This is a genomic window from Brevibacillus sp. GCM10020057 (assembly GCF_042683565.1).
Taxonomy (GTDB): domain Bacteria; phylum Bacillota; class Bacilli; order Brevibacillales; family Brevibacillaceae; genus Brevibacillus.
The window spans coordinates 111,628-226,411 of the sequence record NZ_JBHUJW010000034.1 but is presented as its reverse complement, the minus strand read 5'-3'; the positions used below and the strand labels follow the sequence as shown (position 1 = coordinate 226,411).

The 114,784-nt window shown below is 57.6% G+C and carries 106 protein-coding genes and 3 riboswitches (2 of these 109 running past the window's edge); of the genes, 79 read left to right on the top strand and 27 right to left on the bottom strand.

What is annotated here, in order from left to right; translation table 11 throughout:
• The 3 genes from ACFSO0_RS11430 to ACFSO0_RS11420 form a co-directional block, all read right to left on the bottom strand.
• Window positions 1-113 carry the start of a serine hydrolase domain-containing protein gene (locus ACFSO0_RS11430; RefSeq protein ID WP_376880171.1) on the bottom strand. It extends 1,180 nt beyond the left edge of the window, so only the first 113 of its 1,293 coding nucleotides appear in the window; its start codon is at window positions 111-113; its stop codon lies off the left edge, out of view.
• 48 nt (window positions 114-161) lie between these two features.
• Complete coding sequence (locus ACFSO0_RS11425; RefSeq protein ID WP_376880168.1) at window positions 162-749, bottom strand: GNAT family N-acetyltransferase; 588 nt, start codon at window positions 747-749, stop codon at window positions 162-164.
• Between the two features lie 688 nt (window positions 750-1,437).
• On the bottom strand, window positions 1,438-3,549 hold the full coding sequence (locus ACFSO0_RS11420; RefSeq protein ID WP_376880166.1) for a multicopper oxidase family protein: 2,112 nt from the start codon (window positions 3,547-3,549) through the stop codon (window positions 1,438-1,440).
• A 250-nt stretch (window positions 3,550-3,799) separates the two neighbouring features.
• Between ACFSO0_RS11420 and ACFSO0_RS11415 the strand changes: the two genes are divergently transcribed.
• From ACFSO0_RS11415 to ACFSO0_RS11245, 35 genes are all read left to right on the top strand, one after another.
• Entirely contained in the window at window positions 3,800-4,852 is a 1,053-nt protein-coding gene (locus ACFSO0_RS11415) for a SurA N-terminal domain-containing protein (protein WP_376880164.1), read from the top strand.
• 165 nt (window positions 4,853-5,017) lie between these two features.
• Window positions 5,018-5,374: a hypothetical protein gene (locus ACFSO0_RS11410; RefSeq protein ID WP_376880162.1), complete on the top strand. Its 357-nt coding sequence runs from the start codon at window positions 5,018-5,020 to the stop codon at window positions 5,372-5,374.
• A 157-nt stretch (window positions 5,375-5,531) separates the two neighbouring features.
• Window positions 5,532-6,458, top strand: coding sequence for a DMT family transporter (locus ACFSO0_RS11405; protein ID WP_376880160.1), 927 nt, complete (start codon window positions 5,532-5,534; stop codon window positions 6,456-6,458).
• A gap of 606 nt (window positions 6,459-7,064) precedes the next feature.
• On the top strand, window positions 7,065-8,087 hold the full coding sequence (gene coxB / locus ACFSO0_RS11400; protein WP_376880158.1) for a cytochrome c oxidase subunit II: 1,023 nt from the start codon (window positions 7,065-7,067) through the stop codon (window positions 8,085-8,087).
• A 57-nt stretch (window positions 8,088-8,144) separates the two neighbouring features.
• Window positions 8,145-9,989 (top strand): cytochrome c oxidase subunit I, encoded by a 1,845-nt coding sequence (gene ctaD / locus ACFSO0_RS11395; protein ID WP_376880156.1) that lies wholly within the window; start codon window positions 8,145-8,147, stop codon window positions 9,987-9,989.
• Window positions 9,989-10,615, top strand: coding sequence for a cytochrome c oxidase subunit 3 (locus ACFSO0_RS11390; RefSeq protein ID WP_376880154.1), 627 nt, complete (start codon window positions 9,989-9,991; stop codon window positions 10,613-10,615). Before ctaD ends, ACFSO0_RS11390 begins: the two co-directional genes overlap by 1 nt.
• Window positions 10,616-10,618: 3 nt before the next feature.
• Window positions 10,619-10,933, top strand: coding sequence for a cytochrome C oxidase subunit IV family protein (locus ACFSO0_RS11385; RefSeq protein WP_376880151.1), 315 nt, complete (start codon window positions 10,619-10,621; stop codon window positions 10,931-10,933).
• A gap of 244 nt (window positions 10,934-11,177) precedes the next feature.
• A complete protein-coding gene (locus ACFSO0_RS11380; RefSeq protein WP_376880242.1) occupies window positions 11,178-11,477 on the top strand; it encodes an EthD family reductase in 300 nt (99 codons plus the stop codon).
• A gap of 5 nt (window positions 11,478-11,482) precedes the next feature.
• A complete protein-coding gene (locus tag ACFSO0_RS11375; protein WP_376880149.1) occupies window positions 11,483-11,950 on the top strand; it encodes a hotdog fold thioesterase in 468 nt (155 codons plus the stop codon).
• A gap of 100 nt (window positions 11,951-12,050) precedes the next feature.
• A complete protein-coding gene (locus ACFSO0_RS11370; protein ID WP_376880146.1) occupies window positions 12,051-12,437 on the top strand; it encodes a PaaI family thioesterase in 387 nt (128 codons plus the stop codon).
• A 28-nt stretch (window positions 12,438-12,465) separates the two neighbouring features.
• Complete coding sequence (locus ACFSO0_RS11365; protein WP_376880144.1) at window positions 12,466-13,251, top strand: enoyl-CoA hydratase-related protein; 786 nt, start codon at window positions 12,466-12,468, stop codon at window positions 13,249-13,251.
• A 51-nt stretch (window positions 13,252-13,302) separates the two neighbouring features.
• Window positions 13,303-14,631, top strand: a complete 1,329-nt coding sequence (gene paaK / locus ACFSO0_RS11360; RefSeq protein ID WP_376880141.1) for a phenylacetate--CoA ligase PaaK — start codon at window positions 13,303-13,305, stop codon at window positions 14,629-14,631.
• Window positions 14,632-14,662: 31 nt separating this feature from the next.
• On the top strand, window positions 14,663-15,436 hold the full coding sequence (locus ACFSO0_RS11355) for an enoyl-CoA hydratase-related protein (RefSeq protein WP_376880138.1): 774 nt from the start codon (window positions 14,663-14,665) through the stop codon (window positions 15,434-15,436).
• A 9-nt stretch (window positions 15,437-15,445) separates the two neighbouring features.
• Window positions 15,446-16,222, top strand: a complete 777-nt coding sequence (locus ACFSO0_RS11350) for an enoyl-CoA hydratase-related protein (RefSeq protein WP_376880136.1) — start codon at window positions 15,446-15,448, stop codon at window positions 16,220-16,222.
• A gap of 22 nt (window positions 16,223-16,244) precedes the next feature.
• Window positions 16,245-17,102, top strand: coding sequence for a 3-hydroxyacyl-CoA dehydrogenase NAD-binding domain-containing protein (locus tag ACFSO0_RS11345; protein WP_376880134.1), 858 nt, complete (start codon window positions 16,245-16,247; stop codon window positions 17,100-17,102).
• Window positions 17,086-17,841: a 3-hydroxyacyl-CoA dehydrogenase family protein gene (locus ACFSO0_RS11340; protein ID WP_376880132.1), complete on the top strand. Its 756-nt coding sequence runs from the start codon at window positions 17,086-17,088 to the stop codon at window positions 17,839-17,841. Before ACFSO0_RS11345 ends, ACFSO0_RS11340 begins: the two co-directional genes overlap by 17 nt.
• On the top strand, window positions 17,841-19,037 hold the full coding sequence (locus ACFSO0_RS11335; RefSeq protein ID WP_376880129.1) for a thiolase family protein: 1,197 nt from the start codon (window positions 17,841-17,843) through the stop codon (window positions 19,035-19,037). Before ACFSO0_RS11340 ends, ACFSO0_RS11335 begins: the two co-directional genes overlap by 1 nt.
• Before the next feature lie 39 nt (window positions 19,038-19,076).
• Window positions 19,077-20,276, top strand: a complete 1,200-nt coding sequence (locus ACFSO0_RS11330; protein ID WP_376880127.1) for a thiolase family protein — start codon at window positions 19,077-19,079, stop codon at window positions 20,274-20,276.
• Window positions 20,277-20,304: 28 nt separating this feature from the next.
• Window positions 20,305-20,718: a thioesterase family protein gene (locus tag ACFSO0_RS11325; RefSeq protein ID WP_376880125.1), complete on the top strand. Its 414-nt coding sequence runs from the start codon at window positions 20,305-20,307 to the stop codon at window positions 20,716-20,718.
• A 161-nt stretch (window positions 20,719-20,879) separates the two neighbouring features.
• Window positions 20,880-21,707, top strand: coding sequence for a phenylacetic acid degradation operon negative regulatory protein PaaX (paaX, locus tag ACFSO0_RS11320; protein WP_376880122.1), 828 nt, complete (start codon window positions 20,880-20,882; stop codon window positions 21,705-21,707).
• Between the two features lie 136 nt (window positions 21,708-21,843).
• The gene (locus tag ACFSO0_RS11315) at window positions 21,844-22,722 is read left to right on the top strand and encodes a branched-chain amino acid ABC transporter permease (RefSeq protein ID WP_376880120.1); all 879 of its coding nucleotides are present in this window, start codon (window positions 21,844-21,846) and stop codon (window positions 22,720-22,722) included.
• Window positions 22,722-23,735 carry a branched-chain amino acid ABC transporter permease gene (locus ACFSO0_RS11310; RefSeq protein WP_376880119.1) on the top strand — a complete coding sequence of 338 codons (1,014 nt, stop codon included), beginning with the start codon at window positions 22,722-22,724 and terminating at the stop codon, window positions 23,733-23,735. The genes ACFSO0_RS11315 and ACFSO0_RS11310 overlap by 1 nt, the downstream gene beginning before the upstream one ends.
• Entirely contained in the window at window positions 23,732-24,514 is a 783-nt protein-coding gene (locus ACFSO0_RS11305; protein WP_376880116.1) for an ABC transporter ATP-binding protein, read from the top strand. Before ACFSO0_RS11310 ends, ACFSO0_RS11305 begins: the two co-directional genes overlap by 4 nt.
• 4 nt (window positions 24,515-24,518) lie before the next feature.
• Window positions 24,519-25,262, top strand: coding sequence for an ABC transporter ATP-binding protein (locus ACFSO0_RS11300; RefSeq protein WP_376880114.1), 744 nt, complete (start codon window positions 24,519-24,521; stop codon window positions 25,260-25,262).
• A 36-nt stretch (window positions 25,263-25,298) separates the two neighbouring features.
• Entirely contained in the window at window positions 25,299-26,510 is a 1,212-nt protein-coding gene (locus ACFSO0_RS11295) for an ABC transporter substrate-binding protein (RefSeq protein ID WP_376880112.1), read from the top strand.
• A gap of 102 nt (window positions 26,511-26,612) precedes the next feature.
• On the top strand, window positions 26,613-27,437 hold the full coding sequence (locus ACFSO0_RS11290) for a methyl-accepting chemotaxis protein (RefSeq protein WP_376880110.1): 825 nt from the start codon (window positions 26,613-26,615) through the stop codon (window positions 27,435-27,437).
• A 142-nt stretch (window positions 27,438-27,579) separates the two neighbouring features.
• Window positions 27,580-28,548 carry a 1,2-phenylacetyl-CoA epoxidase subunit PaaA gene (gene paaA / locus ACFSO0_RS11285; protein ID WP_376880107.1) on the top strand — a complete coding sequence of 323 codons (969 nt, stop codon included), beginning with the start codon at window positions 27,580-27,582 and terminating at the stop codon, window positions 28,546-28,548.
• 9 nt (window positions 28,549-28,557) lie between these two features.
• Window positions 28,558-28,902 carry a 1,2-phenylacetyl-CoA epoxidase subunit PaaB gene (paaB, locus tag ACFSO0_RS11280; RefSeq protein WP_376880104.1) on the top strand — a complete coding sequence of 115 codons (345 nt, stop codon included), beginning with the start codon at window positions 28,558-28,560 and terminating at the stop codon, window positions 28,900-28,902.
• Between the two features lie 17 nt (window positions 28,903-28,919).
• Complete coding sequence (paaC, locus tag ACFSO0_RS11275; RefSeq protein WP_376880101.1) at window positions 28,920-29,753, top strand: 1,2-phenylacetyl-CoA epoxidase subunit PaaC; 834 nt, start codon at window positions 28,920-28,922, stop codon at window positions 29,751-29,753.
• A 51-nt stretch (window positions 29,754-29,804) separates the two neighbouring features.
• Window positions 29,805-30,308 carry a 1,2-phenylacetyl-CoA epoxidase subunit PaaD gene (paaD, locus tag ACFSO0_RS11270; protein ID WP_376880099.1) on the top strand — a complete coding sequence of 168 codons (504 nt, stop codon included), beginning with the start codon at window positions 29,805-29,807 and terminating at the stop codon, window positions 30,306-30,308.
• Window positions 30,309-30,331: 23 nt separating this feature from the next.
• Entirely contained in the window at window positions 30,332-31,774 is a 1,443-nt protein-coding gene (locus ACFSO0_RS11265) for an NAD-dependent succinate-semialdehyde dehydrogenase (RefSeq protein ID WP_376880096.1), read from the top strand.
• A gap of 228 nt (window positions 31,775-32,002) precedes the next feature.
• A complete protein-coding gene (locus ACFSO0_RS11260; protein WP_376880093.1) occupies window positions 32,003-32,896 on the top strand; it encodes a cytochrome c oxidase assembly protein in 894 nt (297 codons plus the stop codon).
• A 36-nt stretch (window positions 32,897-32,932) separates the two neighbouring features.
• Complete coding sequence (locus ACFSO0_RS11255) at window positions 32,933-33,391, top strand: DUF420 domain-containing protein (protein WP_376880091.1); 459 nt, start codon at window positions 32,933-32,935, stop codon at window positions 33,389-33,391.
• Between the two features lie 112 nt (window positions 33,392-33,503).
• Window positions 33,504-34,439, top strand: coding sequence for a heme o synthase (gene cyoE, locus ACFSO0_RS11250; RefSeq protein ID WP_376880089.1), 936 nt, complete (start codon window positions 33,504-33,506; stop codon window positions 34,437-34,439).
• Window positions 34,440-34,576: 137 nt separating this feature from the next.
• Complete coding sequence (locus ACFSO0_RS11245; RefSeq protein WP_376880087.1) at window positions 34,577-35,491, top strand: COX15/CtaA family protein; 915 nt, start codon at window positions 34,577-34,579, stop codon at window positions 35,489-35,491.
• Window positions 35,492-35,591: 100 nt separating this feature from the next.
• On the opposite strand, the gene ACFSO0_RS11240 is transcribed toward ACFSO0_RS11245, so the two are convergent.
• Window positions 35,592-36,416 carry an MBL fold metallo-hydrolase gene (locus ACFSO0_RS11240; protein WP_376880085.1) on the bottom strand — a complete coding sequence of 275 codons (825 nt, stop codon included), beginning with the start codon at window positions 36,414-36,416 and terminating at the stop codon, window positions 35,592-35,594.
• Between the two features lie 289 nt (window positions 36,417-36,705).
• On the opposite strand from ACFSO0_RS11240, the gene ACFSO0_RS11235 reads away from it, so the two are divergent.
• The 12 genes from ACFSO0_RS11235 to purU all read left to right on the top strand — a co-directional run bounded on the left by ACFSO0_RS11235 (window position 36,706) and on the right by purU (window position 57,477).
• Window positions 36,706-37,950: an exonuclease SbcCD subunit D gene (locus ACFSO0_RS11235; protein WP_376880082.1), complete on the top strand. Its 1,245-nt coding sequence runs from the start codon at window positions 36,706-36,708 to the stop codon at window positions 37,948-37,950.
• The gene (locus ACFSO0_RS11230) at window positions 37,947-41,597 is read left to right on the top strand and encodes an AAA family ATPase (RefSeq protein ID WP_376880079.1); all 3,651 of its coding nucleotides are present in this window, start codon (window positions 37,947-37,949) and stop codon (window positions 41,595-41,597) included. The genes ACFSO0_RS11235 and ACFSO0_RS11230 overlap by 4 nt, the downstream gene beginning before the upstream one ends.
• Before the next feature lie 15 nt (window positions 41,598-41,612).
• Window positions 41,613-45,110: a helicase-exonuclease AddAB subunit AddB gene (addB, locus tag ACFSO0_RS11225; protein WP_376880077.1), complete on the top strand. Its 3,498-nt coding sequence runs from the start codon at window positions 41,613-41,615 to the stop codon at window positions 45,108-45,110.
• Window positions 45,076-48,960 carry a helicase-exonuclease AddAB subunit AddA gene (gene addA, locus ACFSO0_RS11220; protein WP_376880074.1) on the top strand — a complete coding sequence of 1,295 codons (3,885 nt, stop codon included), beginning with the start codon at window positions 45,076-45,078 and terminating at the stop codon, window positions 48,958-48,960. The genes addB and addA overlap by 35 nt, the downstream gene beginning before the upstream one ends.
• Window positions 48,961-49,179: 219 nt before the next feature.
• Entirely contained in the window at window positions 49,180-50,598 is a 1,419-nt protein-coding gene (gene bcaP, locus ACFSO0_RS11215; protein ID WP_376880072.1) for a branched-chain amino acid transporter BcaP, read from the top strand.
• 204 nt (window positions 50,599-50,802) lie between these two features.
• The gene (locus tag ACFSO0_RS11210; protein WP_376880069.1) at window positions 50,803-51,321 is read left to right on the top strand and encodes a ribonuclease FAU-1 family protein; all 519 of its coding nucleotides are present in this window, start codon (window positions 50,803-50,805) and stop codon (window positions 51,319-51,321) included.
• A 242-nt stretch (window positions 51,322-51,563) separates the two neighbouring features.
• Window positions 51,564-52,301, top strand: a complete 738-nt coding sequence (gene pyrH, locus ACFSO0_RS11205) for a UMP kinase (protein ID WP_376880240.1) — start codon at window positions 51,564-51,566, stop codon at window positions 52,299-52,301.
• 399 nt (window positions 52,302-52,700) lie between these two features.
• Entirely contained in the window at window positions 52,701-53,897 is a 1,197-nt protein-coding gene (locus tag ACFSO0_RS11200) for an HlyD family secretion protein (RefSeq protein WP_376880067.1), read from the top strand.
• Entirely contained in the window at window positions 53,894-54,661 is a 768-nt protein-coding gene (locus ACFSO0_RS11195) for an ABC transporter ATP-binding protein (RefSeq protein WP_376880065.1), read from the top strand. The genes ACFSO0_RS11200 and ACFSO0_RS11195 overlap by 4 nt, the downstream gene beginning before the upstream one ends.
• Window positions 54,658-55,797, top strand: coding sequence for an ABC transporter permease (locus ACFSO0_RS11190; RefSeq protein ID WP_376880063.1), 1,140 nt, complete (start codon window positions 54,658-54,660; stop codon window positions 55,795-55,797). The genes ACFSO0_RS11195 and ACFSO0_RS11190 overlap by 4 nt, the downstream gene beginning before the upstream one ends.
• Window positions 55,798-55,815: 18 nt before the next feature.
• A complete protein-coding gene (locus tag ACFSO0_RS11185) occupies window positions 55,816-56,493 on the top strand; it encodes a TetR/AcrR family transcriptional regulator (protein ID WP_376880060.1) in 678 nt (225 codons plus the stop codon).
• A gap of 87 nt (window positions 56,494-56,580) precedes the next feature.
• On the top strand, window positions 56,581-57,477 hold the full coding sequence (purU, locus tag ACFSO0_RS11180; protein WP_376880058.1) for a formyltetrahydrofolate deformylase: 897 nt from the start codon (window positions 56,581-56,583) through the stop codon (window positions 57,475-57,477).
• A gap of 45 nt (window positions 57,478-57,522) precedes the next feature.
• On the opposite strand, the gene ACFSO0_RS11175 is transcribed toward purU, so the two are convergent.
• Window positions 57,523-58,434 carry a LysR family transcriptional regulator gene (locus tag ACFSO0_RS11175; RefSeq protein WP_376880056.1) on the bottom strand — a complete coding sequence of 304 codons (912 nt, stop codon included), beginning with the start codon at window positions 58,432-58,434 and terminating at the stop codon, window positions 57,523-57,525.
• 115 nt (window positions 58,435-58,549) lie between these two features.
• Here ACFSO0_RS11175 and ACFSO0_RS11170 point away from each other — a divergent pair, with 115 nt between their 5' ends.
• Complete coding sequence (locus tag ACFSO0_RS11170; RefSeq protein ID WP_376880054.1) at window positions 58,550-59,749, top strand: MFS transporter; 1,200 nt, start codon at window positions 58,550-58,552, stop codon at window positions 59,747-59,749.
• Here ACFSO0_RS11170 and ACFSO0_RS11165 read toward each other — a convergent pair.
• From ACFSO0_RS11165 to ACFSO0_RS11155, 3 genes are all read right to left on the bottom strand, one after another.
• Window positions 59,700-60,407 carry an alpha/beta hydrolase gene (locus tag ACFSO0_RS11165; RefSeq protein WP_376880051.1) on the bottom strand — a complete coding sequence of 236 codons (708 nt, stop codon included), beginning with the start codon at window positions 60,405-60,407 and terminating at the stop codon, window positions 59,700-59,702. The two genes, ACFSO0_RS11170 and ACFSO0_RS11165, sit on opposite strands and share 50 nt — an antisense overlap.
• 167 nt (window positions 60,408-60,574) lie before the next feature.
• Window positions 60,575-61,231 (bottom strand): CoA transferase subunit B, encoded by a 657-nt coding sequence (locus ACFSO0_RS11160; RefSeq protein ID WP_376880048.1) that lies wholly within the window; start codon window positions 61,229-61,231, stop codon window positions 60,575-60,577.
• A gap of 41 nt (window positions 61,232-61,272) precedes the next feature.
• Window positions 61,273-61,965 (bottom strand): CoA transferase subunit A, encoded by a 693-nt coding sequence (locus ACFSO0_RS11155; protein WP_376880046.1) that lies wholly within the window; start codon window positions 61,963-61,965, stop codon window positions 61,273-61,275.
• Between the two features lie 272 nt (window positions 61,966-62,237).
• On the opposite strand from ACFSO0_RS11155, the gene ACFSO0_RS11150 reads away from it, so the two are divergent.
• From ACFSO0_RS11150 to ACFSO0_RS11130, 5 genes are all read left to right on the top strand, one after another.
• Window positions 62,238-63,476: an efflux RND transporter periplasmic adaptor subunit gene (locus ACFSO0_RS11150; protein WP_376880043.1), complete on the top strand. Its 1,239-nt coding sequence runs from the start codon at window positions 62,238-62,240 to the stop codon at window positions 63,474-63,476.
• Window positions 63,469-66,720 carry an efflux RND transporter permease subunit gene (locus ACFSO0_RS11145; protein WP_376880041.1) on the top strand — a complete coding sequence of 1,084 codons (3,252 nt, stop codon included), beginning with the start codon at window positions 63,469-63,471 and terminating at the stop codon, window positions 66,718-66,720. Before ACFSO0_RS11150 ends, ACFSO0_RS11145 begins: the two co-directional genes overlap by 8 nt.
• Window positions 66,721-66,792: 72 nt before the next feature.
• A complete protein-coding gene (locus ACFSO0_RS11140; protein ID WP_376880039.1) occupies window positions 66,793-67,287 on the top strand; it encodes a VanZ family protein in 495 nt (164 codons plus the stop codon).
• A 164-nt stretch (window positions 67,288-67,451) separates the two neighbouring features.
• Window positions 67,452-67,865 carry a S1 RNA-binding domain-containing protein gene (locus tag ACFSO0_RS11135; RefSeq protein ID WP_376880036.1) on the top strand — a complete coding sequence of 138 codons (414 nt, stop codon included), beginning with the start codon at window positions 67,452-67,454 and terminating at the stop codon, window positions 67,863-67,865.
• A 223-nt stretch (window positions 67,866-68,088) separates the two neighbouring features.
• Window positions 68,089-68,907, top strand: coding sequence for an alpha/beta hydrolase family protein (locus ACFSO0_RS11130; RefSeq protein WP_376880034.1), 819 nt, complete (start codon window positions 68,089-68,091; stop codon window positions 68,905-68,907).
• Here ACFSO0_RS11130 and ACFSO0_RS11125 read toward each other — a convergent pair.
• Window positions 68,904-70,724, bottom strand: a complete 1,821-nt coding sequence (locus tag ACFSO0_RS11125) for a sensor histidine kinase (protein WP_376880032.1) — start codon at window positions 70,722-70,724, stop codon at window positions 68,904-68,906. The genes ACFSO0_RS11130 and ACFSO0_RS11125 overlap by 4 nt on opposite strands.
• Window positions 70,725-70,749: 25 nt before the next feature.
• A complete protein-coding gene (locus ACFSO0_RS11120; protein WP_376880030.1) occupies window positions 70,750-71,736 on the bottom strand; it encodes a BMP family ABC transporter substrate-binding protein in 987 nt (328 codons plus the stop codon).
• Between the two features lie 194 nt (window positions 71,737-71,930).
• Between ACFSO0_RS11120 and ACFSO0_RS11115 the strand changes: the two genes are divergently transcribed.
• The 10 genes from ACFSO0_RS11115 to ACFSO0_RS11070 all read left to right on the top strand — a co-directional run bounded on the left by ACFSO0_RS11115 (window position 71,931) and on the right by ACFSO0_RS11070 (window position 80,607).
• Window positions 71,931-72,134: a hypothetical protein gene (locus ACFSO0_RS11115; protein ID WP_376880238.1), complete on the top strand. Its 204-nt coding sequence runs from the start codon at window positions 71,931-71,933 to the stop codon at window positions 72,132-72,134.
• 136 nt (window positions 72,135-72,270) lie between these two features.
• Window positions 72,271-72,624 (top strand): response regulator, encoded by a 354-nt coding sequence (locus ACFSO0_RS11110; protein ID WP_376880236.1) that lies wholly within the window; start codon window positions 72,271-72,273, stop codon window positions 72,622-72,624.
• Between the two features lie 165 nt (window positions 72,625-72,789).
• Entirely contained in the window at window positions 72,790-73,335 is a 546-nt protein-coding gene (locus ACFSO0_RS11105; RefSeq protein ID WP_376880028.1) for a helix-turn-helix domain-containing protein, read from the top strand.
• 54 nt (window positions 73,336-73,389) lie between these two features.
• Complete coding sequence (locus ACFSO0_RS11100; RefSeq protein ID WP_376880025.1) at window positions 73,390-74,625, top strand: PucR family transcriptional regulator; 1,236 nt, start codon at window positions 73,390-73,392, stop codon at window positions 74,623-74,625.
• 130 nt (window positions 74,626-74,755) lie between these two features.
• A complete protein-coding gene (gene ald, locus ACFSO0_RS11095; RefSeq protein WP_376880022.1) occupies window positions 74,756-75,880 on the top strand; it encodes an alanine dehydrogenase in 1,125 nt (374 codons plus the stop codon).
• 314 nt (window positions 75,881-76,194) lie between these two features.
• The gene (locus ACFSO0_RS11090) at window positions 76,195-77,283 is read left to right on the top strand and encodes a quinone-dependent dihydroorotate dehydrogenase (RefSeq protein WP_376880020.1); all 1,089 of its coding nucleotides are present in this window, start codon (window positions 76,195-76,197) and stop codon (window positions 77,281-77,283) included.
• 156 nt (window positions 77,284-77,439) lie between these two features.
• A riboswitch (cobalamin riboswitch) is annotated at window positions 77,440-77,634 on the top strand.
• Window positions 77,635-77,904: 270 nt separating this feature from the next.
• A complete protein-coding gene (locus ACFSO0_RS11085; RefSeq protein ID WP_376880017.1) occupies window positions 77,905-78,666 on the top strand; it encodes an energy-coupling factor ABC transporter permease in 762 nt (253 codons plus the stop codon).
• Complete coding sequence (locus tag ACFSO0_RS11080) at window positions 78,663-78,947, top strand: energy-coupling factor ABC transporter substrate-binding protein (protein WP_376880015.1); 285 nt, start codon at window positions 78,663-78,665, stop codon at window positions 78,945-78,947. The genes ACFSO0_RS11085 and ACFSO0_RS11080 overlap by 4 nt, the downstream gene beginning before the upstream one ends.
• Window positions 78,944-79,750 carry a cobalt ECF transporter T component CbiQ gene (gene cbiQ / locus ACFSO0_RS11075; protein WP_376880013.1) on the top strand — a complete coding sequence of 269 codons (807 nt, stop codon included), beginning with the start codon at window positions 78,944-78,946 and terminating at the stop codon, window positions 79,748-79,750. The genes ACFSO0_RS11080 and cbiQ overlap by 4 nt, the downstream gene beginning before the upstream one ends.
• Window positions 79,747-80,607, top strand: coding sequence for an energy-coupling factor ABC transporter ATP-binding protein (locus ACFSO0_RS11070; RefSeq protein WP_376880011.1), 861 nt, complete (start codon window positions 79,747-79,749; stop codon window positions 80,605-80,607). Before cbiQ ends, ACFSO0_RS11070 begins: the two co-directional genes overlap by 4 nt.
• A gap of 64 nt (window positions 80,608-80,671) precedes the next feature.
• Here ACFSO0_RS11070 and ACFSO0_RS11065 read toward each other — a convergent pair whose 3' ends face one another.
• Together ACFSO0_RS11065 and glnA are read right to left on the bottom strand one after the other, a co-directional pair.
• Window positions 80,672-81,190 carry a DUF3231 family protein gene (locus ACFSO0_RS11065; RefSeq protein WP_376880009.1) on the bottom strand — a complete coding sequence of 173 codons (519 nt, stop codon included), beginning with the start codon at window positions 81,188-81,190 and terminating at the stop codon, window positions 80,672-80,674.
• Window positions 81,191-81,440: 250 nt separating this feature from the next.
• Complete coding sequence (gene glnA, locus ACFSO0_RS11060; RefSeq protein WP_376880007.1) at window positions 81,441-82,859, bottom strand: type I glutamate--ammonia ligase; 1,419 nt, start codon at window positions 82,857-82,859, stop codon at window positions 81,441-81,443.
• A gap of 227 nt (window positions 82,860-83,086) precedes the next feature.
• Here glnA and panE point away from each other — a divergent pair, with 227 nt between their 5' ends.
• From panE to ACFSO0_RS11045, 3 genes are read left to right on the top strand one after another with little or no spacing between them, the layout of a single operon-like run.
• Window positions 83,087-84,016: a 2-dehydropantoate 2-reductase gene (gene panE, locus ACFSO0_RS11055; RefSeq protein WP_376880004.1), complete on the top strand. Its 930-nt coding sequence runs from the start codon at window positions 83,087-83,089 to the stop codon at window positions 84,014-84,016.
• A gap of 49 nt (window positions 84,017-84,065) precedes the next feature.
• Window positions 84,066-85,001: a 4-hydroxy-3-methylbut-2-enyl diphosphate reductase gene (locus ACFSO0_RS11050; RefSeq protein WP_376880002.1), complete on the top strand. Its 936-nt coding sequence runs from the start codon at window positions 84,066-84,068 to the stop codon at window positions 84,999-85,001.
• 9 nt (window positions 85,002-85,010) lie between these two features.
• Window positions 85,011-86,228, top strand: a complete 1,218-nt coding sequence (locus ACFSO0_RS11045) for an MFS transporter (RefSeq protein WP_376880000.1) — start codon at window positions 85,011-85,013, stop codon at window positions 86,226-86,228.
• Here ACFSO0_RS11045 and ACFSO0_RS11040 read toward each other — a convergent pair.
• From ACFSO0_RS11040 to ACFSO0_RS11025, 4 genes are all read right to left on the bottom strand, one after another.
• Window positions 86,218-86,607, bottom strand: coding sequence for a cupredoxin domain-containing protein (locus ACFSO0_RS11040; RefSeq protein ID WP_376879997.1), 390 nt, complete (start codon window positions 86,605-86,607; stop codon window positions 86,218-86,220). The two genes, ACFSO0_RS11045 and ACFSO0_RS11040, sit on opposite strands and share 11 nt — an antisense overlap.
• A 147-nt stretch (window positions 86,608-86,754) precedes the next feature.
• Entirely contained in the window at window positions 86,755-87,762 is a 1,008-nt protein-coding gene (locus ACFSO0_RS11035) for an inorganic phosphate transporter (RefSeq protein WP_376879994.1), read from the bottom strand.
• Window positions 87,763-87,780: 18 nt separating this feature from the next.
• The gene (locus ACFSO0_RS11030; RefSeq protein ID WP_376879992.1) at window positions 87,781-88,398 is read right to left on the bottom strand and encodes a DUF47 domain-containing protein; all 618 of its coding nucleotides are present in this window, start codon (window positions 88,396-88,398) and stop codon (window positions 87,781-87,783) included.
• Between the two features lie 73 nt (window positions 88,399-88,471).
• Window positions 88,472-89,086 (bottom strand): LysE/ArgO family amino acid transporter, encoded by a 615-nt coding sequence (locus tag ACFSO0_RS11025; RefSeq protein ID WP_376879989.1) that lies wholly within the window; start codon window positions 89,084-89,086, stop codon window positions 88,472-88,474.
• A 141-nt stretch (window positions 89,087-89,227) separates the two neighbouring features.
• Between ACFSO0_RS11025 and ACFSO0_RS11020 the strand changes: the two genes are divergently transcribed.
• Window positions 89,228-90,667 carry an aminotransferase-like domain-containing protein gene (locus ACFSO0_RS11020; RefSeq protein WP_376879987.1) on the top strand — a complete coding sequence of 480 codons (1,440 nt, stop codon included), beginning with the start codon at window positions 89,228-89,230 and terminating at the stop codon, window positions 90,665-90,667.
• A gap of 48 nt (window positions 90,668-90,715) precedes the next feature.
• Here ACFSO0_RS11020 and ACFSO0_RS11015 read toward each other — a convergent pair whose 3' ends face one another.
• From ACFSO0_RS11015 to ACFSO0_RS10985, 7 genes are all read right to left on the bottom strand, one after another.
• Window positions 90,716-91,048: a spore coat protein gene (locus ACFSO0_RS11015; protein WP_376879985.1), complete on the bottom strand. Its 333-nt coding sequence runs from the start codon at window positions 91,046-91,048 to the stop codon at window positions 90,716-90,718.
• Window positions 91,049-91,061: 13 nt separating this feature from the next.
• Complete coding sequence (locus tag ACFSO0_RS11010) at window positions 91,062-91,370, bottom strand: ferritin-like domain-containing protein (RefSeq protein WP_376879983.1); 309 nt, start codon at window positions 91,368-91,370, stop codon at window positions 91,062-91,064.
• A gap of 120 nt (window positions 91,371-91,490) precedes the next feature.
• On the bottom strand, window positions 91,491-92,303 hold the full coding sequence (locus ACFSO0_RS11005; RefSeq protein WP_376879980.1) for a hypothetical protein: 813 nt from the start codon (window positions 92,301-92,303) through the stop codon (window positions 91,491-91,493).
• A gap of 60 nt (window positions 92,304-92,363) precedes the next feature.
• Window positions 92,364-93,206 carry a pyrroline-5-carboxylate reductase gene (proC, locus tag ACFSO0_RS11000; RefSeq protein ID WP_376879977.1) on the bottom strand — a complete coding sequence of 281 codons (843 nt, stop codon included), beginning with the start codon at window positions 93,204-93,206 and terminating at the stop codon, window positions 92,364-92,366.
• Between the two features lie 21 nt (window positions 93,207-93,227).
• Window positions 93,228-94,535 carry a glutamate-5-semialdehyde dehydrogenase gene (locus ACFSO0_RS10995; RefSeq protein WP_376880233.1) on the bottom strand — a complete coding sequence of 436 codons (1,308 nt, stop codon included), beginning with the start codon at window positions 94,533-94,535 and terminating at the stop codon, window positions 93,228-93,230.
• A 29-nt stretch (window positions 94,536-94,564) separates the two neighbouring features.
• On the bottom strand, window positions 94,565-95,665 hold the full coding sequence (gene proB, locus ACFSO0_RS10990; RefSeq protein WP_376879975.1) for a glutamate 5-kinase: 1,101 nt from the start codon (window positions 95,663-95,665) through the stop codon (window positions 94,565-94,567).
• 352 nt (window positions 95,666-96,017) lie between these two features.
• Complete coding sequence (locus ACFSO0_RS10985; RefSeq protein WP_376879973.1) at window positions 96,018-96,617, bottom strand: hypothetical protein; 600 nt, start codon at window positions 96,615-96,617, stop codon at window positions 96,018-96,020.
• Window positions 96,618-96,827: 210 nt separating this feature from the next.
• On the opposite strand from ACFSO0_RS10985, the gene ACFSO0_RS10980 reads away from it, so the two are divergent.
• The 7 genes from ACFSO0_RS10980 (at window position 96,828) to ACFSO0_RS10950 (ending at window position 106,914) form a co-directional block, all read left to right on the top strand.
• On the top strand, window positions 96,828-97,244 hold the full coding sequence (locus ACFSO0_RS10980) for a hypothetical protein (protein ID WP_376879971.1): 417 nt from the start codon (window positions 96,828-96,830) through the stop codon (window positions 97,242-97,244).
• A 151-nt stretch (window positions 97,245-97,395) separates the two neighbouring features.
• A complete protein-coding gene (locus ACFSO0_RS10975; RefSeq protein WP_376879969.1) occupies window positions 97,396-98,121 on the top strand; it encodes an ABC transporter ATP-binding protein in 726 nt (241 codons plus the stop codon).
• Complete coding sequence (locus tag ACFSO0_RS10970; RefSeq protein ID WP_376879967.1) at window positions 98,114-99,787, top strand: putative ABC transporter permease subunit; 1,674 nt, start codon at window positions 98,114-98,116, stop codon at window positions 99,785-99,787. Before ACFSO0_RS10975 ends, ACFSO0_RS10970 begins: the two co-directional genes overlap by 8 nt.
• A 179-nt stretch (window positions 99,788-99,966) precedes the next feature.
• The gene (locus tag ACFSO0_RS10965; RefSeq protein WP_376879964.1) at window positions 99,967-101,088 is read left to right on the top strand and encodes an S-layer homology domain-containing protein; all 1,122 of its coding nucleotides are present in this window, start codon (window positions 99,967-99,969) and stop codon (window positions 101,086-101,088) included.
• A 375-nt stretch (window positions 101,089-101,463) separates the two neighbouring features.
• The gene (locus tag ACFSO0_RS10960; protein ID WP_376879962.1) at window positions 101,464-103,872 is read left to right on the top strand and encodes a 3-hydroxyacyl-CoA dehydrogenase/enoyl-CoA hydratase family protein; all 2,409 of its coding nucleotides are present in this window, start codon (window positions 101,464-101,466) and stop codon (window positions 103,870-103,872) included.
• A gap of 51 nt (window positions 103,873-103,923) precedes the next feature.
• The gene (locus ACFSO0_RS10955; RefSeq protein WP_376879960.1) at window positions 103,924-105,102 is read left to right on the top strand and encodes an acetyl-CoA C-acetyltransferase; all 1,179 of its coding nucleotides are present in this window, start codon (window positions 103,924-103,926) and stop codon (window positions 105,100-105,102) included.
• A gap of 33 nt (window positions 105,103-105,135) precedes the next feature.
• Window positions 105,136-106,914: an acyl-CoA dehydrogenase family protein gene (locus tag ACFSO0_RS10950; RefSeq protein ID WP_376879957.1), complete on the top strand. Its 1,779-nt coding sequence runs from the start codon at window positions 105,136-105,138 to the stop codon at window positions 106,912-106,914.
• A 113-nt stretch (window positions 106,915-107,027) separates the two neighbouring features.
• Here the strand turns inward: ACFSO0_RS10950 and ACFSO0_RS10945 are convergent, their stop codons facing one another.
• From ACFSO0_RS10945 to ACFSO0_RS10930, 4 genes are read right to left on the bottom strand one after another with little or no spacing between them, the layout of a single operon-like run.
• Window positions 107,028-107,540 (bottom strand): 1,2-dihydroxy-3-keto-5-methylthiopentene dioxygenase, encoded by a 513-nt coding sequence (locus ACFSO0_RS10945; RefSeq protein ID WP_376879955.1) that lies wholly within the window; start codon window positions 107,538-107,540, stop codon window positions 107,028-107,030.
• Window positions 107,541-107,554: 14 nt separating this feature from the next.
• The gene (locus ACFSO0_RS10940) at window positions 107,555-108,211 is read right to left on the bottom strand and encodes a methylthioribulose 1-phosphate dehydratase (protein ID WP_376879953.1); all 657 of its coding nucleotides are present in this window, start codon (window positions 108,209-108,211) and stop codon (window positions 107,555-107,557) included.
• Window positions 108,212-108,214: 3 nt separating this feature from the next.
• Window positions 108,215-108,889 (bottom strand): 2-hydroxy-3-keto-5-methylthiopentenyl-1-phosphate phosphatase, encoded by a 675-nt coding sequence (locus tag ACFSO0_RS10935; protein WP_376879950.1) that lies wholly within the window; start codon window positions 108,887-108,889, stop codon window positions 108,215-108,217.
• Window positions 108,886-110,100: a 2,3-diketo-5-methylthiopentyl-1-phosphate enolase gene (locus tag ACFSO0_RS10930; protein ID WP_376879947.1), complete on the bottom strand. Its 1,215-nt coding sequence runs from the start codon at window positions 110,098-110,100 to the stop codon at window positions 108,886-108,888. Before ACFSO0_RS10930 ends, ACFSO0_RS10935 begins: the two co-directional genes overlap by 4 nt.
• 116 nt (window positions 110,101-110,216) lie before the next feature.
• A riboswitch (SAM riboswitch) is annotated at window positions 110,217-110,388 on the bottom strand.
• A 201-nt stretch (window positions 110,389-110,589) separates the two neighbouring features.
• A riboswitch (SAM riboswitch) is annotated at window positions 110,590-110,734 on the top strand.
• A gap of 145 nt (window positions 110,735-110,879) precedes the next feature.
• Between ACFSO0_RS10930 and mtnK the strand changes: the two genes are divergently transcribed.
• From mtnK to ACFSO0_RS10905, 5 genes are all read left to right on the top strand, one after another.
• Entirely contained in the window at window positions 110,880-112,109 is a 1,230-nt protein-coding gene (gene mtnK / locus ACFSO0_RS10925) for an S-methyl-5-thioribose kinase (RefSeq protein ID WP_376879945.1), read from the top strand.
• Window positions 112,106-113,146 carry an S-methyl-5-thioribose-1-phosphate isomerase gene (gene mtnA / locus ACFSO0_RS10920; RefSeq protein ID WP_376879942.1) on the top strand — a complete coding sequence of 347 codons (1,041 nt, stop codon included), beginning with the start codon at window positions 112,106-112,108 and terminating at the stop codon, window positions 113,144-113,146. Before mtnK ends, mtnA begins: the two co-directional genes overlap by 4 nt.
• Window positions 113,147-113,275: 129 nt before the next feature.
• On the top strand, window positions 113,276-113,743 hold the full coding sequence (locus ACFSO0_RS10915; RefSeq protein ID WP_376879940.1) for an OsmC family protein: 468 nt from the start codon (window positions 113,276-113,278) through the stop codon (window positions 113,741-113,743).
• Window positions 113,744-113,923: 180 nt separating this feature from the next.
• The gene (locus ACFSO0_RS10910; RefSeq protein ID WP_376879938.1) at window positions 113,924-114,496 is read left to right on the top strand and encodes a GNAT family N-acetyltransferase; all 573 of its coding nucleotides are present in this window, start codon (window positions 113,924-113,926) and stop codon (window positions 114,494-114,496) included.
• 104 nt (window positions 114,497-114,600) lie between these two features.
• On the top strand, window positions 114,601-114,784 hold the 5' end (the start) of the coding sequence (locus ACFSO0_RS10905) for an ABC transporter ATP-binding protein (protein ID WP_376879934.1). 1,559 nt of this gene lie beyond the right edge of the window; only the first 184 of its 1,743 coding nucleotides appear in the window; the start codon lies at window positions 114,601-114,603; the stop codon falls past the right edge of the window.

The window sequence follows — 114,784 nt, the reverse complement described above, 5'->3', positions numbered from 1 at the left end:
ATCGCTTTGGCGAGAAGGATTTCCTTGTCCCTGGCGACGAGCAGAGAGCCGTTGAAATATCCCCGGTCCTCGTAAACTTTCATGTATGCTTCCAGCGCTGTTACGGTGTTCATCTGTCTTCTTCCTCTTTTTATCGGTGGGGCTGCTCTTCCATCCCCCCTTTATTCACGCAAATATTTCTCCCGGTACTCCTCGGCCAGCATCGCCATCAGGATCGAGTCGTGATAGGCGTGATTGTAGTAGAGAGCCTGTCGCTGCACGCCTTCCCGCTGAAAGCCGAGCTTCTCGTATGCCTTTATGGCCCGTTCGTTGAAGGCAAAGACGTTCAGCTCGATCCGGTGCAGATTGAGAATGCCGAAGCCGTAATCCAGCATGAGGCGCATGGCTTCGCTGCCAAAGCCTTTTCCCTGGTTGTCGGAATTTTCAATCGAAATGCGGATGTAGGCGTTGCGGTTAAACGTATCGATGCCGCCGATCTGGATGTCGCCGATCACCTGGTCGTCATCCCGTCTGGCGATGAGCAGCAGCACGCTGGAGGAGTCTTGCGCCTTGCTCTCGATGTACTGGTGGATTTGCTCGCGGGTGTAATGCTTTTGTGTACCCGTCAGCCGCCGTGTTTCACGCTTGTACAAGGAACGGAAATACCAGTCCGTATCGTCCAGTCCGAGCGGGCGCAAATAGACGCGTTCGCCTTCAAGAAAGCGCACCGGCTTTTGGGCAGATGGATGAGCGGATTGCGGGGTGGTCATGTGGCAGTTCTCCCTTCTTGTTTTTCTTTTAGAATAACGAACGATGGGCGAAGCAGGAAAGGGGCATTTTTGTTTCTATTCAAAATCGCCAGAAGGGAGAGCGGTTGCCTGCACGGCTTGCAGCAGGCATCGGGAGAGGGGTGAACAGAGAGGGGAGGGAGCGGGAACGGGCGTAGGTAACAACCTGATTTTGCCCAGCTAACGGTTATTCGTCCAGACGGGTGAATGCTGCCCTGCATATACACATATAGTCATCCAAATTTAACAAGAAAGAGGGCGACAGCATGAGTTATCCGAGTTCCTATTGGTCGTCATCCCAGTCCTCGTCTTACAACCAATCCGTCTATTTTCCATCCTCTCAATACTCCGCTTACTACCCGTCCGCGATGCCGGTGTACCCACCTCCAGGATCGGGGCGCGGACATGGGCGAGATCGCCGCAGACGGTGTCCGGATTTCTGCCGGTTTTGTCCGCCAGAGTGCTGTCGGCGCCGCAGGTAAACAGGAGCCGGGGAATTTATAGAAAGGTTCGGGCGAAAGCCGTTCATCCAGGGACATGCGGGGCCGCCCGGAGCGCAGGGATTCGTCGCTGAGGGGGACGGCCGACCTTCCTCTCCACCTATAGCCCGCATACCGCCAAGAAAGCAGCCCGTCCAGTCGTGACCGGCTGCTTTCTTGCGCTTGCCGTACTATTCCGGCTGGTTCCGGGTCTCATGCCCGGCCTGAAAAGGCGATGTGACACCTTCGTACACCAGATGCATGGTCATCCCCGAGGCAGCATGCGACAGGTCGTGGCAATGATCCATCCACAGGCCGGGATTGTCTGCCCGGAACGCGACTTCATACGTTTCCCCGGGGGCGACATTGAGGGTGTCCGTCCACCACGGACTGCCCGTTATCGGTTTGCCGCTGCGGCTTAGCACGAGCATACTGTGGCCGTGCAGGTGCATCGGGTGATTCATGTGACTGCGATTGACGAAGGTCATTTTGACAAGGTCGCCTTCCCGTACCTGCAGCATCGGCGTATGCGGGAACACGCTGCCGTTGATTGCCCACAGCCCGCCCAGACGGCCGTCGTAAAATCCGAATTGCTCGTCGAACACGAGCTGGAACTCCCGATTGTACCGGGTGTGCAAGTCAAAAGGTACGGGAGCGGGACTTCCGTAACTCGCCGGGTCGAACAGCGGCAAGTCGGGGAGGAGGGCCGGGACGTCCCCCGAGCCTGCGACAGAGAGCAGCATGCCTTGGCCGTGGTCGGCTTTCGTCGGCGAGAGCAAGACATTATGGTTCGGCATCGTAAACGTGACGTCATACCTCCCGCCAGCCGCAATCCGCAGCACCTGGTTGGCGAGCAGATTCGGCTCGTGTACCTCGTTGCCGTCGATGGCCGCGACCTGAAAGGAGGCGCCTTGCAGCTGGAAGTCGGCAGGCAAGCGGTCGGCGTTGAGGAGCCGCAGCCGAACGGGTGTGCCGGGAGCGACTTTTTCCGTTTTTCGTTCATCCGCGCCGTTCAGCGTAATGCCGCCGCTGTCTCCCAGTTTGTGATGCACGAGGGTGAGATCCAGAGGCGGGCCAGTGAGCGGGACGGGCGCATTTGACGGCTCGATCACCAGTGCCCCCAGCAGCCCTTTTTTGACCTGCAGCGACGACTGTTGATGGGAATGGTACCAGTACGTTCCTGTCTGGGCAGCGACGAATCGGTACACGTGCTGCTCGCCGGGCAAGACGGCATCCTGGGTAGCACCGGCCACGCCGTCCTCGGCATTCGGTACATGCAAGCCGTGCCAGTGGATGGTGACGCCATCGGCGATGTCCTTGTTCCGCAGGACGACTTCGATCAGTTCGCCCTGCTTCATGCGCAGCACAGGTCCCGGGTATTGTCCGTTAAACGTCCACGTCTCCACGACCTTGCCGGAGGGGAGGCGCGTCTGCGTTTTTTGGGCAGTCAACGTAAAAATGCGGTCAGGGGTTTCGTTTTGCGGGCCGTGCAGTTGGGTCACGCTGACGGGCTGGCTCCGGGAACCGGCGGCTGCAGCGGAGGCGTGCTGGGCGTGGGCGGTCATGCTCATCCGGCCGGGCAGCTTGCTGTTTTGCATGGCGTGGTCGATCCAGGCAGAGCAGCCTGCCGCGAGTGTCAGCAGGGCGAAACATGCCCGCAATAAGCGCATGGACCGTTTGGCTCTGTGCAGCGTACCGGAACGGCCATAGCGCTGCTGCTGCCACGATTGCCAGATCCAGAGGGCAGAACTGCCGGCGATCAGGACACCCCAGGCAACGATCAGCGTCTCCTTGTGCAAGGTGACGGCAGGCGCGCAAAATTGCAGGATGGCGGCGAGGAAAGCCCCGAGAGACAAGGCGTAGAGGGGCACGGCCAACTCCGGTGCGGAAGCCTTCAGTCGGCTGGCTTGCTCCTCATCCGTATCCGCATGGGCGTATCCCGGAAGTGCCGCGTACGGAACGACGACCGTCATGCGCAGCGCCAGACGCCACAGCCTTGGGACGGACACGAACGCTGCGGCGATGGCAGGCGCCAGGATGAGGGGGAGAAAGCCCAGCAGTTTGTCCTTTACGAACACCCATCCGTACGCATCGTACAACCACCATGTCGTACCCCATTGCGCGAGTACCGCAAGCAAGGTCAAAGCGGTCAGAATCAAGGTTCGGCGAGCGCTCGTTGCCATTGCACTGCCAGCGGGACGAAAGACGAGACCGCCCAACCGAAAGGCGGGCAGCAACGTCAACAGCCATACAATCAGGTACAGCCCTTGGTCGATCCCGGAGAGCATTTCAAACTTCGGCATGAACGTGTTCCTCCTGAAAAAATGAGTTCGCTCTTTATAGTAGAGAGAATTGCATCGCATCCAAACCTACTACGGCATGATTTTATCTCCGTCTCAAGTCTGACTCGCAACGTTTCGCCGCAATCCGTACAACCGGGTGCAATGGGCGACGCCTTTTTTGTGACGCTCCCGAGAAATCGGGTAAGCGTACAAGCAATCATCTCGTCCGTTTCATATAAAAGAGAGTAAAAAGAACGGAGGAGGTGGGCCCATGACGCCGGGGAACAACGACACACCAAAAGATTTGGATCAGCAGCTACAGCGTATCTATCAACGTCTGGACAAATTCGAGGAACGACTTGACAAGCTGGAAGGAAAAGTGACAGTAGCCACGAAATGGCTGGAGCGAATGGAGCATCGGTTGGAGCGAATGGAGGAAGTGCGTGCAGAGTTCGTACAGGCATTGACCAAGTTGCAGACGGAAATCGCGCTAAAATCGGGGATGACAGACAAAGAGAAAGACATCATACTCGCTTCTTCTTGTAAAGGGAGGCTTGCTGTGTTTAGAATAAGTGAAATGTGGAAAACGTGTGTAAACCCATTCCATTTTTCTACCGCATCTCCCGGCTATACTGGAGGGCAAGCAAAAGAAAGAGAGGATCTCCCTGTGAAGAAGTTTGATGTTTCCGTTCTTTCGGCATCCATCCTGCTGGTCGGGCTGGTAATTCTCGGCGTCTATCAGTCCGGACAAAAAGATCTCGATCCTGCTCTGGCGAAGGCTGGCGATACGCAGATCACACAGTACCAATTGTACGATGAGATGAAAAGCCTGTATGGAAAACAGATGATGAGCGAGCTCGTCGCTCAATCGTTGATCAAGCAGGAAGCAAAACTGCAACATATATCGGTATCCAGGGAAGAACTGGACAAGGAAGTCAATGCGATGAAACAGCAGATCGGAACCGACCAGGCTTTCCGTGATTACTTGAGCAGCATGGGTATGAACGAACAGAAGCTGCGCGAGAAGATGGAAGTGCTGCTTACGCGCGACAAATTGTTGGACAAGGCGTTCCCGGTGACAGAGGAGCAAATCCAGCAGTATTACAACGCAAACAAGGCTCAGATGGGGTCGCCTGCACCGGAGCTGGACAAAGTCCGGGAGCAGATCAAATCGGTTCTGGCGGATCAAAACCGCAGTGAGAACTACAGCAAATGGATGGAAACCATCGAGAAAAATCACAAGGTTGAGTGGTATGATCCGACATTGCGCGAGGTGACAGAGGGTGACAACGCCCCGGCACCGACTGAAGCGGAGACGAAATAAACAAGGGATCGCAAAAAGGCCTGTGTCGCAGCGAGTTCGCGGCACAGGCCTTTTTGCGCCTTTGCACCCGCGTTCTTTTCCCCGCACTGTTGCCCTGCAAAAAATAATGCGGTAAGCAGCGCGCGTTAGGGAATACTGTAAAAAGCGAAAAGGAGGCAGATGAGTGTGGACGGTTTATGGATGAAGCTGATCGCAAGTCCAGTGGTGGTCGTATTGGCGGACGCGCTGTTTCCGGAAGTGGATTATTCCTCTCTCTATTACTCGATTGGCGTCGGCTTCGTATTGGCCGTGGCAGGATATTGGCTGGAACGTTCGATATTGCGGCCCGGCACCCTGTGGCTGAGCACGGCGCTCGACATGATCGTCGGTTTTATCGTGGTGTACGGAAGTGCCTTTGTCTTGCCGTCCGCAGCCAGAATTACGCCAATGGGCGCGGGCTTTGTGGCGATTTTGTTCGGCGTGGCAGAGTATTTGCAGCACGGCTGGCTGATCCGCACCGGGCGAGTCACGAAAGCGGAATAACGAAATGGCCATGGAAGGCGAACGGCCGCACACTCGAAATGAGAGTGTGCGTTTATTTTTTTGCGGACTCGCTTTGACAGCCACAGAACAGGCACGCTATTCTACTGGAAGAAGAAAATACGACAGCCTGCAGGCTGAACGGGCTTGAGGGGGAAATATGCGGGCAATCATGTTGGGTGTAGTCGCTTCTCTCTTTTTCGCGACTACCTTTGTATTGAACAGAGCGATGGAATTGTCGGGCGGCAGCTGGCTGTACAGCGCCTCTTTGCGGTATTTGTTTATGGTGCCGTTTTTGCTGGCGATTGTCGGGCTGCGGCGGCAGCTCGGTCCGCTCTGGGCAGAAATGAAAAGTCGGCCGTGGCAATGGCTGGTGTGGAGCTTCGTCGGTTTCGGACTGTTTTACGCGCCGCTCTGCTTCGCGGCCATCTACAGCCCAGGCTGGCTGACGGCCGGTACCTGGCAGGTGACGATCATCGCCGGTTCGCTGCTCGTCCCTTTGTTTGGTCAGAAGATTCCGATGAAAGGACTGCTGCTCTCCTTGATTATTTTGGCCGGCGTTGCCCTGATGCAGGCGCACGAGGCCAGCGCGGTGGGGCTGAAGGAGGTGCTCTTCGGGATCGTCCCGATCGTGCTGGCAGCTTTCGCCTATCCACTCGGGAACCGCAAGATGATGGCGCTCACGCAAGGGCGGATCGACGCCTATCAGCGCGTGCTGGGGATGACGCTTGCCAGTCTGCCTTTTTGGCTGCTGCTCGGAGTCGTCGCTTGGGTCACCGAGGGGCCGCCCAGCAGCAGCCAGACGCTGCAATCTCTGATCGTGGCGCTTTCCTCCGGGATCGTCGCGACCGTGCTGTTTTTTCAGGCGACGGACATGGCAAAGGGAAACGCCCAGCAGCTGGCAGTCGTGGAAGCTACACAGGCGGGAGAGGTCGTCTTCGCCGTAGCGCTGGAGGTGCTCTTTCTGGGCGTACCGCTGCCGGGAATATGGTCCTGCGCCGGGATGCTGCTGGTCATTGCGGGGATGGTTCTGCACAGCAATGCGGCAGCTGTGCCGGAAGCGAAAAAACAGCGGAAAGCATCGTGAATCAACCCGTATTCTCGCGGCCAGCAGGCTGATTTGCCCGTGGCGGTCTGTGGAGATGCGCCTATCCTGTCTGTTTGCTGCCGCGATGTGGCATCCAGGGGATTCACTTCCATTTGTTCCGTTGTTGAATGCTTTTTGCGATTTTGTCAAGAGGTCTCTTTTCTCTGTGTCGCGCATGGACGCAATTACCGGAAAACACCGCCTTGACGAACGCGAAAAAACCGTGCAATCCGAACCTGCTGAAGGCCTATGCAACCAGTGAAAACGGTCACATTTCACCGCTTTCTCCTTGTTTCTGTAAGAACAGGGTTCGTTTGACTCGAAAGTTCACAAATTTGTTCATAAATTTGTTAACAAAATGATAACAAATAGCCTGTAGATTAAGGAAAATTTATGTATACTTAAATGGTTACCACGCGCGAATAGAAGTCTGCAATCCTTGCTCTATCTGTTTGTTTTTGGAATGGTTGCTAATACTTTTCGTAGTTGGGTATTATATGTGGGAAAGTAGAAAAGGGCCATTCTTGCAAGGAAAAGAGCTATGAAACTTCTAGTTGCAAGCGTGGCTAGAACGTTACCAACACGAAGAAAGAGGGGTTCATGGGTATGAAGGGTTGGCAACAGTTTTGGCGTCAGCTTTCGCTGTTTGGTCTGCTGGCGCTGGCATTAACCGGATGTGGCAAAGATGAGCTCTCCACTCTCAAGCCTTCCGGTCCCGTTGCAGCGATGCAGTTTGACTTGATGAAGCTGTCCTCCGCAATCATGATCGGCGTTTTCTTTGTCGTTATGCTGATCTTCACGTACGTCCTTATCCGATACCGCAAGCGTCCGGGACAGCAGGGGATTCCGAAACAGGTGGAAGGCAATCATGCACTTGAAATTCTTTGGACAGTAATTCCATTCCTGCTTCTGATTGTTATGGCCGTCCCGACTGTGGCAACCGGTTTCACGCTTAACAAGGAGTACACAAAAGAGGAAGCGCTTCAAGTGAATGTGACGGCGCATCAGTTCTGGTGGGAATTTGAGTACCCGGATCTCGGCGTAGCGACTGCGCAAGATTTGGTGCTGCCAGTAGGCAAAAAAATTCAATTCCACGTGACGTCTGCTGACGTTATGCACGCATTCTGGATTCCGGCGCTTGGCGGTAAAATCGACACCAACCCGGGCCAGGAGAACAGAATCTGGCTGCAAGCTGACAAGACAGGCATTTTCTACGGGAAATGCGCGGAGCTCTGTGGAGCGTCCCACGCCTTGATGGACTTCAAGGTAGAAGTAATGGACCAGGCTGCATTTGACAACTGGGCAAAAGGCATGAAGGGTGTTCAATCCGCAGAACCGGCAACTGCTACCAGCGCAAGCGCAGCTCAAGGTCAGGAAATCTTCAACAAGAGCTGCCTGGGATGCCACGCGATTGCGGGCAAAGGCGGCAAAATGGGTCCAAACCTCACCAACTTCGCAGACCGCGAACGTGTAGCGGGCATCCTTGCTCACACGCCGGAAAACATTGCAGAGTGGCTGAAAGATCCGCAAAAGGTGAAGCCGGGCAACAACATGCCGAACCTGAATCTGGAAGACGCACAAGTGAAGGCGCTTGTCGATTATCTGAATACACTCAGCGTGAAAAAGTAAGGTTTGTCAAAAGAAATTACCCGTCATAGGCAGTGACGCTTAAAAGGAGGTAAACCTGTGTCTGCACATGCTTCTCACGCACCAAAGCGCTCAGGGCTGTGGGATTGGCTCACGACAGTGGACCATAAGAAAATCGCAATCCTGTATTTGATTGCCGGTGGGATTTTCTTCCTGGCTGGCGGTTTTGAGGCCCTGTTGATTCGTTTGCAGTTGATGTATCCGGAGTCTTCTGTCGTTGGTGCCAAGACGTTTAACGAATTGATCACCATGCACGGCACCACGATGATCTTCCTGGCAGTAATGCCGATCATTTTCGCTCTGATGAATGCAGTCGTTCCGCTCCAGATCGGTGCACGCGACGTAGCATTCCCGTTTGTGAACGCACTTGGTTTCTGGCTCTTCTTCTTCGGGGGAGTGCTGCTGAATACGAGCTGGTTTTTGGGCGGCGCTCCTGATGCCGGCTGGACATCGTATACGACTTTGGCTTTGAACCGTTACAGCGGCCACGGCGTAGACTTCTACGTACTCGGTCTGCAAATTGCCGGTCTCGGTACGCTGATTGGTGGTATCAACTTCCTGGTAACCATCATCAACATGCGTGCGCCAGGCATGACGTTCATGCGCATGCCGCTGTTTACCTGGACATCCTTTGTTACATCCGGTTTGATTCTGTTTGCATTCCCGGCGATCACGGTCGGTCTCGTTCTGTTGATGTTTGACCGTCTGTTTGGCGGTAACTTCTTCAACCCGGATGCGGGCGGGAACGTTGTCATTTGGGAGCACATCTTCTGGATCTTCGGTCACCCGGAAGTATACATCCTGATTCTCCCGGCGTTCGGTGTCATTTCCGAAGTAGTTTCTACCTTTGCAAGAAAGCGCCTGTTCGGTTACAGCTCCATGGTATTCGCGACAGCGCTGATCGGTTTCCTTGGCTTCATGGTGTGGGCTCACCACATGTTTACGACAGGTCTGGGCGCTATCGCCAACACGCTGTTCGGTCTGGCAACCATGCTGATTGCGGTACCGACAGGGATTAAAATCTTCAACTGGCTTTTGACCATGTGGGGCGGTCAAATCCGCTTCACCACAGCGAGCCTGTGGGCAGTCGGTTTCATTCCGACGTTTACAATCGGTGGTATGACAGGGGTTATGCTCGCCATTCCGCCTGCTGACTACCAATACCATGACAGCTACTTCGTAGTCGCTCACTTCCACTACGTAATCGTAGGGGGCCTCGTGTTCGGGCTCTTCTCGGGTCTGTACTACTGGTGGCCAAAAATGTTCGGGAAACTGCTCAATGAGACGTTGGGTAAATGGAACTTCTGGACCTTCTTCGTCGGTTTCCATCTGACGTTCTTCCCGCAGCACTTCCTGGGTCTGATGGGGATGCCGCGCCGCGTCTTCACTTACCTGAAAGATCAAGACCTTGATCTGGGCAACTTTATCAGTACGATCGGCGTATTCGGTATGACAATCGGTACCATCCTGTTCCTCGTGAACATTGTTGTCACGGCAAACAGCTCCAAACGCGCTCCTGCCGATCCTTGGGATGGACGCACGCTGGAATGGTCGATTCCTTCGCCGCCGCCAGAGTACAACTTTGCACAGACTCCGCTGGTACGCGGCCTGGATGCATTCTGGATCGAAAAAATGGCTGGCAACAAAGGCATGACGCCTGCTGAACCGCTGGGCGATATCCATATGCCGTCGCCATCGTTCCTGCCGTTCCTGATGTCTGTCGGCTTGTTCATCGCGGGTTACGGTTTCATGTACCACAACTATGTGGTCGTCGTGATCGGTATGCTGGTGACCTTCGCTTGCATGTTCACCCGTTCTGTCAAGGACGATCCGGGCTATCATATTCATGAGGACGAAATCGAGGATAAGGGGGTTAAGGCTTAATGGCTATCCATCACGCAAATGCAGTTTTGCCTGACGAACCGGAAAAAGCCACCCTTGAGGGCAAGAACAAGATTCTTGGCTTCTGGCTCTTCCTTGGCGGAGAGACCGTTCTCTTCGGTTCCCTGTTTGCAACCTTTCTCGCGCTGCGCGACCAGGCAAACGGAGGCCCGACTGGGAAAGAACTGTTCGGACTGCCGCTGGTTGCCGCTGCGACCCTGCTCCTGCTCACCAGCTCCATGACAGCCGTAATGGCGACCCTGGCGCTGCACAAGAAAAATCTGAAGCAGATCCAGGTATGGCTGACCATTACCGTATTGCTCGGCCTTGGATTTCTGGGACTGGAGATTTACGAGTTCATGCATTACGTGCACGAAGGCCATAAAATCTCGTCCAGTGCGTTCGGTTCTGCCTTCTACACCTTGGTCGGATTCCATGGAGGCCACGTAGCGTTCGGGATTCTCTGGATCATCCTTCTGCAAGTATCGGCAACGAAAAAAGGGCTGACGGTAGTGACCGCTCCGAAGTTCTACCTGGCTTCCCTGTACTGGCACTTTATTGACGTTGTCTGGGTGTTCATCTTTACCGTGGTATATCTCATGGGTATGATCGGTGGAAAGGTGGGATAAACAATGGGAGCACATACAGAAGAAGGAGTGCGCAAGCCCAAAGTAAAGCACGACAGTCCGAAAAGACATCTCGTTGCTTTCATCGGTTCCCTCGTACTGACGGCGCTCGCGTTTATCGCGGTAGCCTATGAGGCTGTTCCGTCTGGCTTTACCGTACCGTTCATCGTGGTTTTGGCTTTCGTTCAAGCGCTCTTTCAGCTTTTCGTCTGGATGCACATGGACCAAAAAGGGCATGAGTTCGCACGGATCAGCATTTTTACAGGATTGTTTTTCATCTTGGCGGCGATCATTGTGTTCCTGCTCTGGGTCTGGATCTAATAAGAAACGTGAGGGTGGACTTCGTGTCCGCCCTTTTTTCATTGTCCGAATACACGCAGGCTTCTCTCCGTAGGCTAAAGAGAGGGGTTTTTTGCGTGATCAGTCGGGGAAATGGAAAAAGGAAAATGCTTGCGCCGATTCTGAAGAGTTTATATAATAAAAACTATAACGTGCGTGAAAATAACGTTATATTAATTAGTCGTCACATGTTTGGACAATTTCTAATAGGAAAGCAGGGATCATGATGGTAAAATTGGTAGCTGTTTATCGTAAACCGGAGGATGTCGAAGCATTTGACAAGCATTATAATGAAGTCCATGCTCCGCTGGCTGCAAAGATGCCGGGCTTGATCAAGATGGAAGTGAGCAAAATTTACGGTGCACCAATGGGTGAAAGTGACCTGCATCTGATCGCTGAAATGTATTTTGAATCCAAAGAAGCATTGTTGGAAGCGTTATCATCTCCGGAGGGACGCGCTGCAGGAAAAGATTTGCGCGGGTTCGCAGGATCGCTCGTCACCATGCACTTCGCGGAAGTGGTGTAGGCGAGATGAGCGGGAAGATGATCGTTGACGAACGCAAACTTCATCAGGAACGATATGAAGAAATTCTGGAAAAACTGAAGCAAGACCAGTATGCGCAATTTCTTGGAATCCGATTGCTCGAATTGGGCGAAGGGACAGCGACAGCCGAGTTGACAGTCGCACCGCACATGCTGAATGCACACGGCACCGCGCATGGGGCCGTCATCTTCTCGCTGGCAGACTTCGTGTTTGCCGCCGCCTGCAATTCGTACGGCAAAACGTCTGTGGCCCTGTCGATGAACATCGGCTTTTTGGCGGCTGGGTTCAACGGCAATCGCCTGGTGGCGACTGCGACAGAGGAGAAGAAAAACAATCGAACGGCATGGTACCGCATTCGCGTGGAGAGCGAGAATGAACTGATCGCGACGCTGGACGCGCTTGCTTACCGGAAGAACGAGTATTTCGTATCGGTTGGGGAGCAAGAGGGAAAATAACGAAATAGGTCATGATTGAAAACAGCACAAAGGATGCCGATGCAAACTGCAAATGGCTCCTTTCACTGTTTTACGTGACAAGAAGAAAAGGGGACCAGCAATGTCTGAAAGAATCCGCAACCGGTTCAACGACTACCTGGGCATCGAGGTCATTCACCGCGATGAGCAAGGCTGCAAGGTAGCTCTGAAAATCCGCCCTGAGATGTACAACAGCATCGACGGCGTTGTCCATGGAGGGGTCACTTCCACGCTGGCCGACGTTGCCATGGGCCATGGCGCTGCACCGCACATCGATGGCGTGCAGCAGTGCGTCACCGTCGAAAGCAAGATTCAATATTTGTATCCGGCGCGCGGGGAGCTGCTGGAGGCGCAGTCGTACGTGCTGAAAAGCGGCAGGAGCCTGATTATCATGGAAGCGCGCGTCACCTGTGACGGCAAGCTCGTAGCAGTGGCGACAGGCACCTACGCGCGGACGCAGAAAGCCTGAATACAGCAGTTGCACGAGGAGGACGAAGATGAATCTGGAAACCGTGCGTTACGAGAGGGATGGGCATATCGGGGTAATCACCCTCAACCGTCCGGACGAGTTGAATGCACTCAACTACGATACGCTGCATCGTTTGGGTGAGATCATCGAGGACATTCGCTTGAATTCCAAAGAAATTCGCGTTGTTCTGGTCAAGGCAGAGGGACGCGCCTTCTGTGCAGGGGCAGACCTGAAGGAGCGCCGTACGCTGAATGAGCAGCAAGTACGCCGCAATGTGCGCAAGATTCGCGACGTGTTTACGGCACTGGAGCGATTGCCGCAGCCGACGATCGCGCTGATCAACGGCTTTGCCTTCGGAGGCGGCTTCGAGCTGGCGCTGGCCTGTGATTTCCGCTACGCGCTGGCAGAGGCGAAAATGGGTTTGACCGAAGTAAGCCTGGGCATCATTCCGGGTGCGGGCGGCACACAGCGCCTGTCGCGTCTGATTGGTCCGTCCAAGGCCAAGGAGCTGATCTTGACGGCACGCAAAATCACGGCAGAAGAAGCCCTGCAGTTCGGCTTCGTAAACGGCGTGGCCAAAGATCTGGCAGAGCTGAACGAACTGGCAGAAAGTCTCGCGCAGGAGATTTTGGCAAACGCGCCGCTCGCCGTCTATCAGGCGAAGGCAGCGATTGACCGCGGCAGCAGCGTCGATCTGCAGACAGGGCTGGACGTGGAGACGATGTGCTACGAAGTGATCATTCCGACCAAGGACCGGGTAGAAGCGCTGGAAGCCTTCCGCGAGAAGCGCAAACCGGTGTTCAAAGGCGAGTAACTCAGGATAGGGAAAACGATAAAGAGAACGTTGAGAAATGAGGGAGACGATATGATTTTTAACGTGGAAATGGAAACGCTGTCAAGAGAAAAGATGACAGAATTGCAACTGAAACGTCTGCAAGAAACCGTAAAACGTGTATATGAGCGAGTCCCCTTTCATAAAAAGGCGTTTGATGAGGCGGGAGTAAAACCGGAAGATATCAAGTCCATCGAAGACATTCAAAAGCTGCCGTTCATGAAGAAGAAAGATCTGCGCGACAACTACCCGTTCAACCTGTTCGCTGTCGACATGAAGGAAGTAGCACGGATTCACGGTTCGTCCGGCACGAAAGGCAAACCGACCGTCGTCGGCTACACGAAAAACGACCTCGACAACTGGGCGGAAATCGTGGCGCGCGCGATCTGTTGTGCGGGCGGAGAGCCAGGGGACATTTTTCACAACGCGTACGGCTACGGCCTGTTCACGGGAGGTCTCGGTCTGCACAACGGTATCGAGCGCATGGGGGCAGTAGCTGTTCCGGTCTCCGGCGGGAACACGCCTCGGCAAATCACGCTGATCGAGGACTTCAAGCCGCGCGGCATTTCCGGCACGCCGTCCTACATCCTGAACATCGTCGAAGAAATGAAAAAGCAAGGAATCAACCCGCGTGAGACGAGCGTCAAATACGGCATCTTCGGCGCAGAGCCATGGTCCGAGGAGATGCGCGCGCAGCTGGAAGCGGAGCTGGACATCAAGGCGATCGACATTTACGGCCTTTCCGAAGTAATGGGTCCGGGCGTGTCCATCGAGTGCCATGAGGCGCAGGATGGCCTGCATATCGCAGAAGACCACTTCTATGCGGAGATCATCGATCCGGAAACAGGCGAAGTGCTGCCGTACGGTCAGGAAGGCGAGCTGGTATTCACGTCGCTGACCAAGGAAGCATTCCCGGTGATTCGCTACCGCACAGGCGACATTGCTTCCCTCAATCCCGAGCCTTGCAAATGCGGACGCACCACGATGCGCATGTCCCGTATCAAAGGCCGCGTAGACGATATGCTGATCATCCGTGGCGTCAACGTATTCCCGACGGAGATCGAATCGGCTCTGCTCACGTTCAAACAGCTGGCGCCCCATTATCAGGTCGTGATTGAACGGGATGGCGCGCTGGACCGTTTTGAAGTTCACTGCGAGCTGACACCGGAATACATGAAAGAAATTGGCTTGATGGAAAGTTCTGCTTTGGGGTCATTGGTGAAAGAAATCAGCCATCTGATCAAAAATACGCTGGGCGTCTCTGTCGTGCTGCGTTTCCTGCCGCCAAACTCCCTCGTGAGAAGCGAAGGCAAGGCCATCCGCGTGGTGGACAACCGCAACAAGACGCAATCAACGGTCTGATCGCATCTGCACCGGAAAGGAGGAAGAGCCCGTGTCCTATGAAACCATCATCGCTACCCGGGAAGAAGGGGTCGGTATTGTCACTCTCAATCGACCGAAAATTCTTAACGCATTGAACCTGAAACTGGTCGATGAACTCGTTGCCGAACTGGAGAAGCTGGACAAAGACCCGGACATACGCGCCATTTTGCTCACCGGCAATGACAAGGCATTTGCGGCCGGAGCGGATATCAACGAAATGGCGGAGGATTCTGCCATCGCGATCATGAAGCGGGATCAGTTCGCCGTCTGGGATCGCATCTCGCTCATCTCCAAGCCGATCATCGGAGCGGTCAGCGGCTTTGCCCTGGGAGGCGGCTGCGAGCTGATGATGAACTGCGACATCGTGATCGCCTCGGAGACAGCGGTCATCGGCCAGCCGGAGGTCAAGCTGGGCGTCATGCCGGGAGCGGGCGGCACGCAGCGTCTGGTCCGTGCCGTAGGACTGCGCAAGGCGATGGAAATGCTGCTCACGGGCGAGCCGATCTCGGCACAGGAAGCATTGCGCTACGGGCTGGTCAATCGCGTCGTGCCGGTAGAAGCCTACTTACAGGAGGCGCTGAAGCTGGCGAAGCAAATCGCTGCCCAGCCGCCCCTCGCCGTACAGATGATCAAGAGGGCGGCGCACAAGGCGGACGACTTGCCGCTGCAGGAAGGCATGGAGTACGAACGCAACGGCTTCTACCTGCTGCTCGCGAGCGAAGACCGCAAAGAAGGCATGCAGGCATTTTTGGAAAAACGCAAACCCCGGTTTACGGGTAATTAGGAGGCGGCCATGTACGAAACGATTCTGTATGAAGTATCGGAAGGCGTTGCAGTCCTGACTCTGAATCGCCCGGATAAATTCAATGCGTTCACGGAAAAAATGAACAAGGAAATAACGGATGCGCTCAAGCAGGCGCAAAAGGACCCGGCTGTCCGCTGCATTTTGCTGACGGGGGCAGGCCGCGCGTTCAACGCGGGACAGGACCTTGGCGACGTAGCAGGCGGGGAAGTGGACTACGGCGGATTTTTGCGCCAGCGCTACAACCCGATGATTCTCCAGTTTCAAAAAACGGAGAAACCGATCGTCGCGGCCGTCAACGGCGTAGCGGCAGGCGCGGGCATGAGTGTGGCGCTGGCTTGCGACATCCGTCTGGCATCGGAGAAGGCATCGTTCGTCAACGCCTTCGTCAATATCGGGCTGGTGCCGGATTCGGGCGGCTGCTACTTTTTGCCGCGCATCGTCGGATTGGGCAAGGCGCTGGAGTTGGCGATGACCGGGGAGAAAGTGTCGGCGCAGGAAGCGCTGCGGATCGGGCTGGTCAACCAGGTGTATCCGGCGGACAGCTTTCAGGAAGATGCCCTGGCGTATGCGCGCAAGCTCGCGGCATTGCCGACGCGGGCAATCGGCCTGATCAAACGGACGATGTACAAAGGTCTCGAAATGAATCTGGAAGAGACGCTCGCCTATGAAGCGTTTGCCCAGGATGCGGCAGGCAGCACAGAGGATCACCGCGAAGGAGTCGCTGCCTTCATGGAAAAGCGTGCTCCTCGTTTCACCGGCCGCTAAGGCGAAGGGGAGGGAAAGAGAAGTGGAGACAAAAACGGTAGGAGTCATCGGAGCAGGAACCATGGGTGCAGGGATCGCGCTCGTCTGCGCCCGCAAAGGACACCGCGTCCTGTTGCTGGACGCGAATCAGGCCGTACTGGAGAGGGCGCTTGGCTATTTGCAATCTGTCCTGACCAAGGACGTGGAGAAAGGCAAGATCAGCGAACAGCAAAAAACGGATACGCTGGAGCGGGTCCAACCCGTGTCTGACATGGAAACATTGGCAGACAGCGACATCGTCATCGAGGCGGTTCCGGAGCGGCTCGACCTGAAGAAAAGCATTTTTGGCGATCTCTCCCGCATTTGCCGGAGCGATGCGCTCTTGTTGACCAACACGTCCTCCATTTCCATCACGGAAATCGCCGGGGGGCTGCCGCATCCGGAGCGGATTCTCGGGTTTCATTTCTTCAACCCTGCGCCGGTCATGCCGCTCGTCGAAGTGATTCGCGGCAAGAAGTCCGGCGAGGAAAACGTGCAGGCGGCGTACCGCTTCGCCGAGGAACTGGGCAAGGTTCCGGTGCTCGTCACGGACACGCCGGGCTTCATCGTGAACCGCATTGCCCGCCCGTACTACAACGAAGCGCTGCGCATACTCGGAGACAACGTTGCCAGCGTGGAGAAAATCGACCGGATCATGAAGCTGGCGGGCGGATTCAAAATGGGTCCGTTCGAGCTGCAGGACATGATCGGCATCGACATCAACTTCGCCACGACCCAATCGGTATACAACGATTTCTTCCAGGAAGGTCGATTCAAACCCAGCCGGATTCAGCAACGGATGGTACAGGCAGGCAGTCTGGGCAGAAAGACGGGGGATGGCTTCTATGACTACAGCAAATAAGACGGTTTTGCTTACGGGGGACAGCCCGCTGCAGGCGGAACTGCATCACATACTGACAACAAACGGGTATCGGGTCGTCTCGCTCGCAGAAGGGGCGGCCGAGCCGGAAGCGATTTTTTTGGCACTGGAAGTAAGCAATCTCGATCTGGACGCGAAAAAGGAGCAGCTGCGTGAAATCGACCGCCTGCTGGCTCCGTCCGTGCCGATCTTGACCACATCGCTGGCGATCACGGCGACGGAAGCAGCCTCCTGGACCAATCATCCACAGCGCGTATGCGGCTTCGGCACGCTGGTCCCGCTGGCAGAGCGCCAGCTGTTCGAGGTGGCGCCTGCCCTGCAGACGGAAGCGGCAGCCATCGAGGCGGCGCAAGCCTTCTTTCACTCACTCGGCAAGGAAGTGGAGCTTGTGGAGGATGAAGTCGGCCTCGTCTTTCCGCGCATTCTCACGCTGATCATCAACGAGGCGGCGTTTGCGCTGATGGAAAAAATCGCGACGCCGCAGGACATCGACATCGCGATGAAAAAAGGTACGAACTATCCGTTCGGCCCCCTCGAATGGGCGGACCGGATCGGGCTGGACGAGATTTACGCCATTTCCAGAGGTCTGCAGCGCGATCTGGCGGAGGAGCGCTACCGCACGGCTCCCCTGCTCCGCAAGCTGGTTCTGGCAAAGCGCTTCGGCGTCCGCAGCGGACAAGGCTTTTACAGCTATGCGCATCTGAGCGGAGGTGAAGCCTGATGGCAGCACGGGAAGAAGTCTACGTAGCGGCGGCCGTGCGTACGCCCATCGGCAAGCTCGGCGGCAGCTTGAAAAACACGCCGATTGACGACCTGACCGCGATTGTCCTGAACGGGGCGCTCGCTCAGGCAGGGCAAACCGGCGACGCTGTCGATGGCGTGATTATGGGGAACGTCATTTCCGCGGGTCCCTTTATCAATATTGCCCGCGTCGGCTTGCTGAAGGCAGGGCTGCCCGAGACTGTGCCGGGTTTGACGGTGAACCGTGTCTGCGCCTCGGGGCTGGAAGCGGTCAATCTGGCAGCCCAGTCCATCATGGCGGGACACAGCAGCGTCATGCTCGCTGGCGGCGTGGAGAACCTGACCCGCTCCCCGTACATCATGGAGAAGTTTGAACAGCCGTATCAGCGCGGCGGACAGACGTTGATGGAGTCGTTCGGCGGTCCGCGCTCGGCCCCCGTCTCTTTGTACGGAGAGCTGACGATGGGCGACACGGCGGAAAATGTAGCCGAGAAGTTCGGGATCAGCCGCGAGGAGCAGGACCAGTTTGCGGCCGAGAGCCAGAGAAGGGCCGTCGCCGCGATCGACGCCGGTCTGTTCCGCGAAGAGATCGTTCCGGTGACCTTGCGCGGAAAAAAAGGCGAAGAAACGATTTTCGACACGGACGAGTTCCCGCGCCGCGATACGAGCGTGGAGTCTCTCGCCAAGCTGCGCCCCGCTTTTCGCAAAAACGGCACCGTGACGGCGGGCAATTCGTCAGGGATCAACGACGGTGCTGCCGCTCTGCTGCTGATGAACAGGGAAAAGCTCGACGCAGCCGGGCTGCAGCCGCTGGGACGCATCGTATATTTCGCAACGGCTGGCGTCGACCCGCGCATCATGGGCATTGGTCCTGTCGCCGCTATCCGCAAGCTGCTCGCGGAGACAGGCTTGTCCCTCGATCAAATCGATCTGTTTGAGCTGAACGAAGCCTTTGCCTCCCAATCGATCGCCTGCATGCGCGAGCTGGGCCTGCCTTCGGAGAAGACCAATGTGAACGGGGGAGCGATCGCGCTGGGGCATCCGCTCGGCTGCAGCGGAGCCAGACTCGCAGGCACGATCCTGTACGAGCTGCGCCGCCGCAAAGGACGGTACGGAATCGTATCCTTGTGCATCGGCGGCGGTCAAGGATTGGCTACGCTGGTGGAAGCCTTGTAGAGCAAACGGGAGAAATGGGACAGGATGGAGGAGCAAAGCATGAATACACCTGTAATTATAGATGCGCTGCGGACACCGATCGGCCGTATCGGAGGAGCGCTCAAGGAAGTACGTCCGGACGATCTTGGCGCCCTGGTCATCGGCAAGCTGCTGGAGCGAAACAACATCGATCCGGCATCGATTGACGACGTCATTTTTGGCTGCGCCAACCAGGCAGGTGAGGACAACCGCAACGTAGCGCGGATGTCTCTCTTGCTGGCAGGGCTGCCGGTGGAGGTGCCGGGTGTTACGGTAAACCGCCTGTGCGGATCGGGTCTGGAAGCGGTCAACCAGAGCGCGAATGCGATCAAGGCAGGCGCAGGGCAAGTCTACATCGCTGGAGGCACCGAGAGCATGACGCGCTCGCCGCTGGTGATGATGAAGCCGGGCACGGCGTTTGCGCGCGGCAATCAGCAGCTGGTGGATACGACCCTGGGCTGGCGTCTGGTCAATGAGAAAATGAAAGAGATGTACCCGCCGATCAGCCTGGGCGAGACAGCGGAGAAAGTGGCGGAGCAATATGGCATCAGCCGCGAAGCGCAGGACGAGTTTGCCCTGCGCAGCCAGCACAACTATGCGCGGGCGCTGGAAAAAGGCTTGTGGGAAGCGGAGATCGTCCCTGTGGAGGTGCGCGGCCGCAAAGGAGAAGTCACGGTGTTTGACCGCGACGAGCACGCAAGGCCGGAGACGACCATCGAGCAGCTGCAAAAGCTGAAGCCGGCCTTCAAGGAAAACGGCACGGTCACGGCCGGCAACTCCAGCGGGCTGAACGACGGGGCGAGCGCTCTGCTCATCATGGAGCAGGAGGCAGCTTTGGCAGCGGGCCTGAAGCCGCGCGCCCGCATCGTGGCATCGGCTGTGGCAGGCGTCGATCCGTCCGTGATGGGAATTGGTCCGGTTCCTGCTACGCGCAAGGCGTTGAAGCTGGCGGGGCTGACCATCGACCAGATCGACCTGTTCGAGTTCAACGAGGCGTTTGCGGCCCAGGCAGTGGCTTGCGTCCGCGAGCTGGGCGTGAATCCGGAACTGGTGAACGTAAACGGCGGGGCCATCGCCTTGGGCCATCCGCTCGGTTGCAGCGGCGCCCGCATCCTGACGACCCTCCTGTACGAGATGGAGCGCCGCGGGGCACGCTATGGCCTGGCTTCCATGTGCATCGGCGTCGGACAAGGCATCGCGACCATCATCGAACGTATCTGATTTTCGACCGACCAGGGAGGTGACCAGTTTGAAGCGTGAACTTGCGCCCGGCACGACCGCACAATTCACCGTGACCGTAACGGAAGACATGTTCCCTGCCTTTGACGGGAAAGTCATCCATCCTGTCATGTCCACCGTCAGCATGATTTACCATATGGAAAAGGCAGGCCGCTACGTGCTCGCTCCCCATCTGGAGGAGCACGAGGAAGGCGTCGGCTTTGCCATCGACATCAAGCATGTAGGTCCTGCAGTCGCGGGTCAACAGGTCACCTTCCGCGCGGTTTGCGTGGAAGTGACGGATAAGCGGGTGGTCTGCGAGGTTACGGCAGACACCCCGCGCCATCGTGTTGGGACCGGTCTGTTTACACAGGCGGTTTTCAACAAGGAAGACATGCGCCGACGCGTGCAAGAGTTGCAGGAGGAAGTCGGGGGGCAAAATTAAGGTCGGAATTGATTGACTATTTCAAAACGTTTCAATATAATAACGTTACAATAACGTTATATAATTATAATGTAATACAATCTGGATCGATTCACGCCCAGTTAAAGAATATGATACAATTTCACAGCGAAAAGGTACGAATCGATCTGGGGGTAGAAAATGTGAAGCCACAATCCATGTTGTTTACGATTTACGGGGAATATGTCCGACACTATAGCAGCGAAATCTGGATTGGCAGCCTGACCAAGCTCATGGGCGAGTTCGGCTTGTCCGAGCCGGCTGTCCGCGCCGCCATTTCCCGGATGCTTCGCCAAGGCTGGCTGGAGTCGCGCAAGGTAGGGAACCGCAGCTATTATTCGGTATCCGAACGCGGCAAAAAACGGCTGGAGGAAGCAGCAGCGCGGATCTACAAGGTGGAATCCGGCGTCTGGGACGGCAAGTGGTGCATGGTGAGCTACAACATTCCGGAGGAGCGCCGGGCATTGCGCGACCAACTGCGCAAGGAGCTGGGCTGGATGGGTTTCGGGATGCTGACGAACAGTACCTGGATCAGCCCCAACAATTTGAGCGAGCCGATCAAGGAACTCACCGAGGCACAGGAACTCACCGAATACGTAGAAGTGTTCCGGGCCGAGCACATCGGCTGGAGCGATCCCCGGCAGCTGGTGCAGAAATGCTGGAACATCGATGAGATCAACGCCAAGTACAGGGAGTTCATCGATGCGTATCAGGCCGAGTACGAGGAACTGAAGGAAAGCATTCGCCAGAACAAGGATGTGCCGGACAGTCTCTGCTTTGTCAACAAGACGAAGCTGGTTCACCAATACCGCAAGTTTTTGTTCATCGACCCCGATTTGCCGCAGGAATTGCTGCCGGAGCTATGGCTGGGGAAAGAAGCGGACGAGCTGTTCCAAAACTATTATCAATTGTTGAATCCGGGGGCCGTTCGATTCTTTGAGACTGTGTATGAGGCAGCGCCAGAAAAGTAAGATGCGGCGGCTGAGTACCGGAAAGCGCCCTAGTGCGAACTAGGGCTTTCATTACCAACTACTTTTCCATTAAAATAAATGTAAGCGTTATAATTGGAGAGTAGAGAGATAGATAGACAGGGGGTACAGCACGGGCATGACAGAACTGTTGCAATACGTTGCGAACGGCTTGGTAAGCGGCGGTATCTACGCCATCGTCGCGGTTGGATTTATCACCATTTACAACGTCAGCAAAGTGATCAATCTGGCGCAGGGCGAATTTTTGATGCTCGGGGGGATGGTCACGGTCGCCATGATCGGGATGAATGTCCCGTACGCGCTGGCGGTTTTGCTGGCGATCCTGGTCGTCACGCTGGTCGGAGTAGCGATGCAGAAATATGTAATCGCTTACGTCAAAAAGGCTAGTCCGATCAGTCTGATTATTTTGACTATTGGCATCTCCACTCTGATCCGCGGTCTGGCGAGCCTGATCTGGGGCAAGGACTCCTACTCGCTCGAACCGATCACGAGCAACCAGCCGATCACGTTCGGCGGGGTCAACATCGCCCAGCAAAGCCTGTGGATTCTGGCTGCCGTTCTGGTTGTCCTGTTCTTGCTCTGGTATTTGATGGAAAAGACCATGCTCGGCAAAAAGATCAACGCCTGTTCGGTCAATCCGATGGCAGCCCGGCTGATGGGGATCAGCCCGGCCAAAATGAGCATGCTGGCATTTGGCATCAGCGGCGCGACAGGGGCCATCGCCGGTATTGTGATCGCCCCGCTTAGCGTGACCTCGTATGATATTGGCGTACTGCTCGGGATCAAAGGCTTCTCGGCTGCCATTTTAGGCGGTCTGGGCAATCCGCTGGGAGCGGCTGTCGCTGCCTTTATTCTCGGAATCGCGGAGTCGCTCGGGGCCGGCTACATCAGCTCGGGGATGAAAGACGCCATCGCCTTTCTCGTATTGATCGCGATGCTGCTGGTTAAACCATCCGGCATCTTCGGCGAGCGCAGCGTCGGAAAAGGAGGTCTATGATGAAGCAGCTGGTTGGGAAGTGGGGGAAAAGTCTCGGCATTTATTTGGCACTGATGATTATTTTTCCGTTTGTGATGCCGGACGAATACTACCGCTCCGTCGGAATCGTCATCGGCCTGCACGCGATCGTCTCCATCGGCTTGTGCCTGGTCATGGGCCTTGCAGGACAAATTTCTTTGGGACAAGCGGCATTCTGGGGGCTTGGAGCGTACACGTCAGCGGTGTTGACGACGAAGGTCGGACTGACTCCGCTGCTCGGTCTCATCGCCTCCGCGATCGTTCCGGCGTTGTTCGCCTTTATCCTGGGACGGGCGATTGCGGGATTGCAAGGCTATTACCTGGCGATGGCGACGCTCGCATTCGGCTACATCGTCCAGATCGGCATCTCCGAGTGGGAGCCTGTCACGGGTGGAGCCAGCGGGATCATCAGCATTCCGAAGATCGCCTTTTTCGGCGACAGCGAGCTGTCCATGTACTACCTGATCTGGGGAATCGTCACCTGTGTGCTGGTGTTCTCGCTGAATCTGATGCACTCCCGAATCGGACGAGCCTTCCGGGCGATCCACAAGAGCGAGGTTGCCGCGACATCCATGGGGGTAGACGTGCGAAAATTCAAACTGAACGCTTTCGTCGTCAGCGGCATGTTTGCCGGAATCTCCGGCGGCCTGTACGCACACTACATGGGCATTCTCGATCCGCAGCCGTTCGGCATGCACGAATCGATCAAATTTTTGACGATGGTCGTCGTCGGAGGCATGACGAGCATCTGGGGGGCCTTGATCGGGACGCTGCTCATCGGGTTCATTAGCGAAGGGCTGATCCTTTTAAGCGAAGTCGTACCGGGACTGCAGGGCGATGTGGACACGATCGTGTTTGGTGCCATCCTGGTGCTGATTGTGATGTTCATGCCGGAAGGACTCGTACCGCGCCTCCGCTCGATGTATGAAAAGGGCCGGGCGAAGAAGACAGCGGCTCAAGCGGGACAGCGCATAGAAAGGAAGGCGGCGACATGACAGCACTACTCGAAGTACAACAACTCTCACGCGACTTCGGCGGCGTGCGCGCGGTCAACCGCGTGGACTTTCAGGTGCAGCAGGGCGAGATTCTGGCTTTGATCGGACCGAACGGCGCGGGGAAGAGCACGGTGCTCAACATGGTGTCCGGCGTCATCCCGCCATCCGAAGGGGAAATCCGCTTTGACTCGCAGCCGATGACACGGGTGCCCGGCTATGAATACGCCAAACGGGGAATTACCCGGACGTTTCAAAACCTCCAGACCTTTGACGACATGACCGTCCTGGAGAACGTGATGGTCGGGATGCATACGAAGACGAGGTCGAGCCTGCTTGCCTGCGGGCTGAGTCTTGGCTCTGCGCGCAGGGAAGAGAAGCTGATGCAGGAGCGTGCCGGGGAGTGGCTGGAAAAGGTGGGGCTGGCCTCGCTGGCGTCTGCACTGGCGGGCAGTCTGCCGTACGGAAAGCTGCGCCTGATGGAAATCGCCCGGGCGATGGTCGCGGAGCCGAAGCTGCTTTTGCTCGATGAACCAGCGGCTGGGCTGAATCATACGGAGACGGCGGAAATGAGCCGGATGTTTCAGGAAATTCGCCGCAGCGGGACCGCGATTCTTTTGGTCGAACACGATATGGACATGATCATGACGATCGCGGATCGCATCGTCGTCCTCGATCAAGGCAGCAAGATTGCGGAAGGGACCCCGCGCGAAATTCAGGAGAACCCGCGCGTCATCGCGGCGTACCTGGGAGGAGAAGAACAGGAAGACAGTCGGGGGTGACGAGATGGAAAAAGCGATTTTGCGGTTGGAGAATATCAAGGCGCGTTACGGTCCGGTCGAAGTGCTGCACGGCATCGACCTGCAGGTGAACGAGGGAGAGATCGTCTCCCTGCTCGGCTCGAACGGGGCGGGAAAGACGACGCTGCTCAACTGCATATGCGGCTTGCACGGGGCCAAGGAAGGCAAGGTCTGGTTTCGGGATCAGGACATCACCCGCGTCCCGGCGGAGCTGGTAGTCCCAAGGGGCATGGCCCATGTACCGGAGCGAAGGCAAATTTTTTCGACCTTGACCGTCGAAGACAATCTGTGGCTCGGAGCTTCGCATCGGATGCCGAAGACGAGCAAGCGGGAAATCGCCAGGGAGATGGAGGCGGTGTACGAACGCTTCCCGATCCTCGCTGAGCGCAAATGGCAGCTGGGAGGTACCCTCTCCGGCGGACAGCAGCAAATGCTGGCCATCGGCAGGGCTCTGCTCTCACGTCCCAAGCTGCTGCTGCTGGACGAGCCGTCCCTGGGGCTGGCTCCTCTGATCGCCAAGGAAATTTTGACGATTGTTCAGGAAATTCGCTCCCAGTGGGGGACGACGGTGCTGCTGGTCGAGCAGAACGCCCGCGCCGCCCTGGCCATTTCCGACCGGGCGTACGTGCTTAGCACAGGGGAAGTGATGCTGGAAGGCACGGCCGAGATGATCCGCAACGATCCGCGTGTGCAATCTGCTTACTTGGGACATTCCCATGAAGCAGTTTGACCAAATAAAAATCAAATAGAATAGAGGGGGTTCAACATGAAAAAACGTCAAAAAATGAAATGGCTCTACCCGATCGCCCTGGCTTCTATGGTATTGCTTAGCGCTTGCGGAGGCGGTGCCAAGCCGGCAGCAGAAGCAGGAGGACAGCCTGCGGCAGGACAGACAGCGGAAGCAGGCAGCAAGGAACCGCTCAAGCTGGGTGCCGTGTTTTCCCTGACGGGTCCGAACAGCCCGCTCGGCGTACCGGAAAAGCAGTCAATCGAGATGCTGGTGAAAGAAATCAACGGCGCCGGAGGGGTAGACGGTCGTCCGGTTGAAGTCGTGATTGAAGACGACAAGTCCGACAACACGGAAGCGGTCAAAGCGATCAAAAAGCTCGTGTCCAAAGACAAGGTAATCGCCGTGCTCGGCTCCTCGGGCAGTGGTCCGTCCCTTGGCATGGCGGAATTCGCCCAATCCGAAAAGATTCCGTTGATCTCCATGGCGGCGGCTGACCAGATCACCAATCCGGTGCGGCCGGGCATCTTCAAGACGCCGCATACGGACGTTCATGGAACGAAGCGCATTTATAAATATCTGAAAGAAAAAGGCATCACCAAAATCGCCATGCTCAACGACAGCAATCCGTACGGCAGCGGCTGGACGCAGCAGCTGAAAAAATACGCGCCGGAGTACGGCATCACGATCGTGGCTGAAGAAAAATACGGCACCAAGGACCCGTCCATGAGCTCCCAGCTGACCAAGATCAAAGGTACGGACGCCCAGGCGCTGATCGTGGCGGGCACGAATCCGGGACCAGCGACGATCGTCAAAGAAGCCAAGCAGCTTAACCTTGGCATCCCGATCATCAGCAGCCACGGCTCTGCCAACAGCAAGTTCCTCGAGCTTGTCGGCGACGCGGGCGAAGGCGTGCTGATGGTTGCAGGCAAACTGCTCGTGCCGGATCAAATCGATGCGAACGATCCGCAGGCAGCGGTCGTCAAGAAGTTTGTAGACGGCTACAAGGCGGCGTACAATGCAGAGCCGGACGGCTTTGCAGGCTACGGCTACGACGGCCTGAACCTGATGGTCGAAGGGCTGAAGCAGACCGGCGGAGATGCATCCAAGCTGGGTGAAGTGCTGGAAAAAGTAAAATACGTGGGTGTCACAGGGGAGTTTGTTTTCTCGCCGCAGGACCATAACGGACTGACAGAAGACAGCATGATCATGGTCGAAGTCAAAGATGGCAAATTCCAGCTTATCAAATAAACACTGGCACGGCTGAAGCGAAACGGCTGTTCTTTCCGCAATTGGATAGGGTGCGGAAGGAACGGCTTGTTTTCGTCACCGAACAATTGGAGGGGAAGATATATGTCTTTGCTCAACAGCTTATTGGAGGTTGCTCCGATTTTGCAAAAGGCGTTCTTGTCCGATTGTATGGTGGGGGTAACGGACAGGGAGAAGTTTTTGGCGTACTATCCGGCACCAGGTTTGAACCTGGGCATCAAGCCGGGAGATCCGCTGCGGGAAGGAAGCATCAACGCGACCGCGATTGCTGAAAAGCGCAGAATCGTCCGCAGAATTGGCAAGGAGTTGTACGGCATTCCGTACATCGCAGTAGGTTATCCGATCATCGAGAACGGTCAGGTGGTCGGGTGTCTGGCTACCGGGGTGACGACAGAGCAGGAAGATCGTCTGCACAGTCTCGCCGAAAATTTGATGGGGGCGCTGGAAAACATCGCGACCTATACGGAGAGCCTGGCCAAAGACTCGAACGACCTCGCTATGGCCAGCCATACATTGGCGGACACGGCGGCGAGGATGGCAGGAAAAATTGCCGAGACCTCGCAAATCAACCAGATGATTCGCGACATTTCTACGCGGTCCAATGTTTTGGGCCTCAATGCCGTGCTGGAGGCGGCGCGCGCAGGGGCGGCAGGGAGAGGATTTGGTGTCGTGGCCGAAGAAATCCGCAGCCTGTCCCAGTCGACGTCGACATCGGCCAAGAACATTTTTCGTATTCTGGAAGAGATGAATGACCTGGTTGGGACGGTCTCGGGCGAGCTGGAAAAGACGATGAACCGCAGCGTGCAACAGTCCACCCGGATACAGGAGCTGGATGCTGTCGTGCAGCAGCTGCGTCATATGGCAGAACAATTAAGGGAAGCCGCAGCGCTGGCAGGGAGGGGGGAATAAAACGGCAGGCATGAAAACGCTTGCACCTATTGCCGAATCGTATGACGGTATGTTATTATAACGTTACAAAAACGTATTATAATTTAATGCGATAGACAAGCGTAATTCATTGCAGCCTGAAACATTAAGGAGGTCTTTCCCCATGCAAACATCGATGGAACGTTCGGATTTGACGGAAAATGCCAAATTGGAAGAGTTTTTGGCGCGAATCGACCGCGGTGAAAAAATCGAAGCGGATGACTGGATGCCCGATGATTACCGCAACCAGCTGATCAAACTGATTTCCATGCACGGCATCAGCGAGATCATGGGAGCTTTGCCGGAGAAGGAGTGGGTACCGAAAGCGCCGACGCTTCGCCGCAAGCTGGCGATCATGGCCAAGGTGCAGGATGAAATGGGCCACGGTCAGCTGCTCCTGCGCGTCGCCGAAGATCTGATCGCTCCGCTGGGCAAAACGCGCGAAGACCTGATGCAGGACCTGTTCACGGGACGACTGAAGTTCCACAACGTCTTCCACATGGAAGCTCCGACATGGGCAGACGCCGGCGTCATCGGCTGGCTGGTAGACGGCGCGGCCATCATCACGCAGACGATGTCTTTGGATACGTCGTACGCACCGTATGCACGGGCGCTGCAACGAATCTGTGCGGAGGAAAAATTCCATGCACAGCATGGGGAGAGCATCGTCCTGGACCTGGCGGAAGGAACCGAGCAGCAGCGCCAAATGCTGCAAGAAGCGATCACGCGCTGGTGGCCGTCGCTCTTGATGTTCTTCGGTCCGCCGGAAAACGGCACCATCACGAGCAACCAGGCTTTGAACATGCGCTACAAAATCCGGACGCAAACGAATGAAGAGCTGCGGCAAGCTTTCCTGAAAAAATACCTCCCGCGGATTTTCCACCTGGGCTTTACCGTACCGGATGAGACGATTTACTTCGACGAAGCAGAGGACAAATGGGTGTACCAGCAGCCGGATTGGGAAGCGTTCAAACAGATCGTCAAAGGCAAAGGTCCGCGTTCTGCCCACCGCCTGCAACTGCGTGAAATGTCCTATGAAGAAACCAAATGGGTGCGCGACGCGATTTTGTCGTATGGCCGCCAGGTAGGGTAGGTGACAATAATGAACAACCAAACGAACCAAGAAGGCAACTTTTTCATTTATGAAGTGTTCAGTCAAAAAACCGTAAGCGCTTCATTCGTCCATCAGTTCAGCCTGTTGGCTCCGAATGCAGAGGTAGCGCTCTCCATGGCGCGGGAAAACTTCCTGCGCCGGGAGCCTTGCTTTAACCTGTGGGTCGTCAAGCGGGACGACATCCACGGACTGCCGCCACAGGAGCGTCCTTTCCTGGAGCGGCTGGATAACAAGAGCTACCGGGAGACCAAAGGCTACGGCGATTTGCAGGGAAGATGGCGCCGCCACAAGGAAGCGTACGAAGCCAAACACAACACAAGCAGCGGCAGCTGAAGAAGGAGGAAATGATCATGGGCGAACTTTACCAAGTAGAAACTGCACAGCAGGCATTGCAAAACCAGGAGTATACGCAAGCCTTGGTTGATCTGCTCTTCCAGCTTGCCGACGACGATTTTATATTGGCTTATCGCGGGTCCGAATGGCTCGGTCTCGCTCCCCATATCGAGGAAGACGTAGCGTTTTCCTCCATGTCGCAGGACATGATGGGGCATGCCGTGATGTACTACGAAATGCTCGAACAGCTGGGAGTGGGCAAAGCGGACGATCTGGCGCAGTTGCGCGAGTCCGCCGCCTTCCGCAACGCCATTCTGGTGGAGCGCAAGAACGGCACAGGCGGCTACAACGACGACCCGCACTACGATTGGGCGTATGCCATCGTGCGCTACTACGTGTACGGCCTGTACAAAAAGGTCCGTCTGGAAGCGTTGCAAAAGTCGTCTTACACGCCGCTTACCGTAAGCAGCCGCAAAATGCTGACCGAGCACCGTTACCATCTGATGCACTGGCAAGTATGGCTGAAACAGCTAGCCAACAGCACACCGGAAGCGCGCACCAGACTGGAAGCGGCAATCGCAAAAGTATGGCAGGACGCCGGAGAGCTAAGCGACCTCGGTCCGAACGGCGACAGCATCGTGCGCTTCGGCTTGATCGCGGATGAAGCGACGATCCGTCAGGAATGGCTGGCGACGACCAAAGACATTTTCCAAAACGCCGGCCTCGCCTGGCCGGGTGAGCCGGGAACTGCGCCGGAGCGCGGACGCGCAGGCGTGCATACCGAAGATCTGGCACAAGCGCTGGCGACGCTGTCCGAAGTGTATCGCATCGATCCGGCAGCGACCTGGTAGGCGCTCAGATGTATGCAAGCGACTGCTGATGCCAAAAAAGGAGTGATCTGCATGGCGCAAGAAAAGGAAATCCTTCAGGAACAACAAGAAGCGACATGCTGGGAACTGCTGCAAGAAGTAAAAGATCCGGAGATTCCAGTGATCAGCATGGTGGAGATGGGCATGATCCACAAGGTCAAGGTCGAAGCGGGCGTTGCGTACGTAGAAGTTTTGCCTACCTTTGTCGGCTGTCCGGCTCTGGAAATCATGAAGAAAAACATCGCGGAAAAATTGGTGGAAGGGGAAGGGATAGACGAAGTGCAGGTGAGCTTCGTCTACGATCCGCAGTGGACCTCCGACCGCATCGCCGCAGATGCCCGGGAAAAACTGCGCAGCTTCGGCATCGCCCCTCCGCCGGTTGGCTTCAAGGAGGGGGATACGTGGGAAGTGACCTGTCCTTACTGCGATTCTCCCTATACACAGATTGACAACCTGTTTGGACCTGCTGCCTGTCGCAGCATTCTGTACTGCAGACACTGCAAAAATCCGTTTGAGGCACTAAAACCAATCTATTGAGACGAATGAGAGGAGCGAGTGTCATGGGTGAGAGCAAGCAAATGTATATCAATGGGGAATGGGTATCTGCAGAAAGCGGGGAAACGCTGCAGATCATCAACCCGGCCACTGGAGAAGCAGTCGGGTCCGTCGCATTCGGTGACGGCCGCGAAGCGAAAAAAGCAATCGATGCAGCACATGAAGCATTCGCCACCTGGTCTCGATTGACTGCGCGTGAACGCTCCAAATATTTGTACAATTTGTCCGAGCTGGTGAAAAGTCACCGCGATGAGCTGGCAGGCATCATCTCCGCCGAAATGGGCAAGCCGATCGGCGAAGCCAAGGGAGAAGTGTTGGGCGCCGCTGACAACTTCGTCTGGTACGCAGAGGAAGCCAAACGCGTCTACGGCGAGACGATTCCGTCTTCGGTCGCCAACAAACGGATCATGGTTCTTCGTCAGCCTGTAGGTGTCGTGGGCGCGATCACGCCGTGGAACTTCCCGGTCAACATGGTGGCCCGCAAAATCGCTCCGGCGCTGGCAGCAGGCTGCACGGTCGTACTGAAGCCGGCTGAAAGCACGCCGCTGTCCGCGATCCGCCTGTTCGAGCTGATCGAGCAAGCCGGATTCCCGAAAGGCGTCGTGAACCTCGTCATCGGCAAGCCGGAAGCAGTCGGCCAGGAGTTCATCGACAATCCGAAACTGAGCAAGATTGGCTTCACCGGCTCCACGCGCGTCGGCAAGCTCTTGATGGAAGGCGCAGCGAAGCAGGTGAAGCGCGTCAGCATGGAGCTGGGCGGCCATGCGCCGTTCATCGTGTTCGCCGACGCTGACCTGGATGCGGCGGTGAAAGGCCTTTTTGAGAGCAAATTCCGCAACTCCGGCCAAATGTGCATCTGCACCAACCGTCTGTACGTGCATGCCGATGTGGCAGACGCTTTCACAGAGAAACTGGTCGAGCGCCTGAAAAAGGCCAAGGTCGGGGACGGCCGCCAGAAAGAAACGGAAATCGGTCCACTCGTCAACGAGCGTGCACTGAACAAGGTACTGGAGCACATCGAAGACGCCAAAGCAAAGGGCGGCCAAGTGGTACACGGCGGGGCGCGCCTGACCGAGGGCGACTACGCGAAAGGCTTCTACTGCGAGCCGACCGTCATCACCGACGTCACCGACGAGATGAAAATCTCCTATGAAGAAACGTTCGGCCCAGTCGTGCCGATCGTCCGCTTCACCGACGAGACAGAGGTGGTCAAACAGGCGAACAACACGCGCTACGGTCTGGCTGCCTATGTCTACACCCGCGACAACCAGCGCTGCTTCCGCATGGCCGAGCAGCTGGAATACGGCATCGTCGGCATCAACGACGGCGCGCCGACCCAGACTCAGGCACCGTTCGGCGGGTTCAAGGAGAGCGGAATCGGCCGCGAAGGCGGTCGCTACGGCATGGATGAATATTTGGAAACGAAGTTCGTTTCGTTCGGGTTGTAAGAGAATCGTTCAACAGGGGGAGGCTGTCCCGGCAGGGGATGGCCTTTCTCTTTTTTCAACTGCGAGGGAGAAGCGTTTTCGCAGCGGTTGGCTTCCCAGCAGAATCAGCATAAATGGACGGTGATTTGTCAACACTTTGTTCATTTTTATTCGGGAAAGAACGTGCGATCAACGGTATAATGGAGATTGTATAGAGGGCACCCTTTCTAGTATGAAGGGAGGATATTTATGGATAGTCAGCACCACCTGCATGGCGTGTCTTCAGGCGTGGGAGGCGCATCGTTTTCCGATTTGTGGAGTCCGGACGTGATGCTGCTGACCTTGCTTTTTGCGATAGCCTATTTCTTGATAACAGGTCCGTTTCATCAAAGGTTTGACCGCGCCACACCGGCGACCATCAAACAAAAAAGCCTGTTTGTTCTCGCATTGCTCCTGTTTTATGCGGCACAAGGGAGTCCTGTCAATTATTTCGGTCATCATTACCTGTTTAGTTTTCACATGCTGCAGCAGGCGATTTTGTACTTTGCCATCCCCCCGCTCGTGCTATTGGCACTGCCGGAGTGGCTCCTGGAAAAGATCTTTCAACCCAAATGGCTGAAATTCTTGCTGCGGATCATGACACAGCCTGTAGTGGCGTCGTTGCTGTTTAACGCACTGTTCTCGTTCTATCATGTCCCGTTCATTTTCGACGCCGTTGCGCTCCATCATGGATGGATGACGGCATACCATGTCGTGCTCTTGCTCACTGCCTTTTCCATGTGGTGGCCGATTGTAAGCCCGCTGTCGGACAGCAAGAAGCAACTGGCCGGATTGAAAAAGCTGGCGTACATCTTTGCCAATGGCGTGTTGATTACTCCCGCCTGTGCGCTGATTATCTTTGCTGATACCCCGCTGTATGCCACATACAAGGAGGCTCCCCGGCTGATTGCAAGCCTTACTGCCTCCAGTGACCAACGCCTGGGCGGGATCATCATGAAGCTGATTCAGGAGTTTGTGTACGGCTCGGTGCTTGCCTACGTCTTCTACAACTGGTATAAACAGGAGAAGCAGGACGATCTGCCGATGGAGCAGACTGCGCCCATCCTGATGAAGACGCCTGCCGCCGAAGAAGGCCGTGTATAGAAAAAGATTGTCATATATGTGAATGAGGTGTAGGAAATGTCCATCTTGTTGCCCACGATCAGTACATCGTTTATCGCCATCAGCGGAATTTTGGTCGCGTTTGGCTGGTACGCGATTGCCAAGCGGCAAACCGAGAAACATATGAAAATCATGAAGTGGGCCGCTATTTTTGCGACGCTCTTCTTTCTTACCTACGTGTCCCGTACGGCGTTTGTCGGGAACACGCACTTCGGTGGTCCGGACAGTCTGAAACCGATCTATCAGACATTCCTGTTCTTCCACATCATCCTGGCGACGGTAGGCGGCGTGATGGGGCTGATCACCCTTCGCTACGGCTACAAGAAAGAGTTTGCCAAGCACAGAAAAATCGGTCCGTGGACGTCCATCGTCTGGTTTATTTCGGCCATTACTGGGGTAACGGTCTATACGCTGCTGTACTTGATCTACCCGGGCGGGGAAACAGCGGGCGTCATCGACGTGATCTTTGGAAAGTAATGGGAAGGCGGCAGCCGTGTTGACTTGCTTTACGAGGATTCGATAGAATGAAAGATAGTTTGTCTATTGCGATTTCGGATGTTCAGATAGATTCGGACAGGAGGTACAAGATGTGGACCAGCAAGTAACTGTGCAGGATTCGCTTGAAGCCGATACTGCCTTGCAGGCACAACCGGTAGTACAGGCAACCTTTCGCGACTATGTGCAACTGACAAAGCCTGGCATTACCATGTCCAACCTGATGACCGCGTTTGCTGCTCTATGGTTGGCATCCTTCGGTTATCCAGACTGGAAGCTAGCGATCCTCACCATGCTTGGCACCGCTTTGGTGATCATGTCTGGTGCGGCGTTGAACAATTTTTACGATCGTGAATTGGACTTGAAAATGAAACGGACCAAAAACCGGGCCGTAGCAGCCGGGCGCATCTCGCCCCGCAATGCGCTGCTCGTCGGGCTTGGCTTGCTTTTGGCGGGCTTGGCCGTGCTCGCTGTGTTCGCCAATCCGCTGGCAGCAGTATGGGGCCTGATCGGCCATATTTTCTACGTGCTGATCTATACGCCGCTGAAACGCGTTACGACGCTCAACACGGTCATTGGCGGCATTTCCGGCGCTGCTCCTCCCGTGATCGGATGGGTGGCGGTTACCAACAACATGGACCCGGCTGCCTGGCTTCTGTTCCTGATTCTGTTCCTGTGGCAGCCGCCGCACTTCCTCGCGCTGGCGATGCTCAAGACAGATGAGTATCGCGCAGGGAATTTGCCGATGCTGCCCGTTGTCAAAGGCTTTGCGGAAACGAAACGTCAAATGGTGCTCTGGGGCTCTGTCCTGTTCCCGGCGTCCCTCTTGCTGTTCATTCACGGCAGCGTCGGCTACGTTTATCTGGCTGTAATGGGAATCATGGGGATCATCTACATGGTGCTGTTGTTCCAGGGCTTCCGTGCCAAGGACGACCTCGCATGGGCGCGCAAGCTGTTCGGCTACTCCATTCTTTACCTGACTGTCTTTTGCGCGGCGGTCGTCATCAGCACAATGGTGAACTATTATTGACACATAACACTCACGAAATGTTCACGGAACATCCCTTGCTTGGCAGGGGATGTTTCCTTATCGTAAGAGAGGACAATACGCAAGAGGTCTGACGTTGGGACAGACCTCCATCCTCACAGGAAACAGGTGCATTCACTATGGAAAAATGGCTGAAACCTCTCGCCGTGTTTGCGACAATCGTCATGTTCATCGTCATGGTTGCCGGTTCGCTGGTCACCAAAACGGATTCCGGGCTGGGCTGCGGAAACGACTGGCCGCTCTGCAACGGCAAATGGGTACCGGAGTACACGCTCGCTTCGATCATTGAATATACGCATCGCTTGATTACAGGCATTGCCGGCATCGTGGTGATCGTTTTCTCGGTGCTGTGCTGGCGAGTTTACCGGGGGATTCGGGAGGTGCGCAACCTCGCCCTGTTCGGCTTGTTCTTCATCGTACTGGAATCGATCCTTGGGGCTTCCGCTGTGATTTGGCCGCAGTCTTCTGCTGTACTCGCGCTTCACTTCGGATTTTCCCTGCTGGCCTTTACCGGCGTGTTTTTGCTCACCGGCTTCGTGCTGCAGCGGCACAAGATGGAGAGCATGGTGCAAGGAGAGGTGCCAAGGGGATTTCGCAACTGGATCTGGTTTTTGGCGCTTTACGCCTACGGGGTTGTCTATCTGGGAGCGTACGTGCGGCACACAGGCTCCAGCATGGCGTGCAGCGACTGGCCGCTTTGCGAGGGCAAGCTGATTCCGGAGCTGTCCGGTCATGTAGGCATCCAGTTCGCGCACAGGATGGGGGCGCTGTTATTTTTGATTTTGCTGGTGGCGAATGCGATCTACGCAGCCAAGCATTTCCGCAAGTCGCGCCGCGATCTGTACGGAGCGAGTCTGATCGCGCTCGTGCTCGTGTTTCTGCAAGTGTTCAGCGGCGGCTTTGTCATTCTGTCCAGGCTGCATCTGTATACGACCTTGCTGCATTCGATGATCATCACGATTTTGTTTGGCGTCATCTGCTATATGTGTCTGCAGGCCGGGAAGAAGCCTCGCCCCCATACGCTCAGGAAATGAACGCCGAAGATGCATACTTTGAAAATCGCGTAAAAAGCCGCTTTCCCTGCGATGGGGGGAAGCGGCTTTTCCCTTTTTGCCTGCAGTTCCATCCTTGCCGTCAGCGGCCTTCGCCGTATTCGCTGCGGATGATGCGGACATTTTCCCGGTGCGATTCCTGCGTCGTGGGGGAGAAGAAGGCGTGCTCCTTTTCCAGACTGGCAATGGCGACCTCGTCCCCGGCAATGACGGCTTGCGTCAGGCGCTCCAGATGGTCGAGAGCCAAATGCGCCCGCCGCTTCATCTCCTGCCGGTTGTCGGTGGTCTGTCCGTGGCCGGGGACGAGCAGGCGGATGCGGTGCTCGTCGATGATCTTTTGGGCGAGCTGAATGGTCTCTACGTACGCTTTGGCGCTGTCGTAAATGAACGGCAGCTCGAAGTCGGAGAGGTAGTCACCCGCGACGAAAAGCCCCAGCGAGTCGACGACGGTAAACAGGCCGTCTGCACAATGGCCGGGAGCGAGGAAAAAGTGCAAGGTCGTCTGGCCAAGGACGAGCTGCTGGCGATCCTCCGTGATAACGATGTCCAGCTCGGGGAACTCGATCGGGTAGTCGCGCGTCAAATAATGGGTCGCATCGAATTCGCGGATGAGCCGGAGCTTGTGCTCTTTTTTCGGATGGTCGCGCAAGGCGCGGCTGCCGATCGTCCTGGCGCCGGGAAAGGCCCGGTAGCCGATGATGTGGTCGAAATCGCCGTGGGTAAAGAGCAGGTACAGCTCCTTGTCTCCCTGAATCGACCGGACAAAGTCCTGAATGTCCCGGATTTCATCGGGGAGCCAGTTCGGATCGACGATGATGATGTGCTCGTCCAGTGAAATGACCGTGGACGTAGTCTGGTACAGCGCACTTTGAAATACGGTGACGCGCTCGTCGGTGTATTGAATCATGGGAGGTTGTTCTCCTTTCAGGGGGTGAATGGAGGGGGAGGATGCCAAAAGACCGTTGCCGCTCGACTGGTATGTCCTCCTGAGCGGTACAAAGGAAGTCTCATGCTAACGACCGCTCCACGCTTCTTACGATACTGCCCTTTTCCCCATACGACAAGTGGCGTGATGCACGCGCCGCGCCGCTGGATGAACAGAAACTGCGAAAGTGGCGTAAATTTCAACCGCGCACCCTGCTGTCTTTTGTTACAATAAATAGCAAACACATGATCGTCATGAAAGGATGAAACCGATGCGCATTTTACATACGGCCGACTGGCATTTCGGGCGGCAGCTCGAGGGGCGGGACCGCCGGGCCGAGCAGGCCGCGTTTGTGGACGAGCTGTGCCGGATCGCGGACGAGAGGAGCGTCGACCTTGTGCTGATCGCAGGCGATGTCTACGATTCGGTCAATCCGCCTGCTTGGGCGGAGGAACTGTTTTACGATGCGCTGGAGCGGCTTTCCCGCGAAGGTACGCGCGGAGTGGTCGTGATCGCGGGCAACCACGATCAGCCGGAGCGGGTCCGGGCGGCAGCGCCGCTGGCGACGAAGCACGGGATTGTCCTTTTGGGATTGCCGAAGGAAGCGCCGCTCATCATGGAGGAGGCGCCGTCTGACCGCGTGCGGATCGTCGCCGGGGGGCCTTCCTGGCTGGAGCTTGCCGTGCCGGGCTGCGAGCATCATGCCGTCGTGCTCGCTCTGCCATATCCGTCGGAGTCGAGGCTGAAGGAGCTGCTTTCGGAGAGCTTTACCCAGGAGCAGATGCAGCTTGCTTTCTCCGGGCGGATCGCGGAGCTTTTGGCTGACCTTGCCCGTCATTTTCGCGACGATACGGTCAATCTGGTCACGAGCCATCTGTTTGTCATGGGCGGGCTGGAGACGGACTCGGAACGGCCGATTCAAATCGGCGGGGCGATGACCGTCTCGCCGCTTGCTTTTCCGGAAAAGGCGGACTACGTGGCGCTGGGCCACTTGCATCGGCTGCAAAAGCTTCGGGACAAGCCGATCGTCCGCTACAGCGGCTCGCCCCTGTCCTACAGCTTTTCCGAGGCAGGACAGAGCAAGGCTGTGGTGCTGGTCGATGTCGTGCCGGGCACAGAAGTGCGGGAGGAGATCGTCTACCTGACGAGCGGACGGCCTCTGGCGCGCTGGAAGGCGACAGAAGGGATCGAGCAGGTAGAGCGCTGGCTGGCGGAAGGCCGGGATGCCGGGGCATGGATCGATCTGGAGCTGCATGTGTCAGACGTGATCGACCCGGCCGAATTTCAGCGTTTGCGCAAGTTAAGCGATGATTTCATCAAGATACAGCGCGTCGTCGTGCGGGATGACCGGGACGAGGACGGCGGGGAGGAGCGCGTCGAGCTGGCAGAGCTGACGCCGGAGCAGCTGTTTCGCCGCTTCTATGAACGGAAACGCGGCGTGCAGCCCGACGACCGGCTGGTAGCGATGTTCGAGCGGCTGCTGGCCGAAACCGGTGGAGAGGAGGAAGCGGAATGAAGCCGATACGATTGAAGCTGGCAGGCATGCACAGCTATCGGGAAATGCAGGAGGTCGATTTTGAAATCCTTTGCCAGGCGGGACTGTTCGGGATTTTCGGTCCGACGGGCAGCGGCAAGTCCACCATCCTGGATGCGATTACGCTCGCGCTCTACGGGCAGGTCGTGCGTCTGGGCGGCGGCAACCACCCCAAGGATGTGCTCAATCAGTTGGAGCAGCGCGTCTTCGTCTCCTTTACCTTCGACCTGGGCAAGGGAGCAGACCGCAAACGATACACGATTGAGCGGGAATTCGGGCTGGACAAAAAGGGCAACAAGCGCCAGCCGGAGGTGCGGCTGATTCAATCCGGCGCCCTGACAGGCGAGCCGGATGTGGTGCTCGAGTCCAAGGCGACGGCGGCGACAGCGGCGATTGAAGCGCTGATCGGGCTGACGCTGCAGGACTTTACCCGTGCCGTCGTGCTGCCGCAGGGGCAGTTTTCCCGCTTTTTGACCTTGAAGGGAAGCGAGCGCAACGAGATGCTGCAGCGGATGTTCCGCTTGCATATTTACGGGGAGAAACTTAGCGAGCGCGTTCGTCATGCGCTGGAGCAGTCCAGAGAGCAGCTGCACCGCCTGCAACTGGCGGCAGCCGCGCTAGGCGACGCCGGCTACGAGGCGCTGGAGACGGCCCGTCAGACGTGGGCGGAAGCGGCGGAAAAGGAACAGGAGTTCATGCGGCAAAAGCAGGAGCTGGCTGAACAGCGCAGGGAGCTGGAGCAACTGTACCAATGGCAGCAGGAGCTGACCCGCGTGCAGGAGCAACTGCAGCAGTTCGCGGCACGCGAGCCCGAGATCGAGTCGTGGAAAGCGCGGATACGCGGCTGGGAGGCCAGCATCAGGCTGTTCCCGCTGCTGACGCAATGGGAGCGGCTGGACCAGGAATGGCTGTTGACCGGACAGGCTGTGGAGCGCAGCCGGGCAGAGCAGGAATCAGCGCGAGTCCGCATGGAGAAAGCGGAGCAGGAATACCTGCAGGCCCAATCGACACTATTGGCTCAGGAGCCGGAACTGACCACGCAAAAAGGGAGGCTGGCACAGGCGGAAGAATGGGAAGCGGAGCTGGCGTCGATTCGCGAAGAATGGTCTCGTCTGGAGCGGGAAAAGGCAGAGATCGTCGATGGACTTCGGCAGACGGAGGAGCAGCTGGCGCAGGACGAGGAAGCGCTGCGCGTCTGGGAGCAGGAGTGGAAGCGGCTGGACGAACAGATGAGACAGGCCGTCGTCACGCCGGAGTGGCGCGAGCAGGTGTCGGCTGCCCGCGAGGCGAGACAGCAGTGGGAGCGTGAGCAGGCCAAGTGCCGGGAACTGCAGGACGAGGTACAGGCGGCCGGGCAGCAGCGCGAGCAGGCCCTGGAGCAGGCACAGCGGCAGCGCCAGTCGTGGGAGGAAAGTGCCAGACGGCTGGAGCAGGCCAAGCAGCAGCTCGCGGCAGCAGACGCCCAGCCGGTTCTCTCCGACAGCGAATGGGAGCAGGCGCGGAACGTCCTGGCAGAGATGAAGCAGGTAGGCCGCCAGTGGCGGGAAGTGAAGATGCAGGCAGCGGACCTGCAACAAAAGTGGGAGCGGGCATGCGCCGAGCAAAAGGCGGCAGAGGCGCGGTGGAGCTCTCTTTTGGCGGACTGCGAAGCCAAGGAAGCAGAGGCAGCCCGGCAGCAGGCTCACTTTGCTGAACTGCGCGAGTCGCTGGAGCGCTGGCAGCAGGAAAACATGGCCCGTTACTTGCGGGAACGTCTCGCGGATGGCGACGAATGCCCGGTTTGCGGTTCCACGCATCACAAGCACGGAGAAATCAGGCATCCAGAGCAGGAGGACGACCGCTCCGAAGGCGAGGGGCTGCGCGCGCGCAGCAAAGCGGCAGAAGAGGCTTTGCGAGAGGCGGAGCGTGCGGCAGGGCTGGCGAGGGAGGCACTGCTTACCGCGAAGGGCGAGCAGGCTGCCTTCCAGGAGCGTCTGGCTGCTCTGCAGCACGAGCGGGACGCGCTGGCCGCGCGCGAGCAGGCATTCCGGGACGAATGCCGCGCACACGGGGAGACATGGGCTGTCGAGTCCTTCGAGGAGCTGCTCGCCGTCTACCAGCGCGAGGAAAAAGAGCTGGCGGCAAAGCAGGCCCGGCGTGAGCAGCTGAAGGAGCAGCGGGAAAAACTGGTGCAGCAAATCGACGCGCTGCGCGAGGAAGAAGCGGGGCAGAAAGGGCTGCTGGAGCGCAGCGCCCTGATCCTCGAGCAGTTGGACAAGTCAATCGCAGAAGGGAACAGCAGGCTGCAAACGGCAGAGGAGAAAATGCGGCAGGCAGCAGCGGAGCTGGATGCCAAGCGCCAGGACATGCTGATTGACGAGATCGAGCGTCACTATGAGGAAGTGGGCCGACGCGACCGCCAAATGGCGGGACTGCAGAGCATTCGGGCGGAAAAAGAGCACCTGCGCGGGACGCTATTGGCGCGGTGCGATGCGGCAAGAGCACAGCGCAGCGAATGGAAGTCGCGCGAGGCGGCGGTGGCCGAAAAGCTCGAAGACCGCAAGCGGATGTGGGAGCAAAGGCACGGACAATGGCTGGAGCGCACAGGCGGACAACCTGCAAGGGAGCGTCTGCGCCAGATCGAGGAGACGCTTGGAGGTTTGCGTCAGGCCGTGGCGGATGCGGAAGCGATACGAAAAGAAGCAGCAGCCCTGCGGGAATCGGTGCAGAACAATCTGGTCAAGCACACCGAAGCCTACGCTGTATTGACGCGGGAGCGGGCCGAGGCGCACGAGGCGTTGCAGCAATCGCTGGCGGAGAGCGGCATGGAAGGGATCGAGCAGGTGCGTAGGCTGTACGGGGAACGGGATCAACTGCAAAAGGCCGTTTCTCTTGTAGAGGCTTTCGAGCGGGCGCGGGATCAGCATCGGTACGATCAGGAGCGATTGGTGCAGGCGCTGGCAGGCCGATCCGTGACCAGCGAGGAGTTTTTGCTCGCCAAGCAGGAATGGGAAGCGTGGGAGCAGACCTTCCAGGAGGTGCAGAAGCAGGTCGCCGTAGCCAAGCAGCAGGTAGAGCGGATGGAGAGCAATCACGAGAAGTGGCTGGAGCTGCAAAAGCAGCTGGGCGAACAGCAGGATGAGCAGAGCCGTCTCGAGGAGCTGAAAAAGCTGTTTGAGGCCAAGGCTTTCGTCCAGTTCATCGCGGAGGAAAAGCTGGCGTCGATCGCCCGCGATGCGTCGTACCATTTGCGGCGGATGACGGCCAACCGGTATGCGCTGGAGATCGGCGACGAAGGGGAGTTCGTCCTGCGCGATGAGGCGGCAGGCGGCATGCGCCGTCCGGTGAGCACCTTGTCAGGCGGGGAAACGTTCCTGACTTCCCTGTCGCTCGCGCTGGCGCTCTCGATGGAAATTCAGATGCGCGGCGGGCGGCTGGAGTTCTTTTTCCTGGACGAAGGCTTCGGGACGCTCGACCCCGAGCTTTTGGAAGTGGTCATGGATGCCCTGGAGCGGCTGCGCATGGACAACTTCACGATCGGGGTCATCAGCCACGTACCGGAAATTCGCGTGCGGATGCCGCGCAGGCTGGTCGTCACACCTGCGGAGCCGATGGGGGCGGGAAGCAGGCTGCATCTGGAAATGGAATAGCGAGGAGAGAAAGGCATGGCCGTTCAATTTGTGCTGGGACGTGCAGGGACCGGGAAAACGACAGCGATTCACCAGCGGATTCAAGAGAGGCTGAAGGACGATCCGCTGGGGGCGCCGATGATTTTGCTCGTCCCTGAGCAAGCCAGCTTTCAGGAAGAATACGCCTTGGCAACGCTGCCCGGTCTGGACGGGGTCATAGGAACACAGGTGCTCAGCTTCGGCAGGCTGGGGCATCGCTTGCTGCAGGAGCTGGGGGATTTGACCCTGGTTCCCGTGGACGATCTGGGCAAGCACATGGTATTGCGCATGCTGCTGGAGCGGCACAAGGAAGAATTGCAGATGTTTGCGCGATCTGCACTCCAGCCGGGATTTGCCTCCCAGCTCGGGCGGCTGATCAGCGAGTTCAAATCGTACGGCGTCACACTGGCGCATTCGGAAAATCTGGAGTGGGGCAGCGCGAACCTGAATCAAAAGATGAGCGATCTGCGGCTCATCATGACGGCCTACGAGCAGTATTTGGCCGGGGGGTATTGCGACGCCGACGACATTTTGAACCGGGTGGCCGTCATGGTGCGCGACTCCGCCTATATCCGGCGGTCGGAGATTTTCATCGACGGCTTCACGGGCTTCACCAATCAGGAGCTGCGCCTGATCGAGCAGTTGATGATCCATGCCCGGAAAGTGACCATCGCCCTCACCCTCGATCCGGCAGAGCGTAATGCCTCCGTCGACGAGCTGGGACTGTTCCATCCGACCCTGCGCACCTACCAGTCGCTGGAGCTGATGGCACGTGAAGCGGGAGTGGGCATCGAGCCGCCCCTGCTGCTAAGCGAAGCGAGGCGCTTTGCGGAAAGCCCTTGGCTTGGGCACCTCGAGCAAAGCTATTTTCAGTGGGGTGATCCGGGAGAGGCGCCAGCGCCCAAAAGAGCAGGAGAGGTATCTCTCTTGTCGGCGGTGAACAGGAGATCCGAGGTGGAAGCGGTCGCGCTCCACATCTTGAAGCTTGCCAGGGAAGAAGGGTATCGCTGGAGGGACATGGCCATTCTGCTGCGGGAGATCGGGACGTACGCGGATGAAATCAGCGCGGTCTTTACGGATTACGGCATTCCTCACTTCCTCGACCACAAGCGCACCGTTCTGCATCATCCGCTGGTGGAGCTGGTCCGCTCCGCGCTGGAGGTAGTTGTGACCCGCTGGCGCTACGACGCGGTGTTCCGCTGCCTGAAGACGGATTTGATCGCGGCGGACATTTTCGACGAATCCACGATGCGCAAGGAAGTGGATCAGCTGGAAAACTACGTGCTGGCACACGGCGTCTACGGCTCCCAGTGGGCGGACGAAGCGGCCTGGCGCTTTCGCGGAAGCGCCGGGGCCGAGGAAGACGCGGCGGCGGATGCGCTTCGCCGCAAGTACAGCGCACCGCTGCTCGCCTTTGAGAAAGAGATCAGGCAGGCAGCCGGCAAAAGTGTCCGCGCCATGACCGAGGCCCTGTACCATCTGCTCGTATCGCTCGATGTGCCGGGCAGGCTGGAGCATTGGCAGCGCAGGGCGGAGGAGCAGGGTGATCTGGATGCGGCACAGGTGCACGGGCAAGTATGGTCAGGTCTCATCCACTTGATGGATCAAATCGTGGAGGTCATGGGCGAGGAGTCCATGGATGTGGCTACATACGCTCGCGTCCTCGACACGGGGCTGGAGACCATCGAACTCGGTCTGGTCCCGCCGGCGCTGGATCAGGTGCTGGTCGGCTCCATGGAGCGTTCGCGCCAGCCTGACGTCAAGGCGCTGTTTGTGCTCGGCGTAAACGAAGGCGTCATTCCGCTTCGGCCCAAAGAAGAAGGCATTCTCGACGAGGCGGAGCGCGAGCGGCTCGCCGAGCTGGGGGTCGAGCTGGCTCCGAGCGCCAGACAGCGGCTGATGGCGGAGCCGTACTTGCTCTATCAGGCGCTGACGAGGCCGTCGGAGCGGCTGATGCTGACCTGTGCGCTGGCAGATCACGAAGGGGCTGCCTTGCTTCCCTCCTCCGTCTTTTCGCGGGTGAAGGAAGTGCTGCCGCAGATTACTCATCCGTTTTTCCATAACGAGCCGACGGGAGATCCAGCGACGGACGCCTTTTTGCTGGGCAGTCCAAGGCGCGTGTTCAGCCATCTGCTCACGCTGCTGCGGGCGATGAAAAAGACGGGCGAGCTGCCCCTTTTCTGGTGGGAGGTGTACGACTGGTTCATTCGCTGCTCGGAGGATGCGGCCCGGGAGAAATGGCTGCTGTCAGGGCTGCGTTACGCCAATCTGCCGAGCCAGCTGGCACAGGAGACGAGCTTTGGCCTGTACGGCAAGCAGCTGAAGATGAGCGTATCCAGGCTCGAGCGCTTCCAGTCCTGTCCGTTCTCGCACTTTTCTTCGCACGGATTGCGGCTGTCCGAGCGTACGATGTACAAGCTCGAACGCTTTGATGTGGGCGAGCTGTTCCACGCGTCGCTGAAGCGGGCGGTAGAGAAGATGAACGCGGAAAATCTCGAGTGGGGCAGGCTGACGGAAGCAAGCAGCATGGAACTGGCGAGCGAGGTCGTCGAGGAACTCGTCCCTGCCACGAGAAGCAGCATTTTGACGCGGACGGCGCGGTATCGCTTCTTGTCGGGCAAGCTGAAGCGGGCAGTCGGCCGGGCGATTTACGTCCTGGGCGAGCACGCCAAGCGCAGCCGCTTCGCTCCGGTCGGGCTGGAGGTATCATTCGGCCCGAACGGCGAACTGCCGGGTCTTGCGCTCCAGCTGGATAACGGCGTCGATCTGCAGCTGATCGGCCGGATTGACCGGGTCGACCAATCGCTGGACGGGGACGTGCCGTACCTGCGGGTGATCGACTACAAATCCAGCCCCAAGCAGCTCCAGCTCTCCGATGTGTGGAACGGGCTCAACTTGCAGCTGCTGGTCTACCTCGATGTCGTGGTCGCCAATGCGGAGGAATGGCTGGGAAAACGGGCGAAGATGGGCGGTGTCTTCTACTACCAGGTGGCAGACCCGTTCGTGACGGCCAAGCGGCTGCTGTCGTCGGACGAGGCGGCCCGCGAACGCGCCAAGCGGCTGCGGATGAAGGGACTCATGCTGGCAGACCCGGAGCTGGTGCGGATGATGGATGCGCATGTGGAGCAAGGCGCTTCCGAACTGCTGCCGTTTGAGATCAAAAAAGACGGGACGCTCGGATCCCGCTCCTCCGTGGCGACCGCCGAGCAGTTTCAGGCTTTGACGACCTATGTCCGCGATACGGTCAAGGAGATCGGCACACAAATGACCAATGGCGCAATACAGATCGCCCCGTATTCAAATGGAACCATGACCGCGTGCGACTACTGCGCGTACAAGCCCGTCTGCCAGTTTGACGGCGAGACAGGCGGCAATCAGCATCGCCAGTTGACGAAATGGAACAACAAGCAAGTATGGAGCATGCTGGAACAGCAGTTGAACGGAGAGGAGGAGACAGCCCATGACGACCCAACAGCTCGCCACGGCCAAGCCTGATCAGTGGACAGATGAACAATGGCAGGCGATTACCCGGCGCGGCAGCAATCTGCTCGTAGCGGCGGCAGCCGGCTCCGGCAAGACCTCTGTGCTCGTGGAGCGAATCATTCGCCGCATCATGGACGAGACAGAGCCGATCGGCGTCGACCAGCTCCTCGTCGTGACGTTTACCAACGCGGCGGCGGCGGAGATGCGCCACCGGATTGGCGACGCCTTGCGCAAAGCGTTGAAGGAGGACCCGCATTCCGCCCATCTGCGCCGTCAGTTGGCCTTGCTCCAGCGGGCGACGATTACGACCTTGCACTCGTTTTGCCTTGGCATTTTGCGCCAGTATTACTATTTGATCGACCTCGACCCGGATTTCCGCATCGCCGACCAGCTGGAGGGCGAGCTGTTGCGGCAGGACGTTCTGGAGGAACAGCTGGAGAGCTGGTACGAGGACGATGCCGACTTCCACGCGCTCGCAGACATGATGCTGGACGGGCAGGACGACCAGGTGCTGGCGACCCTGCTGCTGCGGCTGTACGAGTTTTCCCGCAGCCATCCCGAGCCGGAGCGGTGGCTGCAGGATGCGGCAAATATGTTCGTCGAAGCCGGGAGTGTCGGGATAGACGGGCTGCCGTGGGCCAATAGCGTCCTGCGCTCCCTGGAGCTGGAGCTTGCCGGACTGGAAGGCAAGCTGCGCCGGGCGGTCCAACTCGCATCCTCACCCGAAGGACCCGCAGCCTATCTGCCGCTTCTTGAGGCGGAGGCGGATGCATTGAAACGCGCCGGCGACGCGTGCCGCACGGGCTGGGAAGCGACGCAGCAGGCGATGCGCGGGGTAACGTTTGCGAAGCTGCCGCCGGTCAAAGGTACGGACCCTGACATCAAGGAGCAGGTGCAGGAATTGCGCAACGGTGTGAAAAAGGCGCTGGGCGAACTGATCGAGCAGTATTTTTCCATGTCGCCGGATCAGTACGTGGCCGACCTGCAGGCGATCGCTCCGCATATGCACACCCTGTCGCGGCTGGTGACGGCATTCGCGGCGGCATTCCAGCAGGAGAAAAAGTCCCGCTCCCTCGTCGATTTTGGCGATCTGGAGCACCTTGCCCTGCGCGTCCTGACGGAGAAGCAGGAGGACGGCACCATTGCGCCGTCGCAGGTGTCCTTGCAGCTGCGCGAGCAATTTGCGGAAGTTCTCGTCGACGAGTACCAGGACATCAATCTGGTGCAGGAAACGCTGCTGCAGATGGTCTCCCGCGATGTCCCGACCAATGGCGCGGCGAACCGCTTCATGGTCGGAGACGTCAAGCAGAGCATTTACCGCTTCCGTCTGGCGGAGCCCAAGCTGTTTCTGGAAAAGTACCTTACCTACCAGAAGCAAGGAAAGGCTGCATTGCTGGCGGGAGCCGAGCCGGCTTCACCGGACAGCGAGGAAGCTGCTTCGGCAGACAGCGTTGCCGTTTTGCCCGGCGAGCGTATCGACCTCGCAGCCAACTTCCGCAGCAGACGGGAAGTGGTGGACGCGGTCAACTTCCTGTTCCGGCAGATCATGTCGCCGGGAGTCGGGGAGATCGATTACGATCCGTCTGCCGAGCTGATCAATCGGGCGTCCTACCCTGATGTGGAGGAAGGTCGCCTGCAGACGGAAGTGCATCTCATCGACCGGAAAGGCAGCGAGGCGGATGCAGCAGGACAGCCAGCAGCGGACGAGGGAGACGAAGCAGAGGGAGCGGCTGTCCCGGATGGCGCAGCAGTGAGCGTAGAAGAAGCGAGCGTGGCCCAGCTGGAAGCGAGACTGATCGCCAGCCGGATTCGCCGCTGGATGGAGCCGGGCGAAGGCGAGGAGCCTTTGCTCGTGTACGACAAAAAGGCGGGAGGGCTGCGGCCCCTGGCTTACCGCGATATTGTCATTTTGCTGCGGGCCACCTCGGGCTGGGGCGAGACGATGCAGGAGGAGCTGCGCAAGGCGGGAATCCCGGTCTATGCGGAGCAGACGGCCGGATACTTCTCCGCGACCGAGGTGGAGACGATGCTCTCCCTGTTGCGCGTCATCGACAATCCGCTGCAGGACATTCCGCTCGCGGCGGTCTTGCGCTCGCCCATCGTCGGCCTGCGCGAGGAAAACCTGGCGCAGATCCGGATTCGCTACGCCAGCGGTCCGTTTCACCAGGCCGTTCACCAGTACGCTAAAGAGCAGCCGGCAGTGGAAGGCTGGGAAAAGCGGCTGCGCTACTTCTTCGCACAGCTGCGGGATTGGCGGACGCAGGCACGGCGCGGTGCGCTGTCGGAACTGTTGTCCGTCCTCTACCGAGAGACCGGCTATCTCGACTACGTGGCGGCACTGGAGAACGGCAAGCAGCGCCAGGCCAACCTGCGCGCCCTGTACGACCGTGCCCGCCAGTACGAGGCCGGCTCCTATCGCGGCCTGTTCCGCTTTTTGCGCTTCGTCGATCGGCTGCAGGAGGGTGGCAACGACCTGGGCGAGGCGCGGACCATCGGGGAGAACGAGGATGTCGTGCGCATCATGACGATCCACAAGAGCAAGGGGCTGGAGTTCCCTGTCGTCTTTGTGGCGGGGATGGGCAAGCAGTTCAATACGATGGATCTGAAAAGCCAGTTTCTGCTGCACAAGGATCTCGGCTTCGGACCGATGGCATTCGAGCCTGCGCTGCGGCTGCGTTATCCGAGCCTGGCCGCACTGGGTATCCGCCAGCAGTTGCGCAGGGACATGCTGGCAGAGGAAATGCGTGTGCTTTACGTGGCGCTGACCCGTGCCCGCGAGAAGCTGATCTTGCTCGGCTCCTGCAAAGACCTGGCTAGGAGCGTCGCTGATTGGGCAAGGCAGGGAGATGGCGAGCGGCTAAGTGACGAGGATCTGATTCAGGCCAAAGGCTATCTTGATTGGGTTGGCCGGGCGCTGCTGCGCCATCCGGACGCCGGACCGCTCCGCGCCTATCCACAAGAAGCGGGGACGGGAGAAGTAGTCCGCGCGCGATCCATCCCGGATGATTCAAAGTGGTCGTTTCACTTTTACAAAGCCGATGAGCTGCGCGAACAAGCATCTGCGCAAGCGGACGAAGCGGCTTTGTGGGAGCGGATGAGCAGACGGGAGGCGATCAGTGAACGGCCGGCTGACGCTGTGCTTCGGGCGGAGATTGAGAATGCCTTGGGCTGGCGTGACCCGCATCCGGCAGCGTCGCTCGTGGCCGCGAAGTGGAGCGTCAGCAAGCTGAAGCGGCAGGCGCGAAAAGGCAAAGACGGCACACCGGTCGTCCTGCCGTCGATTACGGAGAAGCCGAAGTTTTTGGCGGAGCAGAAGCCGCAGCGCTTGAGCGGAGCCGAGAAGGGAACGATCACGCACTTGCTCATGCAGCATATTGATTTGCAGCGGCCGCTCGATGAGGCAGACATCCGGGAGCAGCTGGCAGATCTGGCTGCGCGTCGCTTTTTGACCGAGGAACAGCTGCAGGCTGTAGAGGTCGGACAGATTGCCCGCTTCTTTGCCGATCCGTTGGGACAGATGATGAAGCAGGCCAAAGTCGTCCATCGGGAGCTGCCGTTTACCATGACCATTCCGGCGCGCGAGGTGGAGCCAAAGTTGGGCGATGACAGCCGCGAGCAGGTGATCGTCCAGGGGGTCATCGACTGTCTCCTGGAGAGCCATGATGGGCGGATGGTACTGATCGACTTCAAGACAGACTGGATCGGAAAAGAGCCCTCGCCTGCCGTCATCGAAGAAATGACGAGGCGCTACGAGGAGCAGATACGGTTGTACGTCCGTGCTGTCCGGCAAATTACGAAGACGAAACGGGAAATCGACAGCTATCTGTATTTGCTCGCAGGCGGCGTTGCCGTGCGGATGTGAGCCAAAACTGCCTGATGTGCTCCAAAAAAGCTGGTCTTGTAAACAGGACCGGCTTTTTTGCTGTACGCGGTCTATCAGTTTTCCACGTTGAGAGAAAGAATGATTGATTCCTATATTCTCTCCGTGTATAATTTCTTCTGTTGTAGTTCAAACTGCAACTGTTTATAGTCTGAAAAAAGAAAAAAAAGAAAGATTGGACATCATTGGGGGTTCGGGATCATGTCATTAGGTCGGCAATTATTGCGGAAAAAGGCAGTGGAACAACTGCTGGAACAATCAGAGAGCAAGGCGGGCTCGTTGAAAAAGTCGCTGAGCGCCTTTGATTTGACGATGCTGGGGATCGGCGCGATCGTCGGCACAGGAATTTTTGTTTTGACAGGGGTGGCCGCTGCGGTGCACGCGGGTCCCGCATTGGTGCTTTCCTTTGTCCTGTCTGGACTTGCTTGCGTCTTCGCGGCGCTTTGTTACGCGGAGTTTGCTTCGACCGTTCCCGTTTCTGGAAGCGCCTACACGTACAGCTACGCTGCATTTGGGGAACTGGTCGCGTGGATGATCGGCTGGGATTTGATTTTGGAGTACGGGGTAGCAGCCGCTGCCGTTGCGAGTGGATGGTCCGGATATGCGCAAGGTCTTCTGGAAGGGTTTGGCATCAAACTGCCGGTCGCCCTTACCAGCGCTTTCGACCCTGCCAAAGGAACGATCATTGATTTGCCGGCAATTCTCATCATTTTTGTCATTACGCTTCTGCTCATGAAAGGAACGCGAGAATCTGCCCGTTTCAATGCTGTCATGGTAATCATCAAGGTGGCTGTCATTTTGCTGTTCCTGGCTGTCGGGATCGGCTATGTCAAGCCGGCGAACTGGACTCCTTTCATGCCGTTTGGTTTTTCGGGTGTTGCGACAGGTGCAGCGACGGTGTTCTTTGCCTTCATCGGTTTTGATGCTGTCTCGACTGCGGCCGAGGAAGTGCGCAATCCGCAGCGGAACATGCCGATCGGGATCATTGCTTCCCTGCTGATTTGCACGGTGCTCTATATCGCCGTTTCCTTGACGCTGACTGGGATCGTTCCGTACGAGCTGCTGAATGTCAAAAATCCGGTGGCGTTCGCGCTGAATTACGTCCACCAGGATTGGGTAGCGGGCTTCATTTCGCTCGGCGCCATCGTGGGGATCACGACGGTTCTGTTGGTGATGATGTACGGACAGACAAGGCTGTTTTTTGCCATGAGCCGCGACGGTCTGCTGCCGAAGGCGTTTTCGCAAGTACATGCGAAGACGCAAGTTCCTCGCAAAAGCACCTTGATCGTAGGGATTTTGGTCGCCATCTTCAGCGGCTTGCTGCCGTTGAACAAGCTGGCAGAGCTGACTAACATCGGCACGCTCTTTGCTTTCGTGCTTGTGTCCATCGGGGTTGTCGTCCTGCGCAATACAAATCCGGGGCTGAAGCGTGCGTTCAGCGTTCCGCTCGTGCCGCTGGTGCCGATTTTGGCCGTACTGTTCTGCGGGTACTTGATCTACAGCCTGCCGATGCTCACCAAAGTTGGCTTTGTCGTCTGGCTGATTGTGGGTGCGGTTGTTTACTTCCTGTACGGTCGCAGACACAGCCTTCTGGCAAAAGAAGTTTCCAGAAATCGATAAGCATAGCAAAAAGGACATGTCTTGGACAAGGCATGTCTTTTTTTATTCCGATCTGACAACCGCCTCCCATTCGTGGTAGAGTGAAGAGAAGAAATGCCTGGTGTGGCCTTTTCGGCGCGGGCGAGAACTGTCTGCACTCCTGCGAGCAGTTTCGGAGCCTGCCAACTTTCCGCTAGTAGAACGAAGACGATGAGGGGATCAGACATGAAGCGAAAACGAGCACACCGTCCAGGCTGGAGGCGTGTCAGAAGGCTGGGTTATCAGGAAAAATGGGTGGACGCCCTGTCGTTTACCGGATACGCCGTGCGCCTGACATTGGAGGAGGTCAGCGAACCTGCGTACATGCCCGTCGGCGATAAAGTGCTGTGCGTAGGCGACAGAGGCTACGTCTATTTGCAGTATTTTCCCCATGGCAAGGCGTACGCCGTGACAAAAATGCTGGATGAACTGGGAAACACGGTGCAGTGGTACATCGACATTTGCAAAGGGCACGGCAAGGATGCGGAAGGACATCTGTGGTACGACGACCTGTACCTGGACATCGTGGTGTTGCCGGATGGCAGCGTGTATTTGCTCGATCAGGACGAACTGGATGAAGCGCTGAAAAAGGGGATCATCAGCGAAGCGGATCATCGTTTTGCATGCGAGACAGCAGACGGTCTGCTTAGGGAAATTTTGGCAGGCAAACGGGATGCTTTTGACTTTCCGAATTTCTTTGCGTAAAATGATGGAGAGTTTTGCGAATTTACAAACAAAAGGAGGGGCAGGCTATGAAAACAGTGGCGCTGATGGACCTGCTTCTCCTTTTCCCCTGAAGAACGAGAGCGATGGCGGCTTTCGTTCTTTTTTGTGCGGACAGGAATGAGTACGCTTTCTGTTCCGTACAAGTACAGCATTGCGAGGCTTTTGGCGCAGACAAGGCGGCAGGTCGGCACGAGAGCGTTTAACGAGATGAGGAGGGGAGCATCTTGCGTTACAGGCGAGTCTTGGTCAAATTAAGCGGGGGAGCAGTGGCGGGGGAAAATGGTTTTGGCTTCAACCCTGGGCAGCTTGAGCACATTGCCGGTGAAATAGCCGCGCTGATGGACATGGGAGTGGAAGTGGCGATCGTGATCGGCGGAGGCAATATTTTTCGCGGCAACATGGCGGACATGTGGGGCATCGAGCGGGTGGAGGCAGATAACATCGGGACTTTGGCGACGGTCATCAACAGCTTGATGCTTCGCGGCGTGCTCAAGGCGAGAGTGAACCGGGAAGTGAGGGTCATGACAGCGGTCCCGATCAACGCGGTAGCCGAGCCGTACATCCGCCTGCGCGCGGTGCATCATCTGGAAAAAGGATACGTCGTCATTTTCGCGGGAGGCAACGGCCAGCCGTACGTGACGACCGATTATCCCGCCGTCCAACGCGCACTGGAGGTCGAGGCCGATGCCATACTCGTCGCAAAGCATGGCGTAGACGGCGTGTTTACTGCCGATCCGAGAAAGGATGCGGCGGCAAAGCAGTACGCAGCGCTTTCCTGCGATGAGGTCATCCGCCGCGATTTGAAGGTGATGGATCAATCCGCCATGATTTTGGCGCGGGACTACGGTCTGCCGATCCATGTCTTCAACTTCGACCAGCCAATGGCGATGGTCAAGATTTGCCAGGGCGAGCCCATCGGCACCTACATCGCCCGGGACGTGAAAGCGGTATTAAAATAGAGAGGCGGATGTGCGCCGCCTTTGCGGATCGGAGACGGCAGGGGCGGATCGCCGCACTTTCACCAGCAAGAAACAGGCGATGGCGTACGCGAGAAAACCAGCTCCTTCCTCGCTCCTTCCTGTCGGGGGCTGGTTGCCGTTTCCGCATCCGAAAGGGGGACCGGCGGCTGGACGTGGGGCAAAAAAATACATGTACATGATGGCAACAGAGAGCGTATAATCATAACAAGAGCGAGTAATCACTCACTGTGTTGTTCAAGGCGATCAGCTGCCTTCACTCATCCGGGTCTGCTGCGAATATCCGGCCTGTTTTTATTCCTCTTTTGTCCGCACCATGTGCGCCGGACTTTTTCGCATCTCAAGCGAGTGATTGCTCACTATCATACGTGAGGTGGTTATATGAAACGCATTCGTCATTTTCTCGCAATCGCCGGGATCTTGCTCGTTCTGCCCGGCTGCTCCGGTATTTCTCAAGAAAAAGCCGCGCTCTCGGGCACGATCGAAGCGGACGAATGGCCGATTGTCGCAGAAGTCGGCGGACTGGTCACGCAAGTCAAAGCGGAGGAAGGCAGCCGCGTACAGGCAGGGCAGGAACTGGCGGTCATTGACGACCGCAGCTACCGGATCAATGTCGCCGAGGCGAAGGCGGCGCTGGAGCAGGCGACGGCCCGGCTGGAGGAAGCGAAAGCAGGGTCGCGCGATGCGGCGATCCAAAAGGGAGTGGCCGGCGTGCAGCAGGCAAATGCCAACATCCGTACGGCGCAGGCGCGGAAAAAGCAGGCCGATGCGGGAATCAGCAAGGCAAAGGAACAGCTCGCGCAGGTACAGTCGCAGCTGAAGGGAGCGCAGCATACGCTCGCCTACCAGCAAAACCGGCTGGCAGAGACGACCGCGCTGTATCGGCAAGGCGCGATCTCCCAAAAAGACCTGGAGGCCCAGCAGGAAGCCGTCAGCCAGGCGGCGACGCAGGTGAACCAGCTGCAAGCCCAGGTCGCGGCAGCGCAGGCGCAATATGCTTCGGCAGAGGAGGAAGCCGCTGCGGCGAGTGCGCAGGCGGTCACGGCGCAGGCACAGCAGGCAGGGGCAGTCGCTGACCTCGACCTGCTGAAGGAAGGCAGTACAGACTACACGATCCGCGCCTTGCTGGCGGCCAAGCAGCAGGCGCAGGCCAAGCTCGACCAGGCGATGCTGCAGCTGGAAAAGACGCGGATCACGGCACCGGCAGACGGCATTTTGCTGCGCTCCTCCATCGAGCAGGGCGAAGTCGCGAAAACGGGGGCGAGCCTGTTTACGATGATGAAAAACGACCAGCTAAAGCTCAAGGTGTACATCCCGGAAGCCCAGTTGAACCGCGTGCAGCAGGGACAGACAGTCGGAATCCAGGTCGATGCCTACCCGGGTGAGACGTTCGCAGGGACGGTCAGCCTGATCTCCGAGAAGGCCGAGTTCACTCCGAAAAACGTGCAGACGCCGGATGAGCGGACCAAGCTCGTCTTTGCCGTCACGATCCGGATTACGGAAGGGCTGGATAAGCTCAAGCCAGGCATGCCGGCTGACGTAATCCTGTCTGAACCAGCCAAGGGGGGAGGCCAATGAACGCGGCGATTTCCTGCAACCAGCTGACCAAGCGCTTTGGCGACCGCATCGCCGTCAACAGCCTGACGCTTACCGTCCCGAAAGGCTCCATCTACGGCTTTCTCGGTCCGAACGGCTCGGGCAAGTCGACGACGATCCGGATGCTGTGCGGCCTGCTCGTGCCGACGTCCGGCAGCGGCACGGTGCTCGGTCTGGATGTCATGACGAGAAGCGAGGAGATCAAGCAGCGCATCGGCTACATGTCGCAAAAGTTCAGCTTGTACGAAGACTTGACGGTCGAGGAAAATCTCGATTTTTACGCCGGCGTCTATCAGCTGAACGCAGCCGAGCGCAGGCAGCGCAAGGCCGAGCTGATCGAGATGGCAGGGCTGACCGGCAGAGAAAGGCAGATCGCCGGCTCCCTCTCCGGCGGGTGGAAGCAGCGGCTGGCCCTCTCCTGCGCGCTCTTGCACAAGCCCGAGCTGCTCATTCTCGACGAGCCGACTGCGGGCGTCGATCCTGTCTCGCGGCGCATCTTTTGGGACGTCATTCACGATCTGGCGAAACAAGGCATCACCGTGCTCGTCACCACGCACTACATGGATGAGGCGCAGACGTGCGACTGGATCGGCTTTATCTTTTTCGGCAACCTGCTGGCTCAGGGAACCCCCCAGGAGCTGATCGAGCAAATGGGCGCGGGCAATCTCGAGGATGTGTTTATCGATCTGGTCAAGCGGGAGGAAAGCCGTCTTGCCCAGGCAGGCGCAGGGGGTGCAGGGCGATGAGACGATTTGTTTTTGGACGCTACTGGTCCGTGGTCAAAAAAGAAGTGATCCAGATCAAGCGGGACCGGCCCAGTCTGGGAATCGCGCTGGTTATGCCGCTGATGATGCTGTTTTTGTTCGGCTATGCCGTCAATACGGACGTGAACGACATCAAGATGGTGGTGTGGGACCAGAGCGCGACAGCGGACAGCCGGGAGCTGGTCGACCAGTTTGTCAACACCCGCGTCTTTGCGGTGACGGCCCACGCGAGCGGCTACGACGCGATCGAGGCGATGCTGGACGACGGCAGCGCGAGCGTCGCCCTGATCATCCCGCCTGACTACACGCGCAAGCAGGACAGGAAGGAGCCTGCCCACATACAGATGCTCATCGACGGCTCCGACCCGAATATCGCCCGTACAGCGGCGTCCAACGCCCAGCTGATCGTCCAGAACCGCTCCATCGCCATGCAGGAGACGCGCATGCAAAAGGAGGGCATGGGCGAGCTGGAGTCTCCCCTGGCGCTGGACTCGCGGGTGCTGTTCAACCCGAACATGGAGAGCATCGTCTTTAACATCCCGGGCCTGATCGGTCTGATTATGCAAAACGTGACGATGATCCTGACCGCTTTTTCGCTCGTGCGCGAAAAGGAGCGGGGGACGATGGAGCAGCTGATCGTGACACCGATCCGTCCGCTGGAGCTGATGCTCGGGAAAATCACGCCGTACGTCGGCATCGGCCTGTTTTCCTTTTGTCTCGTGCTGCTGGTGGGCACGTACTGGTTCGGAGTTCCTGTCAAAGGCAGCATTTCGCTATTGGTCAGTCTCTCCGTGCTGTTTTTGATCACGACCTTGAGCCTTGGCATCTTCATCTCGACCATCGCCAAGACGCAGCTGCAGGCAATGCAGATCGCCTTTGCCTTTATCCTCCCGAGCGTCCTGTTGTCCGGCTTCATGTTCCCGCGCGAATCGATGCCGCTCGTGATACAATGGTTGGGCGGACTGGTCCCGTTGACCTATTTTTTGGAAATTTTGCGGGGCATCTTTTTAAAAGCGGTCGATTTGAGCGCACTGTGGCAGGATGCGCTCGGCATGGGCATTTTTTGCGCGCTCATCCTGACCGTCTCGATGCTGCGTTTCCGCAAAAAGATCGAATAGAGGAGCGAATGGAAAAAGATGAACAAGCCATCATTGGAAGAGGGCCTGTTGCAATATGTAGAAGAACTGAAGGACGAGAGAGAGATGACGGAAAAGCAGCGGAGCATTCTGCGGGCGTCCATCAAGCTGTTCGCCGAAAAAGGCTTTCATGCCAGCTCGACCGCCGAGATCGCCAGGGAAGCCGGGGTGGCGGAGGGCACGATCTTTCGCCACTACAAGTCCAAGAAAGACATTTTGCTGGCCGTAGTGGCCCCGGTGCTCGTCAAGTTTGCGCGTCCCTTTATCCTGAAGGACGTTCGCGAAATTTTCCGCGAGCAGGCCGGCAAGCCGTTTGCCCAGATCGCGACAGAGCTGTACCGCAATCGGCTCGGGATGATCATCCACAACGAAAAGACCTTCCGCATTCTGCTGCAGGAAGCGTTCTTTCACGAAGAGATTCGGGAAGCGCTGATTTCCACCGTGTTTTCCGACGTGAAGGAAATGGTGCAAAAACTGATCGAGGCCAAGGTCGTCGCCCGGGAGCTGCGGCCGCTGCCGCCGGAAGCCGTGTTTCGCGCGGTGCTGTCCTCCATGATCGGCCTGGTGCTGTTCCGGCAAGTGCTGGACACGGAAGACTTCCAAAAGCGCAGCGACGACGAGCAGATCGACCTCACCGTAGACATCTTGATGAACGGAATTGGTTACAAGGGAGAATAGATTTGCTTTATGGCTATGGAAAAGCGGCGGGGAGTGGTATAATTTCAAACAACTTTTTGCTGTTGCTCATGGAGGAGAGAGGAAATCATGTATCGTTTATCAGAGAGAGATTGGCAGGCTTATACAGAAAAGTACAAAGATCGCGCCCGGATGCTCATTTCTTGCCCGGACCGGCCCGGGATCGTGTCGGCGGTCTCCCATTTTCTGTTTCAGCAGGGGGCGAACATCGTCCAGTCTGACCAATACACGACCGATCCGGAATCCGGCCGCTTTTTCATGCGGATCGAGTTTGACCTGACCAATCTGCAGGAGCGCTGCGAGGTAATCAAGGCCGCGTTCACGCCGATTGCCGAGAGCTTTGACATGGACTTTTCTCTGGTGCAGGCGAGTCGGCGCAAAAAGGTTGCGATCTTCGTCTCCAAGGAAGACCACTGCCTGCTGGAGCTGCTCTGGCGCTGGAAGTCCGGCGAACTGTACGCAGATATTTCCGTCGTCATCAGCAACCACCCGGACATGCAGGAGACGGTGGAGTCGTTCGGCATTCCGTATCATTGCATTCCGGTGACGAAAGAAAACAAGCCGCAGGCCGAGGAAGAACAGATCGCGGCCGCAGCCGGCGCAGACCTCATCGTACTGGCGCGCTACATGCAGATTTTGTCGCCGCGGTTTCTCGAAGACTACGCCATGCGCATCATCAATATCCACCACTCGTTCCTGCCGGCGTTCGTCGGCGCGAAGCCGTATGAGCAGGCTTACCGCCGCGGCGTGAAGCTGATCGGGGCGACTGCCCACTACGTGACCGAGGAGCTGGACGCAGGTCCGATCATCGAGCAGGACGTGCAGCGCGTCAGCCACCAGGAAGACGTGGACATGCTAAAGCAGCTGGGCCGTCAGGTAGAGCGCACCGTGCTCGCCCGCGCCGTCAGATGGCATCTCGAAGACCGCGTGCTGGTGTACGGCAACAAGACGATTGTGTTTCCGTAGCACAGGGAAGCCCATCCGGACAGGATCGGGCTTTTTTATATGGCCCTAACCCATTTCCCATGTGGCGCCTAGAAACTCCCTGTGGAGCAGCTCCAAAAACCGCCGGATGACTGGTCGCAGCTCGTGTGTGTCGTCACGCAGGCAAAGGTAGACCGGTCGCTTGATCTCGACGCCTGGCACGAAGACGCGGCCGACCTCGCCGCGGGACACCAGCTCGCGGACTGCCATTTCCGGGGCGAGCATCGTTCCGTATCCGGCGCGAACGGACTGGATCGACTCGATCAGCCCGTGGTATTGCAGTCCGACGCGGGGAAAGGGGACCTGATGCTCCATGCACAGCGCGAACAGCTTTTCCCGCGTGGAGCTGCCCGGTTCCCGCAGCAAAAAAGGCTCCTGCACCAGCTGATGCAGCTCAACCTCCTGTCCGGCGTAAGGATGGCGCGGGGGAACGATGAACCAGAAGTCCACATCGAGCAGGTAGATGCGGCGGATGGGGCGGTCATCCCACACTTCATTGGTGATGACGGCAAGGTCTGCCTCGCCGTGCAAGATCCGCTGAACGGACTGCCGGGAATTTCCTGTGCAGATTTCAACGTCCACCTGCGGATACGCCTGCTTGTAGGCGGACAGCCACTTGGGCACCAGGTAGTGCGCGGGCAAAAACGTCGAGGCGATTCGCAGCCTCCCGACTGTTCCTTCCCGCATTTCCGCGAGATGTATCTCAATCTCCTTTTCCTGCTCGTAGATGCGCCTTCCTTGCTCTGCGAGAAAACGGCCTTCATCGGTGAGCGAGATGCCCCGTCCAGCGGGCTTCACCAGCGTGACGCCCAGCTCGTGCTCCAGCTTGCGGATTTGCGCGCTCACGGCGGGCTGGCTGATCGACAAGGCATCGGCAGCAGCAGTGACACTGCCTCGGGAAGCGACCTCGACGAAAATGCGCAAGGCATGCAGGTTCATGGTCATTCTCCATTCATCACGTTTGCTTATGAATCAGACAGAAAGATGTATTGGAAAACGGGGAATCTCCTTTGTACTGTATAACATAAGGACGCGCCAAGCAAAGGAGAAAAAAATGAGAGAGAGACAGGGGAAGACACAGGTCATCGCCGTGGCGCTGGTGACCGCTTTTTGCTTGCTGGGAGACTCCATGCTGTACATCGTCCTGCCCATCTATTGGCGGGAAGCGGGTTTGCAGTCGTTGTGGGAGGTCGGCATCCTGCTCGCGGTCAATCGGCTGGTACGGCTGCCGCTCGGGCCGCTGGTAGGAAAATGGTACGAACGCTCCGGGGGGCGGAGCGGACTTACCGTCGCAGTCGTCCTTGCCTTTGTCACAACTGTGTCGTACAGCCTGCAAGGTTTTGGGGTATGGCTCGTCCTGCGGAGTGTCTGGGGGATCGCGTGGACGTTTTTGCGGCTCGGGGCCTATTCGCTGATCGTATCCGTATCCGAGGAGCACAACCGAGGGCAGCTGATGGGTTTGTACAACGGCTTGTACCGGTTAGGTTCTCTCGGGGGGATGATCGCGGGTGCGTTGCTCGCCTCCTGGTACGGCCTGGACGTCACATCGATGGTGCTGGGCTGCTTTTCCTTGCCTGCGCTGGTCCTCGTGTTCCTGTACATCCCCCCTTCGTTCCGGAAGTGCCGCGTCTCTACGGACACCGCGAAAGTCGACGAGCGTTTCTGGAAGCAGGGGAGCGTCTGGGCTGTGATGGCATCCGCGCTTTTTGTCGCGATGGTGTACCAGGGGATGTTTGCCTCGTCGCTTAGCAGGCTGGTGGAAATCCGGCAGCCAGTCGTGCTGGTCGGAGGAATGACGATCGGAGCGGCGGTGGTGGCGAGCATGGTGCAGGGCGCGAGATGGGGCTGGGAGCCATGGGCAGCTCCGTGGTTCGGAAGGCTGGCGGACCGCTACGGGCGAACGAGCCTGCTTGCGTGGGCGCTTTTGGTCGCAGCGGTCCTGTTTGCCGCGCTGGTCGCGCCTGTCCCGTTTTGGCTGTGGCTTTGCGTGCTGCTCGGCATCCAGCTGACAGCGACGATTTTAACGACGGTGGTCGATACGCTGGCAGCTGATGAAGCGAGCCGGCAGGCAAACAGCACGGCCCTGATGACGTTGTACTCCGTTGTGACGGATGTAGGAGCTGCGCTGGGGCCGCTGCTTGCCTTTGGGCTGGGAGCAGAGGCGATCTGCTACGGGATTGCGGCGGTCCTGCTGCTGCTGGCGGTCAGGTGGGGACTCGGGCATGAGCGCCGTGAGAAGCAAAGTGCTCTGTGATTTTTGCCAGGACGTATGCGATGGCCTCCTCCTTGTCCGGGCCGTGCAGAAGCATGTGATTGGAGTGCTCGTACCAGCTGATTTGCGGTTGGGCGGCTTCGCTCACGCTGGAGGCGATCAGCTCCGCGCTGACGGCGTGCACGGTGTCGTCCCGGCGCGCCTGCAGGAGGCGGTAGGGAGTCGTGATTTTGGGCAGCAGCGGCTTGGTCTCGGCAAGCAGCCGCCGGAACTGCAGCATGCTGCTGAGCGGGATTCTGCCGAGGCCTCTGATATAACGCCGCGAGTGGGTGGAGAAATCTTCGCGCAAGTAGTTCATCGCTTCTTTTACGTCCCAGTATTTGTAGGGCGTGTTCAAGGTAAAGAGCAATTCTACCGGGTAGGCCGTCGCCAGGTGAAAGGCGAGCAGACCGCCCATGGAAAAGCCGATGACCACTATGCGATCGGCGCGCATCCGCAACCGTTTATAGCCTTCCTCGGCCGAGCGCAGCCAGTCGTGGCGTGTGCTTTTCGCCATTTCCCGGCGGGTCGTTCCATGCCCCTCCAGAGTCGGGCACTCGACCTGATAGCCCTCCTCGCGCAAGCGTTTGGCGAGCGGGAGAATGTCGTTCATGTCTCCGGCAAATCCATGAAGGAGGAGACAACCGACTGTTTCATTCATCGTGTATCGCCTCTCCAATCTTGGAATGTTGGTTGTCTTCGTATTATATACCGGATCAGGCAGGGAAGCGACTTTGCGGGCGAGGGCGTGCACCCGCGCCCGGGCAAAAAAAAGAGACCTCACGCTGCGGCATGAGGTCCAGACGCTTGTGGGTAAGTCTTTGCAGCTTACAGTTCAATCGTTTTCAGATTGGGGGAGATGATCAGCTTGGGCTGTGTGCACGCCTGGATGTCCTCCGGCGTATAGCCTTCCGCCACTTCCACGAGGACGAGTCCTTCCGGCGTGACATCGAGCACTGCGCGGTCGGTGATGATGCGGTTCACGACTTTTTTGCCGGTGAGCGGGAGCGAGCACTCGTTCAAAATTTTCGTCTCGCCGTGCTTGTTCACATGGTCCATGATGACGACGATCTTCTTGGCGCCGTGCACCAGATCCATCGCGCCGCCCATCCCTTTGACCATTTTGCCGGGGATCATCCAGTTGGCCAGATCGCCCTGCGCAGATACTTCCATCGCGCCAAGGATGGCGAGGTCGATGTGTCCGCCGCGAATCATGGCGAAAGATTCCGCGCTGGAGAAGTAGGCAGCGCCCGGGATTGCCGTGACGGTTTCCTTCCCGGCGTTGATCAGATCGGCATCCAGTTCATCCTCTGTCGGGTACGGCCCGATTCCGAGCAGGCCGTTTTCGGATTGCAGCACGACCGTTTTTCCTTCCGGGATGTAGTTGGCGACCAGGGTCGGCATCCCGATTCCCAGATTGACGTAAAAGCCGTCCTCGACTTCCTGGGCAGCACGAGTGGCGATTTGTTCACGCGTCAGCGACATATCTGTTTCCTCCTTATGAATGGCATTCGATTAGCGTAGGATCAGGAGCGGACTGTACGGCGCTCGATCCGTTTTTCAAAAGACGGCGCCTGAATGAGGCGTTGCACGTAAACGCTCGGCGTATGGATATGGTCTGGGTCCAGCTCGCCTACTTCCACGATTTCTTCCACTTCGACGATGGTGATTTTGCCGGCGGCAGCCATCATCGGGTTGAAGTTTCGGGCCGTTTTGCGGTAGACGAGGTTGCCCATTTTGTCGGCCTTCCACGCTTTGATCAGCGCGAAATCCCCCGTGATGCCTTCCTCCAGCAAATATTCCTTGCCGTTGAAAACGCGAGTCTCGCGGCCTTCTGCGATCGGCGTGCCTACGCCGGCAGGGGTGTAAAAGGCCGGGATGCCGGCACCGCCAGCGCGAATGCGTTCTGCCAGCGTGCCTTGCGGGGTCAGCTCGACTTCCAGCTCGCCGGACAGGAATTGGCGCTCAAACTCCTTGTTTTCACCGACGTAAGAAGAAATCATCTTTTTGATCTGCTTTTCGCGGAGCAGCAGGCCAAGGCCCCAGTCGTCCACGCCGCAGTTGTTGGAGACGACGGTGAGGTTGCCTACTCCTTTGTCGCGCAAGGCGATGATCAGATTTTCAGGAATCCCCACAAGTCCGAATCCGCCCACCAGCAAAGTTGCCCCATCGTGAATATCGGCCACAATGTCGGCGTAAGAGGTAAAAATTTTTGCCATGTCGATCACTCCTACCGTGAAAAAATGACGTTCACAAGCTACAGGAAAGCGCTAACATTCCGCAGCGCAACAGTTGAAAGAAATTACTTTTCTATATCATACAGGATGCGAGTTACAAAAAAGTGACGAAACATGGGGGAGATAATAAAAAAATATAAATAATGACTGAAAAGTGATACAACTGTACCCCTTTTCTGTAAAATATATTTTGTCAATTATGAATCGTTTTTAGCAAAAAAAGTGAAATACGCGGGGTATCAGGAGTGTATCGTATGAAAAAATGGATCAGTCTCGCCATGGTGGCCCTGCTTCTCACCGGCTGCGAGAAGCTGGACAGTGAAATCGCCCGGTTGAAGAAAAGCGATGAGGAGACCGTCATCAAAGTCAAGACGGTCAACGCTTATACGGTAGAAGAAAATCAGGATGCCCAGACGATGGAAGTATCCGGTATCGTCTCGCCGCGGCAGGAGATGGCCCTGTCCTTTGGCACATCCGGCAAGATCGCGCGCATCCTGGTCCAGAAGGGCGCGAGCGTCAAGGCAGGGCAAACGCTGGCGACGCTGGATGAGTCGGCGCTGCAGCAAGGCGTCACGGCAGCGCTGGGGCAGGTGGCGAGCGCGAACATCAGGCGCAGCAAGGTCGCCCAGGGACCGGAAGCCCATGAGCTGCAGACGCAGAAGCTGCGCGTGGAAAAGGCGAGACAGTCGGCAGCCAAGGCGGAGCAGGAATACGCCCGGGGCAAAACCCTCTACGCCGGCGGAGCGATCTCCCGGGATGAACTGGACAGGCTGGCGCTCGCGGAGAAGCAGGCCAGATTGGACCTGCAGGAGGAGGAGATCGCGTACGGCAAGCTGCAGCAGGGGGCGGATCGGCTCGATGTCGAGGAGGCAAATGCCGAGGTGCAGCAGGCGAATGTCCAGCTGACCCGGGCCAGACAGGAAGCGGCAGATGCCGTGCTGAAGGCGCCCTTTTCCGGCATCGTCGCCGCCATTCCCCAATCCGAGGCGGAGCAGACAGGACCTGGCAGCGAGGTTATCCGGCTCGTGGACACCTCGGAGTGGCTGGTCAAACTGCAGGTGGAGAGCGAGCAGATCGGCAGCTGGCAGCCGGGAACGGCCGTCACGGTGAAGGCGCCGGACGGAAGCGAGGCGGAAGGAAAAGTCACGTTCGTCTCGCCGATCATGGATACGGGAACAGGGGCGTATCCGGTGGAGGTGGCGGTACCGGGCACTGCGGTCAACTGGAAGGGCGGAATGACCGTCACGTGCCTCTATCCGCTTGCGGTGAAAAAGGCCGCGCTCGTTCCCGTCAGCAGCGTGGGCGTATCCGAAGAGGAATACTACGTGCTCAAAATCGTGGGAAATACAGTCGAAAAGACTCCGGTGAAAGTGGGGGCGATTCACGGGGCGTTCTATGAAGTGCTGGAGGGGCTTGCGTCAGGCGACCAGATCGTCGGATCGGGCCTGTCCTATCTGGTAGACGGCGAGGCGGTGAAGGTGGCGGATGAGTAATCGGTCGTTTGTTTCTGTCGTTCCTGCCCTGGCTCGCCTGCTGGCGCTCGTCTGTTGTCTGCTGGGGCTGGGAGCCGTCTTGCGGATGGATGTCGTCCCCCTCCCGGATCGGCCGGTACCGGTTTACACGATCCATCTTGCGGCACCTGGCCTGACTGCCGGCAAGGTCGACGAGACGGTCACCAGGCCCGTGGAGGAATCCGTCCGTGCGATCGGGGATGCCCTCACGATTACTTCCGAGTCTCGCACAGGCGAAGCGTCCGTCACCGTGGAGAGCACGGAGCGGATCGGTGCCAATTACAAGCAGCGGCTGGAAAAGAAGCTGGGCGAAGTGGCGAAGCGGCTCCCGGTCAAGGAATGGAGCATCAGCCAGGACAATCTGGCCGATAACCGGGTCGGGCAATATTTGCTGCATGGCAGCGATGTCCAGACGCTGGCCGACACCGCCCGGTACACGATTTATGAAAAGCTGATCAGCCTGCCTGGCGTCGCGCGGGTCGAAATCGACGACAGCTCGGTGAAAAGACAGGTCGACCTGATTTTCCGCCCTTCCATGCTGCTGGCATACGGGCTGACGCCGGGGGACATTCTCGCGCAGCTGCCAGGTGACGTGGTCAGCGAACAGCTGGGCAGCATCGGACAGAACAAGGATCAGGCCACCTTTTACTGGACGAGCCTGACAGAAGGGCCACAAGGCTTGGGCAAGCAGCTGATCGCCACTGACAGGGGATATGTCACGCTCAAGACGCTGGCCGACATCCGCGACCTGCGCGGCTCCAAGGGAGACGAAGTCAGCGTCTACCGCGGCTCGCCTGCCATTGGCATCACGCTTGTGGCGGCCGATGCCGGTCAGGTCCCTGCGGTCAGAAAGCAGGCTGCCGCAGCGATCGCAGAGCTGAATGAAGCGGCAGGCGGCAAATACAGGATCGACCTGTTTGCGGACAACGCGCAGCCTTTCGCGGAGGCGATAGGTCAACTGTCTTTGCTCGCGGCTCTGGCGGCAGCTGCATGCGCTGTATTTCTTTATTTCGCGCAAAAGCGCATCGCTGTGTCGCTGCTGTCGCTGCTCGCCGTGGCCATGGCGGACGGCATCGTGCTGGGCGGCATGTGGCTTTCAGGATTTCCCCTGACCTATCCGGCGCTCGGTCCGGTCATCGTCCTGTCCCTGTTCTTTACAGGCGCTGGCTCTGCACTTTACCACCGCCTGCTGCGGCTGGAGACGATCTGTGTCCGCTCGTGCCTGCAGGAGGCATGGAAGCTGATGAAGCCGCTGCTGCTTACGCTGGCTGTCTTGGCGGCTGCCTGGGCCGTCGTGATGACGACCGATTTCCTCAAGGGAGAAGACCGGATCGTGCTGTACGACGCCTGGCCGCCGCTGCTGTTCGGTGCTGCAGGACTGCTGCTTGTCTACGGCTTCATCGCCCCGGTGCTGACGGGAACATGGCTGGAGGCGTCGGCGTCCGGAGAGCGCGTCCTCCTGCGCCGCGAGAGCAAGGCGGCAGCGTACGCGGCGAAGCGTTGGGAGCGTCTGGTGGAGCAAGGGTATTTGCCCTATGGCGTTACACTCACGGCGTCCCTGCTCCTGGTCGTGCTGCTGTACTCCTTTGTCATGACAGACCCGTTTGGCAAGCTGTCCGTCCACGACAAAACGCTGAATCTGGAGATGGTTCAGGGCAGCAGCATAGACGACGCCATACGGGCAGCGCAAATGGCGGAGGAGCGGCTGGGCCAACTGGCGGAGGTGCGCGACCTGTACACGTCAGCCTCCCGGGAGCGGCTGACGATACATCTGCAGTTCGCCGACAAGTACGATTGGACGATGACGCTTACCGATCTGGAAAAGGAGCTGGACAAGCGGCTGCGGGACATTCCGGGGACGGACCCGTTTGCCTTTGTCGTGGCGGATGACATGAAGACCCGCCTCGAGTTTACCGTGAAGGGGCCATCCCGGCAGACAGCACAGGCGATTGCCCAGGAAGTGCTGACCCAGCTGCAGAAATACACGGCGCGTGACGAGAACGGCCAGGAGATCATCACGGATGAGCGCATCGGGTCAGGCACAGCCAAGACCATCGTCGAGATTCGCCCCAAGCCGGACATGCTGGCGCGCTACCAGGTGACCGAGGCCCAGATCAGGGACCAGCTGGAAGACTATCTGGGCGAGAAAACCGCCGGGAGCGTCTACTGGAACGACGAGAGCGTCGCGGTCAAGGCGCGCTTCCCGGACAAGTGGATGGAATATCCGGAGCAGGTGAAAAACATTTTGATCCGCACTCCGCAGGGGAAAGTCCATCTGGGCGACCTCGTGCATTGGCAGATCGGCCAGGAGCCGCTCGTCTACCAGCGCGAGGATGGCCAGTACGTGTTTACCGTGAGCAGCGCGGTGCGCGATGCCCGCAGGATCGACACGCTCTCCTATGCGCTGCCGCTCCGCATGCAAAAGGCGATGACCGTCCCTGAAGGATACCAGATTCTGAATGCGGATGAGCTGAAAAAGCTGCGGGAAGAGCAGGCGGACAAGACGGACTGGAGCGGGCGCGTGTTCGCCGTGGGCGGCTGGGCCGCCGCCGTTGTCCTGGCGAGCATTCTCCTGCAGCGGCGGGCGCGTGACGGGATTTTCGCGCTGGCCATCCTGCCTGTCCTGGCGGGAGGAGTCATGCTGGGGCTGTTGGTCACGGACAGGCCGCTGAACGGAATGGCTGTCTTTGGCATGGCAGGGGCCATCGCTCTCTTGCTGCAGCAGGCCCTCGCCATGCTCGATGAACTGCATCGTGCCGGCAGCAGGGAGCGTTCCGTCCGGGAAGGCGTCCGCGTCGGCTTTGCCCGCTGCCTGGCCAGCCAGACGAACGGTTTTGCCTCCGCAGCGCTGGCTTCGGTGCCGCTCGCCTGCGGATGGATGGCGGGAGCGGACGCGTTTGCCTCCTTTGCCTGCACACTGCTGTTTGGGACCGTGCTCGCAGCATTTGCATCAGGCGTGCTCATCCCGGCCATGTATGGCGCAGCGGAGCGGAAGCAGCGAGCACAGACCGAGCTGACCCTCCCTACCGTCATGCGGCAAATTCGCGTCTGGTGGGAAAACGAGCGCGTACGCAAGCAAGACGCCCGGGAGAGGAAGCGGCAGTTGCAGAAAAGGAAAAGTGAGCAGCACGCCGAGCGCAAAGGCAGTGCCGCTCCTGCGACGAAGGAGCTGTCCGGCGACGATTTCCTCCCGCTGTCGAAGCGCGCAAACGACAGCAACCAGTAGGAGTGCGCATTTTCGCCCATTCTCATGTATGATTAGGAGAAAGGGAGAAATGACAGGGGAGGGACTTTACGTTTGCACCGTTACGTCAAGATCGCCGACTACATCCTGCTGGCGGCCATCCTCGTGGGGCTGTTCATTTCGTCGGCAACACCATACTACAAGCAGGACATTCGCGGGACGCTCGGGGAGATCGTCGAGCAAAACCAGTGGAAAGACCACATGGCAGACTGGTCGATCAACTACGGCGGCAAGGTGATCAGCGTGGAGGAAAAAGGGACAGCCGGGTTCATCGAATTTTTGCTTCGCAAGGCCACGCATTTTTCTGTTTTCGCGCTGCTCGCCGCTGTCTGGTATCGCGTTTTCCGCCACCGCCTGCCCGCTGCGACCGCCTTGCCCTGGAGCGCCTTCCTCAGCCTGCTGACGGCGGTTCTCGATGAGTGGCATCAGACGTTTACGCCGGATCGCACGGGGATGGTGGGAGATGTGCTGCTAGATTTTTCCGGATCTGCCAGCATGTTGATGGTGGTAGCGATTGTTCACTTGTATTCCGGAAAAACCATGTCATAATAGAGAGAGGGTACCAGAACTCTCGAAGAAGTGCGCTTCTCCTGGGTGCAACCTAGAAAGAATAGGCTTTTCAGTATTTGAATTTCTCTGCTATACTAGGAGAATGAGGCTTCTGGTTGAGGTTCTCACCATTTTTCGGAAATAATAAAAGGAGTGCAAACTGAATGGCAGTACAAGTGGGAAGCATCATCGAGGGAAAAGTGACAGCGATTAAACCGTTTGGGATGTTCGTAGCAGTCAGCGAAACCGAGCAGGGGCTGGTCCACATTTCCCAAGTAGCAAACGGTTTTGTAAAAGATATCAATGATCACTTTACCGTTGGAGCACAAGTAAAAGTAAAAGTTCTCTCCATTGATGATGCAGGCAAAATCTCGCTTTCGGTTCGCGCCGCACTCCCAGCGCCTGAGCGTCCGGAACGCGAAGAGCGCCGTGGTGGTGGATATCGTGGAGGCGACCGCGGAGGGAATGCAAAACGGGATTCCGCTGCTTCCTTCGAGGACAAACTCAAAAAATGGTTGAAGCACAGCGAAGAGAACCTTGCGACCATTAACAAAAAGAACGCCAAACGCGGCTATTAAGCCTTGCTATAACGGAAGACAGCAAAAAGGACGGGTTTCCTACCCGCCCTTTTTCTTTTAACGTATTTGGCTTCAACCGATGAGCGGGGCGGCGGCAGAAGTTTGCAACATGAGGGAGACGGCACTCCTCCTTGATGAACGAGATGGCAGGAGCGTAGCATGGAATCTGACAGGGAACGATACAGGAGGGGACGCAAGCGTGCCCAAGGAGGGGAGAGGGCGAATGATGAAGATTCCGGAGCCGTCTGTTGTGCCAGGCGTCCGGTTGTACACAGTGAGCTACTACAGTGAAGGGCTGCTCGTAAAGGCTGCGCTCGCCTTGCCGGAAGCGTACGAAAAGTCCGGTACGCCGCTGCCAGCCCTGCTGTACTGCCGCGGCGGGATTCGCGGCGTCGGCAAGGTGAGTCCGGAGAGGATCAGCCAGATGGCCGCGTTTGGCTACGTCGTGCTCGCCCCGCATTACCGCGGCAACGAAGGCGGAGAGGGACGGGACGAGTTTGGCGGGGCAGACCGCCACGATGTGTTTGCCGCCTACGAGCTGCTGCGGCAGATGCCGGGCGTCGACCGGGAGCGAATCAGCGTGTTCGGCTTTTCCCGAGGCGGAATCATGGCGCTGCTGGCCGCGATGGAATGCGAAGGCTTGCTGGCCGCCGTCGTTTGGGGAGGGGTCAGCGATCTGCTTTTGACCTACGAGGAACGTGTGGATTTGCGCCGGATGCTGCGGCGGATCGTGGGCCATCCCCGCAAGCAGGCGGAAGCGTACAGGGAGCGCACGCCTTTGTACCGGGTGGCGGAAATCGCTTGTCCCGTCCTGATCATTCACGGGACGGAGGATGCAAATGTCGGGGTGGAGCATGCCCTGCGGCTGGAGCGGGCGCTGCGCGAGGCAGGCAAGCCGAATGAAATGTGGCTGGCGGAAGGGGCCAGCCACTTGTTTCAGGGGAGAGATATGGCGACGTATACCCGGCGTATGTTTGCCTGGCTGGATGCCCGGGGGCAGGAGCGTATCAGCAGGGAGAATGCCGTCTGCGAAGAGCGCTAGGACAGGCAGGGACGAAGCGGCAGGGAGATGATGATCTCTGTTCCTTCCCCCAGCTTGCTGTTCACGTGGATGTCGCCGCCGTGGTTTTCCACCATCCGGCGGGTGATGGGCAGCCCCAGTCCCGTTCCGTCCTCCTTTAGCGAGAAGAACGGATCAAAAATACGGACGAGATACTCGGGTGAGATACCCTCCCCAGTATCGCGCACATGCAGGTGGACAGATTGTTCGTCCAAGCGGCTCTCGATGGTGAGAATGCCGCCTTCTTTCATGGCTTCGATGCTGTTTTTCATGAGGTTGAGAAGGATTTGCTTGAGCTGCTCGACGTCGACGTGAACCCGCGTCTCGGGATCGCAGCGGTCCAGAATTTCGATTCCGTGCAGCAGCGCTTCGGCATTGATCAGCGGCAGGATCGAGTGGAACACGTCTGCGAGCCTGACTTCGCGATAGTTCGGCATGGACGGCTTGGACAGCATCAACAGCTCGGTGACGATCTGGTTGACCCGTTCGATTTCCTGCAAGATGAGCGGGATGTAAAAATGGTTGCTCTCTTTATCAGACAGCTGCTGCTGCAAGAGCTGGATGAATCCGTAGATGACGGTCAGCGGATTGCGGATTTCGTGCGCGGCTCCGGCGGCCAACTGGCCGACCATCGCCAGCTTCTCCGACTGATGGAGGTATTCCTGCACCTGTTCCTGTTCCGTAATGTCCAGAAACGCGACCATCCACCCCGTCTCGTTGTCCTGCTGGCGATTGAGCAGCGGAATGTAGGAGACCAATGCGGTGAAGGGCGTGCTGTCCTGCTTCAGCAGGATCATTTTCCGATTGACGAACCACGACGCGTTTTCCCCGCTTCCCCAGGCATTTGCCGCATCCTTTGCCACCGGAAAACCGTCTTCGCCCTGCATGACCAGCTTGCGTGCCAGCTCGTTCACATGGACGTCGGCGGAAATGCTGGGACGGGTGATGATGCCGACCGGGAGCGAGTTGAGAATTTGCTCCCGCATGTTGCGCTCCTCGATCAGCACGCGCCGCTGCTCCTGGTCATGGGCAAACAGAGTGGCGATGTTGTCGGACATTTTATTGAATTCTTCTGCCAGCTCGGAAAATTCGTCCTGCTGTCTGTAGACGATTTGTTGACCGAACGTCCCGCACGACACTTCCCGCACTTGCCGCATTAACGACTGGATGGGGCGCAGCAGCTGGCTGCGAAAATAAAACGTGCAGAACAACCCGAACAGGATGGAGGAAACCGAGACGGAGTACGTCAGGATGAGCGAAACTTTGATGCTCTCGTTCGTGCTCTGGAATTCCTGGTTGGTCTTGTACTCCAGCTGATTCAACGAAAAGGAAAGATCCTGTTCCAGCTTGTCGATCAACGGCTGCACCTCGTTGGCCAGCACGTAGCTGACCGCCGGGACATTGCCCGCTTTCAGGAGCGGGTTGATTTTGTTCAGGAACACAAAGTCCAGTTTGGAGATCGAGTCGATGATGGAAAACAGCTCACTGCTTTCTTCCGTCTGGGGAATCCCCGCGAAACGCGAGCTGTCGATCAGATTGGTATAGTAATCGTCCAGATAGGACTGGTCGCGCGTGATCGTATACGTCTTCAGCGCGAACGTCTTCATGTAAATCTGGTTCTTGACCTCCAGCAGGGCGCTGGTCTGCGGCAAGACGTTTTGCGTCAGATGCATCTCTTCTGACGTGACCTTTGTCATCTGGTAGCTGAACAGACTGGTCACACAGCCGATCAGGAGCATCATCACCAGGTAGCTTAACATCATTTTTTTCTGGAATCCCATATTGGAAAACAAAGACATGAGACTATCCTCCATACGAAACAGGTTATTTAAGCAAGAAATTCAACTCCTGCATGATTTCTTCGCGAATCTTTTGGGGAACCATCGGACCCATGGGACTTAGTTTATTGACACCTTCGCCAAGGCCGTACGTGACTTTTCCGCTCGGCAGCCTGTTCTCGGTGAATTGCTCCATGATTGTGCGGTAGCATTGGCGCAAATCCTGGGTCATCGAGGCCAGCACGTAATCAGGCGCGATGAACCGCTGGTCGGCAATGTAACCGATCGTGTAGACCTTGGCCCGCTGCGCTTCAGTGATGACTTCCAGATTGAAGCTGTCCCCCGTCGTGTAGATCACATCGACACCCTGGTCGATCATTTGCCGCGTGATCTGTACGGCCCCGGCCACGTCGTTGAAGTCGGACGCTTTGCCGACGATGACAGTCGTTTTCGGCGACGCCTTGCGGACACCTTCGCGGAAACCCTCGACCTGGGCGTACTCGTGCGGCTTGTCGACGACGATGTAGCCGACCTTGCCTGTACGCGACATTTTGGCCGCCAGCATCCCGACGAGATGGCCTGCGGGCTTCATGTCGTAGCGGATTGTCGTCTGATTCGGATAAGGAGCCTCGCCATTGAAGGAGACGAAACGGGTGTTTGGAAACGACCGTGCCACCTCGGTGAACGGCGCGGAAAAAATGCCGCCGTGGCCAAGCACGAGATCGTAGTTGTTTTTCGCGTATTTGGCAGCTGTTTCTTGTATTTGCTCAGGTTTGAGATTGCCTGCGACCTCCAGCGAGAACCCGAGTTTTTTCTGCAGCTCTGTCATGCTCTCCAACGCACTGCTGTTCCAGCCCTGATCGTATGTCGGCCCTTCGAGCAGCAGGGCGACCCGCAGCTTGTCTGCGGAATGTCCGCGCTCGTTTACATCCCGTAAGTGTGTCAGGCTGACGAGAAACTGGCTCGTAATGAGCAGCAAAAGTCCGATGACCAAACCGGCAAACAGGGAGGGGAATGGCTGAAACTTAGGCATGGAATACTCCTCCAATGGAAATAGGTAAGACACGATTTGATTGGTAAATAAACAATCTTCTCTTACTATCGGAAAAAATCCTTCCTGGAAAAAGAGGGGATTGAAAAAGGAAGATGCTGGATGGAATGGAAAGTGCGGCGAGGGACAGCCTATAGAGGAAGACCAAGCAGGACAAGGAAGGGAGCTGCGTGAACATGGAAAAGGACTGGGTGGAAATGCCGCAAACCGAAATCCCGGATGAGGTGAGACAGGTGGAAATTCCGGAGATTGGCGAGACGACACCGCATCCGAAGCCGGATAGCCCGCTGGCGGCTGGAAGGGCGTCTGGCCAGGCGGAGGGGCAGGCAGCAGAAAGCGGCAGGCCCATTGGCTTTGTCGCTTCCCCCAAGCAGGAGTGAGCACGGTAGGGAACGTTTGAATTTAAGATATTTTTGGCTGTTCGACAAAAACAGTCATTTTCTCTCGTGGACAAGTTCCTTTATTTTTGCAAAAGTAAAGGAAGATATTGTAATGAAGCGAGGGGAATGGAACGTCATGGCCCGAGTGTTGATTGTAGACGATGCTGCCTTCATGCGGCGCATGCTGACCGAGATGGTGAGCGGGCAACACGAGATCTGCGGCGAGGCCAGCAACGGCTTGGAGGCAGTTGAAAAATACAAGCAGCTGAAACCGGACATTGTGACGATGGACCTCACAATGCCGCAGATGCACGGGATCGACGCGATGGAAGAAATTTTAGGCTACGACGGCAACGCCAAGGTGCTGATTCTCTCCGCCATCGGCCATCGCCAAAAGGTGATCGAGGCGATGAAAAAAGGAGCGCGCGACTTCGTCGTCAAGCCGTTCCAGAAGGAGCAAATTCTGGACGCGATCACGCGGATTCTGTAGCGATGAACATGATGACCGCCAGCTCCCGTGCAGGAGAGGCGGTTCTTTTTTTGCCTGCTGTCCGGCAAACAGCGGAGCGGTCGCCCAGGCGAATTCTTTGCGCCATCGTCTGGCAAACGGTATGATAGAAGTATCAACTATCCTGCTCACTTCGAGGTATCGCGGATGGATACAGACTTGGGAAAACTGATCAGATCGCTGCGTGTCGGGCAAAAGAAGACGCTCAGGCAAATATCTGAAAAAACGGAACTGTCCATAAGCTTTTTGTCCCAGGTGGAACGGGGAAAATCGTCGATCACGCTGGAGTCCCTGAAAAAAATTTCAGAAGCGCTCGATGTCAGCCCGAGCTACTTTTTCCCGGACAGATCGGAACAGACGAAGGCCAGCCTGCGCCGGGGAAGCGATGCTCCTGCCCGCGATCACTCGGCGCCGTTCGTATACGAAGACTTGTCCGGCGATCTTTCCAACCCCGCTATGAAGCCGACTTTGGTCACGCTCCAGCCCCATGACGAGAAGGGCGCGCCGTTTGTGCACAGGGGGCAGGAATTTGTGTATGTCCTGGAGGGGGTTCTCACCTTGCTCCTGAGCGGCGAGGAGTACGAGCTGTATCCGGGGGACAGCATTCACATGGATTCGTCTGCGCCCCGCCACTGGTTGAACCGCACAGGGGAGAGGGTCCGGTTTCTCTGTGTGAATGCGAGGGGCAAGTGATGGACGGCTCGCTGATTCCCGCCGCATTTATTTATCCCTATTCGAGGTGGAATTGTGTCTCTTCAACCGAATTATTTTCAACAGTATCAGAACGCTGATATCGATGAGTTGGCAGACGCGATTGGTGAGCTGCTGCAAAATCCGATCACGATCGAGGATGCTGACCATAAATTGATCGCGTACAGCTCGCACGGAGAGAGTACGGACCAGGCGCGCTGGTCGACGATCATGGGGCGGAGGGTGCCGGAGAAGGTGCTGACGCGCCTGTGGAAGGACGGCGTTTTTCAGGCGCTTTTGACCCAGGATGACCCCGTGCATGTACCGGCCAAGGACGAGGTCGGTCTGGGCAAACGGGTGGCGATCGCTATCCGGCGCAACAACGACGTGCTCGGGTATATTTGGGCGCAGGAGGTCAACCGGCCGATCACCCCGGACGACGACGAGATATTGCGCCAGGCGGCTCGTGCGGCGGTGTCGCGGCTCATGCAGCGGCAGGGCAAGCGGAAGGCGGAGGAGCAGCGGCGCAAGGAGTTTCTCTGGGAGCTTTTGCTCGGCAATCACACGACAGAAGCCGCCATCCGGCAAAAAGCCGACAGCCTGCAGATGCAGCTTCCCGCCTCCTACCTCATCTGCATTGTCGAGGCGTCCGGTGCGAGGCTGGACCAGTATTTATATCCCTTGATGATGCGCGACAAGCTGTACTGGGTCGTGGACGGCTCGCAGATCATTTTGCTGATCGGGCTTGCAGAGGCCAGAAAAGAGGCAGACGACGTGCTGATCCGCAAAGTGGAACAGTTTTTGGCGGACTCGCTGGAAAAGCTGGAGGCGCACGTCAGCGAAGGCCAGGTCACTGCTGGCTACGGCCTTGGGTACAGGTCGTACACCGATATTGTGAAAAGCTACAGGGAAGCCTTGCACGCCGTCAAGGTGAAAAAGCTGTTTCCCCGGGAGACGGAAGGAATACACGGGTATCACGAACTGGGCATTTACCGCTACCTGCTGCAGGTCAAGCAGTGGGAGGAGGAGCAAGGCTACGGCAACGAACGTGTGGAAAAGCTGCGGCAGTACGACAGGGAAAACCAGACGGCCATGCTGGAGACGCTGGAGACGTTCCTCGACGCCGCAGGCAAGGTCAACGTCACGGCACAGCGGCTGCACGTCCATATCAACACCTTGAGCTACCGGCTGCGGCGGATCGAGGAGATCATACGGGTCGATCTGGAGAACATGAACCAGCGGGCGGCCCTCTATATGGAACTGAAAATGGCGAAGCTCGGCGGCGAACAATAGTTCGTTTGTGGATATTCACAAACAGAAGGACGAAAAGATTAAAGGAATCCCCAAGGAAATGAGCGCGAAAAACGCGGTAAAATGATAATAATCTTATCAAACTCGGCGTTTCCAAGGAGGACTACCAGTCATGATCGTCGGAATTCCAAAAGAAATAAAAAACAACGAAAACCGCGTTGCCATCACTCCTGCTGGTGTGGCAGCACTCGTACAAAACGGACATAGCGTCCTCGTAGAAAACAACGCAGGTCTGGGCAGCGGCTTCACCAATGAAGATTATGTTGCACAAGGTGCGAAAATTGTCGACACGGCAGCAGAAGCATGGGCAGCCGAAATGGTGATGAAAGTAAAAGAACCGCTCCCGGCGGAATACGATTACTTCCGCGAAGGCCAAATTCTTTTCACCTATCTGCACCTGGCTCCGGAGCCTGAACTGACTCGCGCCCTGATGGAGAAAAAAGTGGTGGCGATCGCCTATGAAACGATCCAGCTCGACAACGGCGCACTGCCGCTCCTGATGCCGATGTCGGAAGTAGCGGGCCGCATGTCCGTACAAATCGGCGCGCAATTCCTGGAAAAACCGTACGGCGGCAAAGGCGTGCTGCTCGGCGGCGTACCGGGCGTGCCAAAAGGCGAAGTCGTCATTATCGGCGGCGGTATCGTAGGGACGAACGCGGCGAAAATGGCGGTCGGCCTCGGCGCGAACGTGACGATCCTCGATGTGAACGCAGATCGTCTGCGCCAGCTAGATGACCTGTTCCAAGGCCGCGTGCAAACGTTGATCTCCAACTCCTTCAACATCGCAAACGCGGTGAAAAAGGCAGACCTGCTGGTAGGCGCTGTCCTGATCCCTGGTGCCCGTGCTCCGCGTCTCGTGACCGAAGCGATGGTGAAAGAGATGACACCTGGCTCCGTGATCGTTGACGTGGCGATCGACCAAGGAGGTTCCATCGAGACGGTAGACCGCATCACCACTCACGACAACCCTACTTACGAAAAACACGGCGTGATCCACTACGCAGTCGCCAACATGCCTGGCGCCGTAGCCCGCACCTCGACGCTGGCACTCACCAACGTGACGGTACCGTATGCGGTGCAACTGGCAAACAAAGGCTACGCCCAAGCGATCCGCGACAACAAGGCTTTGGCAAAAGGCGTAAACGTCATCGACGGCAAAGTCAGCTACAAAGCCGTTGCGGACGCGCACAACCTGCCGTATGCATCTGTCGAGGAAATTTTGCTGGTGAAAAACTAAGGAACGCAAATCGTAAGCTGCTCGCCTTTTAAGAAAGAGGCGGGCAGCTTCTTGCTTTTTTTCTGCAACGTGTTCGGGAAAAGGCCTTGCCGCTTGCCGCGATGAAGCGGGTGACGCCAATGACGGTCTGACCGTAACGGCTTGTCCGTCTCCATCTTCTAAATCCCCTTTTCTGTCGGTTCATCTGCACCCCCATGGCGGGGATACTGACGGGATTTTCCTGGTGCTTGGAAATATGTCTCACATAGGTTACTCCTCCTTTGAAAATGTGGTATCCTACAATGAGGTAAAACGGAGTGAGGAGTGCAGCCGCGATGTATCAGCTTATACGCAAGTATCTGTTCCAGCAGGACCCTGAAGACATTCATGAAAAGACGATTCACGCCTTGAAGCTGGTGGAAGATTCCGCTCCCGGCAAGGCGATTTTGCGAATGATCTACCAGCTGCGGGACCAGCGTCTGGAAAACCATCTGTGGGGGTTGAAATTCCCCAATCCGGTGGGGCTGGCAGCGGGTTTTGACAAAAATGCGGAAGTGTATCATGCGCTGGGAGCGCTTGGCTTTGGCTTTGTGGAAGTGGGGACGCTCACGCCGCAAGGGCAGCCGGGCAATCCAAAGCCGCGGCTGTTTCGCTTGCCGGAGCATCAGGCCGTCATCAACCGGATGGGCTTCAACAACAACGGCGCCTATCTCGCCTCGCAGCATCTGGTAGACTTCGCGTATTCCGACGTGCCGATTGGCATCAACATCGGGAAAAACAAGGTGACGCCCAACGAAGAAGCCGCGAGCGACTACAGCAAATGCATGGACATGCTGTATGCGTACGGCCATTACTTCGTCATCAACATCAGCTCTCCGAATACGCCGAACTTGCGCGACCTTCAGGAGACGGAGAGCCTGCGCGTGCTCGTTCGCGCCGTTCGGGAAAAAGCGGCGGAGCTGGAAGGTCGGGGCGTGAAGAAAAAGCCGATTCTCCTGAAAGTAGCGCCTGACATGTCGGACGAGCAGATGCACGATGTCGTGCACGCGGCGGTCGAAGAGGGCATCGCGGGGATTATTGCGACGAATACGACGCTGTCCCGCGAAGCAGTAGCAGGCCATCCGCGTGCGGAGGAAGCGGGCGGATTGAGCGGCAGACCGCTGACGGAGCGCTCGACGGCATGGGTGAAGGAAATCTACCAGGAAGTAGGAGACATGGTGCCGATCGTCGGCGTGGGCGGTATTTTCACAGGACAAGATGCCTACGACAAGATCCGTGCCGGGGCGAGCCTGGTCCAGGTGTACACCGGGATGATTTACCAAGGGCCGGGAATCGTCAAGCAAATCAACAAGCAGCTATTGCGCCTGCTGGAGCGGGACGGTTTTTCCCACCTGAGCGAAGCGATTGGCGTAGACGCGAAATAGCCGGGAGCGTAGCGGCCGATGGCTTCGGCAAAGGAGCCATCGGTCTTTTTGTGCCGCCTGCTATCGACGGGGCGCAGCTTCTTGCTTTTCCCTATCGTTCTCTTTTTCAGCCAGTTGCAGTATAATAGTGATGGACAATCAGGAACGTCCAATAATTGCATATCGTCGGCATCAGGTGCCTGTATGTGACAGCACATACGGGGTAACAGGGAATCGGGTGAAAGTCCCGAGCGGTCCCGCCACTGTAACCAGGGAGTTCTCTTTGAAGCAATCCACTCATACGTGTATGGGGAAGGGCAAAGAGCGCATCGATCTGGAAGCCAGGAGACCTACCTCATGCCACACCGGAAAACCTTCGCGGAAAGGAGAGGTGAACAGTTGGCAATAGGGCTGCGCGGTCAGTCTGTTGTTGCATGTACACAAGTCTCGTCCACTATGGGGATGAGGCTTTTTTTCGTACCAGCACGAGCGCAGCATCGCGAGACTTCGCGAACGAAGCCGGAGAGCGAGATACACGCCCTTTGGGCACAAGAGGGGCGGTGCGGCCGGGTTTTTCGGCAGGTCCGTTTTCCGGCAAGATCAGAACGGATGAAAATGGGAGAAGCAGGGAGGAGTGTGCACATGAATCGATCTCGATTTGTAACAGACGGTCTATTGATGGTCGGATTTATACTTTATTTCATGGTAAATGAACCGCAGACCGGACACGCCATGCACATCATGGAAGGGTACTTGCCTATGTCGTGGGCGCTGTTCTGGTGGGTCGTGTTCCTGCCGTTTTTTATCTTTGGCTTGCGTTCCATAGGCAGGATCGTCAAGGAGCATCCGCAGATGAAGCTGCTCCTTGGGGTATCCGGGGCGTTCGCCTTTGTGCTGTCCGCGCTGAAAATTCCTTCTGTGACCGGCAGCAGCTCTCACCCGACAGGGACGGGGCTGGGGGCGATCATGTTCGGCCCGCTGGCGATGACCGTGCTCGGCAGCATGGTGCTGCTGTTCCAGGCGCTGCTTTTGGCCCACGGCGGGCTGACGACGCTGGGCGCGAACGCCGTGTCGATGGCCGTCGTCGGCCCGATGGTCGCATCTGGCGTATACCGCCTCATCATGCGCAGCGGCAAGCAGCGGCTCGCCGTGTTCACGGCAGCGGCCCTGGCTGATTTGTCTACCTACGTCGTCACTTCGCTCCAGCTGGCGCTCGCTTTTCCGGCTGCGAAAGGCGGCGTCCTGGCTTCGTTTGGCAAATTCGCGGGCATCTTTGCCATCACGCAAGTGCCGCTGGCGATCAGCGAAGGGCTGCTGACGGTGCTCGTCTGGAACTGGCTGCAAGCGTACAACGCAAATGAACTGGCGCAGCTGCGCCTGCTGAAACGGGAGGAATCGCTGTGAAAAAAGGAATGAACTGGCTGCTTGTCCTGGGTGTCGTCGTGCTGGCTGTGGCTCCGCTGTTGTTCATCAAGGATTCCGAATTCGGAGGGGCGGATGGCGCGGCAGAAGAAGCGATCAAGGAGATTGCCCCTGCCTATCAGCCGTGGTTCCATCCGTTTCTCGAGCCGCCAGGAGGCGAGACGGAGGGCCTGCTGTTCGCGGTGCAGGCGGCGCTCGGCGCGGGAGTCGTAGGCTATGCGGTGGGACTGTACAAAGGCCGCGCGGATAAGGCGAAGAAATGAACTGGCAGCAGCTCGATTCCCTTTCCTATCAAAACCGTTTGCGGCATTTGCCGCCTGCGCACAAGCTGCTGTTTGGCAGCGTGCTGCTGCTTTTGGTTTTGACGGGGCATTCGCTGGTGCAGCTGCTTGTGTTCCTCTGGATGGGAGTGTGGGTGGTCGGCTACGCCCGCATTCCGTTCAAGGCGCACCTGATGTTTCTGGTTTTGCCGCTGTCCTTTTTCCTGGCCGGACTGCCGGCATTGCTTTTTGATCTGGCAGGCGGGGCGGCTGGCGGTCCCCCGCAAGACGCGGTGGTATCGTGGAAGATGGGAGCCTCGCACGCGCTCTACATCGCTCCCGTGTCCGTTCACCGGGCGCTGACGCTGCTGACCCGCATCCTGGCCAGCCTCGCCTGTTTTTCGTTTCTGCTGTTTACGGTTCCGTTCTCGGAAATGCTGCAGGTTTTGCGGCGGATCGGGCTGCCGGAGCTGCTCACGGACCTTTTGATGATCATGTACCGGTTTATTTTCGTCCTGCTGGACACGTCCTACCAGCTGTGGGTGGCGCAGCGGTCCCGCGGAGGACACCGGGAGTTTCGCGCGCTGCTGCGTGACGCAGGCATGCTGGCGAGCCAGCTGTTCGTCCGCGCCATGCGGAAATACCAGTCGCTGGCCATGGGGATGGCGGCCCGAGGATTCGGGGAGAGCCTGCGTGTGCAGAGCCTTTGTACCTACGTCCGTTCCCCGCGCTACGAACGGGAATCTGTGCTCGGGAGCATCGTGCTGGTGCTGCTGGAGTGTTTGACGGGAGGTTGGCCATTTTGACATCGTGGTTACTGGAATTTTCTGATCTGCAATACACCTACCCGGGCGGACAGAAGTCTGTACTGAACGGGGTGAGCTTCGGGATTCCGGAGGGGAAAAAATGCGTGCTGCTCGGACGAAACGGCTGCGGGAAGTCGACGCTGTTCCAGCACGCCAACGGCATTCTCCAGCCCAGGCAGGGAGAGGTGCGGTGGAGGGGGAAGCCGTTCGTCTACAAGCGCTCCTTTTTGCAGGAGATGACGCAGAAGGTCGGTCTCGTCTTTCAGGACCCGGAGCACCAGCTCATCGCCAGTACGGTGGCGGAGGACGTCTCCTACGGTCTCGTGAACCGGAAGCTGCCGCCCGACACCATCCGGGAAAAGGTAGGCAAGGCGCTGGAGGCATTCGGCATGAGCGAGCTGGCGGAAACGCCCATTCACCACTTGAGCCTGGGGCAAAAACGCCGTCTGGCACTGGCAGGCGTCATGGTCCTGGAGCCTGAGCTGCTGCTGCTCGATGAGCCGACGGCCTACCTCGACCGCTACCAGACGAAAAACCTGCTCCGCGAGCTGGACCAGATCCATCGCAGCGGCACGACCGTCCTGATGGCGACGCACGATATGGACATCGCCTTCGAGTGGGCGGAGTGGATCTGTGTCATGGATGGAGGCCGCCTTGTTTTTGCCGGGGAACCGCAGGCATTATTGGCAGAGCGGCAGATGCTGGAGAGTCTGCACCTTGGCATACCTTTGATCGCGGAAGTGTGGGAGATGCTCCCGCCGTCATGGAAAAGGGAAATGGGCGAGGGCATCCCGCAGTCCCTTGCCGACTGGAAACGAAGACTGGAAGAACGAAAGGAAGAGGTCGCCTCGGTGTAGGGGCGCCTCTTTTTTTAGCGGGCGAAGGAAACCGACCGTAGACTTGGTATGGCTTGAGACAAGGTTAAACGTGCGCCAGTTCAGGCGTTTGCAAATGTAATGGCGGCGGCACTAACCAACCTTTTTCTTTGCTGATGCGGAGCAGTCGGCCAGTTGCTTGAACTTTTGCCTGGTGGAATTGGGCAAACATCGTTGCAATATCTTCTCGAATACATTGCCCGATGATTTGGCTGCATGCAACCATTCCCGCAGCAAGATTGGTTGCAACGCCAACTGCAATCTCGGGATCGTTAAAGCGGGCGCCAACGGGGATACTCTCGAGAGAAGCAACAGGGCGTTCAGGTGGAGCAGGCGGCGGGGCGACTCCATTTACTTTCAACATTTTTTCAACCTGCTCAATCTCTGGTTTCATAGTCCGGATAAGGTCTTCGAGGAAATTTTTCAGATCCTTGTCACCGGTATGATTGATGAATGTTTGATAGCCGACAAGCAGCCCTTTACTGACGGAGAGATAACTCCAAATGCCAAAGACTTCACCGTAGTGCATGGGTTCATTTTGAGGATTGCCGCTTAAGATTCCCATAAATGTCCTCCTTTTGCTCGTGTTGGTTGAAGCTCCGTGTTGGTTATCCTGACTGTTCATTGCGATACAATGATAAGGTTGACAATGGATGCGGGTATTATGAAGGGAATTTTATGCAAGAGGAATTGCGGTGAGGCGATGCAGGAAAAGAAACGGGGCGTCCAGCAGCCAGTTTACGCTGACTTTCTGGACAGCCCCGTTGTTTTTAGGGATAGTTTGAGTCTTTTTGCAACATTTGTTCCTGAGCTTCTTACAGATCGTAATACAACTCGTATTCCTTCGGATTCACGGTGCGCTCGACTTGTTGGATTTCGTCGCGTTTCAGGGAGATCCAGCTGTCGATGACGTCTTTGGTGAAGACGCCGCCTTCGAGCAGGAAGTCGTGGTCTGCTTCCAGAGCAGCCAGCGCTTCTTCCAGAGAGCCAGGGGCGCTCTTGATTTCGTGCTTCTCGGCATCGGACAGGTCGTAGATGTTTTTATCCAGCGGACCGAAGCCCATTTCACGCGGGTCGAGCTTGCGCTTGATGCCGTCCAGGCCAGCCATCAGCATGGCAGCGAAGGCCAGATACGGGTTGGCAGTCGAGTCAGGCGTGCGGAACTCGATGCGGGCTGCTTTTGGTGTTACTGCTGCGACCGGGATGCGCACGGCAGCGGAGCGATTGCCTTTGGAGAAGACCAGGTTGACTGGCGCTTCATAGCCAGGCACCAGACGTTTGAACGAGTTGGTGCTCGGGTTGGTCAGAGCGATCAGGGCAGGTGCGTGGTGCAGGATGCCGCCAATGTAGTGCAGTGCCATTTCGCTCAGGTTCGCGTATCCGCCTTGATCGTAGAAGAGCGGCGTGTCGCCGTCGAACAGGCTTTGGTGGACGTGCATGCCGGAGCCGTTGTCGCCCACGATCGGTTTCGGCATGAAGGTAGCTGTTTTGCCGTGTTTGGCGGCGACGTTGCGCACGATGTACTTGAACAGGAGCAGGTTGTCAGCCGTGCGAGTCAAGGTGTCGAAGCGGAAGTTGATTTCTGCTTGACCTGCTGTTGCTACCTCATGGTGGTGACGCTCTACTTTCAAGCCGGCCTCTGTCATCAGGGTGCACATTTCGTTGCGGATGTCCGCTTGCGTATCGGTAGGTTGTACCGGGAAGTAACCGCCTTTGTTGCGCACTTTGTAGCCAAGGTTATGTCCTTCTTTGCCAGTGTTCCAGAACGCTTCCTCCGAATCGATGTGGAAGAAGGAACCGGACGGACCGGAAGCGTAGCGGACGCTGTCGAACAGGAAGAACTCGGATTCGGGTCCGAAGTAAGCGACAGTCGCCACACCCAGCTGTTGCAGATACGCCTCTGCTCTCAGCGCGATGCCGCGCGGGTCGCGGTCGTAGGTGGTGTAGTCAGGGTTGACGATGTTGCAGACGATGTTCAGCGTTTTGGCTTCCACGAAAGGATCGATGAAGGCAGTCGCCGGATCAGGCATGGCCACCATGTCGCTGTCTTCGATGGATTTGTAGCCGGTCAGGCTGGAGCCGTCGAAAGCCACCCCGTTGCGGAATGTTCCTTCGTCTACGGCGTAGGCCGGGACGGTCACATGGTGCTGGCGGCCGAGCAGGTCGACGATGCGAAAATCGACATATTCGACATTTTCAGATTCGATAGTGGACAGGACCGTTTTCATATCCAAGACAGAGCACTCCATTCACGAATTATTTTTACGAAAGGTGAGGTAAAGTTCGTTTTTTCGTGTTATTTTATAAGTGGAATTATATCGATAACTTCAATCGTTCGTCAAGAGATTTTGTGACGTTTTATGTGAGAATTTCTTACATAATATTGCGGGGTTTAGAAAAGAGTTCCGGTTTTGTAGAATATAGACGAACTGTTGCGAATGATATGGGAGGGGATCGGATCATGAAGGTACTGGTTTTGGGCGCTGGCGGGATCGGCGGTTATTTTGGAGCGCGTCTGGCGGAAAAAGGAGTGGACACCACCTTTCTCGTGCGGGAGCGCAGGTACGCGCAGCTTGCGGAACGAGGGCTCCGTGTCCAGAGCATTCACGGCGATGTCCAGATCGCGCAGCCGCAGCTGATCCGGGCGGGAGAAGAAGCGGGGCCGTTCGACGTCGTGCTCTTGTCCAACAAGGCGTACACTCTTGCAGAAAGCATCGCGGACATAGCTCCTTATGTAGGTGAGGAGACAGTCGTCATTCCGCTGCTAAACGGCATTGCTCACATGGAGCTGCTGTGGGAGAAGTTTGGCCGGGAGCGGGTGCTGGGCGGCCTGTGCTTTATCGAGACGACCTTGAACGCGGATGGTGACGTGGTCCAGACCAGCCCCATACACGATGCGGTCTTCGGGGAGTGGGAAGGCGGACTTAGCGAGCGTGTGGAGCGCATTGCAGAGGCTTTCTCCGGCGTCAACGGCTCCATGCGTGCGAGCGCCAACATCCAGCGCGATGCGTGGCAAAAATACCTGTTCATCGCCACGCTGTCCGGCATCACTACCTTGATGAATGCGGCAGTCGGCCCGATCCGCGAGTCCGCGTACGGGATAGAGCTGACGCGTCAGCTGGCGGAGGAGTGTGCATCGGTCATTCGGGCATTGGGTGCACCGATCCGCGAAGACATCGTCGACAAGCAGATGGACACGTTCCGCGGTCAGGGAGCGGCCATGAAATCGTCGATGCTGCGCGACATGGAGAAAGGCTTGCCGGTGGAGGGCGACCATATCCAGGGGTATCTGCTCGCGCATGCGGAAAGGCTCGGCTTGTCTACTCCGCTGCTGAAGGTCGTTTACAACAACTTGAAGGTATATGAACAGAAGCGGAGCGCAGACAAATAAGGTATAATAAATGGGCGAAACGTCATTAGAATAAGTAGGAGGGGTATAGATGGAAGTCATCAAGATTTCCCCCCGCGGATATTGCTACGGCGTCGTGGATGCCATGGTTCTGGCTCTGCGAACCGCCCAAAACTTTGACCTTCCCCGCCCGATTCACATTTTGGGCATGATTGTGCACAATGCCCATGTCGTCGAGGCGTTTGAACAGCAAGGCATCAAAACATTGGACGGGGAAGATCGGCTTGCCCTGCTCGATCAGGTAAACGAGGGCACCGTCATCTTCACCGCCCACGGCGTGTCTCCGGAGGTCCGGAAAAAGGCGCGGGAAAAAGGGCTGACGGTCGTGGATGCGACTTGCCCGGACGTGACCAAGACGCACGATCTGATCCGCGAGAAGGTGGCGGACGGCTACCACGTCCTGTACATCGGCAAAAAGGGGCATCCCGAGCCGGAGGGAGCGATCGGCATCGCGCCGGACCGTGTCCACCTGATCCAGAAGATAGCAGATTTGGACGCTCTGCAGGTGCCGACCGACAAGCTGATCGTGACCAACCAGACGACGATGAGCCAATGGGACGTCAAGCATCTGATGGATGCGATCGTCAATCGCTTTGCGCGCGTAGAGGTGCACAACGAAATCTGCCTGGCGACGCAGGTGCGGCAGGAAGCGGTCGCAGAGCAGGCGGGAGAGGCGCAGCTGTGTATCGTGGTAGGCGATCCGCGCAGCAACAACTCGAACCGGCTGGCACAAGTTGCCGAAGAAATCGCCAACGTCCCTTCTCATCGCATCGCGGACCTTTCGGAGCTGGACATCGAATGGCTGAAGGGCAAGAAAAAAGTGGCGGTCACGTCCGGGGCCTCGACGCCGACGCCGCTCACCAAGGAAGTCATTGCCTTTCTGGAGCAGTTTGATGAAACCAGGCCCGAGACATGGGACAAGAAACGCACCGTCAACATGGCGAAGATATTGCCGGCGGTTAAATAGGAGAGCGATATGTCAGGATCACTTTCTGGCAAATTTCAGGGCGCTGCAGGGGCATTTTTCGGGTTCAGCGCCCTCTACCTTTTCATCTACTACGGATTCGGGGCGTTTTCCCCGCTCATCACCCAATATTACAAGTCCATCCACCTCACCGGCACCCAGATCGGCATGATCAGCGCGGTGGCTCCCGTCGTCTCCATCGTCGCCCAGCCGATGTGGGGAATGATTTGCGACCGGTTCCAGATCAGAAGGCGCGTGCTCGTGGGCACCTTGCTCGCGTCCGGCGCGGTGGGGCTATTGTTTACGACGGCTTCAGCCTATGCATTTGTCTTTCTTTTGTACATCCTTCTCTCTTTCTTTCAGAGTGCGATCATCCCGATTTCCGACAGCCTGGCGCTCCATTATTGCAACAAACACCGCATCCAGTTCGGGGACATCCGGATGTGGGGAGCGGTCGGCTTTGCGCTCGCAGCCTTTCTCACCGGATTGCTCGTGGAGAAGTGGGGGCCTTCCGTTCTTTTCTACTCGTATTGTATCGCCCTGATCGCCGCGATCCTGTTTCTTTTGCGCGTGCCGGAGGAAGCGGCAGAATCTTCGCCCTACCGAAGCGGCATTTTCAAAGGGATGGGGCAGTTGCTGCGCCTCCCGAGGTTTTTGCTGTTTCTTTTCGCTTCCTTTTGCGTGTTTGGGGTGGTCAATGCAAACAATATCTGGTTTTCCTTGTACTATCAGGCGATCGGCGGGACGGTCGCAGGCGTGGGGTTGGCATTTTTGCTGTTCGCGGGAAGCGAAGCGCCGTTTATGAAGCTGGCCGGATTCTTCGTCAGACGCTGGGGGCTGGAGACGACCTTGCTTTTGGCAGCCGTCTTTTCTGCACTCCGCTGGTTCTGGTACAGTTCGGCTCCCGGTACGGCGGCTGTGCTCGCTCTCTTTTTCATCCAGGGGATGTCCGTCGGCTTTTACCTGGCGACAGCAGCGCAGTTTGTCAGAGAAAATACGCCCGCTTCCCTCCAGGTAACAGCGCTGGCTGTCTTTTTCTCGGTGGGAAGCGGGCTGGGAACCATGCTGTGCAATATGCTGGCCGGTTGGATTCAGGACCATTTTTCCACATTGGCCATCTATTTCTTCTTCGGTTCCATGACGACACTGGGAATCATTCCGCTGCTGCTCATCCGCTTCGGACCGTGGAAGCGGGTCGAACAGGCAGACGCTGCGGACGTCACTCAATGACCAAAAGTCCCAGGTAGCCGGTTTCCGGATAGCCGGGCGAGTCGGATACAAAAGTGAACTGCCCTTTCTTCTCTGCGGAAAATTGCAGCATCGTCGATTGAGTAGGCTTCAGCTCGGACGAGGACACGTTGAGATCGCGGATGGAGAGATTGTGCGGACGGGTGTCCGTATTGACGATCATGAGCGAGACGACCTCGCCTTCCCGGACGGATATGCGATTGGGCAGGAAGCCGGCGCTGGATATTGTGATCGTCTGCGATCGCTGCGATGCGGCATAGGAAGTATGCAAGCGATACTGGTGATGTGTCCCGAGCAGCGCTAACGTCACAGTCAACGCGATGAGGGGATAGCGAAACTGTCGGAACCGTTGACGAAACATTACACATCAGCTCCTTTGCGGGCCATATTCCACTACCTATTATCCTGTCCTCGCCAGGTCGTGGTTAAACAAAAAGGTAACGCATCAAAGGCTCCTGTGCCTGCGGCTATTCCGCGCACGAGAGCCTTTTTTCGCGTGGGTGACGGCCTAGAAAAACAGCTGCAGGACGTAGAACACGACAGCCGAAATGACGGCCGAGATCGGCAGCGTGATCAACCACGTGATGACGATGCGTTTGGCGACACCCCAGTTTACGCCTTTGAGCCGCTTGGCCGCGCCCACGCCCATGATCGCCGAGGAGATGACGTGCGTCGAGCTGACGGGCAAGCCCAGCTGGGTGAAAGTAAAGATGATGGACGACGAGGTGAGGTCCGCAGTCGCCCCGTTGATCGGCTCGATCTTGGTGATTTTTCCCCCGACCGTCTTGATGATCCGCCAGCCGCCAACAGAGGTTCCCACCCCCATGGACAAGGCGCAGATGAACTGGACCCAAAAAGGAATTGTGCCCGAATCCGTCTGCACGCCAGCCGCGACCAGGGCGAAAACAATGATGCCCATTGCCTTTTGTGCGTCGTTTGTCCCGTGGGTAAAGGATTGCAGGGCGGCTGTGAGGATCTGAAAGTAGCGGAAGCGGCGGTTTACCTTGGAGGGAGGAGACGGGACCCTGCGAAAGACGAAGTAGAACAGGTTCATCAGCAAATAGCCGCCCAAAAGCGCGATGACCGGGGAGAGAATCAATGCCTCAAATATTTCCGTAAAGCCGCTCCAGTTGATGTTCGCCGCCCCTGCGGACATGAAGACGGCTCCGACGACGGAACCGATGAGCGCGTGCGAGGAACTGCTCGGAATCCCGTACCACCATGTGACGAGATTCCAGGAGATCGACGCGATCAGCGCGGCGATCACGATCAGCACCCCGTACTCCAGCTTGGCGGGATCGGCGATTTTGCCCCCGATCGTTTTGGCGACGCCCGTAAAGGCAAGGGCACCCACAAAGTTCGTGATCGCAGCCATGACGACGGCGATGCGGGGCGGCAGCGCCTTGGTGGATACGGTCGTCGCAATCGCGTTGGCGGTGTCGTGAAAGCCGTTGATGAAGTCGAAGAAAACAGCGAGCACGACGACAGCGACGATGTAGGGAAGGCTCGTATGCATAGGCATGGTCTCCTTGCGTTAAGTGTTGCTCATGATGACTGTCTCCATCGCGTCCGCGACGTCCTCGCAGTGGTCCATCACTTCCTCCAGCACCTCGTAGATTTCCTTGAACTGCATGATGTGGATCGGGTCTTTCGACGAGTGGAAAAGGGCGCGGATGCTGCGGCGGACCAGCTCGTCCCCGGCGCTCTCCAGATCGTTGATGCGAATGATGTGCTCGCGCATGTCGGCTAACTTTTGCTGCTTGAGCAGCTCCATGGCGAGCAGGATTTGCTTGGAGGCGTCCTCGATGATCTGACCGAATCGCACCATCGTTTCATCCGGCGCCATGATGTCGTACATGTACAGATGCGCCGAGCACGACTCCAGACCGTCCAGCACGTCATCCATCTTGACCGCCAGCTCCATCACGTCCTCCCGTTCAATGGCGGTGATAAACGTCTTGTTGATGCGGATGATGATCTCGTGAATGAGCTTGTCCCCTTTGGACTCGTATTCTTTCATGGTGTCAGAAAAAGATTTCAGGGTTTCCATGGAGGAGATTTTATATTGATTGAAGTAAACGGCTGATTCGTGCACGTTCCTGGCGATCTCGTACAGAGCTTCCAGGAGTGCATCCGTTTTGGTAAAGAGCATGGCAAACCTCCGCTTGTGAATCCGACTAGGAGTATTTTGTTTGGAGGAGGTGCGGATTATTCACCGCAGCCATTTAGCTGGAAATCATCATCCACGCCATATACAGGGCGACGGCCCACATGATGAGCCCCGACACTCGATTGAGGACGCGCAGCAGCCTCCCGGAAGTATCGAGACGCCCGGCCATCCGCCCTGCCAGGCACAGGCCGAAAAACCACAGCCACGAGACGGCGATGCAGGCGGCGGCGAAACCCCATTTTTCCCCTCCGCTGTAGGTGAGCGAGCTGGTCCCGATGACGCCGATCGTATCGAGGATCGCATGCGGATTGAGCAGAGAGACCGAGGCGGCGAAGATCACCTGTTTTTGCGGAGAAAAGCGCTCTGCCTCGCCAGAATCGACGCTCGGTCGGCTGCGCCAGGTCAAATAGCCCATGTACAGCAAAAAGCAGACACCGACCGCATAGAGAATGGTTTTCAGCCAGGTGACGGTCAGCACGACGAGAGAGACGCCGAGCACCGACAGCAAGATCAGCGCGGTATCGCACAGAGCGGCGGTCAGGACGACCGGGATGGCCCGCCACAAGGTCGGCTGCAAGGCCCCCTGATTGAAGACAAAAACATTTTGGGCGCCGAGCGGCAAAATAAGTCCTAACGAAAGAATCCATCCATGCAGGATTGCTTCCATCATGTTGTCGTTCCTCCTTTTCCGGCTGATGACACCAGCCTGCTCCGTTCATTATGACGGGTGAGGCGGTCGCTGTCTCCAGCCAATTGGTTTACCTGAACCCCAACCAATTAGTACAATGAGAGCAGAAAGGGGGAGCGATGCATGATTGCTATTGACTGGAAGCCCGATAAATCCGCAGACATCCCTGTTTATTTACAGATCGTCGCCTACCTGAAGGGCAAAATCGCGTCCGGAGACTGGCCTGTTCATACGGCCCTGCCGACGCAGCGGGCGCTGGCGGCGGCGTTCGGGGTCAATCGCAGTACAGTCGTGACCGCATTGGAGGAGCTAAAGGCAGAGGGCTTGATCGAGGCGACGGTCGGCAGCAAAACGGTCGTCAGCAACAACACCTGGTCCTTGCTGCAGCACGCACCGCCGCCTGACTGGTTGGGCTATGTGCAGCAGGGGCTTCACCCGCCCAATTCTCCAACGATCCAGGACATCAACCGCTGCGAACCGGACCCGCGCTACATCCGGCTCGGAACAGGGGAGCTGTCCCCGCGACTGCTGCCTGCGAAGCAGATGGAGGAGGTCCTGGCCGCAATGGGCGGCAAAGTACCGCTCGGCTACGCGGAGCCAAAAGGGCTCTTGCAACTGCGCCAGGCGATCAGCGGCTATTTGCGGACTCGGGGCGTCGAGGCGTCGCCGGCGTCCATCCTCGTCGTCTCCGGCGCGCTGCAAGCCTTGCAGCTGATCTCCCTCGGCATTTTGCAGCAAGGCTCGGGAATCCTGGTGGAGCAGCCGTCGTATTTGTACTCGCTCCCCCTGTTTCTGTCCGGCATGCGCCTCGTGGGAGTGGCGATGGACGAGGAAGGCATTCGCCCGGAAGCCGTGGCGAGACAAAAGCAGCTGCACAATGCAGCCTTGCTCTACACGATTCCGTCGTACCACAATCCGACGGGGACGCTAATGAGCGATCGGCGCAGGGAGCAACTGCTCGCTGCGTGCATGCGCGAGCGGCTGCCGATCCTCGAGGACGATGTGTACGGCGAGCTGTGGTTCGATCAGCCGGGTCCGCTGCCGCTGAAGTCGCGCGATGCGAACGGTCAGGTGCTCTATGTCGGGAGCCTCTCCAAGACCTTGAGTCCCGGTCTGCGCATCGGCTGGATTGTAGGTCCGGAGCCGGTCATCGAGCGGTTGGCAGACGTGAAGATGCAGACCGACTACGGGGCAAGCAGCTTGTCCCAGGCAGTGGCAGCAGAGTGGCTGGCGTCAGGAAAATACGGGGAACATGTGGGACGGATGCGCGAGGCGCTGCGAGGCAGGAGAAATCACGTGCTGCGGCTGCTGGACAGATGGTTTGGCGATCTGGCAGAATGGCAGGTGCCGGCAGGAGGGTTTTACATCTGGCTGCGGCTGCGCCGTGCCGTTTCGATGCGGGCCTTGTTCTCCCGGGCGCTGGCCGCAGGCATCCTGCTCAATCCAGGGTATGTATACGATCAGTCAGACAACTGCCATTTGCGGCTGTCCTTTGCCTATGCGGTCGAAGACGAGCTGGAGCAGGCGCTGTTTACGGTATCGCGGCTGCTTGCGGCTATGTAAAAGAGGGGCATCCGCAGCGGATGTCCCTCTTGACACTTGGCCTTTGCATCAATGATATGGAAACTGCGTAGAGTATCCGCTGAACTGCTGGTACGCCTGCTGGAGCTTTTGCTGCTCGGCTGCCTCCAGCTTGTACCAGCCCTTGCGGAACATCAGCTCATACACTTCCCGGGCGCTTTGATGCGTCTCGTTCAAGATTTGCAGAAAATCTTGATGCAGCTGCTGGTGGCTCGCTTCCCAGGCAGCCACGTTCAAGCCGTCCGCCAAGTATTTGCACGTCGTCAGACAGTCGTTGAGATAGTCCCGGTCATTCATTTCCGGCCCTTTTACCTGCGGCAGCTGCCCAGTTTGCGGATTGGCGATCTGATTTTGGTTTGGCATCCGGATTCCTCCCTTACTGCATTTGTGGTTGCTGCTGTTGGGATTGTGTCTGCGGGATCGTGGCCATAATCGAAGCGTTGTTGTTCTGCAAATGGGTCAGCAGCTTTTGATAATGCTGCTGGTGCATGCGTCCCGCTTTTTCGAGACACTGCTTCACTTCCGGATCGGTCGCCATCTGGGCAAATGCGTGCAGTTTTTTAAACGCATTCAGCTCCCAGGACAGGGCATCCTTCAAATAGCTCATGTCCTTCGTCGTAATGACGCGGGGCGGCTCGGGAATCGGGGCTTTCGTAAAAGGCGCGGAAGACATGATCGTTGGCATCAGACTGCTCCTTTCGTGTGGGGATACACGTATAGGATGGTCTTGCGGCAGGCAAGTATCCGGTGTGGATTGCAGGCAAAAAAAGATCCGGCCTTCTCCGCCGGATCAACGTTTTTGCGCTTATACGCTGGCAAATTCCAGACCAGCAATTTTGACGTCAATGCTGGCGGGAGCGATATTGAGGCAATAGCTGGCTTCTTTGTAAAGGGCTTGCTGGATATCTCTGGCGACTGCGGGCATATTTGCGCCATAGGGGAGCTTCAAGGAAAGCGTCACCTGCAAGCGAGGCAAATCCTCAAACGTGTACTCCGTTTTTTGGATCTGGCGGACTTCCGGGAAAGCACGGCACGTTCCTTCGACGATCTTGCGCAGCACCTGCGGATGAATGACGATGCGCCCGCCGGTGAAGGGTGGGTGGACGACCGTCGTTTCGCCGATCACTTCTTTTTTGGAGGAAAAGATCTGCTGGGCAGATGAGATCAGACGCTGCAAAAAGTCTTTTTCCACCTCGACGCGGGGGATGGGAATGACGTGCTTGCCCATCGTCTCGCGCACGTAGCGGGCCGCCTCGATTTCCTGCGGAGGCTTGATCGACTCGATCGGGATAAATTCGATGGGAAAGTCCAGTCTCAGCGCTTCCACGATGCGGTCGATCATGCGGCGTGAAGTGCCAAGGATAAGGATGCGGCCCGGCTGGAGCTGCTGCAGCATGCGCCGGACGTCGGAAGCGTGCTCTTCATAATGAAAGATCGCCCGCTTGACGGCCTGAATTTTTGTCCTTTCGTATTTGGCGGAGGTCCCGGCTACCTTGCGCCCCTGGTAGATGAGAATGCCGTCGTCGATAATGGCGTCGATGTTCATGCGATGTGCAAGCTCCAGGGCGCTGGAGCTTTTTCCCGTTCCGCTTGTTCCGTACAAGGCGTAGATTTCCATGGGTACCTCCTTCGCAACTGTTGTCCTCCAAGTATACACGACAGGCAAGGCGGCAAAAAGCTACCGGTACTGCGCACCCATCTCCCGCGATCGCTCCGTGGCGCGAAGAATCGCAGACTTGACGGCCTTCTGGAACTGATACGATTCGAGCACTTCCAGGCCAGCCTGCGTCGTACCGCCGGGGCTGGTCACCTTTTTGCGCAGCAGGGCAGGCTCCTCGCGCGTTTCCATCAGCATGTGGGCAGCGCCGAGCACCGTCTGCAGCGTCAGCTGTCGCGCCATCTCCCTGTCCAGTCCGGCTGTTGCGCCTGCCCCCATCATCGCTTCGACGAGGTAGTAGATGTAAGCAGGGCCGCTGCCGGACAGGCCGGTGATAATATCCAGCTCTTCTTCGGCGACCGTGTAGACCGTGCCGATTGCTTCAAAGAGCCGGGTGGCGAGAGCAAGCTGCTCCTTGCTGGCAAATTCGTTGGCGGCAAGGCCGGTAGCAGACAGGCCGACCGCCGAGGAAGTATTGGGCATCGTGCGGATAATCGGGCAGTCCACGCCGAGCCATTCCCCGATCAGGGAGGTGGAGACTCCGGCGATGACGGAGATGACCAGTTGGCTGGATTTGACCGAGCCAGCCAGCTCTTTGAGCGCCTCTGCCGAATCTTTCGGTTTCATTGCCAAAATGAGAATATCCGATGAACGCGCGACTTCCCATTTGTCGTGGGTCGTGCGTACGCCGTACGTTTGCGCGAGCAGAGCGAGACGCTCCGAGTTGCTCCGGTTGGTCACGCAGATTTGATCGGGGGCGACCAGTTGCTTTTTCAAAATGCCAGCCAGCATCGCCTCCACGATGGAGCCCGCGCCGAGAAAGCCGATTCGTCCTTCAATGGAACAAGCGCGTTGTTCATTCATGGTTGATTCCCTCCTGTCGGACTACCTGATTTGTCCCGTTCCGCGTACGACGTATTTATAGGAAGTAAGTGCCGGCAAGCCCATGGGTCCGCGCGCGTGCAGCTTCTGCGTACTGATGCCGATCTCGGCGCCGAAGCCGAATTCGCCGCCGTCCGTAAAGCGGGTGGACGCGTTGTGGTACACCGTGGTGGCATCCACTGCGGCGAGAAAGCGCTCTGCCGACGCGCGGTCTTCGCTGACGATGGCTTCCGAGTGACCGGTGCTGTGCCGTTGGATGTGCTCCAGAGCATCATTCAGGCTGTCGACCGTGCGTACGGCCATGACGAGCGCGGAAAATTCGGTGTCCCAATCCTGCTCTGTCGCCGTTTTCAGCTGCTCCGCCAAATCGCTGTGCAGGGCGCGAGTCTGTTCGCACGCCCGCAGCTCCACACCTGCCGCCAGCAGTCTGGCGAGCAGGGCATGCTGCCGATCCAGCGGCCATTCCCGGTGCAACAGCAAAGTCTCCGCAGCATTGCAGACGGCGGGACGGCTCGTTTTGGCATTGAGCACGATCGCCTCTGCCATGTCGTAGTGGGCGCTTTGGTCGACGAAGATGTGGCAGTTGCCCACGCCCGTCTCCAGAACAGGGACGCTGGATTGCTGCAGGACGCGCTGGATCAGGCCGGCTCCGCCGCGCGGGATGATGACGTCCACAAGGCCGTTTGCACTGCACAGCAAATCGACGGAGGCGTGTTCTTTGTAAGGGAGATATTGCACCGCATCGGCGGGCACGGCGCTTTTGGACAGGGCACTCCGGATGCTGGCCGTCAGCGCCAGATTGCTCTGCACCGCGCTGTGGCTTCCCCGCAGCACGATGCTGTTACCCGTTTTCAGGGCGATGGCGGCTGCGTCCACCGTGACGTTCGGACGCGCTTCGTAGACCATGCCGATCACGCCGAGCGGGACGCGGATTTGCTCCATCACCAGGCCGTTTGGACGCGTCCAGCTGTCGATCAGCTGTCCGACCGGGTCCTCGAGCCGGATTAGCTGCTCCAGGCTGTCGACCAGGTCGCGGATGCGCGCCGGCGTCAGGCGCAGGCGATCCAGGTAGGAGGCAGGCTGTCCGTCTGCTTCCGCGCGGGCCAAATCCTGTTCATTGGCCGCCAAAATGTTCGCTTCGTCTGCCAAGAGTTGCTCGGCGATCAGGGCGAGCGCCTCGTTTTTTTCCTCCGTCCGCAGCAAGCCCGTCTTCCGCGAGGCTTGCTTGGCCAGCGCCAGCTGTTCAAGCACTTTTGTTTTCAAGCTTTCCATGATTTCCCCAGCTCCTTTTTCTTTCGTTCTTTTCTCTATCTGTCAAACCGGATAAAAGCGGCCTGCGTTCAAATCGTCTGTGTCCACTGGTCCCGATGGATTACGGTGCCGCTGTGCTGCGTCGATCCGGCAGGGGATAAAAATTCCAGCAGCTCCTCGGCAGCGTACCGGCTGACGCCGCGCCCGATCAGGGAACCGTCGCAGTACACCTCAATCACTTCATTTGGCCCGAAGCTGCCGGACACGTCGCGCACGCCGGCGAGCAGCAGGCTGCTGCGTTTTTTCAAAATGGCCTCAGCGGCTCCGCTGTCGATCGTAATGGAGCCGCGAATGGGGGAGTGGAGCGCGATCCATTGCTTGCGGGTCGGCAATCCGCTGGCCGCGGGCGCTTCCGGGCGATAGCTGACGTACGTGCCGTTGCCTTTGCCGCAGATGACCTCGAGCAGATCGTCTGGCTGGTTCAACTTTCCGATAAAGCTCGGAATCCCCAGACCTTGCGCCGTTTTGGCGGCGATCAGCTTGGAGCGCATGCCCCCTGTACCCAGTTGGGAGGCTCCGCCAGCGAGCGCCTCGACTTCCTCCGTAATTTCCTGCAGCCAGCCAATGCGCTTGGCGTCAGGGTTGCTCCTCGGGTCCTTGTCGTACAGTCCGTCTGTGTCGGTGAGAATCATGTACAGATCGGCGTGCACCAATCCGGCTACCAGCGCTCCCAGCATGTCGTTGTCGCCAAACGTCAGCTCGGCGACGGACACGGTATCGTTCTCGTTGATGATCGGCAAAATGTTTTTGTCCAGCAGCAGCGACAGTGTCTGAAACGCGTGCTGGTATCTCCCGCGATGGGAAAAGTCGCTTCTCGTCAGCAAAATTTGCGCCACGCTGAACTGATGGGCAGCGAACATTTGTGTGTAGGTCTGCATCAAGAGACTTTGCCCGATGGCGGCTGCGGCCTGCCTGGCAGCCAGCGTGCGCGGTCGCTGGCGATAGCCAAGGCTTTGATACCCGCTGGCGACCGCCCCCGAAGAGACGAGCACCACCTGATGCCCCGCTTCCCGCAGCTTGCTTACGGCAGAGACGAGGAGCGTCATCTTGCTTCGATCCACGCCGCCTCCTGCCGCCGCCAGCGAACTGCTGCCGACTTTTACGACCAATCGCAACTTGCCCTTTTTCATGTTCAAACCTCCTGATCCCAGACAATATAAAAAGCCCTTTCGTCTCTTTGATAAGGACGAAAGGGCATATGACCTCCGCGGTACCACCTTATTTGACGTCCGGGGCGAAAAGCGCGCTTCCGCCGGGAACGTCCAGCTCTCTTTCTTTGATAACAGGTGAAAGAAACCTGTCCAGGTCATCCCTGGATGCTCCGGGGCGGGTTCAGACCGATTCATGCGCGAAATCTTTCAGCCGGTGGATTTCGCTCTCTGGACCTGAAGGGCGGTCTTACTGTTCCCCGTCATTGCCGATCACATATGGGGTTTATTAATTCACTATTATTCTTCCGCAGTCGCGGAAATGTCAAGGAAATTATTGAAATTGCTCGCTGCCATAAGCACCCATTCTCGATTTGATTTCAAACCGCTTCGTCTTCGCATCGCGGACAAGCTGGTAGCGGATGGTCCGGTCAGAGGCGAAGGCTGGCGTGGTCACATCCTCGACAGTGACGTGCAGCACGCCGTTCGTTTTTTCCACGGTGGTGTTGCGTCTGGAAATCAGGACGGGGTAGTCGCTGCGCGGAAATGCTGCGTACACCTTGCCCTTCACCAGCTTGGTCGACATGTTGTCGTACATGGCTTCGGCCAGCGGCTTGCTCCAGAAGCGGGCAAAATAGCCGACGATCTTCTCCTTGCTGTCAAAGCGCTTGGGCAGCTCCCGATAGACGATGCCATCTTCGCGCACCGTTTTGCCTTTGGCGTTGTCTGCGGCCGCGAAGTACACGTCTTCCAGCGCGTGCTCGGCGCGATTTAAGAAGAGCACAATATCGCCTTTGCTCTCATCGAGCTTTTGCATGGCCGACTGCCTGGGCGGCTTGCTCTGCGTTTTCGCGTTTTCTTGGGAAGGTGTATTGCATCCGGAGAGGAGCAGGAGGGCGGAAAGTAAAAATATCCAGCTTTTCCAACGTTTCATGAGCGCATCCCCTTTTGTTGGCACAGACTTTCCTGTTAGCGTGTGCAGGTTTTCGCTCTGACAGACGTGGAAACATTTTCCCCACACAGGAAAAAGGCTGCATGGAACATGACGTGTGGAAAAAGGAAACAGGATGGGGCTTGTCTCTCCGTACGATTATGTCTATCATGAAGAGAGTTGTGCAGATCGAGTCAATTGAGGTGGAAATATATGTTTGGTTTTGGAAAAAAGGCAAAGAAGCTGGATGGAATCGACATTCTCATTATCAAGGCGGACGAAGCGGCAAACCGCAATTTTTATCAGGTGGCCTTTCCCAGCATCGTCGCCAATGACATTTTGTCGATGCTGCAAAAATTGGAAAAGTCGAAGTTGAATAAACCGGAAGTGCTCGGGGAAATCGGCGGCTTCCGCATCGTCACCCATCTGGAAGCGCTGACGGGATTTGACATTCTCGACGATGCAGACATCGAGGCGCATCCGGTGCAAATCCAGGATTTTGCGAACATGCTGCTGCGCCGTCTGGAAGTTCACGAAGAGAAGGGGACGGCGGGAGATTCCGAGGAACTCGCTTTCCTCATGGGCGAATTGACCATGCTGCGGGATGGAAGCTTCGTACCCCAGATGTAAGAGAGGCAAGAGCGGCTTTCTGCCAGGAAAAGGGCTATGGTACAACCATAGGCCCTTTTTTATTTGCAACCTTCTTCCAGTCTGATCGTATAGATAGAGGATGGTCTGGAAGGATGAGGAAAATAGAGGCGCGAAAAACAGGAGGGACGCTATGATTGAACTGCGAGGTGTGACAAAAAGCTACAACGGCACGAGAAAAGCCGTCGACAACTTGAATCTGCAAATCCCCAGGGGCGAAATTTTCGGCTTTCTTGGTCCAAACGGAGCCGGAAAAACGACCACGATCAAAATGATCACCGGGATCATTCGTCCGGATGCCGGAGAGATCACCATCAATGGGAAAAACATCGCCTCTGATGCACTGGCTGCCAAGCGCCAGTTTGGATACGTGCCGGACAGCCCGGATCAGTTTTTGCGCTTGAAAGGGCTGGAGTATCTGCGCTTCATGGCGGACATTTACGAAGTGCCGGAGCAGGAGCGGCAGGAGCGGATCGTGCAGCTGGCCCGTCGCTTCGACATGACAGATGCTCTCGGGGATACCATCCAAAGCTACTCGCACGGGATGCGGCAAAAGATTCAGATCATGGGTGTGCTCCTTCACCGTCCGGAAGTATGGATACTTGATGAGCCGCTCACGGGGCTGGACCCAAGGTCGTCGTTCACCTTGAAGGAAATGATGCGGGAACACGCGGACAGCGGCAGAACCGTTTTCTTTTCCACGCACGTGCTCGAAGTGGCGGAGAAGCTGTGCGATCGGGTCGCTATCATCAGCAAGGGGACGATCCTTTTTTGCGGCACGTTCGCCGAGATGCAGCAGCATTTTCAGTCGAACCGTTCACTGGAGAGCCTGTTCCTGGAGTTGACCCAGAATGAATAAAGGCATGAAAAAAGTGCTGCTCCTGACCAAAATCATACTGAAAAATGCCGGATCGCCGCTGAAATGGCGGGGCAGCGGCTGGAAGTCGTACTGGATTCTGTTTGCGGTCGCGGCAGGAATGATCCCGCTCATTGCGTCGGTGTCTGCTTTTTCGTCGTCCCTGTACGACGGGCTGGCACAAATCGGGCAGGAGGGTGCCTTGCTCGGAATCGGGGTGGCAGGCTCGTCGCTGGCGATTTTTCTGCTCGGGATCGTCTACGTGTTGAGCGTCTTTTACTATTCGCAGGATGTGGAGCATTTGTTGCCGTTGCCGCTAACCCCCGGGCAAATTCTCGGAGCGAAATTTCTGGTCGCGCTTTTGTATGAGTACCTGACGGCGCTCGTCATGGTCATGCCGATTTTCGTCACGTTCGGGATCAAGAGCGGGGGCGGGGTGCTCTATTACCTTTATGCGCTGGTCGTCTACCTCGTCCTGCCGATCGTCCCTCTCGCGCTGGCGATCCTCGTCGTCATGGTGTTCATGCGTTATACCAACATCGGCAAAAGCAAAGACCGCATTCGCCTGATCGGGGGGCTGCTCGCGATCGCTGCGGCAATCGGGTTTCAGGCTTTTGCCCAGCGCCAGGCGAGCGGTACCGGGGGACTCGAACAGCTTCAGCAGATGATCGCCGCCCAAAATCAAGGGCTGGTCGGCATCGTGACCAGGATCTTTCCTGCGAGCAAATTTGCCGCGCTCGCCCTGCTCGAGAACAGCGCCATCAGCGGGTTCGGCTATTTGGTCGCCTATTGCCTGGTGGCGGCTGTCAGCTTTGCCGCAATTATGTGGGCAGGCAGCTACCTGTACTTCGCCGGCGTGATGGGAATCAGCGAGTCGCGGGCCAGACGCAGGCAGCTCGATGAGACGGCCTGGCGCAAAGGCTTCAAAGCCCGACCGGTCTGGCTGGCGTATGCGGCCAAAGAGTGGAAGATGCTGGTGAGAACGCCGGCGTTCCTCATGAATTGCGCGCTCCCCAGCTTGTTCATGCCGCTGTTTGGCCTCGTGCCGCTATTGAGCCGCCACGACAGCGGGGAGCTGCTGGCAGCGCTTGGCGACTGGCTGCAAGGGGAAGGCATGGGCGGAATGAGCGTAGCCTTATTCTTCGGGCTGTTCCTGCTGGTTGCAGGGACGAACAGCACGTCTGTCACGGCGATTACGAGGGAAGGACAGGGCTTCTTTCTGAACAAGAGCCTGCCTGTTCCATACGGGCAGCTCCTGGCGGCGAAGCTCATCCCGGGCTTCGCGCTCAGCGTATTCAGCATGCTGCTGCTCGCGGGCGAAGCAGCCTGGCTCATCCAGCTCCCGCCGCTGTTCGTCATTTTGGCTGTGGCGGTCGGCATCCCGGGCATTTTCTTTATGCACCTGCTTGGTCTCATGCTCGATCTGCGGAACCCGAAGCTGGAGTGGGGCTCCGAACAGGAGGCAGTGAAGCAAAATCTGAGCCCGCTGTTTTTCATGATCCTTGGAGTGGTCACAGCAGGGCTGGCCATCGGGGCGGCCTATTTGCTGCAGACCTCGCTCGTCGCGATGGGAGCCGGACTGTTGCTCGTGTTTGCGCTGGCAGACTTCGCGCTCTGGAGATTGTTGATGAAAAAAGGACCGGTGTGGCTGGAGCAAATCGAAGGCTGAATCGCTTGCCGTTGTCAGGCCGCCCTTTCTGCAGAGAGAGGTCGGCCCTTTTTTCGTTCAAAACCTAAAGCAGGGCGGCATTCTTCCCGATACAAGTAAAGGATTTCTCCCTTTGGAAGAATACAGGGAATAGATGAAAAGTTACAGATTCATGCCGGAGGGAAAGGAGAAAAATCGTGATGAAAAAGCGCATCGTTATGGGTTTTCTCACGGCCATGCTCGTGCTGCAAAGCTTTTTGGCAGGCAATGCGAGCGCGGCGGCAGCCGTGACCTTCCAAGACCTGAACGGGCACTGGGCAGAGCAGTCGGTGAACGAATTGGCGAAACTCGGCATCGTCAAAGGAAACGCCAGGCAGCTGTTTTACCCGAACAGCCCCATTTCGCGCGGAGAGGCACTCGCCATGCTGAACCGGGTGTTTGAATCGGTCTTTGGGCCGATCGCGAAGCCGCAGCGCAAGCTAAACATCGATTACCGCTACCAGCAGCGCTGGGAGATCGAGCAGCTGCTGACCAACATGGACACCTTGCTGGAGATTGAGACCGGGATCAAAGGAGACTATGATCCGGGGGACAGGATGCTCTACTACCTGTACATTTCCGACAGCGGCCAGCTCATCAAGAAGCCGGAGAAGGAAAATCCGGACTGGTGGCTGTCGTCCGCAGCCTTCCAAAGACCGATGACGCGCGAGGAAGCGAGCCTGATCCTGTTCCACATGCTCACCCCGCAAATTTACCGGACAGCCAACATCAGGCCGCAGGATGCCGCCTCCTTCTTCACGAGCTACTACGAGTGGAAGCAGGAAAGCTACTATCGGGATACATACTCGCCGTACGCGACCGCGATCCGCGAATTCAACCTGTTCGCGTCGCCGACCACCCTTCAGCCCGACAATCTCATGACCCGCGCCGAATACGCAGTCGTCATGAAGCGTTTGCTTGACTATTACAAAAATCAGGCATTGCTGCAATTTAGGAGCAAAGGCAAGCCGCAGCAAAAAATGGCAGCCGTCTTCCTGAAGGCAGCCAGCCTCGCTTATGAAACGAAAAACCAGGCAAAGCTGCTCCAATATTTTACGCCGGCGGCCCTCACCAGCATGGGCAAACTGCCGCGAGTGCCGACGTCAACCGCGCTGGCGAATCTGACAGTGCTGACAGACGAGACCGACAACAAGCTGCTGTGGCTGGTCGGAGATTACAAGTACGGCCTGAACGGAAGCCTCCGCGTCGAATATCGGCTGGACCCCGATCCGACGAGCACGTATGGACGCAAGATTGCGGCTGTGCTGTATAGCCAAAAGTAAGCCTGCCGATGTCAGGGATAGAGCTGCGAACGGCGGCTCTGTCCCGTTTTTTTCGGGCCAGGGGGGATGTTCAGGAAAAAAACACCAGATGCCGACTTGCGCCAATTGCAAATGACAGAATTTTCGATTACAATGAAAATGAACGGTGATTCAGCAGGTGGATGGATGCATCTCCAGACGCATAAATTCGTCTGAAAAAGGGATGTGCTTTTTTACATCCACAAACTGAATGAGTATTCATTCAACGAAATACATGAGTCTCTGCTGACAGGAATATCTATGGAAAAGGAGAAGTTTACGTTACAAGAAAACTCTGGCTATTTGAAAATTAGGTATTCACCGGAGCGTCAATTTTGTATCGAGGAGGATATGTAGATGGAACGCAAAATTCGCAAGGCGGCCGTTCTCGGGGCCGGCGTGATGGGAGCAGGCATAGCAGGGCACCTGGCCAACGTCGGCATCCCCGTTTACTTGCTGGACATCGTGCCGCGGGAGTTGACTGCTGACGAGAGCCAAAAAAGGCTGACCCTGGCAGATGCAGTCGTACGAAATCGCATCGCGCAAGCAGGCAAGGACCGGCTGCTCAAGGATAAGCCGGCTCCGCTCTACGATAAAAAGAACGTGGATTTGATCACGGTCGGCAACTTCGAGGATCATCTGTCCGTACTCGGCGAGGTGGACTGGATCATCGAGGTGGTCGTGGAAAATCTCGAGGTCAAGAAAAGCGTCTTTGCCATGGTGGAAGCGCACCGCAAGCCGGGCACGATCATCACCTCCAACACATCGGGCGTATCCATCAACGAAATGGCGGAGGGCAGGTCGGATGACTTCCGTAAGCACTTTCTCGGCACGCATTTTTTCAATCCTCCCCGCTACCTGAAGCTGCTGGAGATCATTCCGGGCAACGACACGGACCCGGCAGTCGTCGATTTTATGATGCACTTCGGAGAGCATGTGCTCGGCAAAGGCACGGTGCTCTGCAAGGATACACCGAACTTCATCGCGAACCGCATCGGTACATACGGGCTGCAGGTCTCACTCCACGAGCTCGAGCGTCTCGGCCTGTCTGTCGATGAAGCAGACGCTCTCACCGGTCCGGTGATCGGGCGTCCGAAAAGCGCGACGTTCCGCACATTGGATGTGGTCGGGCTGGACACCTACGTGCACGTCGCAAACAACATGAAAAGCAAGAGCCGGGACGAGCAGGAAAAAGTAATCTTTGAAGTGCCGCCGTTCGTGCTGCAAATGGTCGAGAAGCGCTGGATCGGGCAAAAGGCGGGCCAAGGCTTCTTCAAACAGGTCAAGACGGCGCAGGGCAAGGAAATCCATGCACTCGATCTCCAGACGCTGGAGTACCGCCCAAGCATCAAGGCGAAGTTCCCGTCACTCGATGCGGCCAAGGCGGCGAAATCGCTGCCGGAAAAGCTGAGGACACTCGTGTACGGCAAAGACAAAGGCAGCGAATTCGTCTGGAGCGTATTCAAGAAAGTGCTGCTCTACGCCGCTGAAAAAGTGTATGAGATCGCCGATGACATCGTCGCCGTCGACCAGGCGTTGAAATGGGGCTTCGGCTGGGAGCTGGGGCCATTCGAGACGTGGGATGCGATCGGAGTCGAGAAGTCGGTCGCCCGGATGCGCGAGGAAGGCGAGACGATTCCGGCACTCGTGGAGGAGCTGCTGGCGAGCGGCAAAACTTCCTTCTATCAAAAGAACGAGGGGCGCACAGCGGCATTCGCTATTGGCGGCGTTTACAAGGGAGTCGAGGAGAAAAAGGAAAAAATCAACCTCGCAGCGCTCAAGGAGCAGGGCAAGCTGATCCGCAAAAACGCAGGTGCCGCCTTGATCGATTTGGGTGACGGCGTGGCGTGTCTCGAGTTTACTTCGCCGAACAATGCCTTGGGACTGGATGTTTTGCAGATGGCGAACATCGCGGCGGAAGAAGTGCAGAAAAACTTCGCCGGCCTCGTCATCGGCAACCAGGGCAAAAACTTTTGCGTCGGGATGAACCTGGCGATGGCCTTGCTGGAAGCGCAGGACGAAAACTGGCTGGAGCTCGACATGCTCGTCACCAATTTCCACAAGGCGGCGCGGGCTCTGCGCTACATGCATCGCCCGGTCGTGGCTGCACCGTTTGGCATGACGCTCGGCGGCGGCGTGGAAGTGGTCTATCTGGCGGACAGAGTGCAGGCGTCTGCGGAGACGTACCTTGGCCTCGTGGAAGTCGGGGTAGGGCTGCTCCCGGGGGGCGGCGGCACGAAGGAAATGCTGTTCCGCGCCATGGAACAGGTGCCGGAGGGCGGCAGCGTGCCTGTCGACTCGTTCCCGTTCGTGGCGAGAGCATTCGAGACGATCGCGACGGCCAAAGTCTCTACCAGCGGACAGGACGCTATCAACCTTGGCTACTTGCGCAAGTCCGACCGGATCAGCGTCAATCCCGACCACCTGCTGTACGATGCCAAGCAGCTCGTGCTCGCCATGGACAGGGAAGGCTACACGCCGCCTGCGCCGCGCAAGATTCGCGTCATCGGGGAGACCGGCTACGCCACCCTGCGGCAAAACGTGTACGCGATGAAAAAGAGCGGCTACATCACGGATCACGATGAACTGATCGCGAGCAAGATCGCCTACGTCATGTCGGGCGGCAGCGTGCCGGCGGGGACGGAAGTGACGGAGGAGTACATTCTCGAGCTGGAAAAGCAGGCGTTCCTCGAACTGATCAAGACGCCGAAGACGCAGCAGCGGATGCAGCACATGCTGACCAAAAACAAGCCATTGCGCAACTAGCACTTGGGGAGGACTCGCAGGCGCAAGTAGGGAGAAGGAGGCAAACACACGATGAGAGAAGCAGTGATCGTCGCAGGTGCCCGCACTGCTGTCGGCAGAGCGAAGCGCGGCAGCCTGAAGGACGTACACCCGGTAGACATGGGGGGAGCGGTCGTCAGCGATTTGCTGCGCCGCGTTCCGCAATTGGACCCTGGAGAGATCGATGACGTGATTATAGGGACTGCGACCCCGGAAGCGGAGCAGGGCATGAATGTGGCGCGGCTGATCGGGCTGCGCGCCGGCCTGCCGACCAGTGTGGCAGGCGTCACCATCAACCGTTTTTGCTCGTCCGGTCTGCAGAGCATCGCCTATGCCGCCCAGCAGATCATCACGGGCGGCGCGGATGTGATCGTGGCCGGAGGCGTGGAGAGCATGAGCCTGTTGCCGATGGTCGGCCACAAAGTTGCACTCAACCCGACCTTGGTGGAGACGAAGCCGGAAGCGTACATGAGCATGGGCCACACCGCCGAAGAAGTAGCCAAACGGTACCATGTCACGCGGGAAGATCAGGATGCGTTTTCCCTGCGCAGCCACCAGAGAGCGACGGCGGCCATCGCGTCGGGCAAATTTCAGGAGGAGATCGTGCCGCTCACGGTGAAGCAGCATTCCTTTGACGCAAACGGAAAGCTGCAGGTGACGGAGAAAGTGTTCCGGATCGACGAAGGGCCGCGCCCAGACACGACGCTGGAGGCGCTGGCCAGATTGAAGCCGGTGTTCCATGTGCAAGGCACCGTGACAGCGGGCAACTCCTCGCAGACGAGCGACGGCGCCGCTGCTGTCCTGGTCATGTCCGCCGGAAAGGCAGCCGAGCTGGGGGCAGTACCGATCGCCAGGTTCCGCTCGTTTGCCGTTGGCGGGGTCGATCCGGACGTGATGGGGATTGGTCCGATTGTGGCGATCCCGAAAGCGCTGAAAATGGCGGGGCTTGACATCGAGGACATCGACCTGTTCGAGCTGAATGAAGCCTTTGCCTCCCAGGCAGTCGCCGTCATCCGCGAGCTGGGACTGGATGAGGAAAAGGTAAACGTCAACGGCGGGGCGATCGCGCTCGGTCACCCGATGGGCTGCACCGGCACCAGGCTGACGATTTCCATCCTGAACGAATTGAAGCGCCGCGGCGGCAAGTACGGCGTCGTCACCATGTGTGTCGGCGGCGGGATGGGAGCAGCCGGCGTGTTTGAAATCTTGTAAAGACTACTTTTCCAATAAAGGAGCGAGATGGCGATGGCAGATACAAAAGAATTGATCCGCGGCGGGAGCTTTCTGATTGATGTCGGTTCGGCTGACGATGTGTTCGTTCCGGAGGAGTATACCGACGAACAGAAGATGATTGCCAAGATGACGGAGGACTTCATCAACAACGAAGTGCGCCCGCATCTGGAAAAGCTGGAAAACCACCAGTTCGACATTTCGGTCCGCCTCTTGAAGGAAGCGGGACAGCTCGGACTGCTCGCCGGAGATGTGCCGGAGAAGTACGAAGGGCTGGGGCTGGATAAAGTGAGCACCGCGCTGGTGACTGAAAAGTTCTCTCTGGCACGCGGCTTTGCCCTCAGCTACGGCGCGCACGTAGGGATCGGCTCCTTGCCGATCGTCTATTTCGGCAATGAAGACCAGAAGCGCCGCTACTTGCCTGACCTCGCATCCGGCGCGCGCATCGCGGCCTACTGCCTGACCGAGCCGGGTTCTGGCTCGGATGCACTCGGGGCGAAGACGACGGCTACCCTGTCCGCAGACGGCACGCATTACATTTTGAACGGGGAAAAGCAGTGGATTACAAACGCGGGCTTCGCTGACGTGTTTATCGTTTACGCGAAGATCGACGGCGAGAAGTTCACCGCCTTTATCGTCGAGCGGACGTTCCCTGGCGTATCGTTCGGGGCGGAAGAGAAGAAAATGGGGATCAAGAGCTCCTCGACGCGCACGGTTATCCTGCAAGACGTGCCGGTACCGGTGGAAAATGTGCTGGGTGAGCCGGGCCGCGGCCACGTCATCGCGTTTAACATCCTGAACGTCGGCCGCTACAAGCTGGCAGTCGGAGCAGTAGGCTCGGCGAAGCATGCGCTGGGGATCGCCACGAACTACGCCAAGGAGCGCAAGCAGTTCAAGACGCCGCTCGTGAACTTCACCCTGATCAAAAACAAACTGGCGAACATGGCGCTCAGGACGTACGCAGCGGAAAGCTCTGTATACCGCACCGTCGGACTGTTCGATACCGCCCTGAGCCGCCTGGGCGAGAAAGCCGAACAAGGGTCGGAAGTGGCCAAGGCCATCGCGGACTATGCCATCGAGTGCTCCATCAACAAAGTATTCGCTACGGAAGTGTTGGACTACGTAGTGGACGAGGGCGTGCAAATTCACGGCGGATACGGCTTCATGTCCGAGTACGAGATCGAGAACATGTACCGCGATTCGCGCATCAACCGCATTTTTGAAGGCACCAACGAGATCAACCGCCTGCTCATTCCGGACACTCTGGTGAAAAAGGCGATGAAGGGCGAACTACCGCTTCTGCAAGCCGCCGCCAGCCTGCAGGAAGAGCTGCTCAGCTACTATCCGCAGGAGATTGAGGATGCGCCGCTCGCCATGGAAAAACACCTGATCGACATGACGCGCAAAATCATCCTGATGGTGGCGGGTTCCGCGCTGATGAAATACCAGCAGGCGATCTCCAGGGAGCAGGAGCTTCTCGCTTTCGCAGCCGACATGCTGATCGAGCTGTATGCGATGGACAGCGTCGTGAAGCGCACGGAAAAGGCGATCGCAGCAAACGGCCTGGAAAACGAACAGCAAAAGCTCAACATGACCACCGTCTACGTGCACGAAGCCTTCGACCGCGTAGAAGCATGGGCCAAGGAAGCGCTGGCTGCCATGGAGGAAGGCGACGAGCTGCGCATGCGCCTGTCCATTTTGAAAAAGCTGACCCGCCGCACGCCGATCAATACGGTGCACTTGAAACGCGCGATTGCGGACCGCGTGATCGAAGCGGGCGGATACGCCGTTTAAGCGCTGCAAGGAAAGAAAAGAGAGGAGCTGGATACGTCCAGTTCCTCTCTATACAAGAAGTGGAAAACCACCCCCATCAGCTGACAGGGGTGGTTTCGCCATGCTCATGCGGATTAGTAGATCGCTTCCCAGCCTGCAGGTGTGACGAACAGGCGGATCGCTTTGATTTTGCGGTCGTCCATCAGGGTGAAGTAGTGGCGGAAGTTCGGCGGCACGGAAATCAGGTCGCCCGGCTCCAGCTCGACGTCGAAGTAGCGTCCGTCTTTGCCTTTGATCGCGAAGATGCCGTGTCCGTCTACGCAGAAGCGGCACTCGTCGTCGATGTGGTGATGCTCGTTTTTGAATTTGACCAGAAGATCGTCCAGATTCGGCGTTGCGTCGGAGAGGACGACGATGTCAGCGGTCAGGTAGCCGCGGCGTTGGCTGATCGCCTCGATCTCCGGCTTGAACGCGTCGAGAATCTCTTGTTTTTCTTCTTCGGTCGGGCTGTAGTTGTCACGGTGTTTCGGGTCCAGGCGGTCGACTCCCCATTTCTCGTAGATGATCTCCTGGGTGTTCAGGAAGCTGATGACTTCCTCCGGCGAACTAATGTACTCGTTGGTGTCGTGAAAACGAATTTGTGCCATTTTTGTACTCCTCCTTACAGGGTGGTTGTAGTGGACACGACTGCCTGGCGCAGCTGCAGCAAGCGGGCGTGGTACTCAAACAGGAATTCAAACGCTTCGAGGTGGCGTTTCGCCTCGAAATCATTGCCGCCCCACGCGTAAATGCCGTGGTTGCGGATCAGGACGCCGGGCACATCGGGTGTAATCACTTTTTCGATGGCGGCGGCGAGGGTCGGAATATCGGCAAAGTTCTCAACAATCGGAATGGTGATGCGGGCGTTTTCCTCCCAGATGCCGAGGCCCTTTATCAGCTCCTGTCCCTGGATGGAGAAGGCGCGCTGTCCGAAGTACAACTCCGAGATCAGGTTGTTCCAGATGGTATGGACGTGGAAGCAGGCCCCTGCTTGCGGGAACTTTTTGTACACGACGGCGTGGATCAAGGTCTCGGCGGAAGGCTTGAGCGAGGTCGCATCGACCGGACGGGAATCTTTGTCGACGATCAGGTAGTCTTCCGGGGAGAGCTTGGTTTTGTCCTTGCCGCTGGCGGTGACGGCGAATTGCAGCGGCTCGCTTGCCACCTTGATGGACAGGTTGCCGCTCGTGCCCGGGAACCAGTCCCGGCGAGCGAATGTGAGCTTGACGTCATCGAGACGGCGAAACGCGTCCAGACGTTGTTCCAATGTGGCTGTCATGTATCAGCTGACCTCCTGTCGATGTTTCAAGTCTTGCAAGATGGCGATCACGTCGTGAAACGTGGCGAAAGTGCGGTGCGGAAGCTGCAGCTCCTCCGCCTTTTGCGCCAGCAACGAACGGGCAATGACATAGTCGGCAATTTTGGCCCCGGCCAGATCCGTAATCGAGTCGCCGATGACGACGCGGTAGTATTCGGCGGGGTCGTAGCGGCGAATGATCGTCGTCTTGCACATGCCGCAGCCATTGTTGCAGTGATCGTCGCAGGAGTGCGGCCAGGTAATCGTAATCTTCTCTCCGGAAAAATCGCTGCCGTTGCAATAGATCGGCACGCCGGCGAGATCAAAGGGAGCGAGGATCGGCTCCACGAAAAAGTCGATGCCGCCGCTGGTGACCAGCCATTCGATGCCTTCCTCCCGGCAAAAGCGGACAAAATCCGCGAAGCCTGGGCGAATGGCCGCTTCCTTTACGATAAAGTCGACGATGTCTTCGCGCAGGGAGGAGGGGAGCAGCTGAAACAGCTTGCCGACCCCTTCCTGCACGCTGATTTGTTGCGACAAAATCTGCTCGGTCAACGCTTCCCACTCGGGCGGGGCGAACTTGCGGACGATCGCCACGATATTGTCCTTCTCGGTGATCGTTCCGTCAAAGTCGCAGAACAGCACGAGCTTTTTGCTCATCGCCCGCCACCCCACTTCTCGAGGGCAACGGCCAGTTCCGGGGACTCGGCAGCTGCGTCCTGCAGCGTTTTGCCAGTCGTGACAGCGCGGATGGCAGCGACGAAGGCTTTCGCTCCTGCCGTGGCTCCGCCTGGATGTCCGTGGATGCCGCCGCCCGCATTGACGATCTGATCCAGCCCGAAGTCGGCATACAGCTGCGGAACGAGTCCGGGATGGATGCCGGCGGATGGGACCGGGAAGGAACGGCGCACGCCTTCCAGCGGCACGGTCAGGTTTTGCGCCAGCTGCAGCGCCTCGTTCTTGTCGAGGGCCACGTTGCCGTACGGTGACGGGAACAGCACCAGGTCCGCGCCGGCGATGCGCAGCAGCTTGCCGAGCAATAGCGGTGTGGCGATGCCGTAGTCAGGCGACGGATAGTAGGCTCCCGCCAAGGCCGGGTGAGCCATGATCGGGACGTGTACATCCGGGTCGGCAGCGAGGCGGTGCAGGGCGTCGAAGCCAAAGGCCAGGACGTTGAACAGCAGGCAATCGGCGCCTGCTTCTGCCGCGCGTTTTGCCTTTTCGTTCAGTTCGTTCACAGGTCCGGTCAGGTTGGCTGCGTAGAGCACCGGCTTGCCGATCTCCTGCTCGGTCTCGCGGGCGATCTGCTTGAAGGCGCGAATCCGCTCGAGGAACGGCGCACGGTCATCCGCAAAGAAAATTTCGTCATCTTTGACCAGATCGACGCCGCCCAATGCCTGGGCGCGAAACTGGGTTTTCAGATCATCGAAAGGAAGGCCAAGGCAGGACTTGAAAATGCTCATCAGGAGCGGCCGGTCATGCGCACCGAGCCGGTCGCGCAGGCCGTCGATCCCGTATTTGGGACCGGGGAACGCGCCGATAAACGAATCGGGCAGCTGGATGTCGATCAGCTTGATCTTGCCGTCCATGGACAGCTTTCCGAAGATTCCGGTCAACAGGGACGGAATATCGCTGGTGAAGTTGCGGGTCGGATAGCTGACGGTAATCAGCCCGCGCGTCTCTCTGTTCTCAAGCGTCTCGAGCGGAGTTGCGCTCACGGCTTCGCCCAAATACGGCTTCAGCTCGGCTTGCCTTGCTGCGGGCAAATCTGTCCACGAACCGACGGTCATCCCGACGGCGATCGCTTCGGCTTTTTTATGCAAATCTTTTGCTTGGGTCAAATACGTAACGAGGATTCGGTGCTCACTCATTGCCAGGATTCATCCTCCTTCAGGTGGAACAGCTTCGGGTGAAACCGCAAAAGTAAATGAAAAGAGCCCCCCTTCGAGCAGGGAGGCGGTTGTCGACCAGTTTGCGTCTTCGTCTCCTCTCATCTCTCGGGTTCAAAGTCGAGGCAAAGAAAAGAAAATCTCCTGCACTCGACTCTTATCCGTTGGAATTAGCACCGTTTCGCTCTCCATCGAAATGCGGAAGACAAAAAAAGAGCGCCGGTTGCCGGGCATCATAGGGCCAGTCCCTCAGCCAGCTCGCGATAAGAGTTATTGGGTTTGACACCAAAATCAGCGTGTTCTTGTTAGATTCATGATATGACGTTCGGATGCGGGAGTCAAATTATTTTTTGCTCAGTTAACAGATAGGAATTGTCGAGAAAAGATGGGCGTTCACCCGAAATAGGGTGTTGACAGCATCGGGACGTGGTTGTATGATTCAAACTAAACTCAAAACTGTATACGTTGGATACCTTATCCAGAGAAGGTGGAGGGACTGGCCCGATGATACCCGGCAACCGACATGACGCCATTTTAGCAGCTGATGCGACTGAACTGCTGGCGGCGTGCACGGTGCTAATTCCTGCAGAAACAAAAGTGGTCTGGAAGATAAGGGGGACAAAGGCACGTTTCTCTATGCGTGACGACAGCGACCTCTTTTCTTCGGGAAAGAGGTCTTTTTGATGTTTGTTTGACTGTACGGCTGGGCCAAGATGCCGCGCTGGGAATAGACGAAAAAATAGAGCAAGGGGAGAAAAAACATGGCATATCGCGCATTGACAGAGCAGGAAGCAGTGGAGTTTGTAAAAGCATTGCCGGGTTTGTTTCACGAGGGAGCAACACTGTACAGCAAGGAAATCGGCGACGGCAACCTCAATCTCGTTTTCGACATTCGGGACGAGGCCACCGGAAAGAGTGTCATCGTCAAGCAGGCGTTGCCTTACGCTCGCGTGGTGGGCGAATCGTGGCCGCTGACAGTCGACCGCGCCCGCATCGAGAGCGAAGCGCTGCGCATCCAGCACAAATACGTGCCGGAGCTGGTGCCGGAAGTGTACCATTTCGACCAGGAGCTGGCGCTGACCATCATGGAAAACGTGGGAGACCACATCATCATGAGAAAAGGCCTGATCCAGGGCAACCGCTACCCGCTGTTCCCGAAACAGATCGGCAAATTCCTCGCCCACACCTTGTTCTACACTTCCGATCTCGGGGCGAATCCGTTTGACAAAAAAGCCCTGGTCGGAACATTCTTGAATCCGGAATTGTGCAAAATTACGGAAGATCTGGTGTTTACAGATCCTTATGAAAACGCGCCGACGAACGACTACAATCCGTTGATCCAAAAAGAAGTGGAAGCGATCTGGAACAACAAGCCGCTGAAGCTGGAGATCGCCAAGCTGAAATTTGACTTCCTCACCCGGGCAGAGGCGCTGCTGCACGGTGATTTGCACACAGGCAGCATCTTCATCACGGAAACGAGCGTCAAGGTGATCGATCCCGAGTTTGCTTACTACGGCCCGATCGGCTTTGACATCGGTGCGGTCATCGCCAACCTGCTGCTCAACTACGCAGCACAACACGGATTGCAGAAAGATCCAGGGGAACGCGAATCGTACCGCGATTATTTGCTTGCGACAGTAGAGGATGTCTGGAGTGAATTCGTCTCCCAGTTCGTCCAGCTCTGGCACAAGCACGCCAAAGAGCGCAGCGCCCACACCGAAGGCTTCTGGCAGAGCTATGTGAAGCGTCTCGTGCAGGATGCCGCAGGCTTTGCGGGCTGCAAAATCTTGCGCCGCGTCATCGGCCTCGCGGGTGTGGCTGACCTGAACAGCATCGAAGACGCACAGACGCGCGCCGAAGCGGAGCGTCTGGCGCTGGCAATCGGGGAAGCGCTGATTCTCCAACGCTATAACATCGAAGAATCCACAGACATTACAGACATCGTCCGCACCGCGACAGCACGATATTATCAGGAGGCAACGACCGTATGACAACCAGCACGCAACTTTCGCCAGTCAAGTGGGAGAACGATGCTCTCGTCCTGCTCGATCAGACGCGATTGCCTGTAGAAACCGTTTATTTGACCTTGACTACGCCAGAGGAAGTGTGGGCGTCCATTCGCCACCTGCAAGTGCGGGGGGCACCTGCCATCGGGATGTCGGCGGCCTACGGGCTGTATCTCGGCATTCGCAACAGCGCAGCCGCATCGGCAGCGGAATTTTGGAGCGAGCTGCAGGCAAAGGCCGAGTATTTGGGTACGTCCCGCCCGACAGCGGTCAACCTGTTCTGGGCGCTCGACCGGATCAAGGCGCGCGTGCAGGCGGAAGGGGACAAATCCGTTGCCGAATTGAAGGCAGCCGTGCTCGATGAAGCATTGGCGATCCAGCGGGAAGACGCAGAAGTGTGCCGGAAGATCGGGGAGCATCTGCTGACGCTGCTGCATGACGGCATGGGCGTGCTCACCCACTGCAATCCGGGGGCGTTGGCTACTGCGGCATACGGCACGGCGACGGCACCGTTTTACCTCGCCAAGGAGCGCGGCTGGAACCTGAAGGTGTACGCAGACGAGACGCGTCCGGTGCTCCAGGGTGCACGTCTCACCGCCTATGAACTGCAACAGGCCGGGATTGACGTCACGCTGATCTGCGACAACATGGCGGCGATGGTCATGTCGCAGGGCAAGGTGCAGGCAGTGATCGTCGGCACCGACCGCGTGGCGGCGAACGGCGATGTGGCGAACAAGATCGGCACGTACGGCGTGGCTGTACTGGCCAAGGCGCACGGCATCCCGTTCTACGTGGCAGCGCCGCTCTCCTCCGTGGACCTGGAGACCGCGACCGGTGCCGACATTCCGATCGAGGAGCGGCCGGCAGAGGAAATTACGCATGGCCTGGGCAAACAGGTAGCGCCGGACGGCATCAAGGTGTACAACCCGGCGTTCGATGTGACCCCGGCGGAGTACATCACGGCGATCGTGACGGAGACCGGCATTTTCAAGCCGGAGGACATCCGCAGCAGCAAGCGATAGCCTGCAAAGTGACCTGCTTCGCGTCTGGGGGCAGGTTTTTTTACAAAGGAGAGACGCGCCCCTTTGGAACCAGCTATGATGGACATGTGTGGGATGTGGCACAGTAAACGGGAAAAGGGGCGAAAGTACATGGCAGGACAGACCAGGAAACCGATCAGCGTCCGCGGCGAGTGGCAGGGAAAGCACCAATTTACAGCGGAAGGCCCGAGCGGCTATCCGGTGCGGATGGATTCCGGCGTCGACCTGGGCGGGGAAGGTGCGGGCAACAGCCCGTTGGAGCTCTTGCTCGTCGGCCTGGTCGGCTGCATGGGGATCGGCGTGACCAGGCTGCTGGAAAAAATGAGGCAGTCGCCGGAAGCAATCGAAATCACGGCAGACGGCATCCGGGGCGAAGAAGCTCCCCATGCCATTTCCGAAATTCACCTCACGTTTCACGTCCGGGGAGAGGTCGCTTCGTCCCGGCTCTGGCAGGCGGTAAAGCTGGAGGCCGAGAAGTATTGCCCGGTGGCGGCATCGCTCAAGGCGGCGATCGTGCCGCACGTCGTTCTGAACGGCAGCGAGATTCCCGAGCCGCAAGGAAACGCCGAACGGGTGTGACCACCAAACAGGCAGGCGCAAAGCTGACGACTGTGTCAGCTTGTTCTTTTTTCCCGGGTCTGATGTTGGACCCCACGACGCCCTTGCCAATGGCAGGGACCCTGTTTCATAATCGAGCGTAAGAGAATTTTTTCCAGTTTTCGGCAAACGATCAGGGAGGATCTGGGGGAGGGAGAACCAATGAGGCGCATACAGATGACGGAACATTCGCTGCTCAAGCAACTGGAGCCGGCCGATGCCAAAGAAATGTTCTGGCTCACCGATACGAACCGCTCCTATTTACGGCAATGGCTGCCCTGGCTGGACTATACGAAACGGGTGGAGGACACAGAGCAGTTCATTCGCATGACGATGAATCAGTACAGCAACAACCAGGGAATCCATTACGGGATCTGGTACAAAGGGCGCCTGGCAGGAACCATCGGCGTGCACAATATCGACTGGATCAACAAGAAGACTGCCATCGGCTACTGGCTGGGGGCGCAGTTCCAGGGCAAGGGACTGATGACGAACGCGGTATCCGCCTATATGGACCACCTGATTTTCACCTCCTGGGGGCTGGAAAAGGTCACGATTCAGGCCGCCACCGAAAATTACAGGAGCCGGGCGATACCGGAGCGTCTCGGGTTCCATCTGGAAGGGGTCCTGCGGAGAAACGAGTTTCTGTACGACCACTTCGTCGATCATGCGGTTTACAGCCTGCTGCGCTCCGAGTGGGAGGAAATCCACAGGCGGAAAAAAATGCTGGATTGACAAGGAAAATTCAGTAAATTACGATAGAGGAAGCGAAAAAAGGGGTTGCGCACATGCAGCCCCTTTTTTATACGCCAGGTACAGCGAGATGAGGTGAATGCGCGATGGAAACGTTACGGCAATTATCCTGGTTTTTCAAAGAGCGCTGGAAGCGATATGTGATCGGCATCTGTACGCTGTTTGTGATAGACACCCTCATGCTCATGCCCCCGCGCCTGATCGGCGGCACTGTCGACGCGATTCGCAACCGCACGCTCACGCCGGCGGATTTGACGCGGACCGTCCTGA

Bases quoted from the DNA above. Each gene is read 5' to 3' on its own strand.
- ACFSO0_RS11085 (WP_376880017.1), top strand. From the start codon at position 77,905: ATGAATCGATCTCGATTTGTAACAGACGGTCTATTGATGGTCGGATTT.
- bcaP (WP_376880072.1), top strand. From the start codon at position 49,180: ATGTCATTAGGTCGGCAATTATTGCGGAAAAAGGCAGTGGAACAACTG.
- mtnK (WP_376879945.1), top strand. From the start codon at position 110,880: ATGGCATATCGCGCATTGACAGAGCAGGAAGCAGTGGAGTTTGTAAAA.
- addB (WP_376880077.1), top strand. From the start codon at position 41,613: ATGGCCGTTCAATTTGTGCTGGGACGTGCAGGGACCGGGAAAACGACA.
- ACFSO0_RS10910 (WP_376879938.1), top strand. From the start codon at position 113,924: ATGAGGCGCATACAGATGACGGAACATTCGCTGCTCAAGCAACTGGAG.
- paaC (WP_376880101.1), top strand. From the start codon at position 28,920: ATGGGCGAACTTTACCAAGTAGAAACTGCACAGCAGGCATTGCAAAAC.
- ACFSO0_RS11260 (WP_376880093.1), top strand. From the start codon at position 32,003: ATGGATAGTCAGCACCACCTGCATGGCGTGTCTTCAGGCGTGGGAGGC.
- cbiQ (WP_376880013.1), top strand. From the start codon at position 78,944: ATGAACTGGCAGCAGCTCGATTCCCTTTCCTATCAAAACCGTTTGCGG.
- ACFSO0_RS11420 (WP_376880166.1), bottom strand. From the start codon at position 3,549: ATGCCGAAGTTTGAAATGCTCTCCGGGATCGACCAAGGGCTGTACCTG.
- ACFSO0_RS11350 (WP_376880136.1), top strand. From the start codon at position 15,446: ATGTACGAAACGATTCTGTATGAAGTATCGGAAGGCGTTGCAGTCCTG.
- proC (WP_376879977.1), bottom strand. From the start codon at position 93,206: ATGAATGAACAACGCGCTTGTTCCATTGAAGGACGAATCGGCTTTCTC.
- ACFSO0_RS11050 (WP_376880002.1), top strand. From the start codon at position 84,066: ATGGAAGTCATCAAGATTTCCCCCCGCGGATATTGCTACGGCGTCGTG.
- ACFSO0_RS11415 (WP_376880164.1), top strand. From the start codon at position 3,800: ATGACGCCGGGGAACAACGACACACCAAAAGATTTGGATCAGCAGCTA.
- panE (WP_376880004.1), top strand. From the start codon at position 83,087: ATGAAGGTACTGGTTTTGGGCGCTGGCGGGATCGGCGGTTATTTTGGA.
- ACFSO0_RS11425 (WP_376880168.1), bottom strand. From the start codon at position 749: ATGACCACCCCGCAATCCGCTCATCCATCTGCCCAAAAGCCGGTGCGC.
- ACFSO0_RS10940 (WP_376879953.1), bottom strand. From the start codon at position 108,211: ATGACAGCCACATTGGAACAACGTCTGGACGCGTTTCGCCGTCTCGAT.
- ACFSO0_RS11335 (WP_376880129.1), top strand. From the start codon at position 17,841: ATGGCAGCACGGGAAGAAGTCTACGTAGCGGCGGCCGTGCGTACGCCC.
- ACFSO0_RS11390 (WP_376880154.1), top strand. From the start codon at position 9,989: ATGGCTATCCATCACGCAAATGCAGTTTTGCCTGACGAACCGGAAAAA.
- ACFSO0_RS11330 (WP_376880127.1), top strand. From the start codon at position 19,077: ATGAATACACCTGTAATTATAGATGCGCTGCGGACACCGATCGGCCGT.
- ACFSO0_RS11010 (WP_376879983.1), bottom strand. From the start codon at position 91,370: ATGCCAACGATCATGTCTTCCGCGCCTTTTACGAAAGCCCCGATTCCC.
- paaB (WP_376880104.1), top strand. From the start codon at position 28,558: ATGAACAACCAAACGAACCAAGAAGGCAACTTTTTCATTTATGAAGTG.
- ACFSO0_RS11230 (WP_376880079.1), top strand. From the start codon at position 37,947: ATGAAGCCGATACGATTGAAGCTGGCAGGCATGCACAGCTATCGGGAA.
- ACFSO0_RS10970 (WP_376879967.1), top strand. From the start codon at position 98,114: ATGAATAAAGGCATGAAAAAAGTGCTGCTCCTGACCAAAATCATACTG.
- mtnA (WP_376879942.1), top strand. From the start codon at position 112,106: ATGACAACCAGCACGCAACTTTCGCCAGTCAAGTGGGAGAACGATGCT.
- ACFSO0_RS11170 (WP_376880054.1), top strand. From the start codon at position 58,550: ATGAGAGAGAGACAGGGGAAGACACAGGTCATCGCCGTGGCGCTGGTG.
- addA (WP_376880074.1), top strand. From the start codon at position 45,076: ATGACGACCCAACAGCTCGCCACGGCCAAGCCTGATCAGTGGACAGAT.
- coxB (WP_376880158.1), top strand. From the start codon at position 7,065: ATGAAGGGTTGGCAACAGTTTTGGCGTCAGCTTTCGCTGTTTGGTCTG.
- ald (WP_376880022.1), top strand. From the start codon at position 74,756: ATGATCGTCGGAATTCCAAAAGAAATAAAAAACAACGAAAACCGCGTT.
- ACFSO0_RS11380 (WP_376880242.1), top strand. From the start codon at position 11,178: ATGGTAAAATTGGTAGCTGTTTATCGTAAACCGGAGGATGTCGAAGCA.
- paaA (WP_376880107.1), top strand. From the start codon at position 27,580: ATGCAAACATCGATGGAACGTTCGGATTTGACGGAAAATGCCAAATTG.
- ACFSO0_RS11040 (WP_376879997.1), bottom strand. From the start codon at position 86,607: ATGTTTCGTCAACGGTTCCGACAGTTTCGCTATCCCCTCATCGCGTTG.
- ACFSO0_RS11300 (WP_376880114.1), top strand. From the start codon at position 24,519: ATGGAAAAAGCGATTTTGCGGTTGGAGAATATCAAGGCGCGTTACGGT.
- ACFSO0_RS10980 (WP_376879971.1), top strand. From the start codon at position 96,828: ATGTTTGGTTTTGGAAAAAAGGCAAAGAAGCTGGATGGAATCGACATT.
- ACFSO0_RS11310 (WP_376880119.1), top strand. From the start codon at position 22,722: ATGAAGCAGCTGGTTGGGAAGTGGGGGAAAAGTCTCGGCATTTATTTG.
- ACFSO0_RS11365 (WP_376880144.1), top strand. From the start codon at position 12,466: ATGAATCTGGAAACCGTGCGTTACGAGAGGGATGGGCATATCGGGGTA.
- ACFSO0_RS11020 (WP_376879987.1), top strand. From the start codon at position 89,228: ATGATTGCTATTGACTGGAAGCCCGATAAATCCGCAGACATCCCTGTT.
- paaK (WP_376880141.1), top strand. From the start codon at position 13,303: ATGATTTTTAACGTGGAAATGGAAACGCTGTCAAGAGAAAAGATGACA.
- ACFSO0_RS10915 (WP_376879940.1), top strand. From the start codon at position 113,276: ATGGCAGGACAGACCAGGAAACCGATCAGCGTCCGCGGCGAGTGGCAG.
- ACFSO0_RS11235 (WP_376880082.1), top strand. From the start codon at position 36,706: ATGCGCATTTTACATACGGCCGACTGGCATTTCGGGCGGCAGCTCGAG.
- ACFSO0_RS10935 (WP_376879950.1), bottom strand. From the start codon at position 108,889: ATGAGCAAAAAGCTCGTGCTGTTCTGCGACTTTGACGGAACGATCACC.
- ACFSO0_RS11045 (WP_376880000.1), top strand. From the start codon at position 85,011: ATGTCAGGATCACTTTCTGGCAAATTTCAGGGCGCTGCAGGGGCATTT.
- ACFSO0_RS11090 (WP_376880020.1), top strand. From the start codon at position 76,195: ATGTATCAGCTTATACGCAAGTATCTGTTCCAGCAGGACCCTGAAGAC.
- ACFSO0_RS11015 (WP_376879985.1), bottom strand. From the start codon at position 91,048: ATGCCAAACCAAAATCAGATCGCCAATCCGCAAACTGGGCAGCTGCCG.
- ACFSO0_RS11110 (WP_376880236.1), top strand. From the start codon at position 72,271: ATGGCCCGAGTGTTGATTGTAGACGATGCTGCCTTCATGCGGCGCATG.
- ACFSO0_RS11030 (WP_376879992.1), bottom strand. From the start codon at position 88,398: ATGCTCTTTACCAAAACGGATGCACTCCTGGAAGCTCTGTACGAGATC.
- proB (WP_376879975.1), bottom strand. From the start codon at position 95,665: ATGAAAAAGGGCAAGTTGCGATTGGTCGTAAAAGTCGGCAGCAGTTCG.
- ACFSO0_RS11120 (WP_376880030.1), bottom strand. From the start codon at position 71,736: ATGCCTAAGTTTCAGCCATTCCCCTCCCTGTTTGCCGGTTTGGTCATC.
- ACFSO0_RS10985 (WP_376879973.1), bottom strand. From the start codon at position 96,617: ATGAAACGTTGGAAAAGCTGGATATTTTTACTTTCCGCCCTCCTGCTC.
- ACFSO0_RS11130 (WP_376880034.1), top strand. From the start codon at position 68,089: ATGATGAAGATTCCGGAGCCGTCTGTTGTGCCAGGCGTCCGGTTGTAC.
- ACFSO0_RS11265 (WP_376880096.1), top strand. From the start codon at position 30,332: ATGGGTGAGAGCAAGCAAATGTATATCAATGGGGAATGGGTATCTGCA.
- ACFSO0_RS10960 (WP_376879962.1), top strand. From the start codon at position 101,464: ATGGAACGCAAAATTCGCAAGGCGGCCGTTCTCGGGGCCGGCGTGATG.
- ACFSO0_RS11190 (WP_376880063.1), top strand. From the start codon at position 54,658: ATGAGACGATTTGTTTTTGGACGCTACTGGTCCGTGGTCAAAAAAGAA.
- ACFSO0_RS11160 (WP_376880048.1), bottom strand. From the start codon at position 61,231: ATGTCGCTGACGCGTGAACAAATCGCCACTCGTGCTGCCCAGGAAGTC.
- ACFSO0_RS11240 (WP_376880085.1), bottom strand. From the start codon at position 36,416: ATGATTCAATACACCGACGAGCGCGTCACCGTATTTCAAAGTGCGCTG.
- ACFSO0_RS11145 (WP_376880041.1), top strand. From the start codon at position 63,469: ATGAGTAATCGGTCGTTTGTTTCTGTCGTTCCTGCCCTGGCTCGCCTG.
- ACFSO0_RS11210 (WP_376880069.1), top strand. From the start codon at position 50,803: ATGAAGCGAAAACGAGCACACCGTCCAGGCTGGAGGCGTGTCAGAAGG.
- ACFSO0_RS10930 (WP_376879947.1), bottom strand. From the start codon at position 110,100: ATGAGTGAGCACCGAATCCTCGTTACGTATTTGACCCAAGCAAAAGAT.
- ACFSO0_RS11125 (WP_376880032.1), bottom strand. From the start codon at position 70,724: ATGTCTTTGTTTTCCAATATGGGATTCCAGAAAAAAATGATGTTAAGC.
- purU (WP_376880058.1), top strand. From the start codon at position 56,581: ATGTATCGTTTATCAGAGAGAGATTGGCAGGCTTATACAGAAAAGTAC.
- ACFSO0_RS11195 (WP_376880065.1), top strand. From the start codon at position 53,894: ATGAACGCGGCGATTTCCTGCAACCAGCTGACCAAGCGCTTTGGCGAC.
- ACFSO0_RS10955 (WP_376879960.1), top strand. From the start codon at position 103,924: ATGAGAGAAGCAGTGATCGTCGCAGGTGCCCGCACTGCTGTCGGCAGA.
- ACFSO0_RS11200 (WP_376880067.1), top strand. From the start codon at position 52,701: ATGAAACGCATTCGTCATTTTCTCGCAATCGCCGGGATCTTGCTCGTT.
- ACFSO0_RS11150 (WP_376880043.1), top strand. From the start codon at position 62,238: ATGAAAAAATGGATCAGTCTCGCCATGGTGGCCCTGCTTCTCACCGGC.
- ACFSO0_RS10975 (WP_376879969.1), top strand. From the start codon at position 97,396: ATGATTGAACTGCGAGGTGTGACAAAAAGCTACAACGGCACGAGAAAA.
- ACFSO0_RS11255 (WP_376880091.1), top strand. From the start codon at position 32,933: ATGTCCATCTTGTTGCCCACGATCAGTACATCGTTTATCGCCATCAGC.
- ACFSO0_RS11290 (WP_376880110.1), top strand. From the start codon at position 26,613: ATGTCTTTGCTCAACAGCTTATTGGAGGTTGCTCCGATTTTGCAAAAG.
- paaD (WP_376880099.1), top strand. From the start codon at position 29,805: ATGGCGCAAGAAAAGGAAATCCTTCAGGAACAACAAGAAGCGACATGC.
- ACFSO0_RS11115 (WP_376880238.1), top strand. From the start codon at position 71,931: ATGGAAAAGGACTGGGTGGAAATGCCGCAAACCGAAATCCCGGATGAG.
- ACFSO0_RS11315 (WP_376880120.1), top strand. From the start codon at position 21,844: ATGACAGAACTGTTGCAATACGTTGCGAACGGCTTGGTAAGCGGCGGT.
- ACFSO0_RS11065 (WP_376880009.1), bottom strand. From the start codon at position 81,190: ATGGGAATCTTAAGCGGCAATCCTCAAAATGAACCCATGCACTACGGT.
- ACFSO0_RS11385 (WP_376880151.1), top strand. From the start codon at position 10,619: ATGGGAGCACATACAGAAGAAGGAGTGCGCAAGCCCAAAGTAAAGCAC.
- ACFSO0_RS11165 (WP_376880051.1), bottom strand. From the start codon at position 60,407: ATGAATGAAACAGTCGGTTGTCTCCTCCTTCATGGATTTGCCGGAGAC.
- ACFSO0_RS11035 (WP_376879994.1), bottom strand. From the start codon at position 87,762: ATGCATACGAGCCTTCCCTACATCGTCGCTGTCGTCGTGCTCGCTGTT.
- ACFSO0_RS10945 (WP_376879955.1), bottom strand. From the start codon at position 107,540: ATGGCACAAATTCGTTTTCACGACACCAACGAGTACATTAGTTCGCCG.
- ACFSO0_RS11175 (WP_376880056.1), bottom strand. From the start codon at position 58,434: ATGAACCTGCATGCCTTGCGCATTTTCGTCGAGGTCGCTTCCCGAGGC.
- ACFSO0_RS11340 (WP_376880132.1), top strand. From the start codon at position 17,086: ATGACTACAGCAAATAAGACGGTTTTGCTTACGGGGGACAGCCCGCTG.
- ACFSO0_RS11305 (WP_376880116.1), top strand. From the start codon at position 23,732: ATGACAGCACTACTCGAAGTACAACAACTCTCACGCGACTTCGGCGGC.
- ACFSO0_RS11370 (WP_376880146.1), top strand. From the start codon at position 12,051: ATGTCTGAAAGAATCCGCAACCGGTTCAACGACTACCTGGGCATCGAG.
- ACFSO0_RS11025 (WP_376879989.1), bottom strand. From the start codon at position 89,086: ATGATGGAAGCAATCCTGCATGGATGGATTCTTTCGTTAGGACTTATT.
- ACFSO0_RS11295 (WP_376880112.1), top strand. From the start codon at position 25,299: ATGAAAAAACGTCAAAAAATGAAATGGCTCTACCCGATCGCCCTGGCT.
- ACFSO0_RS11105 (WP_376880028.1), top strand. From the start codon at position 72,790: ATGGATACAGACTTGGGAAAACTGATCAGATCGCTGCGTGTCGGGCAA.
- ACFSO0_RS11185 (WP_376880060.1), top strand. From the start codon at position 55,816: ATGAACAAGCCATCATTGGAAGAGGGCCTGTTGCAATATGTAGAAGAA.
- ACFSO0_RS11245 (WP_376880087.1), top strand. From the start codon at position 34,577: ATGGAAAAATGGCTGAAACCTCTCGCCGTGTTTGCGACAATCGTCATG.
- ACFSO0_RS10950 (WP_376879957.1), top strand. From the start codon at position 105,136: ATGGCAGATACAAAAGAATTGATCCGCGGCGGGAGCTTTCTGATTGAT.
- ACFSO0_RS11375 (WP_376880149.1), top strand. From the start codon at position 11,483: ATGAGCGGGAAGATGATCGTTGACGAACGCAAACTTCATCAGGAACGA.
- ACFSO0_RS11135 (WP_376880036.1), top strand. From the start codon at position 67,452: ATGGCAGTACAAGTGGGAAGCATCATCGAGGGAAAAGTGACAGCGATT.
- ACFSO0_RS10965 (WP_376879964.1), top strand. From the start codon at position 99,967: ATGAAAAAGCGCATCGTTATGGGTTTTCTCACGGCCATGCTCGTGCTG.
- ACFSO0_RS11405 (WP_376880160.1), top strand. From the start codon at position 5,532: ATGCGGGCAATCATGTTGGGTGTAGTCGCTTCTCTCTTTTTCGCGACT.
- ACFSO0_RS11005 (WP_376879980.1), bottom strand. From the start codon at position 92,303: ATGGAAATCTACGCCTTGTACGGAACAAGCGGAACGGGAAAAAGCTCC.
- ACFSO0_RS11155 (WP_376880046.1), bottom strand. From the start codon at position 61,965: ATGGCAAAAATTTTTACCTCTTACGCCGACATTGTGGCCGATATTCAC.